The organism is Porphyromonas sp. oral taxon 279 str. F0450 (assembly GCF_000292995.1).
Lineage (GTDB): Bacteria > Bacteroidota > Bacteroidia > Bacteroidales > Porphyromonadaceae > Porphyromonas > Porphyromonas pasteri.
In genome coordinates, this window is record NZ_ALKJ01000010.1 from 1 (window position 1) to 115,343 (window position 115,343).

Below are 115,343 nucleotides of genomic sequence, written 5' to 3' on the forward strand. Positions count from 1 at the left end.
GGGAGCGCCCCAGCGATATCGCTGGGGCGCTCCCGTATCCTTTCGGCTCCGTATAAAAGAAAAAGACGATACACCTCGTAGGTGTATCGTCCGTGTTTCGTAGCGAGAGGGGGACTTGAACCCCCGACCTTCGGATTATGAATCCGACGCTCTAACCAGCTGAGCTATCTCGCCGCCTCTTGTAAAAGCACTGCAAAGGTAGCACAAAGCTTTTATATATGCAAGAAGTCACACCGACTTCCTCGCTCTCCCCTTTCTCCATCTATTAGATAGAGCGCCACCACTCTCAAGGGGAAAAGACATTATCCTCGCGATAGAGACTTACCTACCCGCTGAAATAAAGCTGCTAAGCTATAGAGTCATATCGCTATCTATGTACGTGGTCTTAAAGTCTACGCACGTAAATCATAGCGACTACGTACCTGGATTTTAGATCCACGTACGTAGATATAGATCAAGCTATACGCCTCAAGAGGAAGATCTGACGGAGAAGAGAAGTATCCCACCACTCTCCATAGTCCCAGCATGGGCACGTTTGCGTATCTTTGTAGGTAAATAGTTATATAGATAAGACCTATGGCTGAAAAGAAATGGCTGCTGGACTTCCAAGGCGTCCAGATTGCCCGCCACGAACATATCCTCTTCGAGCAGCTGGATCTGCAGGTTGCCGCAGGCGAATTCGTCTACCTCACCGGCCCTGTAGGCTCGGGGAAGAGCACGCTACTGAAGACCATCTCCGCCGAAGTTCCCCTCACCAAGGGAAAGGCCAACGTCATGGGCTTCGACCTCTCTCACATCAAGAGCAAAGAGCTACCGAAGCTACGTCGCCGCCTTGGCATCGTCTTCCAGAACTTCCAGCTCCTGCCCGACCAGACCGTGCATGACAACCTCGATATCGTGCTGCGGGCCTTCGGTGTCAGCCGAAGTAGCGAACGCGAGAGCCTCATCAACGAGGCGCTCCAGGATGTCGGCCTTGAGACAAAGAGCTATAAGTATCCACACGAACTCTCTGGCGGTGAGCAGCAGCGTGTCGCCATCGCCCGTGCCCTCATCGGCCGTCCCGAGCTCATCCTCGCCGACGAACCTACGGGGAACCTCGATGCAGAAAATGGCTTGGCTATCGCCGAGCTCCTGCACCGCCTCACCAAGGAGCGTGGTACAGCCGTCATCATGGCTACGCACAACCGTCAGGTCCTCGAGTACTATCCCGCTCGCTGTATCGCCCTCGACACGCTCTAAGCCCCGAGCGAGCATACAGCTCCATTCCCTCGACACGTACCCCCTAAGACACGAAGCCGTTGAAAGTAATGAAGTTCGGAGGCACCTCCGTTGCCTCTGCCCAGCGCATAGCCCACGTAGCAGACCTCATCACAGCTACCGATGAGCCTAAGATTGTTGTCCTCTCGGCTATGGCCGGTACGACAAACGCCCTCGTAGAGATCGGGCACCAGCTCATGGCCCATCACCGCCATGAGGCTCTCACCATCCTCACGAAGCTCAAGCACAAGTACGAGCAAGAGACGCAGCTGCTCTTCCCCGACAAGCACAGCTACGACCGTGCCTGGACCTTGGTCAATGAGACGTTCTTCTTCCTCGAGCAGCTCTGCTACTCGGATACCTTCACGCTCTTTGACGAGAAGAAGATCCTGGCACGTGGGGAGCTCCTCAGCACAGCGATGATGCTGCGTCACCTCGAGGATCGAGGTGTACGTGCGGTCGGCCTCCCGGCACTGGAGTACATGCGTACCAATAAGCAGGCTGAGCCCGATGAAGACTATATCCAAGCCCATCTCTCGGAGCTCATCAAGCGAGCACCCGAGGGTACGCAGCTCTTCATCACGGAGGGCTACATCTGTCGCAATGCCTTCGGCGATATCGACAACCTGCAGCGCGGGGGTAGCGACTATACCGCCACGCTCATCGGTGCCGCCCTCGAGGTCGATGAGATCCAGATCTGGACGGATATTGATGGCATGCACAACAACGACCCCCGTATCGTCGATGCTACGGCTCCCGTACGTCGCCTCCACTTCGAGGAAGCCTCTGAGCTGGCGTATTTCGGGGCGAAGATCCTTCACCCCACCTGTATCCAGCCCGCCAAGCGCCGCCACATCCCCGTGCGTCTGCTGAATACGATGGCGCCCGATGCCCCAGGCACGCTCATCTCCCTCGACACCGATAAGGATATGATCAAGGCAGTGGCAGCGAAGGACAACATCACGATGATCCGCATCCGTAGCAATCATCAGCTCTCCCACTGGAGCTTTATGGGGAAGGTCTTTGCACTCTTTGAGCACCACTGCATCCCCATTGATATGATCGCTTCGACCGAAGCCTCTATCTCCCTCACCATTGAGCGCAGCACGCTCCCCGATGACCTACGTCACAGCCTCCAGGGCTTGGGTAGCATCGACGTCGAGCACGACATGACCATCGTCTGTGTCGTCGGCGACATGGAGTGGGACAACGTGGGCTTTGAGGCACAGATCCTGAACGCCCTCAGCGAGATCCCCGTGCGCATGATCTCCTACGGCGGTAGCGACTACAACCTCACCGTACTCGTCGAAGCTGCGGACAAGCGCCGCACGCTCCTCGCCCTGAGCGACCACCTCTTCGGCTCTAAGGATGCCAAGAAGGGAGCAGATAAGTAGCATGGCCTCCTCGCAGCCTACCCGCACACAGCTCTGGCTGGGGCTCACTCGCCCACGCACCCTGCTCTCGGGGCTTAGTGCCGTCCTCGTAGCGATCTTCTACGCGGCCTTCATCGGACCTATCGATCCGCTACGCACGGCCCTGCTTCTCGTCGTCGCCATCAGCGCACAGATCGGGAGCAACATTGCCAACGACCTCATTGACTTCAAGAAGGGCGCCGACACCGAGGAGCGCACAGGGCCACTCCGCCCCCTCTCCAAGGGACTCCTCACCGAAGGCGAGGTACGCCGTGCGCTATACATCAGCCTCTTTGTCTTCCTCGCCAGCGGTATCACGCTCGTGGCGCTCACCTCGTGGTGGCTGCTGCTCGTGGGACTGGCTGTCGGGCTGGGCATCTTCGCCTACTCGGGCGGGCCTTATCCGCTCTCCTATCACGGGCTGGGCGATTTGGCGGTGCTGATCTTCTTCGGCTGGGTGCCTGTGGTGACGAGCTTCTTCATCTTGCGTGGGACGATCGCTGACCCCGTGCTGTGGCACTTAGCTACGGCGATCGGTCTAGCGAGCGTGAATATCCTCATCGTGAATAACTACCGCGACGTCGACGAAGACCGCAAGGCTGGCAAGCGCACGCTCATCGTGCGGATGGGCCGTGACTTCGCGCCACGCTTCTACCTCACCTGCGGGCTGCTCTCGATGGGCTTCCTTTATCCTATCTATAGCTTCTGGGGAATGCTCCTCATGCTGCCCTACGTCGTCGTCTTCTCGATGACGCACCGCCAGCTGCAGGAGTCCGAAGGCAGCGAGCTCAACAAGGCGCTCGGTGCTACGGCACGCAACGTCTTCTTCCTCGCCCTCCTCATCGGCGCCATGCTCCTTCTGAGAGCTTAGCCCTCGCCCCAACCGCATCAACGCACCTCGCCCCGCTACGGAAGCCTGACGGCTCGTAGCGGGGCGAGGTTTATTGTGAAGTGAGTATCTTTTATGCGTGCTGTGTCAGTAAAGCCTCAAGAGCCCTAAGTTCAGGCACGGTGTCTATCTCATAGATTTGCGTAGGTCTGCAATAAATAGTGAGTTCATCTTGAAGCTGCAACACAGCGTCATCCCAAAATAATGATTCGAACTCACCACTAGCAACCAACTCATCGATACGCATCCGTATTTTCGTCGCATCATCATAAGTCCAGTAGGATATCCCTGATAAAATATACCCTGTACCACTCTGTGGACGGATTTCCTTGACCAGCTGATTATCATCAAGAGTTAACCCCCATTCATTTTCATATTCCTCCCGATAAGCGGCAAAATATGTAGAGTGAGTAATGTCGGACTCCAGGCAATTCGCAGGCATGTAGACGTCCCCTTCAAGGACATAGCTATCCCCAAACTCCTCTCGAACTAGGTAGAGCGAGTATATATTATTGTACTCATTATAGTACTCATTATGCACGATCTTGACTCCATAGCGGGTCTTCAAGTAATCGAGGCTATCTGCACGATAGCCCGAAACTATAGTGATATCAGTAATACCAGACTCATGAAGAAAGTGAATTTGTTGCTCTATCATAGGAGTCCCCAATACTGGCACAAGACACTTGGGACGGTCATTGGTAAGCGGGCGAAGTCTAGTACCTAGACCTGCAGCAAGAATAATGGCATTCATTGATTTATCGAAGAGGATGAGGACTTAGAAGCTGGTAGCATGGCGTAACAAACTCCGAGTAGGACTAGGAGACTTCCTGCAAAGACAGAAAGATGAAACGGCTGATTAAGAAAAAGAAGGGATAATATGACTCCCCAAGCGGAATAGGTGATATTCAAGCCTAAAGCTCGAGCTGGGCCAATAGCATCTATTGAAGAATACCATGCAAGAAAAGAGCTCATACCAACCCCCGCAGTGAGAGCTAATAGATACAGTACAGACACCGACGTCGAGAAGACGGAAATAATGGGCTTCAATTCAACAAGTCCACTCCCCAATAACATTATCACCAAGAGATAGGAGACAGCAGAAGTTGATTCTCGCAGGAGAAGAGCCGTAGAAGGAGTGATCTTATCACTACGCATACCATACGCACATACAACACTCTCAGAAGCCCACCCTAAAGCTGCTATCATAGCATACTTGAGTGATGAGAATGTAAACTCCCCTCCCCCTTGCTCTGGCGAATAGGCGGTCAGCACTACACCGACAAGACAAACAGAGAGTCCAATCCAGGTACGACGACTGACCTGCTCTTTCAGAACTATTACCGATAACAGAGCTCCTAAAAGGGGATAGGAAGCTGTCACTGTCGTAGTCACAGCAACTCCTACATTAGAGATAGAAAGCAGATAGCAGGTCATTGCTAGTGGGCCACCTAGCAGAGCTCCCAACATACAGAAAAGGGCATCCCTACTCTTTGTAATCGCAGAAAGTTGCCCTACCCTCCCTCTAAAATAGAGTAATAGGAGTAACCAAAGGGCTGCGAAGCCATCATGAAGCATACTTATCCCAAGTACACTAGCAATAGAGTCATCCCCTACCGCTGTCAATACAAGGGAAATCAATAAAGCATCAACAGCCCAAGAGAGCCCAGAGTATCCCCCAGCAAGAATTCCTTTAAATCTATGGGGGGAATTACGGAAACTAAAACTCATGATTAACCCAGCGCTTGATATTCAGTAGAGCCCGAGCATATCTATCTGCCCCATACGAAGCAAAATCCTCACCTCCCGCTTCTTTGATATCAGTCCATAAGGACCAAAGCAAATCCATAAGGATCTGGTATATAAGAATTTTCTCTGACGCATCGGCAGGCACATCATTCAAATAATATCTAGCCAAGAAATAAGCCTGTGCTTCTGCGGAAAAAGAGCTCTCTAAGAAAAGAGCTGCAATATCCCAGTGAGGATCATTCATCCCTGAATATTCCCAGTCAATCAGATATAGATTACCCAAATTATCCTTGATAAAGTTCTCTGCTACAAGATCATTATGACATGGAGCCAATGAGACACCGAGCTCATTAATTCGGACTTGGAGATTAGGTACAATCAACAGTGCATCTTTATCCTCTACTGATATCCCTAACTCCTTTAAAGTATGCTTATACTTACGCAGCTCCGTAAACCCATTAAAGTCATTACTAAGCCTCATCGCAGAATCATGCAGCTTGTGCAAAATTTTTGCTATCCGATCAAGATATTCAACCCTCTGAATAGTAGCCTGCCCTAGTGGTTGTGCGCCAACAATGAAATCAGCCAACTTAATTCCTGTCTGAGCATCGAAATATCGGATGGGAGGATTAATTCCTAGCTGACAAGCGATCTGGGAGTTCGTATGCTCGTTACTCCGATCTACCATCGTCTCTGAGGCCACACCTGGGAGTCGCAACACATAGCTTTTCCCTGCATATTCTACTCGGAAATTCTTATTTGACATCCCCCCAACTGGAGCAATTACAACTTGAGAGGAGTCAATAGGAGTAGAGAATATGTGACTTAAATGTGCTACCAGGTTATCAATATTCAGGGGATTTTCCTTCCTAAGTAATCTGGGATAGATGTAGTTGACCATACGATGCTGGTCTTCGTCTGAGTCAATGTCTCCCCAAATTAAATCATTGAAGAATAGGGCCGGTCGCTCTATGGGATTAGTCACCTCCAATAAAGCATACTCATAGTTCAGCAATGGATTATTAGCAGCCTTCCATAGTGCGACCATACGCTCGAAGGTCTGAAGAGAAAGCCGCATAATCCCCAATAGCTCACCACTAATCGATGCTAGCTGATGCCGATCCTTACTTACTTTAGTTACAAATCCATGGGTAAGTCCAACAAATGCTTCATCTCCACTACCAGATTCCTCTGTCACAGAAAGGCAATCTCGATATGTGGTCTTTGTTAGGTCTTCTAGCACCCGACCTTCATAAAAGGTATCTCCCTCTATAAGCAGGAAGTCCTCTGTAAGCACCCCATGGAGCCGAGCAAGCGAACCCATAGAGCTTGTGAAGGCATAGTCTGGATTATATATAACAGAGATTCGGGAATCACTCTGAGCATAAGGTTCAAACAGATCGGAGCGATATCCTGTGACGATATATATACGCTCATAATTTAGCTGATCCAACAGGAGTAAAGTACGATCCAATAGACATACGCCATCGGCAATAGGCACTAAAGGATAGGGCAACTTCCCATTAAATTCTCGGCGAGCTGCCAAAATTACGGCGGTAGATATCTGCTCATTCATTATTCCCAAACTTTCATGTTATGACCTCTTATTCTCCAAGTGCCTACGTAGCTCGTCTATTTCCCATCTTCTGTCAAGATCGATGAAATAGCGGCCATGCACTGAGTAGCGCTGAGACTCTGGGGGTAGCTTCATATAATCACCATACTGCTGCGACAAGTAGGCGTGGTAATCTCGAGGCATACTTATAGAGAAGTCTTCAAAAGGAAGCTCAACTGGCTCAGCAAACCAGTCTTTGGGGAAGATTTCATGCTCTCGCGTATACTCAATACCATAGCAGATACCTTTATCCCCGGAGAAAGAGAGCATTTCTTTAAGCTGTCTTTCAGCACGAGCCCAAATAGATCTTCTGAAGGGACGACAGTAGCACATATGATAGAGCACTTTAGGAAGGCCCCTAAGAATACCATGCTGTGCAAGACGATCTTTAAATAGGCGCCAGTTGTAATGTTCTTGACCAAGAATATATAGTTGTATGGTCCGGCGATAGAGGTCTGCACGAGTGGCTATCTCCTGGAATGAACCAGACGTAAAGTCTAGCGGGAATATATCTACATATACCCCGAAGATAAATGGATACTCTGGCGTCTCCCAAACCGTCGTCCTCTTATCGGCAAACTTAGTTAGGGGAAGATAGTAACCATCATCCCCTAAGCACACAACTTCATAGTCTGGATACTTGCTCTGTAGCGATGTCCAAAGCGAAATAAAGCGATTATAATTCGCCCTATCCATATAGACATCAATATCATCATCCCAAGGGATCATCCCTGAATGTCGTACAGCTCCAATAGCAGTCCCACCACAGGCATAGTAAGTAATTTGATGTTCCTTGCAGAAGGAAATAAAGGCCTTCATTGTCTGTAACAAGACCTCCCTATAGCGATTATGTTGCTCAGCAGCCATTAGCATATATATTTAAACTATACAAAGTTACACAAACTATACAGAAGTAGTACGATCATCAACCACCATCAGCGCTTGTGGAGGCGGGCGACGACACGGAGGACAAAGGCTGTCGGGGCAAAGGGCACCAGGCGGAGCAGGAGGCGCTGCAGAAGCGGTGTGCCTGCGATGAGTTTCCTTCGACCTCGGAGCATCGCCTCGTAGCTACGGCGCGCCACGTCGTCGGGGCTTTGGGTAAGCTGGGCTGCAAGGCCCGTACCTTCGAGCTTCGCGGCAGCTTCGAAGCCCGTGCGCATCCCGCCAGGCAGGACGACAGTGGCCGTGACGCCCGTTCCCCGAAGCTCCTCGCTGAGTGCCAAGATCAGCGATGTGACGTAGGCCTTCGCTGCGAAGTACGTGGCTTGCCATGGCCCTGGGACGAGCGAGGCAATTGATGAGACATTGAGGATGCGCCCACTGCCTCGCGTGATGAAGCTCGGCAGGAAGAGCTTCGTCAGAGCCGTCAGCGCGGCGATGTCTACAGCCAGCAGGTTAGCGTCGTCCTCGAGGGAGCGCTCGGCAAGGCTCCCTTGTCCGCCCAGCCCCGCATTATTGATGAGGTAGTCGACCTGGAGGCCGAGGCGCTCCACTTCAGCGAAGAGCGAGGCGGGCGCATCGGGCTCAGCAAGGTCCTTCGCGAGGACGTGGACGGAGACGTGATGGGCTTGCTCCAGCTCGGCCTTGAGAGCGAGCAGACGCTCCTCACGGCGAGCGACAAGGATAAGGTTGCCCCCCAAGGAAGCATGCAGGCGGGCATAAGCTTCGCCGAGCCCACTGGAAGCCCCCGTGATAAGGGCGGTCTTAGCGTGATCCATACGATGGTAAAAAGGGGATTTTGTGCGCCCCAAAGTAGCCTACTTTTCGCCCTCAAGATGAGGCGTTCGGCACGAGAGATTAATCAACTGTTATACAAAGCGTTATAACGCCGTGCGAAGGTAGTCAGATTTTCGTGCGCACGAAAATATTTTTTTGTGCGCACGAAAATTTATTTCTGTGCGCATAGAAATTTACCGTCGTGCGCACGGCGATAAATTTTCATCCACAGGGAAGATATTTTTCCTCCCCACGAAAGTTAGTTTTCCTCCCCAGGAAAATACTTATCCCTGCCGAGGTAGGATGCTCCGCCTTCGGACAAAAGAAGAGCCCCGACTGGATACCAACCGGGGCCCTTGCCTATGAATGGGAGTGGCGATTACTTGCCAGCTGCCTTCAGGCTACGACGCTTAGCGACTTCGTAAGCGATAGGCGTAGCGACGAAGAGCGTGCAGTACGTACCGAAGATGACACCCAGGAGGATGGCGAAGGTGAAGCTACGCATCGTAGCACCGCCGAAGGCGAAGACGATCAGCATCACGAGCAGCGTCGTGAAGGACGTATTCAGCGTACGGGAGAGCGTAGAGTTCAGAGCGCCGTTGATGACCTGGAAGCGGTCGGCCTGAGGATGGTTGCCCACTTCTTCGCGGATACGGTCGAAGACGATCACGACGTCATTGATGGCGTAACCGATGATTGCCAGAAGTGCCGCGATGAAGTTCTGGTCGACCTCCATGGTGAAGGGCATGATCTTCCAGCAGAGGACGTAGATGGCGATGATCATCAGCGTCGTCACCGTGACCGAAGCAAAGGCACCGATAGAGAAGGCGACATTGCGGAAGCGGATGAGGATGTAGATCGCCATGAAGAGGAGCGAGAGACCGACAGCGATGAGGGCCTGCGTCTTGATGTCGTTAGACATGCTGGCGCTTACCTTCTGCGAGCTGACGATGTAGCTATCGAAGTCAGCCTTTGAGGGCGTCGTCTTGTAGAAGCTATTCAGACCCTTATAGAGCTTATCCTTGATCTGATCTTCGACAGCCTCGCCGGAGTCTTCGATGAGGTAGTTCGTAGACACGCGGATCTGGTCACCCTCGGTACCGATAGCGGTGAGGACGAGCTTCTGGTCGAGCTGAGGAGCGAGCTTCTCACGGACCTGCTGGTTGTCGACCTTCTGATCGAACTTGATGATGTAGTTACGACCACCCGAGAACTCGATACCGTTGTTCAGACCGACCGTGAAGAAGCCGACAAGACCAGCGATGATGAGGACGATGGGCAGGAGGTAACCCTTCATGCGAGCCCCGAGGAAGTTGTACGTGGGGTTCACGAGGAGGTTCTTCGTCATCGCCGTCGTGTAGGTCACGTTGTCGAGCTTGTGGCGCTTGTCCAGAGCTTCGAAGACCATACGGGTAAGGAAGACCGCCGTGATGAAGGAGGAGATAAGACCGATGATCAGGGTCGTAGCGAAGCCACGGATAGGTCCTGCACCGAAGTAGAAGAGGACGACACCGGTGATGATCGTCGTGAGGTTCGAGTCGAAGATAGCGCTGAAGGCATTGCCATAACCGTCGGCGATAGCGCGGGTCATACCCTTGCCGTTGCGCAGCTCTTCCTTGATACGCTCATTGATAAGCACGTTCGCGTCGACCGCCATACCGAGCGTGAGGACAAGACCGGCGATACCCGAGAGGGTGAGGACGGCGTTGAACGAAGCGAGGATACCGAGCGTGAAGAAGCTGTTGACGATGAGTGCGAGGTTGGCGATCATACCAGGGATGAAGCCGTAAGCCAGGCACATATAGACCATCAGGAGGACGAGTGCGATAGCGAAGGAGATGATACCAGCCTGGATAGAAGCCTTACCGAGGGTAGGACCGACGACGTTCTCCTGCTCGATGACGACGCTCGTCTCCATCTTACCCGAGTTCAGTACGTTCGCCAGGTCATTCGCTTCTTCGATGGTGAAGTTCCCCGTGATAGAGGAGTTACCACCAGTGATCTCGTTGTTGACGTTAGGCGCAGAGTAGACGACACCGTCGAGGACGATAGCGATAGAGCGGCCGATGCTTTCCTTCGTCAGGCGAGCCCAGATCTGAGCACCTTCCTGATTCATAGTCATAGAGACCTGAGGCTCAGCGCTACCGAGGCGGTTGTGGTCGACGTCTGCCTTAGCCGAAGTGACGACGTCACCCGAGAGGTCGGGCTTCATCGAGCGGTTCGTGCGGATAGCGTACAGCTCATAGATATTGGTGAGCTTACGCGTCTTGGGATCCTGGATGGGCTTAGCACCCCAGAGCAGGGTGAGGTCCTCAGGCAGGAGGTGATATTCAGTAGCCAGCGCCAGGAGCGAGTCGATCTTGTTGCGATCGCGGTCCTGAGCGAGACCGACGGTAGCACCGCCACGGCCTCCGAGCTGGAGGTACTTAGAGAGGGTATCAATAGAAGCGAGCTGCGAAGGAGCTGCGGCAGGAGCTACGAGAGCAGCGCTATCGTGAGCCGTGCTGTCATTAGCGGCTACCGAGTCAGCAGCTACGGGGATGGGGCGAGCAGCTGGAGTACCGAGAGCGAGCAGACGATCGCTGAGGCCAGCCAGGTCGTTAGCTACTTCATCAAAGGTATAGGTGCGCCAGAACTGGAGGTTAGCACTACGCTGCAAAAGTTCGCGTACACGCTCAGGATCCTTGACACCAGGGAGCTCGACGAGGATACGGCCCTGACCCTCGAGACGCTGGAGGTTAGGAGCGACGACACCGAAGCGGTCGATACGCGTACTCAGGACATTGAATGAGGCTTCGACAGCGCTGTTGTACTTCTCCTTCAGGAGCTCGATGACCTTATCCTCCGTGGTAGAGGGATTGATCTGGTCACGCAGGTCTCCCGAGCCGAAGACGACCGCAAGGTTTACCCCTGGGGAGAGCTTCTTATACTCGGCTACGAACTGATCGATGTAGTTGCCCTGTGAAGTGCTTTTCGAAGCAGCCTGGATGGCCTTCTGGAAATTGGGGTCATCGGTGTTGCCTGCGAGGCTCTTGACGAGGTCACCAGCATTAAGCTTGAGGATAACGTTCATCCCGCCCTTGAGGTCGAGCCCCAGGCCGATCTGTTGCTTGCGAGCTTCCTTGAGGGTGTATCCGAGGAACACCTTCTCGTTAGCCATGGAGTCGAGATAAGCCTTCCCTGCGACTTCGCCCATCTTCTCCGCCTTACCATCGTAGTGGTTAGTAATGAGGGAGAAGGACAGGTAAAACGCACAGATCAAAGCCAAGCTCACTGTGACGAAAGTCACAAATCCTTTGTTTTGCATCGTGTTGTATTACTTAATTGATTGTATCTTATTTCCTTTGTTATAGGGCACAATATGCCCACAAAAATAGCCGATTTTTCCGTAATATCCGCCACTTAGCACCTTCGCGTTACGTTTCCCCGCCGTAGTATCGTACGGGGAAGGGAGCGAAAGAGGGCTGCATCATCCCCCTTCCTCACCCTTCCACACAGCCAAATCCCCTGCTAAAGGGAAGGTATCAAGTCCCCCTGATCAACACACCACAGCTGATATACTGTCAGTTAGGCGCACCACCTCTTCCCCCAAGGGCCAACACTCTCGCAGGCAATGAAGAAGGACGAGAGGCCTAGCTCCACAAGCACCTTTATATAAGAGCAGGCGTCACACATCGTCAACATCCAAGTTGACTACTCTATAGAGAGGTGGTTGCAACCTATATTGGTCTCTGGGTGAACCTGTATAGGTCATCACGCCGACCTCTATTAGGTTGTTGCTCCGTGTAGGGATAAAAGTTGTGGACGAGTGGTAGATAAGTTTGGACTACGTACGTGGATCTAATATCTACGTACGTGGATATTTGGATTTACATGCCTGGTCTTTAAGACTACGTACATAGACAGAGGAAAACCACTACGGGAAGGCGCTTTACTCTTCACGAGAAGGACACTTTTCCCTACGCTGGATAAGAGGAATACGCACGATAAAGCACCCCTTACGCAAAAGGCTCTTATATCCTGCTTATTCCGTACCTTAGTGGAAGTATTCACCTCCCTACATCGCACTAAGATTATGGCTAAGATATTGGTGGCCTTCGACACGATCGACGAAGGCTTCGAGAAGATCGGTGCTGAGCACGAAGTCATCCGCCCCCCACGTGGACGGGACTTCACCCACGAAGAGCTATGCCAGCTCCTCCCCGAGGCTGATGTCCTCTGCACCTCCTTCGACTACCCAGCACGTGCCGAGCTCCTGCAGCATGGGGCGAAGCTCCGCCTGATAGCCAACTTCGGCGTCGGCTTCAACAACATTGATATCGACTACGCTTGCACCCACGGCATCGTCGTGACCAATACGCCTCAGGCCGTGATCATCCCGACGACGGAGCTTACTCTGGCACTCATGCTCGACTGCGCTCGCCGTGTCAGCGAACTTGACCGCCTCATCCGTCAGACACCTGGCAAGCGCCCCACCATCGGTCGCATGGGCTACCTCGGCGTGCACCTTGCAGGCAAGACGCTGGGGCTCATCGGCTACGGACGTATCGCTTCAGCCGTCGCTGAGCGCGCTCGCGCCTTCGGCATGAAGATCCTCTACTACAAGCGCACCCCACTGAGTGCAGACGAGGAGGCTCGCCAAGGGATCACCTATGCCCCGCTGGATGATCTCCTCTTCGGCTCCGACTTCATCTCGATCCACACACCCTACAGTGCCGAGACGCACCACTTCATCGGAGAGCGGGAGCTGGCACTGATGAAGCCTACCGCTATCTTCATCAATACCGCCCGTGGTGCCGTCGTCGACGAAGAGGCCCTCGTGAAGGCTCTTCAGACGGGCTACATCGCAGCGGCAGGGCTGGACGTCTTCGAGAATCAGGATAACCCCCACCCCACGCTCTGCACCCTCGACAACGTGTGCATGACCCCCCACACAGGTACCCAGACAGCTGATGCCCGCCGAGATATGAATGCGGAGATGCTGGAGAATGTCGTGCGCTTCCTCGCTGGACGTACCGACCTCAATCGCGTCGCATAGTCTCCCTCACCCTTGCCTCTATACAATTATATATGCGTAAGCTTACCGCTCTACTCTTCTCGCCACTGCTCGCCCTCAGCATCAGCTGCTCGAAGAGGTCCAACCCACCCGCTATGGAGATACTCCACCCCAACGACACGCTGACCCGCATTGAGATCAATAGCCCACAGCGCTACCTCCTCCTCCCCATCGAGGAGAGTCAGCCCGAGGTGCAGGTACGCCTCGTAGGCGACCGCCCCGAGGATACGTGGCTCGACATCCGTCTGGCCGTCGATAGCATCGACTACTATGTCCCCCTCGCCTTGCCCGAAGGCAAGAGTCCTACGACGGTAGAGATCATAGGTCTTGATAGGAAGGCGATTAGCTATGAGAAGATGCAGCTCGCCGATACCTTCGACACCTCCGCCAAGGACTATTACTGCCCTGCCTACCATCACAGCCCCGCCTATGGCTGGATGAACGACCCCAACGGCATGATCTACAAGGACGGCGTCTACCATCTCTACTATCAGTACAATCCCTATGGCTCGAAGTGGGGCAATATGTACTGGGGACACAGCTCCTCACGCGACCTCATTCACTGGGAGCACCACGATCTCGCCTTAGCACGTGACACCCTTGGGCACATCTTCTCGGGGAGTGCCATCCTCGACAAGCAAGGGACAGCGGGCTTCGGCAAGGATGCCATCCTCGCCTACTACACGGCTCACAATACGCATGCGGGGAAGCAGTGGCAAGCCCAGTGCTTGGCCTACAGCCTCGACAACGGGAAGACCTTCACGAAGTACGCTGGCAACCCTATCCTCACACCCTTCGATGGCGTCTCGGACTTCCGAGATCCTAAGGTCTTCTGGTACGCTCCCGAGAAGAGCTGGTACATGATCGTCTCAGCTGACAAGGAGATGCGCTTCTACCGCTCTCAGGATCTGAAGAAGTGGGACTACGTGAGTGCCTTCGGCGAAGGCTACGGAGCACGCCCCAACCAGTTTGAGTGCCCCGACTTCTTCCAGCTCACTGACGAGACGACGGGCAAGGAGAAGTGGGTGATGATCGTCAACATCAATCCAGGCTGTGCCTTCGGTGGGAGTGCTACCGAGTACTTCGTCGGCAGCTTCGATGGCAAGGAGTTCGTCCCCGAGACAGCGCCCGAGATCGCCCATTGGCTGGACTTCGGGAAGGACCACTATGCGCTGGTTACCTTCCACAACACAGGTGCCCGCACCATCGGCATCCCCTGGGTGAGCAACTGGCAGTATGCCAATGTCACTCCCTTCAAGCAGACACGAGGCATGAACGGCCTACCTCGTGATCTCTTCCTCTTCACGAAGGACGGCACAAGCTATGTAGGTGCCCACCCCTCAAAGGAGGTCGAAGCCCTGCGCAAGGAGCAGGTCAGTCTCAGCCTTCCCCAGAGTATCGGCGAAGAGGTACGCCTCCTCGATGCGCTCAAGGGACTTGAGGATAGCTTTGAGCTCGAGCTGGAGCTGACCCCAGCGGCGAAGACGACTCGTGTCGGCCTCGTCCTCAGCAACGAGATGGGCGATGAGCTACCCATCTACCTTGACTTAGAGAAGGAGCGCATCACTATGGATCGCACCAAGAGTGGACTCATAGACTTCGGCACGAAGGCGACACCTCACGACCGCGAGAGCAATGACTGGCGCGACCGCGATGGGGTGAACTATCAGAACGACTTCGCTATCGCTACATGGGCTCCCCTCAGTCTTTGCACAGGGAAGACCTATAAGCTCCGCCTCTTCGTAGACCGCAGTATGGCCGAGCTCTTTGTCCAAGGCGGACGCATCGCGATGACGAACCTCATCTTCCCCCGCAAGCCCTACTCGACCCTTCGCCTCTATAGCGAGGGTGGTGCTACCCAGCTCCACTCAGCGAAGCTCTACCGACTAGGACTATAGTTTTCGTACTTTTGTGCCGCATTAATAAGGTATAAATAGACAGACCATCCGATAGATCATCATGGATCATGAACCCATCATATTAGGGATTGAGAGTTCGTGCGACGACACCTCGGCAGCCGTCCTCGTAGGTCACAAGCTCCTGAGCAATGTCATCGCCTCACAAGCCGTCCACACCGCATACGGTGGTGTCGTGCCTGAGCTGGCCTCACGTGCCCACGAACAGAACATCGTCCCCGTCGTCAGCGAAGCCATCCGCCGCGCTGGCATTACAGCACAAGACCTCGACGCCATCGCCTTCACACGAGGCCCCGGGCTCTTAGGCTCTCTGCTTGTCGGGACGAACTTTGCCAAGGGGCTCTCCCTCTCGCTCGGTATCCCCATGGTAGAGGTCAACCATCTCCATGCGCACGTGCTGGCCCACTTCATCGAGGAGGAAGGCGAGGAGCATCAGAGCCCTGAGTTCCCCTTCCTCTGCCTCCTCGTCTCAGGTGGCAACTCGCAGATCATCCTCGTGCGCTCGGCCTCCGATATGGAGATCATCGGGCAGACCATCGACGATGCTGCGGGCGAAGCCTTCGATAAGTGTGCGAAGGTCATGGGGCTGGGTTACCCTGGTGGCCCTGTCGTCAACCGCCTTGCTAACGAAGGGAATCCGAAGGCTTTTGCCTTCAGCAAGCCCAACGTCCCAGGCTACGACTACAGCTTCAGCGGGCTCAAGACCTCCTTCCTCTATACCCTCCGTGATGAGCTGGAGAAGAATCCCAACTTCATCGAGGAGCGTAAGGCCGACCTCTGTGCCTCCCTCCAAGCTACCGTCATCGACATCCTGATGAAGAAGCTCCGCCAAGCAGCCAAGGACTTAGGCATCCGCCAGGTCGCTGTCGCTGGTGGCGTATCGGCCAATACAGGGCTGCGTGATGCCTTCCATGATCATGCTCGTCGCTATGGCTGGAAGGTCTTCATCCCAAAGTTCGCCTACACCACCGACAATGCTGCGATGGTCGCGATGAACGGCTACTTTAGCTTCATCGACGGCAAGCGCACCGAGCTTGACGCCGTACCCTTCGCCCGCGTCACCATGTAGCCAGAGACAACAGCTATGGATCAGACTCATCTCACTTCACTCACTGAGCTCCTCCTACAGCGAGGGCTCCATATCGCCACGGCTGAGAGCTGCACCCTCGGAGGCGTTGCCTCCACCTTGGGTAGTCACTCGGGCTCTTCGGCTTATCTCCAAGGGGGTATCATCGCCTATCAGTCCGACCTCAAGACCTCCCTCCTCGGCGTGCCGCCCGAGCTCATCGAGACCTACCACGTCGTCAGTGAAGAGGTCGCCTGCGCTATGGCTCTTGGAGCTATGGAGCAACTCCAAGCCGAGGTAGCTATCGCCACGACGGGGGTCGCTGGCCCTACGGGTGGTGATGCTGCGCATCCCGTAGGTACGATCTGCATCGCTGTCGTCTTCGAAGGGCCAAGAGGACCCGTCGTCAATTCGACCACCCTACGTCTATCAGGGAGCCGTGAGGAAAACATCTCCCAAGCGATCCAAGAGGCCCTGCACCTCACTCTACAGCTCCTCGAAGCTCATCCCTAACGATATATCCCGCTACATATAGACCGCTCTCATGATGCGTAAGCCCTACCACTGCCTTCGTTCGCTGGGGACAGCACTCACCCTACTCCTGCTTCCTTCGCTCTCCTCTTCTCCTCTACTGGCACAGTCCAGCGAGCAAGTATGCCGTATCGGCCTGTACTACAAGGTGCTCGGCGAGGGGACTAACAGCAAGAGTATCCCCGTGCTTACAGCAGTCCAGCCCTTTGGCCCCGCAGCCGTCGGGGGCTTCTTCCCTGGAGATCTCATTACCCAAATCGACGGGGTACCCACCACAGGACTCACGAAGCAGCAGATCAGCGAGCTCCTTGCAAGCCCCGTAGGCGAGCACCTCCTGACGATCGTGCGCATTGGCTCTGGCACTACGGCTCGCATCCTTCGTCCCAGCTGCAAGGCGCCCTATGCCCTCACCGAGCGTGAGCTGGCTACAGCCTTCAGCGGCTACAGCCCTATGGACCAAGCGAAGCAGCAGCGCACCCTCTCGTTTGCCTTCGAGGTCGGTACGCCCTTCGATTGGTCACAGGCCAAGACCTTTGCCTTCGCTCCTTCTGAAGGAGAACATCGTGACCTCTACGACATCGTGTACGGACAGATCGCGGGACTCTTAGAGGCACGCGGGCTGACGCAGCAAGCCAGTGGCCCCGACTTCGTCCTTGAGTGCTCGCGTAGTGAAGCTGAGGGAGGAGCACGCCTCTCCCTACAGGTCACTTCACCCAGCAAGCCCAATCAGACGCTGTGGAGCGGCACAAGCAGCCTGCCCAAGAGCACGAAGGAAGCGCAGCTCTATGCTCGTCAGGCCATCCCTGTAATGCTCCAAAGCTTCCCCTACCTCGCAGCATCTCAAGCAAACTATACTGAGGAGACGAGCCGCTACCTCTATACGGGTATCCTCTATGACAGCCGTGACCTCAGCCGTATCGTTGATGTAGAGGAAGGGTCGCCTGCCTTCACTGCAGGTCTACGTGTCGGTGATAAGGTGCTTCGCGTCAACGGCAAGCCTCTTAGCCCTACGACAGTCGCAGAACTCTCGTCACGCTACCGCAACTTCCTTGACGAGACCTACCGTTACCGCTCGGCTGAGGCTGTGCGTCCCGAGCAAGCCCCATGGAAGAGCAGCGACTACGGGAGTATCCGCAAGGCATTAGAGAAGGATAAGTACGCCAGCGTCTTCAGCTACCTATTCTTCTTCCGCCCCTACATCAATGAGACCGAGCAGACCGAGCTCATCTTCGAGATCGAACGTCACGGCGAGACCTACACGCTCAACCTCGCACCCGTCCTCCGCGATGAAACGGTCTTCATCCCCCAATAACGCCCTATGCAGCCTGCACCACTCTCAACCTATCAGCTCGGTCGCATCCAGTCACTCCCCATCCTACGCCTCGTATCGATAGGCGCCTACCTCGACGGGGGCATCCAAGACATCCTCCTTCCCCTGCGCTACCTCCCCGAGGGAGCTAAGGAGGGCGACATGGTCTCTGTCTTCGTCTATCACGACAACGAAGGGCGCCTCATAGCGACGACCCTCACGCCCTTAGCTCAGGTCGGGGAAGTGGGTTATCTCCGCTGCTCCTCCGTGACCGATGCAGGAGCCTTCCTCGAGTGGGGCATCCATAAAGATCTCTTCGTCCCCTTCCGCGAGCAGTCGACGAAGATGCAGGAGGGATATAGCTACATCGTCTACCTCTACATCGATGCCCTGAGCGGAAAGATCGTCGGCTCAGCACGCCTCTCCAAGCACCTCGATACGATGCCAGCTGACTACGCTCCAGGGACGAAGGTCAGCTGTATCGTCACCGAGCAACACGAGCTGGGCTACCGCTGCGTCATCGAGGACAAGCACTGGGGACTGCTCTACAGCGACACGGCACCACGTATGATCCAGCGCGGTGAGCGCATCGAAGCCTACGTCATCCGCCTCCGCGAAGAGGATAATAAGGTTGACCTCTCCTTCGTCCCCGTGGGCTATCAGAAGGTCGACGGTGAGCAGGCACGCCTGCTCACGATCCTCGAGAAGCATCACGGGCGTCTACCCATCGGTGACAAGAGCCCTGCAGAGGACGTCATGCGCCTCACGGGGATGAGCAAGAAGACCTTCAAGATGGTCCTTGGCTCACTCTATAAGGCGGGGCTCGTCACGCTCGCTCCGACAGAAGTTCGCAAGAAGTAGTGCCCTTCCCTCCCCACGTAATGCACACTCCCTTCCAACCCAGTGAGCAAGTATGGGCTACCCTCGAGGCGATGAACGAAGCATCGCACAGAGGGCAGCCCTTCTTCTTTATCTTAGACTTCGAGCTGCAGGAGGGCGTCTTCGTCCTCGAGCCACTGCAGCACCACGACGGCTCGCTCTTCTTTGCCTTCCCCACGGCGAAGACACCCGATCCCATTGGCTTGAAGGGAAAGCTCACGCTCACCCCTTCGCTCGAAGCCCCCGAGCGCTATGCCGAGCGCTTCGACATCATCCACCAAGGGCTGATGCGGGGAGATAGCTTCCTCACGAATCTCACCATCCGCACACCCATCGAGACCGAGGCCAGCTTAGCGGATATCTACCTCTCTTCCGAGGCGACCTATCGCGTCCTCCTCCCTGGGCGCTTCGTATCCTTCTCGCCCGAATGCTTCGTGAAGCTCCAAGGGGATGAACTCGCTACGCACCCGATGAAGGGTACCATCGACGCCCGAATCCTTGATGCAGCCGAGAAGCTCCGAGCGGACTACAAAGAGGGCTGCGAGCACCATACGATCGTCGACTTGATGCGCAACGATCTGAGCCGCGTAGCCGAGGGCGTGCACGTCCGCCGCTTCAAGTACCTCACTGAGCTCCACACCTCCTCGGGACCGCTGCTGCAGATGAGCTCCGAAGTCGTCGGAAGCGTTGACCGTAGCGAAGGGCTCCGATTAGGCGACCTCATCCTCCAGCTCCTCCCCGCAGGCTCCATCAGCGGGGCGCCAAAGGAGCGAACTGTCGCGCTCATCCAAGAGGCGGAAGGCCGTCCTCGCGGCTTCTATACAGGCGTCTGCGGTTACTTCGATGGCGCAAGTCTGGACTCTGCCGTTCTCATCCGCTTCGTCGAGGAGGATGCTTCGGGAGCGCACTTCTATCGCTCGGGCGGCGGCATCACCATCAATAGCGTCGCAGAAGACGAATACCGCGAATGCTTGCAGAAGATTTACATCCCCCAGTAGCGGGTGCCACCTCACCGAGCTTCATCGAGACCTTCATGCTCCGTGGTGGAGAGCTCATAGCAGGTGAACTCCATCGGGAACGCATGCTTCGCACCCTCCGAGAGCAGGGGGCGGATACCGGAAGTACCTTTCTACAAAGTCTCCTTAACACCTCCCCTTGGCGGGAAGTCGAGGCTTACCTCACGGGACAACAGATCCTCCCCACCACGACCTACCGCCTCACGCTCGAGTACAGCCTCGCAGGGCTCTCTGCCATCCGCCTCGTGCCCTACTGCAAGCGGACGATACGCGCACTGCGTCCCATTCCCCTCCCCGATGGCTTCGAGTACAGCTATAAGTATGCTGACCGAAGTTTCTTCGAGCGGGTGAAGGCTGAGCTTATCAGCGATGAAGAGCCGCTCTTCGTGCGCCCCGACGGCACTATCACCGATACCAGCTTCACCAACGTTCTCATCGAGACCGAAGCAGGCTACCTCACCCCCACTCGCCCGCTCCTCAAGGGCACTCAGCGCGAAGGGCTGCTACGTGCCGGCCTTATCGCCGAAGCCGACGACCTTACCCTCAGCACGCTCCGCTCCAAGGCTAAGGCCATCCTCCTCATCAACGCACTCCTTCCACTTGAGGAAGCCCTCCGCCTTCCCCCCGAAGCCCTCCAAGACTGATTTTTTACCCACAAAAATTCTCGCCCCTCAGCACGAAAATTCGGCTGTGAGGCGAGGTCGTTGTTTATTGATAAGAGAAGCCCTCTTATCTCTTAAGATATCATAGCGCAGAAATGATATTACGTAGATGCAAGCCTTGGGTAATCTTCATCTGTTCCACTTGCACCGCCTCACGATATCGGGTATATTGAGCGATATCAATGGAAGCTAAACGCTCAGGAAGCTCCAAGAGGGAATCTACGGCAATACCCAGCTGATGCTCCAACACATAAGGTGCAATGGCAGAATGTCGCCATACAATAAGTGGTATCCCTGCTGCTATATAGAGTGAAGCCTTATGAGGGGCATTGATTTTTAGATACTCTCCGATACGCCCTGTGCAAGTCGTGATAGCTTCTCCATCCCAAACCAATCCATAATGCCCACGAAGCAGGGTCAAGTCATCAGGAGCAAACTTCCCTTTAAACTGAAGTTCATCTGATAATTCAACCTCTTCAGAAAGCCCAACTCCATAAAGCAAGACGTGGAGATTGGCACCTACGATTTGCTGAAGCTCTGGGAGGAACAGGCTCTTGCCTAAGTTCCCCGCAAAACAAACCTCTCGAGGTGCACCCTCTTGATAGTTTAAAGGGGAGGGAGGCGGAGGGGTAGCTAAGTAGTCAAAGAGCTGCAATAGACGGATACGATCAGCAGAGATTCCACTAGAGATAAGTAGCTCTTGCATCGCTGGGGTATGGGCTATAATCGAATCAAAGCAACTCAACTGCTCTCTCTCTTCTTCGCTCAGCTTCCCCGTATAGCGAACGGATTCTATATCATGTACAATCGTAGTAAGGCGCACACAACGCTTTTTCAATAGCCAGTGCCACTTAAAGAGAAGTTTCGTTACGGGATATTGAAGGCATAGCTCTGTCCCCTTAGGAAGACTTAAAATCGTGCGTAGGAGTTCCAAGCTAACTAAGGGCACACGCAAATAGCCAGGCTGATCAAAGCGCAGATTGATATGGCGGGTCTCATAGCCACAGCTTTGAAGGATCTCTTCAACGTCTGCAGGGGCCTTCGAGCGAGCATCTAATGCGGAGCGATCTCGTAAGAAAACGAACTGAACCTTTTTCATAGCTTACCCTCCCTCTATGCAAAGACCTTATCAACCAGATCAAGAGCTTGTGCTATGACATGATGCATATCATAGTACTTATAATCCGCCAGTCGCCCACCGAAGAGATAATTAGGGAGGGCTTCGCCAAGTGCACGATACTGGGTGTACAGCTGCCCATTTTTCTCGTCATTGACGGGATAGTAAGGCTCTAAACCTACATGCCACTCGGTAGAATACTCCTTGGAAATTATGGTTTTGGGATTCTGATAGATCGCATCTCCAAAGGTTTCAAAATGCTTATGCTCAATCACACGGGTATAGGGTACCTCATACTCGGTATAGTTCACGACAGCATTCCCCTGGTAGTTGGGGGTATCAAGGGTCTCAACCTCAAAAGAGATAGAGCGATAAGCCAAGGGCCCAAGTTTATAATCGAAGAGCTCATCAATAGCCCCTGTATATAGGATCTTCTCCCCTAAGGATTCATACTCCGCACGAGAGGCTAGGAAATCAACCTCACAACGCACTTCTACTCCTTCAAGAAGCTTGTCAATAAGAGAATTATACCCTCCCTGTGCTGGGATTCCTTGGTACAGATCATTAAAGTAGTTGTTATCAAAGGTCAAGCGGAGAGGTAGGCGCTTTATAATGAAAGCGGGAAGCTCTGTGCATCTACGCCCCCACTGCTTCTCTGTATAGCCTTTGATCAGCTTGTGATAAATGTCACGACCCACAAGACTAAGAGCCTGTTCCTCTAGATTACGAGGCTCATTAACTCCCTGACGCTTGAGTTCCTCCAAGGCCTCAGCTCGCTGTTCCGCAAGCTTTTCTTCTGCCTCTTGAGGTGTACGACACCCCCAGAGAGCATAGTAGGTATTCATATTGAAGGGCAGGTTATAAAGATGCCCTTCAAAGTTCGCTACGGGTGAGTTCGTATACCTATTGAAGTCTACTAGAGAGGTGACATAATCCCAAACTCGCTTATTCGAGGTATGGAAAATGTGAGCGCCATACTTATGGACGCTGATGCCTTCACGTGATTCACAATAGATGTTCCCACCTGTATGGGGACGTCGCTCCAGTAAGAGACACTTCTTTCCTCGCTTGGTAGCTTCATGGGCAAAGACCGCCCCAAAGAGGCCAGCCCCCACGATCACAAAATCATATAATGCACTCATGATTATCTATTTATAACTATTCCTCAGCGCCCGCGCTGGCTTATAGCCAACTCTTACCATTGGACATCAGACGGAGCCGAACGAATGTCTGAACAAAGTTATTACTTTTTATCAACCTACAACCTCCTTACTGCTATTTATTCCAGGTATTTATGGACTAAAGTCTCCCCCTGTGGGCAGGGCATCAGAGCACTGTGCGGAAGGAGGGAAATTTTCGTGCGCACGAAAATTTGGCGCCCTGCGGACGGAGATTCTACGACGAGGCGAGCGAGCGGAAAAGACGGGCGAAAAGCCCCGTATAAGCCGCAGGACTAAAGTCACGAGCGATGCGCTCACGCCCCTGTCGCCCCATAGCTCGCCGCTCCTCGGGATGCGTGAGCCTCCAACGGATGGCTTCGGAGAGCACCTTCGCATCCTGTGCAGGAGCTAAGAGACCCGTTTGCCCAGGGAAAATGAGATCACGGCTTCCAGGGATATCGCTCACGATGGTCGGGAGTGAGAGTGACATAACTTCGCGCACCACACGGGGCGAAGCGTCACGCCTTCCTCCACGATGGGCGAAGAGATGCCCTCGCGAGTGATGTAGACCTCGAAGTCGGGGAGCTGAGCAAGGCCTCACGCCAAGACGAGGACGGCTTCATCAGCCTCACGGTGCGTGATAAGAAGACGAATGGGGGTATGGGTCTGTGTCATGTAGTGGACGTATCTATAAGGGATTAGGCCTACCTACCCCACTCGCACTTCGGAGAGGCGGGCTGAGGGCAGGTAGGCCTAATCATGTATTGCCAGAGAGGCAAGAGAATCGGAGTAAGTGGCGAACTATGGCTGAGACTCCAGACGCTTGGCCTCGTCCCAGAGGGCGTCCATCTCAGTGAGGGTCATATCCCGCAGGGAGCGACCAGCCTCCTTTGCCTTCGCCTCGACATAGCCAAAGCGGCGGATGAACTTAGCGTTCGTTCGCTCGAGCGCATTATCTGGATTGATGCCGTACTTGCGAGCGACGTTGATGACGCTGAAGAGGAAGTCACCCAGCTCGGCTTCGGAGTCTTCTGCAGAGCCAGAGGTGATGGCCTCGCGAAGCTCACGAAGCTCCTCGTCGACCTTCGTCCAGACATCCTCGGGTTGCTCCCAGTCGAAGCCCACTCCGCGTGCCTTGTCCTGTATGCGGTAGGCCTTGATGAGGGTGGGCAGAGAGGCGGGGACTCCCGAGAGGACGGTCTTATTCCCGCCCTTCTCTTGCTGCTTCAGTTCCTCCCAGCGCTCCACGACAGCCCCAGCAGAAGCAGCTACCGCCTCGCCGTAGACATGCGGGTGGCGGTAGATGAGCTTATCGCAAAGGGCATTGGCCACATCGCAGAGGTCGAAGGTACCCTGCTCCTCGCCGATGGTGCTATAGAAGACAATGTGCAGGAGCACATCGCCCAGTTCCTTCTTGACCTCCTCGGGGCGCCCTGAGAGGATCGCATCGGAGAGCTCATAGACCTCTTCGAGGGTATTGGTACGGAGGCTCTCGGTCGTCTGCTCACGATCCCAAGGGCAGTCCTTACGCAGGCGCTCCATGACATCGAGGAGACGGCTCATAGCCGCCAGCTTCTCTTCTCTACTATGTAGCATATTCGTTTGAGGTGAGAGGGAAGGGTTACTTACGCTTGTCGAACTCGCTGAGACCCGACTTGAGGAAGTTCAGGTACGCAGAGACGTCTTCGTTGAAGGCGTACGAAGGAGCCAGGGGCTTGCCCTGATGATCCAGCAGGACATAGAAGGGCTGTGCGTTGGCACCGAACTTCATGCGCTGGAAGTAGCTCCACTTATCACCGACGGTGCGGAGCTTGACCTTCTCCCCATTCTCCATGATCTCGATAGGCTCCTTGAGCGGTGCCTTCTCATCGACCATAAGCGTGATGAGGACGTAGTCTTCCTCGAGCATGTGCTTGACGTTGGGATCAATCCATACCGACGCCTCCATCTTACGGCAGTTCACGCAGCCGTAGCCAGAGAAGTCGATCATCACAGGCTTCCCTACCTGACGGGCATAAGCCATACCAGCATCGTAGTCGTCGAACTTCGCATGGACCTCACCATTATATAGGTTCAGATCCTGCGTGCGGAGGGGTGGTGCGAAGGCACTGATAGCACGCAGAGGTGCACCGACGAGCCCAGGCATCATATAGACGGCGAAGGAGAAAGAGATGATCGCGAGGAAGAGCGCTGGAATAGGCGTCTTCTCCTGTGGTGCATCATGTGGGAAGCGAATCTTCCCGAGGAGATATAGCCCGAGGAGGATAGCGATCACGATCCAGAGCGAGAGGAAGACCTCACGGTCAAGGATACGCCAGCCGTAAGCCAGGTCAGCGATGGAGAGGAACTTCAGCGCCAGAGCCAGCTCGATGAACGCGAGGACGACCTTCACGGAGTTCATCCACCCACCACTCTTAGGCATCGACTGCAGGAGGTTGGGGAAGATAGCGAAGAGCGTGAAGGGCAGGGCCAGCGCAAGTGCGAAGCCGAGCATCCCGACAGCAGGAGCGAGCATCCCCGAGGAAGAGGTAGCAGCCTGGACGAGGAGCGTACCGATGATAGGCCCGGTGCACGAGAAGGAAACCAGCGCGAGCGTGAAGGCCATAAAGAAGATGCTGATGAAGCCCGAAGCCGAGTCTGCCTTAGCGTCCATCTTCGCGGTCCAAGAGGCGGGCAAGACGAGCTCAAACGCCCCGAAGAACGAGATCGCGAAGATGACGAGGAGGATAAAGAAGGCGACGTTGAAGATAGCGTTCGTAGCCAGATTATTCAGGGCATCCGAGCCGAAGACCGCCGAGACGATGAGCCCCAGTGACACGTAGATCACGATGATCCCGATACCATAGAGCAGAGCGTCACGGATCCCCTTCTTACGGTCAGAGCTTCTCTTGAGGAAGAAGCTCACCGTCATGGGGATCATAGGCCATACGCAGGGAGTGACCAGCGCCACGAGACCACCGAGGAAGCCCCCGACGAGGAGCATCCACAGTGAGCCTTCGGCCTGATTCAGAGCCTTGTCACCATAAGCCTTCAGCTCAGGGATGACGGGGGCCCATAGGTCGGAGGAGGCGAGAGCGGCAGTGTCCTGAGGGGCTACCGATAGCGTATCTACCGAGGCTACACTATCGGCTGAGGGCTCCCCCAGGCTGGTAGCGGTGGCTTCGGTGGTAGCAGGTGTTTCTTCGGTGAGCTTCGTAGCTGCGGCGTCACCGAGCTTGCCCAGCTCCTTAGGCTGGACAGTGAACTCCCAGTTAGCGGGAGGGAGGCACTGCTCATCGTTGCAGGCCATATATCGGATAGCCCCGACGAAGGCGAACTTCTTGGGGTCTGTGATACGGATCTTCTGACGGAAGGTGACCTTACCACTGAAGAAGCGCAGGGTCATCTCGAAGTTGGGGTCATACTTCTCTATGGGCTTCTGCGTGGAGGTTAGGCCACCGACGAGTTCAGCCCCCTCGATCTTATCCACGAGAAGGTGCGTAGGCGTTGGGCCACCCTTAGGGAGCTCCGTGCCGTAGAGATGCCAAGGATCCTTGACCGTAGCTGTGAAGACGAGGACTTTCTCCGTAGGAGACTTGTCCTCTACAGAGCGCGACCAGGTGACAGCATCGCGGATGACCTGAGCGTTGAGCCCCATCCCCAGAAGGAGGACAGATAGGCCCAAGACGAAGCGACGCACCGCCGAGAGGGAGGGGCGCAGGGGAGCAAAGCTCCGTGTCTGTTGATTCATTGCGGACATTGATTTTATATGATTAACTGTTAGTTCTTCTTTGACTTTGCTGCAGGACTCTTAGCTGCACGAGGACGAGGTGCCGTGCTCTTGAGGAGCTTACGGAAGAGTGGAGGAATGGGCTGACGGAAGTCAAGGAGCTTCTTCGTCACGGGGTGAACGAAGCTCAGACGCGTCCCCTCAAGTGCCACTCGACCGAGGTCCTTCTCGGGCGAACCATTACGCCAGTCCCCGACGATGGGGAGGCGCAGGGCTGAGAGCTGACGACGCAGGCGGTTGTTGCGCCCTGCGAGGAGGGATATCGAGAGCAGCGTGCGGCCATTGCCTTCGCTGATGACATGCCATTCAGCACGGCCTGCAGCCTGATCCTCCTCTGAGCGAGGAGTGGAGCGAGTCGTGCGTGCCTTCTTCGCCCTCGAATCCTTGCCTTTGCCCTTCTTCTCTTCGGGAGCGGGAGGCATCAGGATGCCTTCAGACTCCCGAGGTGCCCCCTCAAGGACTGCGGCGAAGAGCTGCTGACGGACATAGTTCTGCCAGTGATCACTAAGCTCACACTGGAGCTCGGCGCTCTTAGCGAAAACGACAAAGCCCGCACAATCCTTATCGAGTCGATTGATGTGGTAGACCTTCGCCAGCGGATTGAAGCTCTTGAGGTGCTCCGACAGCAGGCGCAGAGCGGTCTTGTCCTTCTCCTCGCCACTTGCTACCGTCGGCAGACCAGCTTCCTTGTGAATGACCAGCAGGTACTCATCTTGGTAGAGGATATCGATCTGCTTATGCGTAAGCGTCTTCGGCAGAGGAGCAGGATGAATATTGACAGTATCTCCGGGCTGGAGGGGCGCATCGAACTGCGTCGTCGGCTCCGTACCGATGGCGATGAAGCGGTCGTGCAGGAGCTGCTTGACCGTCGTGCGGCTCTTATCGGGCAGTGCCTCGATGAGGAATGCTAAGAGCGTCGTCGGATGGCCAGCATCGACATAAAGGCGCAGCAGGGGCTTTCGCCCACCAGGCACCGCGATGCGCTCCGCACGGACGGGCTGCTTAGGGGTGGATATAGAGGTCATATTTTTAGTTCTTTTTCTTTTCGTCCATATAGAGCAGGACGTTGCCATAGATCATATAGACCAAGCCCAAGGCCAGGAAGACAAGCCAAGCACCTCGGCCGAAGGAGTCAAAGACACCAAAGCGTGCTACCGCTGAGAGCAGGAAGAGGAGGCCCGAGAAGACTCCCATACGAGCTACACGTCTCAAGATGCGCGAAGCATCCTGCTCGGGAGCTAACACGTAGTACAGACCATACCCTACAGCCCCAAGACCGTAGAGGATATCAAAGAGACGGTGCTCCGTGAGGGCGAGTGCTGCACCCGATATGATGAGCAGGACACTGACGATATAGAGGTACTTATACTTTACTTGCATAGGGCCTTAGTGCTTATTGCTGAGCTGCGGTAGTCGTGTCAGGAGCAAGGACGAAGACCTCCTCACCAGGCAGATGCATATAGTACTGCTCTCGGGCGATACGCTCGATATGCTCGCGGTTGTCACGGATATCGCTGAGGCGAGCGCTGTCTGCTTCATACTGCGGGAGATAGCGATTGTACTCCTCTTGGATAAACGCTTTGCGGCGCTGATTCTTCACATAGTGGAATAAACTATTGTTCCCCAGAAGGAAAGTGAAGATGAAGACAGCGACCCCAGCCAGGATATATCGGAGGGCTGGATAGCGCTTATTACATGTCGCTATCGAGGTAAGGAAGCGCTGCAGGCGCTCCATAAAAGTGGGCTTAAGCTCGGTCATTATCTGTTGGCAGAGGGTCGCAATACGACACAATAATATAGTGCTAAAATACACAAAAGCGCAGACTTGTTCCATTCGCCCCTAAGGCATGCTTCACATTCCCGCCTCTAAGCAGAGGCTGTTGCCTTAGAGTCCTACCCTCTTTTTAGGGTTTAGAGTGCTAAGGCATCGCACGCCCAGCTCCCCGACATACCTCTCCGAAGTGGTACGCAAGCCCTTCGCCTTATCACGCCTATTCCCCTTATTCAGCGGAGGGAAAAGTGTCCTTCTCATGAAGAAAAAAGCGCCTTCATGTAGTGGTTTTTCCGCATCTATGCACGTAGTCTTAAAGACCTGGCACGTAAACCCAAATATCCACGTACGTAGATATTAGGGCCACGTACGTAGTCCAAACTTATCTGCCACTCGTTCGCAACTTTTATCCCTACGCAGAGCAACAACCTAATAGAGGTCACTTCACAAAGCTATACGGAATCAGTCCAAAGCTATATAGCTTTCTTCGCCATCCTATATAGCTCTACCCCACCTACCCATACACCTAATATATGAGATCATTGCGCAAGCCCACCTCTTCATTACTCGTACCTTCTTCCCTCGAAAAGCGGAGTCTTTAGGTTGAGAAGAGCGAAGGAGGAAAAACGAAGCAGTACTGGTCAGCGATATGACCAGCACTAGTGCATCTCCCTCCCCTCATTGATGTGGGCTTATTCCCTATATCTGAGCGCTCTCGGAGTAGCCTCGCACTATGCTCTATCTACGGGAGGATGAAGACTTGGCAAAGCAGGCACTAATTCGTAACTTAGCAGGAGAATTATACACGACTTCGCAAGAAGGGGCTTCCTCTATGAGTCCAATGATCGTGCGGAGCCTGACCACAATGAAGCGACACTTAGCATGAGTTACCTCAAGTTCGACCGCCGACTCATGGCCAACCTCGATGAGTCCACCCAGCGGGAGTACATACGTACCAACCGCAAGGGCGCCTATTGCTGCTCCAGCATCGTAGGCTGTAACACACGCAAGTACCACGGCGTCCTCGTCATCCCCGTCCCCGAACTCAGTGAGAACAACCACGTACTACTCTCCAGCCTCGATCTGACGATCGTGCAGCATGGCGTGCCGTTCAACGTCGGTATCCACGAGTATGAGGGCGATATCTTCAGCCCCAAGGGGCACAAGTACATCCGAGAGTACAATGTCGACATCGCCTCCTCGACGACCTATCGTGTCGGAGGCGTGGTACTGCAGAAGGAGTTCCTCTTCTGCCACTACACCAATAGAATGCTGCAGCGCTACACGCTCCTTGAGGCCCACAGCCGCACGACCTTGAGACTCTCTCCCTTCCTCGCCTTCCGTGACGTAAAGATGCTCACGCATCGCAATGATCAGTATCACGGAGACTATGGTCAGGCTAAGTCGGGGGTCACCTTCTGCCTCTATCCAGGCTATCCTACGCTCTACCTCCAGCTATCAAAGGCTCATAACTTCGTCTCTGACCCACACTGGAATGAGCGTATCGAATATGTCAAGGAGCGCGAGCGTGGCTACGAATACACGGAGGACCTCTATGTCCCCGGCTACTTCGAGGTCGACATCGAGGTCGGCGAATCGATCTACTTCTCAGCTGGCGTCGAGGAAGCCGATCCCGATACCTTGGCACAGCTCTTTGCTGAGGAACGAAAGATCCGCACCCCTCGCGAGGACTTCCGTAGCTGTCTGCTGAATGCCGCCCTGCAATTCTACTACCGCCCCGACGCTACGCACGGCTACCTGCTGGCAGGCTATCCATGGTTTGGGGTGCGAGCTCGCGACCTCTTCATCGCCCTCCCTGGGTGTACCATCTATGCCGATGCTCCTGAGCGCTTCTACCGCATCATGGACACAGTGCTCCCAGATATGCGAGCTTTCATGCGACAGGAGGGCATCTCCAAGGAGATACGCAACATCAACGAGGGAGACATCGGTCTCTGGGCCATCTGGACGCTACAAGAGTATGCCCGCTGGTCCAGCCTCCCCGACATGGTCAGCCGCTATGGCGACTTCCTCGATGAGCTGATACACTATTATCTACGCAACGTACACCCCAACCTCCGCATCGATGATAACGGGCTGTGCGTGATGACGGGAGACGGGCGTCCCCTCTCATGGATGGATGCGAAGGTCAATGGTCAGGCGGTCGTCCGCCGTGAGGGCTATCTCGTCGAGGTCAATGCCCTGTGGTATAATGCCCTGTGCTTCTACCGCGAAGCCCTCCCCCAGAAATGGTCTCCTGAGCTCGAGGAGCTGCTTGGTCGCGTACAGCAGAGCTTCTGCGACACCTTCATCAATCAGCACGGCTACCTCTTCGACTACGTACCCCCACACACCTCTTGGCGTGACTGGAGCGTGCGTCCGAACATGGTCTTCGCCACCTCACTCCCCTACTCGCCCCTACCTAAGGCCACCCGTCGCTCCGTCCTCGAGATCATCACTCGTGAGCTCCGTACGCCGAAGGGCCTCCGCTCCCTGAGCCCGAAGAGTGACGGCTACCAGCCTCAGTGCCACGGCACACAATGGCAGCGGGAGCAGTCCTACTACAACGGCTCCGTATGGCCTTGGCTCCTCGGCCCCTACTTCGAGGCCTGCATCAAGCTCTACGGGCGCAGTGCTATCTCCTTCATCGAGAATACGCTCATCGGCATGGAGGAAGAGCTCCAGCAGCACGGCGTAGGCACCGTGAGCGAACTCTTCGACGGCAACCCGCCCTTCAAGGGACGTGGAGCGATCTCCTTCGCCATGAGCGTCGGAGAACTGCTTCGCTCACTTGCCCTACTCGAAGAGGCTAAGAGTAAGTACGACACACAGATCCTCCCCATAATTAGATACGAATGAAAGCGCTCATGTTCGGGTGGGAGTTCCCACCACACATCCTCGGTGGTCTCGGTACAGCCAGCTATGGCTTGACCCAGGGTATGGCAGCCCAGGGCGATATGGAGACGACCTTCGTCATCCCCCGCCCCTACGGCGATGAGGACAAGAGCTTCCTCAGGATCATCGGTGCGGGAGACACCCCCGTCGTCTACCGAGACGTCAACTACGACTACGTCCGTAATCGTCTCGAGGGGAAGATGGATCCCGAGCTCTACTACCGTCTACGGGATCATATCTATGCGGACTTCTCCTACCTGCCGACAAATGACTTGGGCTGCTTTGAGTTCTCGGGGAAGTACCAAGACAACCTCCTCGAGGAGATCAACAACTACTCCATCGTAGCAGGTGTCATCGCTCGCAGTGAGCCCTTCGATATCATCCACTCACACGACTGGCTGACTTATCCAGCGGGGATCCATGCGAAGCAAATCACCGGTAAGCCCCTCATCGTACACGTCCACGCCACGGACTTCGACCGCAGTCGTGGCAATGTGAACCCCACGGTCTTCGGTATCGAGATGGACGGGATGAACCACGCTGACCACATCATCACGGTCAGCGACCTCACCCGCCGTACCGTCATCGAGAAGTATCATCAGGATCCAGCCAAGGTCACGACCGTGCACAATGCGGTCACGCCACTGGCTCCCTCAATCCTCGCACTCCCCGACCGCCGAGGTGTCCGCGACAAGGTCGTCACCTTCCTCGGGCGTATCACGATGCAGAAGGGCTGTGAGTACTTCGTCGAAGCGGCTGCGAAGGTCTTGGAGCGCACGCAAGACGTCCGCTTCATTATGGCCGGGAGTGGCGACATGATGGATGCAATGATTCGTCTCGCCGCAGAGCGCAATATCTCCGACCGCTTCCACTTCACGGGCTTTATGAAGGGCCAGCAGGTCTATGAGGTCTTCAAGGCCAGCGACGTCTACGTTATGCCCTCCGTCTCGGAGCCCTTCGGCATATCGCCCTTGGAGGCTATGCAGTGTGGCGTCCCCTCGATCATCTCCTACCAGTCGGGGTGCGCCGAGATCCTCAACTATGCCGTCAAGGTAGACTACTGGGATATCGACGCTATGGCCGATGCCATCTACGCACTTATCACCTATCCCGAGATGCACCGCTTCCTCAAGGAAGAGGGGCTTCGGGAAGTCAACAGCATTACTTGGGAGGCAGCTGGACGTAAGGTCCGCGCCATCTATGATCGCTACGTCCGCTAATCACTACACCGACATACCCGCTATCCGTTATGAAAAAGATATGCCTCTGCTTCCAGATACATCAGCCCTATAGACTGCGTCGCTATCGCTTCTTCGACATCGGCAACTCCCACTACTACACCGATGACTACCTCAACGAAGAGGTCTTCGAGCGCATAGCTGATGCGTGCTACATCCCTGCTAACCACATGCTCCTCGAGCTACTGAAGGCCTACCCCGACTTCCGTGTAAGCTTCTCGATCTCGGGTCTGGCTCTTGAGCAGATGGAGTACTACAAGCCTGCACTGATCGATAGCTTCAAGGAGCTCGCTGCCACAGGGCGCGTGGAGTTCGTCGCTGAGACCTATGCGCACTCCGTCGCCTCGCTCTATGATCCCGTAGAGTTCAGAAATCAGGTACGCATGCAGCAGACGAAGCTACGCGAACTCTTCGGTATTGAGCGCTCTCGTGTCTTCTGCAATTCCGAGCTCATCTACTCCGATGAGATCGCCAGCGAGGTGGCAGCAATGGGCTACGAAGGGATTATCACCGAGGGCGCTAAGCACATCCTCGGCTGGAAGAGCCCGAACTATCTCTACGATGCAGCTGCAGAGCCTCGCACTAAGCTCCTGCTACGTAACGCCCCTCTTACGGAGCTGGTGACGAACCACTTCACCAACTACGGCTCTCCCGAGTATCCCGTCACCGCCGACAAGCTCCTTGGCCGAGTCAAGTGGCTTCCCGAAGGAGAAGACTTCACACTCCTCTACATGAACTATGAGGTACTCGGAGCGATGCACCGCCGTGAGTCGGGGATCTTTGAGTTCTTCAAGGCGCTGCCTCTCTTGGCTCCCGACTATGGTGTGGGCTTCGCCACCCCATCGGAGCTCCTTGACGAGCATAAAGCCATCGCACCTCTTACCGTAGCTTCGCCCATCAGCTGGGCAGGAGAAGAGAAGAGTACCAACGAGTGGAATGGCAACATCCTCCAGCAGGGTGCCCTCGAGAAGCTCCGCCAATGGGGTGAGCGTGTGCACGCTCTCGAGGATCGCAGCCTCCTACAGGACTGGCTCTACCTACAGAGTGCCGACCACTTCTACTATATGAATACCATCAACTGGGGAGGCCATCCCTTCAGCCCTTATAACTCGCCTTACGATGCGTTTAACAACTATATGAACGTACTCAGTGACCTCCTTCTCCGTATCGAGGAGCAGGCACCGAGCAGTATCGAGACCGAAGAGCTAAATTCCTACCAGCAGACGATCCACGCACAGGACGAGCGTATCGCCGCCCTCGAAGCTGAGATCCGTCAGCTCAAGAGTGCTAAGGGGAAGGCCTAAACTATCCAGTTATTCATCACAATTATGTCTAAGGACCTACACTTAGAGAATATCCGCCGCGAGTACACCTCGCTCAGCCTTAGCCGCAGGGACCTCCCAGCCGATCCCCTCGAGATCGTCAGCACATGGATCGACCAAGCTATAGAGGCTAAGGTCAACGAACCCACTGCCGTCATCGTAGGGACAGCGACTCCCGAAGGACGTCCCAGCATGCGCACCGTACTGCTGAAGGAGGTCCTCGAGGGGCGCTTCGTCTTCTACTCAAACTACGACAGCCGTAAGGGCAAGCAGATCGCAGCTAATCCTCACGTCGCTCTCACGTTCCTCTGGCATGAGTTCGAGCGACAGATCCACATTGAGGGGACTATTGAGCGCCTCCCAGCTGCTGAGAGTGATACCTACTTCGCTATGCGCCCCTACAAGAGCCGTATCGGAGCACGTATCTCCCCACAGAGCCAGCCCATCCCCTCACGCGAGTACATCATGATGCGCTTCGCAGCAGAGAGCCTCCGCTTCGTTGGGCGCGAAGTGCCTCGCCCAGAGAACTGGGGAGGCTTCGCCGTGACTCCCTCGCGTATCGAGCTCTGGCAAGGGCGTGACAGCCGCCTGCATGACCGCTTCCTCTACGAGCTACAGGAGGACGGCACATGGAGCCTTAAGCGCTTAGCGCCTTAGCCGACTAACTACGATGCCTCCTACCACCGATTCGATCCGCGCCTTCCTCGACTACCTCAGCCACGAAGCGGCCGCCTCGCCCCTGACTATAGAGACCTACCAGTCCGACCTCAGGAGCTTCACGGCCTATGCTGAGGAGCGTCTGGGCGAGCCATTCGTGCCCTCCGAGGGCGACCTCGACTTGGTGCGTGGCTGGCTATCGGTCAAGCTTGACGAGGGGCTGAAGACCTCGACGGTGGGGCGATGCCTCACCTCCGTTAGGAGCTTCTATCGCCACCTACTGAAGACGGGGCAGATCAAGCGCAATCCCATCCAAGCCCTCCGCCCGCCGAAGGCCGCACGCCCGCTCCCCGTCTATGTACCTACCGAGGATATGGAGCAGATGCTCTCGGAGGAGGTCGACCCGACGGACTGGCGAGCGGTACGCGACCACCTCATCCTCACCATACTCTATGAGTGTGGCCTACGTCGCTCGGAGATCGCTGGTCTCCGTGACCAAGCCGTCGACACCACCGAGCGTCAGCTCAAGGTCTTAGGTAAGGGGCGCAAAGAGCGTATCGTCCCCTTCGGCAAAGGTCTTGCCGAAGAGATCGAAGCGTGGCGTCACCTGCGCACCTCTATCTTCGGCACGACGGAGTCCTTCTTCGTCAGCAGCAAGGGCACGCCGATGGCTCCCCGTGCCGTATATCAAGTAGCACATGCAGCACTCGCCACCGTCCCCAATCTCTCCCGCCGAGGTGCGCACGTCCTGCGTCACACCTTCGCTACCGATATGCTTAACTCTGGAGCAGACCTTATGCTCCTACGCGAGCTTATGGGTCATAGCTCCGTCTCCACTACCGTACGATACACACACACCTCCTTCGAGCAACTAAAGAAACTCTATGCGGCACATCCGCGGGCAGCACGTACGCCCCGTGATGACCGTCCCGACAGCGATTGACCACCATCGCCCTGCTTGCTCGGAGCCAACACAGCTGCCGATGTATAGCTACCGTTACCCTTTTCTCTGCCTCCTTCTCCTCACCTTCCTCCCTATCTGCGCCTCTGCCCAAGTGTGGCAAGCAGACTTCTCCACCGAGGGTACGCCCGCCGAGAAGCACTGGCGCTATGACCGAGAGCTCTACCATATCGCTGGGGGAGCCCTGCATCTTTCCGTACCCAAGGAGCCTGCACGAGGGAGTGCTACACTCGCTACGGATATCCTGCTTCCCGAGCGTCCCATCTGGTGCGGACAGGTGAAGACTGATCTCAGCCCCACAGCCTACAACCATGCGACGATCCTCCTCTGTGCTATCAAGCCATTGGAGGGGAAGAGCTACGAATATGTGGCATTAGACTTCGGGCAAGGTGGTCAGCAGCGTATCAATCTAAGGCGGGTGAAGGTCGGGCGAAGCGATAGCCATCCCACAGAATTCATACTCAGTCCTCTTGGACGCCCACTTATCAGCAGTCCTGTCCTACTGAATGCCTCGGGCAGCTGGGACTATGATGTCCGCTACAGTGCCGAAGCTGGCTGGCAACTCTACCTGCGAGAAGCGGGCAGTGAGCAGGAATGGGAGCTCATCGGCGAGGAGGAAGGCTTCCGCCCCATCCTCCCTGAGAAGAACACCTTCGGTATCAGCTGTACCTTCACCAGCACGCACCATATGAGTTGGCACTTCCGACAGCTCCGCATCTACCCTGCGAGCGAGACTGATCCCATAGGTGAAGAGGGCACTCCACCTCGACCAGAGCCTGTCCCAACACCCACACCTACTCCCCGACTCGGTCTACTTCTCTCCGAGGTTATGCCACACCCCAAGGCAGACTGTCCCGAATACATCGAGCTATACAATGCCGGCGACTCCCCTTGTGAGCTGGGAGACTATGCATTGGCGGCAGGACGTGACGGCTCGTCTTACAAGATCACACCCCTTCCACCACGCACGATCCCAGCAGGTAGCTACATCGTCGTGACGAAAGATCCCGATGCCTTAGCAGCTGCTTACCCCGATGCTCCTCGGGAGACCTTCGTGAAGGCCAGCATTCCTCGCCTACTCAATCAGAGCGGACTCATAGGACTTCTCCTCGGTGATGACGGACTGGTAGTCGACCTCCTGCACTACGACAGCAGCCTCCTTCCCAAGGGGATGAAGAGCAAGGCGGGCATTGCCCTGGAGCGAAAGGACTATCAAGTCACCGAAGAGGCTGGCAACTGGTATGCAGCTTCGCGCTCGGCTGGCTTTGCGACTCCTGGGAGAAAGAACTCCGCTCCCGAGGATAGTGGTAGCGATAAGGGCAATAATCCCAAGGAGCGCATCTCTGCAGAAGAGCTCTTCGCCTTACTTGATAGTGCTCCCGACAGCGAATGTCACTTCACTCTCTACCGCCTGACGGGTGAGCTTCTCGCACGAGGTACCTCTCTCGCACGTGACTCTTGGATCCAAAACCTCCGCACCATGCCCGCCGAAGCCCTTCGTCTCATTGGGGTTTCAGCCGACGGACCACTTCTCCTGCACATCCGACTTACCCGCCCCGACGGCACTCGAGAAGAGCGCTCACTCCTCTTCCGTCTTGCGGCTCTCTAAGAGAGCAGTAACTTGTCCAGACAGAGGTAATATAACCCTATACTGATACCCATTCGCAAGAGGGGAATTAGAAACCTATATTGGTCGCTGGGTGAACCTATATTGGTTCGCTTCACGATCTATATTGGTCGCAACGTGGATCTATATAAGACTGTTGCCGAGAGTCCTGTCCTCTGTTTAGAGAGCTAAGGCATCGTGCACCCAGCTCCCCGATATACCTCTCCTCAAAGACACACACAAGCCCTTCGCCTCTTCGCAAGTATTCCTCTTATCCAGCGGAGGGAAAAGTGTCCTTCTCGTGAAGGCAAAAGCGCCTTCACGTAGTGGTCTTCCTCTGTCTACGCACGTAGTCTTAAAGACCAGGCACGTAAATCCAAATATCCACGTACGTAGATATTAGAGCCACGTACGTAGATATTAGAGCCACGTACGTAGCCCAAACTTATCTGCCACTCGTCCACAACTTTTGTCCCCTACGCGGAGCAACAACCTAATATAGGTCAGCGTGATGACCTATATAGGTTCACCCAGCGACCAATATAGGTTCACTATCCTATCACGAAGGCACCAAGGCAAGCACTTAGCTTGCTCTTCTTACGCTCTTCCTTCTGAGAGCTTTGAGAGGGAGGTAAGATAATGGTTTGGAGTGATGGGGCGACTTCCTCTGCCTCAGGGGCGTACTCTGAAATTTAATCCGAGAGCTCCAGCATTCAGCCAGGGCAAGGAAAACATATCGGTGAGAAGTAGTAATTTTGTGGGCTAATTAGGTAAGTCTGCCCTCATCCCAAGTAAAGGGTCTTGAGAGGCCGATACCACCGACAGCATACATTATATATAGAGACATAGAGCATCATGGGCAAAGTCATCGCATTAGCCAATCAGAAGGGCGGAGTGGGTAAGACCACGACCGCTATCAATCTGGCAGCTTCCTTAGCCTCCCTTGAGAAGCGCGTCCTCCTGGTCGATACGGACCCGCAGGCCAACGCCACTTCGGGGATCGGTATCGATGCCTCTCAGATAGGCAAGACGATCTACGAATGCCTCTGCTCTGGCCTGCCTGCTACGGAGGCCATCACGAAGACGGTCGTCGACGGCCTTGATCTCTTGCCTTCGCACATTGATCTGGCGGGGGCAGACCTCGAGCTACTGGAGCGCTCGGAGCGTGAGTATATCCTCCGCTCTGTCCTCGCACCCATCCTTGACCGCTACGACTATATCCTCATCGACTGCTCCCCCTCACTCGGCCTGATTACTGTCAATGCTCTCGTAGCAGCAGACTCCGTGCTCATCCCCGTGCAGTGTGAGTACTTCGCACTCGAAGGGATCTCTAAGCTCCTCAACACCATCCGTATTGTACGCCAGCGCCTCAATGCACAGCTCGATATCGAGGGCTTCCTCATGACGATGTACGACAGCCGTACACGCCTAAACAACCAGATCTATGAGGAGGTCAAGTCCCACTTCAAGGGCCTCGTCTTCGAGACGGTCATCCAGCGCAATGTGAAGCTCGGCGAAGCTCCGAGCCATGGCCTCCCCGCTCTACTCTACGATGCCGATAGCCGTGGAGCCATCAACCACCTACAGCTGGCAGCCGAGCTGATCAACAAGAATAAGTAGATGTCCGCAGCAAAGAATAAGAATGTCCTGGGCCGTGGCCTGGGGAACCTCCTCGGAGGAGAGACTGCATCAGCAGCCCTCCAAGGCACCGTTTCTATCCAAGAGCTTCCGCTGGAGAAGATCGCTCCCAACCCCGATCAGCCCCGTAAGCACTTCGAGCAAGAAGGCCTCGAGGAGCTCGCAGCCTCCCTGCGTGCTCTCGGTCTTGTACAGCCCATCACCGTACAAGTCCTCCCCTCTGGCTCCTACCAGATCATCTCAGGTGAGCGTCGCTGGCGCGCTGCTCAGCTGGCTGGCCTGAAGACACTCCCCGCATACATCCGCTCGACACAGGAAGGCGAACTGCTGGAGCTTGCTCTCATCGAGAACATCCAGCGCGAAGACCTCAACGCCATCGAAATAGCCTTGGCCTACCAGCAGCTCATCGAGCAGCATGGTCTGACACAGGCGAAGCTCGCCGAGCGCGTCGGGAAGAAGCGCGTCACCATCAGCAACTACATCCGCCTGCTCCAGCTCCCCGCTGAGATCCAGCTTGGACTGACGCAGCGCCTCATCGATATGGGCCATGCCCGAGCCCTCCTGCAGGTCGAGGATACCGAGCGCCAGATCGAGCTCTACAACCTCATCATCACCGAGCACCTCAGCGTCCGTGCTGTGGAAGAGCTTGCCCGTGCTATCGCCGAGGAGCCTGAGGCTACGCCCCTCTCCACACCACAGTCACAGCGGCCTGTGAAGGCTGAGCGCAAGGACTTCAAGCTCCTTGAGCGCCACTTGGCTCAGGTCTTCTCATCGAAGGTCACCCTCCGCTGCTCCGCGTCGGGCAAGGGTAAGCTCACGATCCCCTTCTCTGGTGACGAAGACCTTGAGCGTATCATGCAGCTCCTCGAGCGTATCCAGCAATAGCTCCACAGCAAGCCTCATCGCCCTATGCGCATCCGACTCCTGATCGCCCTCCTCTCCCTACTGATCCTGCCCCATGCCACGGCGTGGAGCCAGGAGTCCCTCGTGCCGACGACCTATGATATGCCTTCGCTCCTCTCTGCGAGCGACAGCGTCGCCCCCAGCACGCAGGAGCCACTTCCCAGCTTTGAGAAGCAGGCGCTGAAGATCCAGCAGCAAGCGCTTTGGCAGCCCAACTCCACCAAAGCCATCCTCTGGGCCTTCCTCCCAGGTGGCGGGCAGATCTACAACCGCAAGTACTGGAAGCTCCCCATCGTGTGGGGCGCCTTCATGGCCTGCTACTACTCCATCACGTGGAATAACCGCCAGTATCAGGAGTACCACGCAGCCTATCGCGACCTCTCGGGGCCCGATCCCGAGCACAACACCTCTTGGCTTGTCTTCGCCCCGACGGGTACACAGGCCTCCGACTACCAGCAGTACCAGTCTTCACTGCGCTCCACGCTCAAGCGAGGCAATGACTTCTACCGCCGCTATCGAGATCTCAGCATCGTCGCTACGGTTCTCGTCTACGGCCTCTCCATTCTCGATGCTTATGTCGATGCCGAACTCTACACCTTCGACATAAGCCCCGACCTCTCTCTACGGGTCGTCCCCGAAGTGGGACTCCCTAAGCTCGGTCTTCCCTCCTATCAGATGGGGGTGAACTGTAGCCTCACCTTCTAAATTCCTCCCCGATGAAGCTTCACATCAAGCTCCTCTCGGCAGCCTTCCTCCTCTTCCTCTCGGCATCCAGCCTCTCCGCTCAGGTGGATAGCACGCGACGCGCTGACCGCATCGCTTCGCCCTTCACCCTGGCCTCTGCCCTTCTTGATCCCATCACCCTCCCCACCTCGCTCGATAAGGACGTGGAGAAGATGCTGGAGCAGTGGTACACCGGCTATGGCAATGCTACAGGTAAGAGCACAGGCTCCCGCTACGGCTCCGTGTCCGTCCCCTACACGCCAGACAGCGTCTATGTACGCATGCTCAACAAGATGCCCTCCGCGATGCGATTCAGCTACAATCCCCTCGTACGTGAGGCGATCGAGCTGTATCTCTTCAAGCGCCGTGGTCTCCTGAGCTCCATGCTCTCCCTCGGAGATCTCTACTTCCCCGAGATCGAGATGGCTCTCGACAAGAATGGCCTCCCTATGGAGCTCCGCTACCTCGTCATCGTCGAGTCGGCACTCAATCCTAAAGCCATCTCACCTGCTGGTGCCGCTGGCCTCTGGCAGCTCATGCTCCCGACGGGTAAGATCTACGGCCTCACGGTCAATAGCCTTGTCGACGAGCGCATGGATCCCGTCAAGAGCACCGAGGCGGCCTGCCGCTTCCTCAAGGATCTCTACCGCATCTACGGCGACTGGTGGCTCGTCCTCGCAGCATACAACTGTGGCCCTGGCAATGTGAACCGTGCCCTTCGTCGTGTGAACACTGATCGCCCAAACTTCTGGGACATCTACCGCTACCTGCCGAACGAGACGCGCCGCTATATCCCCCTCTTCATCGGAGCTTACTTCGCGATGCACTACCACCGCGAGTACGGCATCTACCCTCGTCAGCTGGGTCGCCCGCTGGCTACGGACTATTACACCGCAAATCATCGCGTTACCTTCGATCGCATCTCCGAGATTACGGGGGTATCGACGGACTTGATCTCGACGTTCAACCCACAGTTCCGCCGTGGCATCATCCCAGGGAACAATATGCCCTATCCCGTACGCCTCCCCCTCTCAGCCATCCTCAAGCTTGACAGCGCAGGGAGCGAAGTGAATTCGCCCGAGCTGCGTGTGAACCTCGAAGGGCCCAGCAACACCGCATCGACTCGCTCTGCGACAAGAAACCAGTCCTCCAGCGAAGAGGGGGCAACTGCCACCGAAGAAGAGCAGCCCGTTCGCCGCACCCGTGGGCAGAAGGCAGAAGCCAAGCAGCAGACGACGACCACAGCTCACGTCGTCACCACAGGTGAGACGCTCTACTCCATTGCCCAGAAGAATGGCATCAGTGTAGAGGAGCTCAAGAAGAGCAATAACATTACCTCCGACAAGCTCCGCCCTGGGCAGACGCTCCACATCACCAAGGTCTCCAAGACTTCATCCACGGCAAAGGCCTCCAAGCACTCAAAGGGCCATAAAAGTCATGAGGCCCATAGCTCGAAGAAGAGCCGCCGTGGCAGACGCTAACAAGAGATACAATACAACAAGCAATAGCTTCATAACAATCAAAGCAATGAAACAGCCAACATTAGTCGTCCTCGCTGCAGGTATGGGTAGCCGCTACGGTGGCCTCAAGCAGCTCGACGGAGTCGGTCCCTCAGGGGAGACCATCATGGACTACTCGATCTTCGATGCCATCCGTGCAGGCTTCGGCAAGGTCGTCTTCGTCATCCGCCGCACCTTCGAGCAGGAGTTCCGTGAGAAGATCATCTCGAAGTACGAGCACAAGATCCCTGTTGAGGTTGTCTTCCAGGATCTGGACAAGCTCCCCGAAGGCTTCACTGTACCCGAGGGTCGCGAGAAGCCTTGGGGTACGAACCACGCCGTCATGATGGCAGCAGAGGTGATCAACGAGCCCTTCGCCGTGATCAACGCCGACGACTTCTATGGCCGCCACGGCTTCGCAGCTCTGGCTGACAAGCTTCGTAGCTTCTCCGACAGCCACGACAAGTACTGCATGGTCGGCTACCGCGTAGGCAATACACTCAGCGAAAGCGGTACGGTTGCACGCGGTGTCTGCGAGGTAGATGACAAGGGCTTCCTCACGGGGGTCGTCGAGCGTACCTCTATCGCTCGTCGCCCTGATGGTAAGATCGCCTTCACGGACGAGAACGGTGAGGAGCAGCTCCTCGAAGAGAATACGCCTGTATCAATGAATATGTGGGGCTTCACGCCTGACTACTTCCAGCACTCGGAGAAGCTCTTCTGCCACTTCCTCAATGAGCAGAAGGCGAATCCTAAGTTCGAGTACTACATCCCTCTCGTAGTCAACCACCTCGTCGCAGAAGGCACCTCTACGGTAGAAGTCCTTGACACGCCTGACTCTTGGTTCGGTGTCACCTACGCCGAAGACCGCCCCGACGTCGTCGCCAAGCTCGCAGCTCTGGCCTCTACGGGTGCCTATCCCGAGAAGCTTTTCTAAGGCAACACTCCTACTATAATTAGATACCGATAGCTCTCCCCATCGTCCCCACGTGCTCCTTCGGTAGCGTGTGGGAGCGATGGGTAGGCTACGGTTATCCCCTACAATAGGCATGGACTTTGTGCGCCTCGAGCCCCTGGCGAACGTCAGCTATATCACCGAGCTTGTCATCTGGCTACTCACCCTTCTTGTCTGGGTCTACACCCCAGGCCTCATCGGTGTGGCGCTGGAGGCAGGTCGGCAAGCCAACCCCGACTCGGGGGCGGTATATATCTCGCGCTTCGTCTCCTACGGACTCTTCCGCTTCCTTGTCTATGTCTTAGGCAGCCTCTCGACGGGGCTGACGGTCCTGAGGCTTCTGAGCCGCGAAGGGCTGATCCTGCAGGGGAACTATATAGGTCTCCTCACCACGCTGGTAGCGCTCTTTGTGGGGATGTACCTCTTCCTCTATATCCGGTCGCTCTCCTTCAAGCTCTGGCGCTATATCCTGCTTGACAATCTCTCTGGAGGCCTCTTGGCACAAGACTATTTCTTCCAAGATTGGCTGCGAGCTCTACTGATGGCACTGGTCTCACTCTTGACCTTTGCGCCCCTCTCCACGATCACTCTTTGGGCCATTGCGGCAGGGGTCTTACTCCTGGTTCAGCTACTCGGCATAGTACAAGTCATACGCCGTCTGACACAGGGTTCTACAGGCTTCCTCTTCCTTTTTTTGTACCTTTGCGCCCACGAAATTGCTCCCTTCCTTTACGTTATAGGGCTGAGCATCTCCTTTTCGAGGGGTGATCTCCTCCTTCCCACTACGTTTCAATGAGTATTAAGACGATCCTAATCTCTCAGCCTCGACCCGAGTCGGGGAAGTCCCCTTACTATGATATCGCTGCGCGCTACGGAGCCGAAGCTACGTTCCGTGCATTCATCGAAGTCGAGTCGGTGACTCCACGTGAGTTCCGCAATCAGAAGGTGAACATCCTTGATCATACGGCGATAGTCTTCACCTCGCGCAAGGCTATGGAGCACTTCTTCCAGCTCAGCGAAGAGCTTCGTGTCACCATCCCCGAGGATATGAAGTACTTCTGCATTAACGAGCAGGTAGCGAACTATCTCCAGAAGTTCATCGTCTACCGTAAGCGCAAGGTCTTCTATCCCGAAGCTGGGGGGCAGGCTGAGCTGGTAGCGATCATGCAGAAGCACAGCAAGGAGCTCTACTTCCTCCCTATGGCTGAGGATCACAAGAACGATCTCATCGACCTCTTGACGTCCAAGAAGCTTCAGTTCACGAAGGCGATCATGTATCGCACCGTCAGCAAGAAGTTCACCGCTGCCGAGAAGAAGGAGAAGTATGACATGATCATCTTCTTCAGCCCCGCAGGTGTGGCATCACTGCTTGCTAACCACAGCGACTATAAGCAGGGCAAGGTCCTCATCGGGGGCTTTGGCCCCGCCACGTGCCAGGCTATTGAGCAGGCTGGTCTGCGCCTGGATCTCTCCGCTCCTATCGATGGTGCCCCCTCGATGGCGATGGCTCTCGAGCAGTACCTCAAGGAGAAGAACAAGTAGGCCGCTCTCCAGAGAGCGAAGCATTCGCTGATCGTGGAAGATCTCAATACCACTCCCCTACGCTATACACTTAGCAAAGAAGAGCGTCTGCATCTCAAGCGAGATGTAGACGCCCTTTTTGCTTCGGGTCACGCCTTCATCGCCTACCCACTTCGGGTCGTAGTGAACGCGACTCCTATCGGGGAGGGTGAAGAGCCCAGCTGTGCCATCCTCGCCGTAGCGGCGAAGAAGTACTTCCGTCGAGCCAATAAGCGCAACCGCGTCAAGCGACTCATCCGTGAGAGCTACCGTCTACGCAAGCACCGTCTCCTTGATCTGGCCATAGCTCAGGGCCTGCACATCCACCTCGGTCTCCTCTCTGTGGCGAAGGAGCTCCCCACACAGGCCGACGTCAATCGCGGTATGGACAAGGCGCTCTCCCGTATCTGTGAGGAGCTGATGCCCAAGGCAGAAGAGCCAACTAACGAAGAAGCATGAAGCGTGTACTCGACTTCGTCAAAGCCCTACTGACGAAGCTTCTTCTTCTCCCCATCTACTTCTACAAGGGAGCGATCTCGCCCCTCACGCCCCCCTCGTGCCGCTTCACGCCCTCTTGCTCAACCTATGCCATCGAGGCACTTCGCAAGTATGGGCCATTCAAGGGGCTCTACCTCGCTGTGCGTCGTATCCTGCGCTGTCACCCCTGGGGTGGTAGTGGCTACGACCCCGTACCTTAGCGACATCTATCTCCGCCATGATCGAGCAGCTCGCCCCCTATATCGACCTGCACACTCACCACGTACGCTCCACGCCCGACACCGTAGAGCTACTGAGCTGCTACCTCGCTGAGGCGGATAAGCTCCCCTCCCACGACACCCTCTACTACAGCGTAGGTCTCCACCCATGGCGAGCGGAGGAGCTCCGAGAGGAATCCCTCCCCTTACTCCGCAAAGCCCTCCAGCTTCCCCGCGTCATTGCCTTAGGTGAGGCGGGCTTAGACAAAGCCACGAAGCACTCCACTCTCGCCGAGCAGCTCCCCATCCTTCGCGCACAGATCCTCCTTAGCGAAGAGCTGGAGCTTCCCCTCATCCTTCACTTGGTACGCGCTCAAGACGAACTTCTTCGCCTTCGCCGTGAGCTCCAGCCCAAGCAACCCTGGATCATCCATGGCTTCCGTGGCGGACTTGACCAAGCACGTCAGCTCCTACGCGCTGGGCTCTACCTTAGCTTCGGCGAGCACTTCCGCCCCGAGAGTCTGCGAGAAGCTTATGCGGCTGGACAAGCCTTCTTAGAGACAGACGACGCCCCTGAGCTATCCATCCAAGCCGTCTATCAGGCGGCATCCGAAGCTCTTGCACTAGACGAATCCACCCTTCGCGAGCAGCTCTACACCTCCGCCAAACACCTCTTCCCCAGCCTTCTCTAAGCTAAGAGAGCTCCCCTACTTCATCCCCTTTGGAAGAAACCTCCATAAGGCAGGTGAAGCATCCTATATTGGTCACCGAGCTGACCTATATTGGTTGCTCATCCGACCTATATAGGTCATCACGTCAAGCTATATAGGTCAGCTCGGTGACCAATATAGGTTCACAGCACCTCCTCGGGTGGATGCTTCAACAGCCTTTTATTTCCACCGAATTTCCCTTCTATGGGGGCACTCCTTGCGAGAGTCGTCGGTGTCACCTTCGGTGCGGGGCCTTAGGGTCGGTTGCTTCTTCGTATCTTTGCAAGCGATAAGCGGACAGGAGCTACCCGAGCAGAGCGCTCAGGATAGCTGCTGGCCATTGTATTTACAAAGAGACAAACCGAACTTCAGCCAATGAATGTAGCTATAGTCGGTGTCAGTGGAGCCGTCGGACAGGAGTTCCTCCGTGTCCTCAGCGAGCGCTCCCTCAAAATTGACCGATTAGAACTGTTCGCCTCCGAGCGTAGCGCGGGGAAGAAGATCACCTTCCGTGGGAAGGAATATACGATACGCCTGCTCCAGCACGGCGATGACTTCAAGGATATTGACGTGGCCTTCGTCTCGGCCGGTGGGAGTGTATCCCTCGAGTATGCAGAGACGATCACCAAGCACGGCGCCGTGATGATCGACAACTCCAGCGCCTTCCGTATGCAGGAGGATGTCCCTCTCGTCGTACCTGAGGTCAATGCTGCCGATGCCCTCGTGCGTCCCCGTGGCATCATCGCCAACCCCAACTGCACAACCATCCAGATGGTCGTCGCCCTGAACGCCATCGAGCGTCTCAGCCACATCCGCCGTGTCCACGTAGCCACCTATCAGGCGGCCAGCGGTGCAGGCGCCCGTGGTATGGCCGAGCTGGATGACCAGATCAAGGCTATCGCACGAGGCGAAGAGCCCGAGGTGAAGAAGTTCGCCTACCAGCTCGCCTACAACCTCATCCCTCAGATCGACGTCTTCGGTGACGATGACTACACGAAGGAGGAACTGAAGATGTACCACGAGACGCGCAAGATCATGCACAGCGATGTGCAGGTCAGCGCTACCTGCGTCCGTGTCCCCGTGACTCGCGCCCACTCCGAAGCAATTTGGGTAGAGACGGAGAAGCCTCTCTCGCTGGACGATGTCCGTGAAGCCTTCCGCAAGGCTCCTGGTGTAGTCCTGCAGGACGACCCTTCGGATCAGGTATATCCCATGCCACTCTTCATCGCAGAGAAGGACCCCGTCTACGTAGGTCGTCTGCGTAAGGACCTGGCGACACCCAATGGCCTCACCTTCTGGTGCGTCGGTGACCAGATCAAGAAGGGCGCAGCTCTGAATGCCGTACAGATCGCCGAATACCTCGCTGCACAGGGCAGCATCGGCAAGAAGTAAACCGAGACCTTACTACTCATAGCAATGAACTTATATAAGAGCATCGAAGACCTCCAGGCCTTCGTAGCGGCGGAGCGTGCACAAGGGTATCGCATCGCCTTCGTCCCCACCATGGGGGCACTTCACGCTGGACACCTAAGCCTCGTCAAGCGAGCTCTCAGCGAATGCGACCGCTGCATCGTCAGCGTCTTCGTGAATCCCACACAGTTCAACGATCCTCGAGACCTCGAGACCTACCCCCGCACACTCGAAGCCGACAGCGAACTCCTCGCCTCGGTCGGCACCAGCGCGCTCTTCGCTCCTGAGGTCAGCACCATCTATCCCGAGGAGGATAAGCGCACCTTCGACGTCGGCGCCGTAGCCGAAGTCATGGAAGGCCACTTCCGCCCTGGCCACTTCAATGGCGTCATGCAGGTCGTCTCCCGCCTCTTCGACATCGTCCGCCCCGACTGCGCTTACTTCGGGGAGAAGGACTTCCAGCAGATCTCCGTCATCCGCGCTATGGTCCGTCTCATCGGTAGCCCCGTAGAGATCATCGCTTGCCCCATCGTGCGCGAAGCCGATGGGCTGGCACTCAGCAGTCGCAATGTGCGCCTCACTCCTGAGGGTCGTGCAGCCGCTCCCGCCATCTACCGCATCCTCTCTGAGAGCCGTAGCTGGGCGCGTGAGCTGACACCTGCCGAGCTCATCGAGCGTGTGACCCGTGAGACCAATGCCGTCCCTACCCTACGTGTCGAGTACTTCGAGATCGTTGATACCGACAGCCTACAGCCCATCGCATCCTGGAGCGATAGCCCTGCCCCTCATGGCTGCATCACCGTCTACTGCGGAGAGGTGCGCCTGATCGACAATATCGCTTACCACTAAGGGATGACCTCAGCAAAGAAACTCCTACTCCTCGGCGGTGCTGTGCTTGCCCTCAGCCTCGCAGGTTGCGGTACGCGTAAGCCCAAGGTGGTAGAGCAGCCCGCAGAGCAGATACCCGTTCCCACACCAGCTCCCGTAGAAGAAGCTCCTACGCACTGGACTCGCCCCACAGGCGACTCCATCCGTGAGGAGATGCGCGGCGTATGGCTCACTACGGTCTACGGTCTCGACTGGCCCCGTGATAAGGCAGACACGCCCGACGGCGTGCGCCGCCAGAAGGAGTCGCTCCTGCGTATCCTTGACCGTCTGCAAGCCGATGGCTACAACACGGTCTTCCTCCAGCTCCGCCACAGTGGTACGGTCATCTACCCCTCCGACTACGAGCCCCTCTCCACGCGCTTCGCTGGCGAAGGCTTCTTCGGAGACTACGATCCCGTGCGCTTTGCTATCGAGGCTTGCCACGCACGTGGACTGAGTCTCCATGCTTGGCTCGTCACCTATCCGCTCTCGTCCTCCAAGCGAGCTCCCCACCCCATCCTCACGGATCACCCAGGCTGGGCGATCCCTCACAAGGGCTCCTATCACCTCGATCCAGGACGTCCCGAGGTACGCTCGTACATCGCGCATCTGACGACTGATCTTGTACGACGCTATCCCGTCGATGGCGTGCACTTCGACTACTTCCGCTACCCCGAGGGAGCGGAGCAGTTCGCTGATGGTGGCACCTATATGCGCTATGGCTCGGAGTACGAAAGCAAGTCAGCTTGGCGACGCAACAACCTCACCCAGCAGCTCCGCGAGGTACGTGACTCTCTCCAGAGTATCGGCTCACATGCACTGGTGAGTGTAGCGCCACTGGGCAAGCTACGTAAGATCGCAGACCTCGGTCGCTCGCATGGCTGGACGGCCTACGAGTCCGTGCATCAAGATCCCGAGACGTGGGGTCGTGAAGGGCTCGTTGACTTCATCGTCCCGATGATGTACTACCGCGATGACCTCTACAGCCCCTTCCTCCGCGAATGGAAGGAGCAGGTCGCACGCTATATCCCCGTCGTGGCAGGGCTTGCACCCTACCGCGTGGAGGAGACGGGCTGGCCTGAGACGGTCATCGAGGAGCAGATCGCAGAGGAGCGCGAAGTCGGTCTCTCTGGCGTATGCTTCTTCCGCGAAGTGCATACGGGAGCACGCTTCCCAGCGACACGCCGCATCATCGCCGAAGCCTTCCGTCCGACAGCTCTCCCCCTTGCCTTCGCTCGTGGGAAGGCATTCCAAGCCGCAGCACCTACCGAGCTGGCTCTCAAGCCTGCAGGGCGTGGCGAAGTCGTCCTCTCGTGGCAGCAGCCCGAGGCACCGAAGCACCTTCCACTGACGTGGCGCCTCTGGGTCATCACGACCGATGAGAGCGGAGCAAAGCATGCGACGCTCCTCGCCCCTCGCCTCACCTCTCCACAGTGCAAGCTCGTAGCATCGGACTTCAATGGCAGTAGCTCCATAGAGTTCGGCGTCGAAGCGGTAAATACCTTCGGCGTAGCGACCCCCTGCACGTCTGCACTCACTATCAGCCTTCCCGACCTCAAGGCTCTGGCTGGTGGGAAGTAGCATGAACCTCTACCTCCATATCCCCTTCTGTGCAAGTCGCTGCTCGTACTGCGACTTCTACACCCAGACGGGGAGCCGTCTCCGACGAGACTTCCTCGACGCCCTCATCAGGGAGCTTCACCTTCGCCGTGTGGAGCTCCCTGATGGCGCATTGATAGACCACATCTACTTCGGTGGCGGCACACCTTCGCTCCTCACTCCTGAGGAGCTGACCCGCATCTTTGACACCATCACCGAGCTCTACCCGCTGACGGGCACGGGTGAGGTAACCATCGAATGCAACCCCGATGACGTCACGGAGGAGTACGCCCAGACTCTCGGCTTGCTCCCTATCAACCGCGTCAGCATGGGCGTGCAGAGCTTCCACGCCGACGACCTGACGTTCCTCAACCGCCGTCATAGCGCCGAGCAAGTCTTCGCCGCTGTCGAAGCCCTACGCCGTCATGGCATCGACAATCTCAGCCTGGACCTCATCTACGGCCTGCCCGGTCAGACCGAGGAGCGATGGCTCACGAATATCCGCACCTTCCTCTCGCTCGGCGTCCCCCACCTCTCTGCCTACCACCTCATCTATGAGGAAGGCACGGCGCTCACACGCCTTGTCGAGCGAGGCAAGGTACAGCCCGTGTCGGAAGAAGCCAGCCTACGCTTCTTCGAGCTCCTTATCTCCGAGCTCAAGGCCGCGGGCTACGAGCACTACGAGATATCGAACTTCGCCCTCCCCGACCGCTACGCACGGCACAACACGGGCTACTGGCAAGGCGTCCCCTACCTGGGCTTGGGCCCGTCGGCACATAGCTTCGACGGCGTACGTACCCGCTCGTACAATATCGCCTCACTCACTCACTACACCCGTGCACTCCTCGAGGGAAGGCGCGACTACGAGACCGAGCACCTCAGCGACGAAGAGCTCCAGCACGAGTACATCCTCACCCGCCTTCGCACGCAGTGGGGCATCCCGCTCGGAGACTATGTGGCACGCTTCGGTGAGCGTGCCAAACGGGAACTCATACAAGCCGCAAGCGAACACCTCCACCGAGGTCAGCTCACCCAGAGCGATGATACCCTTCGCCTCACTCCCGAAGGTATCTTCGTCTCCGACGGCATCATCGCTGACCTCTTCCTCTAAGTAGCCACTCGCCTCGCAGGCATTACGAAGGGCGAATGAAAGGACTTACCCATCCTTTCATTCGCCCTTTGGCATTTACTCCTAAGCTCGATACCCACATCTCCTAAGGAGTATCGCGAGAGATAATACGTATGATACCCACGACTTATACGATTGAGAGCGAAATTTAATACGTATAAATTTGCCAATTAATACGTATTAATCGCCCGATTTATACGTATTAATTCGCAACTTCTATCGTATAAATATCCATCTTCAAGCGTATAATACTGCACGTACCTAAGGAAGAAAGCTCACGAAGCTAAGTAGCTTTCGCTACGCTCTTCACGCCCTCCTTCACGACTGATAGCAGAAAAAAATTGTGAGGTAATTAAACCTTCGCCTCGAGAGAACGTCATACATACAGGATTTTGGTAGAAACCACGGCGTGCATGCAGCCGAATGAACTCCACACTTCTCCCTATGCACAAGCGTATGGGCGGAGTGATAAGAGAAGAATGTGAATACTAAATACTATTCTTGAGCTTAATATGAAGAAACTAATCATCGCAGCCATCGGAATGATGCTTGCCACGAACTTGAACGCAGCTAAGAAGCCTACAGCGAACGCTCTGCAGTTTGACCCTAACAGCGGAGTGAAGGCCTCACTGACTATGCCTGATGGCAAAGTCGTGAACTACACGGCTTACACCAAGCTCTATTTTGTCACCAATATAGAGGACCCCACCTACCAGTACATGAACATCTTTGTACCCGAAGGAGCGACCCAGCAAACGCCTATCTTCCTCCGCACCTACGTGGGGGGCTATATGCCAAGCCAAGCAGGTGACCCACAGGCAGAGGATGCCAGCGGTCGTGCACTCTCTGAGGGCTATGTACTCGTCATCCCTGGTAGCCGTGGCCGTACCTCCACGGTGCAGAAGGGGAAGAAGACCATCTATACGGGTCGTGCGCCCAAGGCTCTGCTCGACCTGAAGGCGGCTATTCGCTACCTACGTCACTTCGATAGCGTGATACCTGGCGATGCTGAGAAGATCATCACCGATGGTACAAGTGCAGGTGGTGCGATGTCAAGCCTCATGGGTGCCACGGGTAATAACCCTGCGTACAAGCCCCTGCTCAAGGCAATGGGCGCAGCTGATGAGCGTGATGACGTCTTTGCAAGCGTCTGCTATTGCCCTATTACGGATCTCGACCATGCAGACATGGCTTATGAATGGCTGTATGGCAATACGGATAGTCGCAAGAGTCTCTCCGAGAGTAAGAGAGCTCTGACGGCGGAGTTGGCAGCACAATTCCCTGCTTATATCAACTCTCTCGGGCTGAAGAAGGCTGATGGCACATCGCTCAATGCCGATAACTACCTCGACTATATCAAGCAGATCATCATCCGCAGTGCTCAGGAGGCTAAGGATGCGGGAGCAGACATCGCCGACTCTCTCGGCTTCACGTTCAGCAGCGAGGCTGCTATTCAGGCGCCTATCAACGGGGGCGTCGGGAGCGCAAGACCCGCAGGGATGACCGGTGGCATGCCTCCCATGATGAGAGGTGGTGGTAAGAAAGTCGGGGAGTATATCACCGACCTCGATCTGGATAAGTATCTCAACTATGTCGTGAGTACGCAGCCCCTCAAGGGTGTACCTGCCTTCGACAGCTACAAGGTGGATGGAGCCGCTGCAAGTGGAGAGAATGGAGAGTTTGGGAATGACCAAGGCTCTGACGTCAACTTCACGGCATGGGCAGCTACAAAGACAGGCAGCACCTTGTCCGAAGAGCTGAAGGAGAATGTTCGCCTGCTGAATCCGATGTATTTCATCGGTGATGGTGTGAGCTCCGTAGCTCCCCACTGGTATATCCGCCACGGCGCTCGTGATCGCGACACCGCCTTCCCCATCGCCATTAATCTGGCGACCAAGCTGGAAAATGCTGGTAAGGACGTCAGCTTCAAGCTTCCTTGGAATCGTCCCCACAGCGGAGACTATGCTCTGAACGAGCTCTTCAGCTGGATAGCTGAGATCGTCAAGTAAGTAAAGCAAAACAGCCGCCCCCGCCACCCGAAGTGCAAGCATTGCACGGGTGGCGGGGGCGGCTGCCTTATAGGATAGGAGGGGCTTAGTCCTCGAGGTCTATGGGCTGCTCAGCCAGGAGCTGCTCGATGAGCGGAGCGAGCTTCTCTGGCTTAGTCATCGGAGAGAAGCGCAGGACACGGCTACCGTCGCGTGAGATGAGGAACTTGGTGAAGTTCCACTTAATGCACGAGGTGAGTGTACCAGGTGCAGCGCGCTTGAGGTAGGTGAAGATAGGGTCTTCGTAGCGGCCATTGACGCGTACCTTCTTCATCATCGGGAAGGAGACCCCGTAGTTGAGCGAGCAGAAGGAAGCTGCATCTTCGCCCGTGCTAAGCTCTTGACCGAGGAACTGACCGCAGGGGAATCCGAGGATCACCAGCCCACAATCACGATAGCGCTGATAGAGCTCTTCGAGGCCTGCGAACTGAGGCGTGAAGCCGCACTTGCTCGCCGTATTGACGATCAAGAGGACCTTGCCTGCGAACTGTGAGAGACGCACCAGTTCACCCGAGGGGCGCTGGGCGATGAAGTCATATATCTTCTGCATAGGTCAGGGCAATTCTTAGCGCTTCATAGCGCGGTCCATCTCACGGCGGTCATCACGCTCACGCATCGTGGCACGCTTGTCGTAGACCTTCTTCCCTCGAGCGGGGGCGATGACGACCTTCGCCAGCCCACGATCATTGATGAAGATCTTCACGGGGACAATCGTCACACCAGGGCTTTGTACATAAGCCTCGAGCTTGCGAAGCTCCTTGCGATTGAGGAGGAGCTTGCGGTCACGGCGTGCCGCGTGATTGTTGTACGAGCCGTAGAAGTACTCGCTGATGTTGGCGCCCTTGAGCCACAGCTCTCCGTTGTGGAAGTAGCAGAAGGCATCGACCAAGCTCGCCTTCCCCAGGCGAAGGGACTTGATCTCCGTACCTACGAGCACCATCCCAGCCGTATAGGTATCGAGGAGCTCGTAGTCGAAGCGTGCGCGGCGATTCTGTATCGAGACGGCGCGCTGTATCTTTTCTTTCATATGATGAGTCGTAGTTATTGGGGGGCCTTACGCCACAGCAAGAGGGCTGCGATGATGAAGGCCACGTTCGGTATCCACGCCGCTATCCAGGGTGCCATCAGCCCGACGTTCGCGATCTGCGAAGTGAGCGAGGTGGCGAGGATGTACGCCAGACAGAGTGCGAAGCCAATGACGAGGTTGATCCCCAGACCGTTCTTCATCTTCTTCGCCGAGAGCACTGCACCGATGAAGGTGAGGATGAAGGCGGAGAAGATCGCGGCATATCGATTGTGTAGCTCCGTCTGGAAGAGGCGGGTGTTGCTTGCGCCACGCTCCTTCTGACGGTCGATGTAGCGTGAGAGCTGGTCGTTGCGCATCTTCACAGCGTCCTTCTCATTGACGAGGAAGTCAGCAGGGCTGATACGCAGATTCGTATCCAAGCCATAGCCAATCGTGTCGGTAGCCTCAAGGCCCTTGAAGCGACGGATGTGGAAGTCCGTTAGCTTCCAGTGGTCGAGCGTATCGTAGTACGCTTCATCAGCCGTCAGGCGGGAGATGAGGTTCTGCCCCTTGAACTGATCTACGGCGAGCGACGTGGCACGCTTCGACAGGCTCTCGTAGTCGCGGATATAGAGGTAGGTATCCTTCGCGATGGCGATCTGGATATTGTTCGTATAGACCTCGTGACGGGACTTGAGATAGGTCTGCTCGAAGTCGATACGCACACGGTTGCCCGAAGGGATGATGAAGCCGTTGAGCACGTAGGTCGAGAGCGCGATGAGCGTCGCAGAGACCATATACGGGCGGAGCAGACGGCGGAAGCTCATCCCACTGGCAAGCATCGCGATGATCTCGGAGTTCGCTGCCAGCTTCGAGGTGAAGAAGATCACCGAGATGAAGACGAAGAGCGGACTGAAGAGGTTCGCGTAGTAGGGGATGAAGTTGAGGTAGTAGCGGAAGAGGATCCCCGAGAGCGGCACCTCTGGCTTGAGGAAGTCCGTGATCTTATCATTGACGTCGAAGACCACTGCGACCGCGAGGATCAAGCCGATGGAGAAGAGGAACGTAGAGATGAAGGTACGTATGATGTACCAGTCCACCCGCCCCAGCCAAGGGCGGTACGGCTTCTTCATCACGGGCGGAGGCGTCCTACGCTCGGGCGCTTCGGTCTGATCTACCTGATCGGTGATCGGCTCCTGCTGGAGCTCTTCTGCTTCGTGGAGAGTGGTACTCATGACGTACTCGGGTGGGCTTAGAGGCGATTGTTGAGCTGACGCACCATCTTATCCTTCCACTCGGAGAAGTCTCCTGCGAGGATATGCTCACGGGCCTCACGTACCAAACGCAGGTAGAAGGCGAGGTTGTGTATCGAGGCGATCTGTAGCCCAAGGATCTCGTCAGCGCGGATGAGATGGTGCAGGTAAGCCAAGCTGTACTGCTTGTCGACGAAGGACGTACCCTCGGGATCAATGGGGCTGAACTCCTGTGCCCACTTCGCGTTGCGGATATTGATCGTGCCGTAGCTCGTGAAGAGCTGGCCGTTGCGCCCGTTGCGGGTAGGCATGATGCAGTCGAACATATCGACACCGCGGGCAATATTCTCCAGCAGGTTGATCGGCGTACCGACACCCATCAGGTAGCGGGGCTTGTCTTTGGGGAGGATGCTATTGGTCAGCTCGACCATCTCGTACATCTTTTCCGTGGGCTCACCGACGGCAAGGCCACCGATGGCATTCCCTTCAGCACCGAGCGAAGCCACGAATTCGGCAGCTCGCATACGCAGCTCGGGATAGACACAGCCCTGCACGATGGGGAAGAGGCTCTGATGATAGCCGTAGTGTGGATCGGTCTCATTGACACGCTTCACACAGCGGCGCAGCCAGTCTTCGGTGAGCGCCAGCGACTTCTTCGCATAGTGGAAGTCCGCATCGCCAGGGCAACATTCGTCGAAAGCCATGATGATATCCGCACCGATGATACGCTCGATATCCATCACACGCTCGGGGGTGAAGAGGTGCTTCGATCCGTCGATGTGTGAGCGGAAGGTCACCCCTTCCTCCGTGATCTTACGGCGATGCGCCAAGCTGAAGACCTGATAGCCCCCGCTGTCGGTAAGGATCGAGCCCGACCAGCTATTGAACTTATGCAGCCCGCCTGCCTTGTACAGGGTATCGAGCCCTGGGCGCAGGTAGAGGTGGTACGTATTGCCGAGGATGATCTGTGCGTGGATGTCATCGCTCAGCTCGGGCATGTGGACAGCCTTCACCGAGCCGACCGTCCCTACGGGCATGAAGATCGGGGTAGGGATCTCCCCGTGGTCGGTCTCTATACGCCCAGCGCGCGCGGCAGTCTTAGTACAAGTCTTATGGATATCGAATTTTAGCATCGTTGTCGTTGATTCGTTGGAAGGCTCGCCCCTTGAGAGTGGGATGCGACCCACCAAGCCCTTGTGGAATGCAAAGATACGGCTTATAGGGCAATATCCCCCGATGGACTGAAGGGCTTTCCGCTGGAGGGCAAGCACCCCAAGGTAGCCCCCTTGGGATCGGAGCGCAATTCGCAAGGGAAAAAGAAGGCAAAGGACATGGGGAAAGGAGCGTTTGGATAAAGTGCTCAAATTCCGTGCGCACAAAAATAAATTTTCGTGCGCATGCAATTTTTTCGCTCTGCGGAAGGAAGCAAATTTTCTTCCGCAGAGCGATTCCTTTCCTTGCGGGAAGAGCTTCCCCTTTGAGCTAAAGAAACTTCCCTTGCCCCTCGGAGAACGCCCGCTTTCGAGCAGAGGCGGAGAGAAAAACAAAGCCCCTCGCCTAGCAGCATCGGCGCTAGGCGAGGGGCTTGTTCGTGGGGAAAGATCCAGCGGCAAGGCTGGATGCGAAGGGGCTAGTCCTTGCGGTAAGGGGCGACGATCTTGAAGCCTCGCCCTCGGAGTACGACTTGGCGATCCCTTACTTCCTCGACGTAGAGGGTATATTCTCCCTCACGCTTGAGCGGATGTTCCTTGTAGAAGATGCTCGCATCCAGCCAGTCGATCTTCACCTTGCGGGCCTCGCCAACTACGGGGGCGACGATCTCGGGGGTGAGCGTGAGCACTCGGTTGACTCGCGACTCGGGGGTCAAGCCCTTCTTCGTGCGCAGCACTGGGATGCTGCTCTCGCTGAAACGTACGTACTTCCCCTTGAGCCGGGCCATGATCCTGCAGGGGAAGAGCTGGCTCAGTTGGCGGGAATTGGTCATGTAGACCCCGAAGCGGTCGGCCGATCCGGCGCAGCGGACCTTGACGAGGATCTCCTTGGTCGTCTTGCGGTCCTCGCTGGTGGCGATCAGCTTGATGTCCCCCTCGTACTTGGCCTTGATCTTGACCAGACCCGTCTCGGCTTGCCAGACGATGTCCGCCGCCTTCTCGGGGTCTTCAACCTTGAGGCTCGCACGTGCGCCTCCCCCCGAGAGGCTAAGCGTCTGCACGTCGTCGCCCGGACGGAGCGTCACGACATCTTCATTCGAAGCGAAGGGAGGAGGGACGACCAGCACCCGCACCCGACGAACTTCGTCGTGGGAGCGCAGCGTGAGCGAGGTCTCGCCGTAGAGTAGCCCCGAGACCCGAAGCGTGTCTCGGCTAATGCTTGAGGAAGCGATGCGGGCATCTTCGATGGTGGCGGTGTACTTCCCGTCGCCACCCTTCAGTAGGAGCATCCGTGTCTCAGACTGGGTAAGCTGGAGCTCCTTGGCATCCTCCTCGCCGAGACGTAGCGGGAGGATCGGACGGTCGCTCTCCTTGCGACAAGAGGCGACAAGGAGCACGAGGCTAAGTAGGAATAGAATCTTTTTCATCGGAGGCTTTACTTGACGGTGACGAGGTACTCCAGCTCCCAAGTGCGCTCGGGAGCCTCTACGATCTGTACACGGAGCGAATGTTCGCCCGTGGAGGGGAAGACGAGGATGCGCCCTTCGGGCTCGGTCAGCACATCGTCAATATAATAGAGGCACTTCGCCTCGGGATTCCGTAGCTCCATGTAGTGAAGCGGTAGACGCTGCGGACAAGAGCCATCTTCTGCGATCCAGTAGAGGAAGGGGATTTCCCCACCTGGGAATTCCCCAAGCCCCTGCGTCTCGAGGGTGAGCGGGAGCGAGTAATCGGAGTACTCCCCATAGGCTAGCGCTCTTAGGCGCACCGTGTAGGTGTAGCCTGGCTCGAGCCCTTCGAGGAAGAAGGAGGTCTTGTCCGTGGAGAGCGTCTTCGTGCTGAGGACGTTCTTCCCTCGCTTCTGTACCAGCTCGAGTTCGTAGGTAGCGCCCTGCAGTTCGCTAGCGGTCCAGGTGAGGTTGCACTCCCGCTGGAGATAAGGCTGGGGAAGTCGCGTCGGAGGAGCAAGTACGTTGGGCTTGGGCTTCTGAGGCTCGTCCTCTCCTTCGGCCCCCTTGATCACGGTCATGGAGATATCGTCAAACTCGAGGAGGTAGTTAGCGATGTCGCTCTCGTTGCGTGGGAATACCAGCTCGAAGGTCATCTTCTCTGCGTTCTCGGGGGCTTCGACGACCATGTACTTCTCTCTCCACGTCTTCATCTCGCTCCCTCTAAGATCCATGCCGATGAGCTGATTGAAGAAGCCGTCCTTGGCGTGCTCCTTCCCCGCCTCCCGAGCGTCTACCCAAGACTTCCCTGCGGGAGCGAGTTCCTTCCCTTCGAGCTTGAGCGCCTTACCCGCCTTGGGGATCCAGGTGACCCGGACGACAGCGAGCTTGGCAGCCAGGCGATTGGCTCCTTCGTCGGACTTGGGGAGGTTGCCTCGGTACCAGTAAGAGACTAGGTACTTAGCCTTCTGTCGGACGAGGAGAGGATCGGGATAGGTGTATATCTGGTGATCAACGCTGAAGTAGCCGGAGATCCTCATCGCCGCCCTCCCACCATGCGCCTCGGTGAAGGTGCGGGCAAACTGGTTGCTGGATGTCGTGCTGTGCGAGGGATAGAGCCACCAGCCTGTGGGGCGAGCCTTCTCAAATGACTGTAGGGCCTTGAGGTAGGCGACATAGGCATCGACGTAGGCTTTGAAGCGGGCGATCTGCTCTTCCGTGTAGGTGATGCCGTGCTCGTCGCCGTACTCTATGATCTTCTCGTAGATACCGCCCTCCTTCTCTTCCTCGTCCTCGTAGAAGACATCGTCCGGTGTCCTTGGGATACATTCCTCGGGGTAGTCACTTGGGCGATCGGGTTTGGGAGGAAGGGCGGTAGCCGCAGGATCCTCGAGCCCTCCATTGGGTAAGATACTTGCCCCTACAGTCTCAGGACGAGTCGTAGGTCTATTGCGGTTCATTTGCCCCCATAGGCTGGTAGATCCAAGCAGGAGTACCAGAGCTAGGGTAGCTTGTCTGAGTCTATTCTGTAGCATTGTCTTGCGATAGCGTCATTATCTAGTATTCTTGGGGAGGAGCGCTTAGCCCTTGGAGGGAAGGCTAAGGGCAAAGGTCGAGGAGATACTGCGAGCGACCTCGTCTAGGCGCTCCCTGAGCGAGCTCTCCCACAGCCCTTCGCCTGCTCGGAGGGAAGCGATGAGACGCTTGACCTCTTCGTGCGAAAGGTAGGGCTCACCACTGGGGCGACGAGTGAACTGTAGAGCGTAGAGGTAGCCGACACCCCGTGAGACGAAGCGGAAGGCATCTTCGGGGCGTTCGTTGAGGTTGGCTAGGGTGTTCCGTCCCACGAGCTCCTCTAGGGCTCGGGCAGCGACTGCCTGCGCCAGTAGCCCACGGATGTTACGCAGGTGTGATAGGGCCTCCTCGTAGCGGTACTCGGTGATAGCGAGGCGACCAAGGGCAAAGGCATTGAAGAGCTTAGTCTCCGATCCTCGTAGTCCCGTGAGGCTGTTGGACTGGAGGAGCTTCTGGGCTTGTAGGTAGTAGCCGTAGGCCAGATCCCATGTATGCTCCAGCGCCGTATAGCTGTGCCCTGGGACTAGCTGTGGGGCTTCGTGCGCTTGGATAAGCGTCTTGTCGGTGAGGAACTTCTCGTCGAGGTATTCCCCAAGAGCCTTATCTAGGTACACGGCACCTAAGGTCATCCCTCGGTAAAGCTCCGAAGGAGCAAAGCCATCGGCAGTGACGAAGAAGCGATCGTTGTCCCCTTGGTTGTAGCCGATGAATCCCGTTTGTCCAGCGCTGGCTCTGCGGTTGTACCGCTCGGTAGCATACGTGTCTCCATCATAGCCAGCAGCCCTGCGTACATCGTCTAGGATCTGGGCGAAGTCCGATAGGATCACCGAGCGATACTTACTCTGCTGAGCGGAGGAAGCGATGAGGGGCTCTAGGGCGATCTCATTGTTCCCCCCTTGGGCAAAGAGTTGCTTGAGCTCCTGCCAACGTGCGCCATTGAGGATATAGGCTGTGCGAAGGAATCGTGAGTAAAGCGTCTCAGAGGCAGAAGCTGCCTGCTGAGGTAGGAGTAGGTCTACACTGCTCGTCCCCTGACGCTGAAACGTGTAGGTGGGATCAGGGACGAGTGGAGCCTGGTACTGGCTCTCGACCACCTCCCCCTCCCAGCGTGAGCAGGCTGGGGTAAGCGTGGTGAGTGCCAAGAGGAGCGCCCAAGAGCGGCTTGAGGTATAAGGCTTCATTTGCACTAAGGAAGTATAATGTACTTGCAGAAGGGAGCAGGCAAGCGTGCCTCACCCTCATCGTAGTTCTGTGTCTGACGTGTCTCTAGTACTGGTGTGGCGAAGATGCCATCAGTCGAGACAGCTTCTAGGGAGACGTGGATCGTGGAGCCACGGGCAGCTGTGCCATTGACTAGGAGGAAAAGGGGCTGGCCAGAGCTAAGCGTCAGCGTCTGGGTATGCTGCTTCCCGTCGTTGGGGATCAAGCTGGGGCTCTGGAGGGTCTTCTCCGTCCCTAGCTCATGCAGCATCTTGTCTGCTCCGACATAGCGAACGACACAGCGTGAGCGCACTTCGCTCTGCTTGCGCAAGCCTCCTTGATGGAGATCCGCAGGTTCGCTGAAGGAGTAGGTCAAGGTGACTCTATAGGTGCGAGGTGTGCCAGGAAGCGTCACCCCTGGATAGACGAAGGTGCTGGGAGTCGTCTCGGGGTTGCCCGAGAGGATCGTCATATCTTCATAGCGACCGTCTGGACGCTCTACCCCACGGAAGGGGAAGAGCTTATCATAGTCCTCCGTGGGATAGTCCACTGGGGTGTGCTTGCACCCTACGAGGGCGAGAGCTGTGAGCCCTACGAGGCTCTGCAGAAGTCTATTCATCGTGGTGATCGCATTAATAGTAATCATGAGTGGCATCGGGATCATCGTAGAGCTCGGCGATGATGCCAGTCTCTACCCCCTCGGGGTGAAGGTGACGGCTCACTAAACGTCTCGTGCGGTAGGGAGCATCGTACACCTCGACAAGTTCGGCAAAGAAGCGATCTCCCTTGCGCTCAAAGTCTGAGAAGATGTACTTCGAACTATAACGGATACCTGTGAGGAAGGTGAGCCCCTCGGGGGTACCCACATAGCCTGATCCTAGCCCAACGATCGCTTGGGGAGGTCCATCGGGGATCAAGGCTTTGCGGCTAACAGCTGTGAAGAGTGCGTACCGCTGGGCGACGAGGTTGCGTCCGTAGGAGGTGAGTTCGTTCCTCGTGCTATACTTCATTATGTAGTTGCTCAGGAAGAGCGTACGTCCTCCCTGATGGATACGTATCTGAGGGTTGCGCATTTGCTCAAAGGCTATGCGGTGTCCTTCGGCTCTCTCAAGGCGAGCTGAGCGGTCTACGTCCTTGGCGATCCTACGGAGGATGAAGTAGGAGCATGCAGGCTTCGTCGTACGAGGGCTCTCGAAGATCAGTTGCCCATCAGCGTCTGTCCCTCGGAAGAGGAAGTCTAGCTCCCCCTCGTAGCGCTCCCCGATCAGCTCGGTGAGGTAACTACCGGTCGTGAAGCTTAGGCGAGTATAGCCAGCCTGACCAAGTTCGTAGGTAGACTTTTGGACAGCCTTGGCAGAGCCATCGGTGTAGTCCCCTTGTAGCTCAAGAGTACCATCTCTGTGGAAGGTCATCTGATAGTAAAAGCCTCCGTAACCGAGTTGGTTGGGGAACTTATGCTGGTTGATCTCCTCCTTCGGGTTGGTAAAGAGCAGGGAATCTGTCTTCGGGAAATAAAGGACTTCCCACCCCTGAGGAGCGGAGACTAATACCTCCCTTAGCGAGTCTTGTCGTGCAAGGCTTCGCTCGGTAGGGGTATTGGGGAAGACTTGATCATCCTTAGAGCATGCCCCTAGTAGGATGCTTGCCGCTAGGGCGAAGGTGAGGCTAAGGCTGTGTCGCATGATGCTTGTCGAGATACTGGTTCATGAGCTGGAGGCTCTGTAGCTGGAGGCGTTGAAGAGGTATGCGCCAAGCCTCCTCAATGTACTTGGAGAGGAAAGCTCGCTTCTGGACGAAGGACTCATGAGCGATCTTGGCTTCCTCGGCATAGCGACGCTTAGCCACCTCGTCGCCGTCTGCGTCATCAGGGATAGCAGCATCCTGCTCTGCCCGAGTGATGGCAGCAGGGGTCTCGGTGAGTGTGACGCTGTACATCTCTGCTAGGTCTTCGCGTGCACCCAGCATCCCGAGGATGGAGTAGAAGCCTCTGCTGTAGGCGTACCTATTCAGGCCAAGACCTTCTCTAAGTCTCCCTGACTTCTCATAGCTACGATAGGCATCGGCGAAGGGCTCGGTGGTCGAGCTGTAGCGGTCTGGCCCCAACGATAGGAAGCGGTCATGGTCGTAGGGATGAATGGTCATGAGATGTCGGCCGATCTGGTGCTGAGCACTACGGACGAGGCGGTACACCTCCACGGGATTAGTGGGGGAGAAGGTGTCTACATTGTATATGTATAGCTCGATGGAGGGGGCCTTGCGATTGAAGAGCAGATCTACGCCTTGTCCGTCTCTGTTGGCACCACCGTAGAGGTAAATGCGCAGTAGAGGATGGGCAGGGAGGAAGTCTCTGCTGGTGAAGAACTGCTTGTCTCGGTAGAGGCTGAGTACTGTTGCCTCCAGAGCTTCGAGTACGGGGCGTACTTGCTCGAGGCGTGGGGGATAGGTGTGGGTAGATCGCTCCGCATGGTTGCGATCCCATCTATAGATAACCTCGGCTTGGTAGGGGCGAGTAATGTGCTCCTGACACCAGCGGTCTAGCTCGCTCTGCTGCTCGCTCACTGGAGGCAGGACGCTCCGCTCACTGAGCTGATTCTTCGAGCAAGAGGCTAGGGTCAAGCCGAGGGCAAGTGTGAGGGTGAGGTATATGGATTGTTTCATCATCGTTGGGGGATGCTTAGTGACGTATACGATGGTTGTTGCCCTCCCTTGGATTGGGCTCTAGGCCAGCGGTGATGGCTTCGGTGGGGAGCTGGAGGCACTGGCGCGGGTCGTCCTTCTTGAGGGGACGGTAGAAGCTGCTCTTGGAGCTACGTGTGACCTCGATATTGAATCGCCTCAGGTCAAACCAACGTAGTCCCTCCTCGAAGAATTCCATCTGACGTAGATACAGGATGGTACGTATCATCGGTAGCTGACGAACCGTAAGTCCATAGAAGGGAGCATAGAGCGCATAGTCGGAGGTAGAGCCCTGCGTGTAGCTATCATTTGGGACAGCTGGCTCGTAGCCGAGCTTGCTCAGGGTGTAGGCCTTGAGGTCTAGGATGGCACGATCATACTCGCCTAGCATGGTGTAGGCTTCCATACGATTGAGTAGGACTTCGTCCGTAGTGAAGAGGACATTGGTCACTGCTAGCCCTCGGGGGTGTACCTCGGAGGTCTCCTGCTGGGTGGCTCGCTCATCGAACTTAGCTAGGTAGCGTGTCGTACGATAGGGCTCGGGGGCAAAGACGAAGGGGTAGATAAGGGTCGCATCTCCCGATTGGTCGTCATCCTTGATGGTCTTTCGCTTGAAGATCTTGTCTACGATTCCCACAGTCGCCCCATAGCGATCGGTGGCGATCGATCGGGAGAGACGGGACTCCGTAGAGGCAAGCATCAGGTTAGCCGCTGTCTGGGGAGAGCAGTAGATCTCGTGCAGTCGCTCCCTGCGTCCCTCTAGCTGTTCCTGATAGCTGATCCACGGACGTAGCGTCGTCCCTGGGGCGTGCCCTAGCACGTAGTCGGCGTAGGCGATGCACTGCTTCCAGTCCCCCTTCATGAGGTAGAAGCGGGAGGCGAAGGCATAGGCTGCTCGCTTAGAGAAGTGGTACTTCGGCTGCTGATAGTAGCGGTCAGAGACGAGGGAGATCCCCCTCTTGAGGTCTTGCTCGATCAAGGTGTACACCTCCTCGACCGTACCTCTCTTGTAGTCCACGAAGGCGTGCTTCTCGGGCTTGGTTAGATAGGGTATGCCGGGGCTGGATGCAGAGCGTCCGTAGGGCTCTGCCCATATATTCACGAGCATAAAATGCAGGTAAGCTCTTAGGAGGAAAGCCTCGCCATAGAGAGCACGTGTGCGCTCATTCTTGGGGAAGGTCGAGAGAAGCTCCAGCACCTTATTCGCTTGGGCAATTCCTCGGTAGCATTCCCGCCAGTAGCTCAGCGGTGTATCTAGATCCTCTTGGTCGTAATCCTCCCAGAGGTACATGGACTCCCCTAGGCGGGTCTGAATACCATTGACGCGCTCCTCTACATTGTCTGTACGGGGCTCTAGGAAGGGGATGTAGCTAGCCGTGGGGTAGGCTCCCGTGAGGAGCTCTTGGAGCTTGTCCTCGGTGTCTATACTGATGTCTAGAGCGGCATCGGGGTTCTTATCTAGGTATCCCTGACAGCCACCGAGCAGGAGGGCTAAGGAGACGAGTAGTAGTGATCGCTTTATCATCGTTGTCTATACGTACTTTGAAGTAGAAGGCAGACCCTGCTTGAGGTTCGTTTGTAACCTCTCGATAGGTACTATTGCTGCCTCAGGGGAGTTTCTATTGTTGCCTCTGAAGAGTTTCTATTGGAAGTCCCAAGGTGTACCTACGGCAGGGTCGATACCCCTGTCTTAAAATCCTATCTGTAGCGAGAGCGTGTACTGTCTAGGAGTGGGTAGAGATACCCCCCCTGCACGATAATACTCTGGGTCCTGTCCACGTAGACGCTTGTCGGAGTAGATGAGGAAGGGGTTCGTCAGGCTAAGCTGTAGCTTAGCTGAGTGTAAACGAAGCTTCTTAGCGAAGGCCTCGGAGACCCGATAGCCCAGCGAGACATGCTTCAGACGTACGAAGCTACCATCGGCGACTCGTAGCTGGGAGTAGTTGTAGGTGCTATAGGCACGCTCAATATTCTCCCTACCCACCGCATTGATTAGATCCTGCGAAGGGATGGTAGGGACATCGGTATGCTGTTCGTCCCCAGGATTCATCCAACGATTGCGGTATTCTCCAGAGAAGACATTGAGGTCAGCGAAGGTGGGGTCAAAGGTGGGGTTGAGTCGGATCTTATTGCCCGCCTGCGCCGTGATGAATAGGGTGAGATCCCAGAGACCGTAGCGCAGGGTGTTCGATAGCCCACCGATGACCTGAGGCTCGATAGGCCCGTGATAGGTGAGGTAGCTCTTGGTGTACTGGGTATCACTGAAGTCCGCACTGTAGACGTTGGCATCCTCACCATGATTGGTGGGATAGAGTCCAAAGTCAAAGGTGGGAAGCCCGTGACTATTGAGCCCTTGGAAGTTGTAGGAGAAGAGCGAACCCTTGGGGTAGCCTACGAGGTTGCCCCGACCACGTCCAGCGACCATGTCTAGGGCGTTGGGCGTATTACGCAGTCTTGTGATCTTCTGGTTCATGAGGCTGAGGGTAAGGCTACTGCTCCATGAGAGCTCCTTCGTCTCTATGTTCGTCGTGCTGAGTGAGAGCTCGATCCCTTGGGTGCGCATATCCCCGAAGTTGGCATACTTGTAGTACTGCCCCCCGATACCAGAGGTACGGACTAGGTCGATGAGGTCAAAGGCATTACGCTGGTAGAGGTCCACCGTAGCCCGTACACGGTCACCAGCCCAAGCGGTCTCGAGGCCCAGGTTGAGCTCGTACATCTTTTCCCAAGTGAGGTCACGGTTCTCTAGGTGGCGAATGCGTAGGGCATTCTCTCGGTCCTGATAGCGTCGAGGCGAGGTCGTTCCACCTTGGTAGACTGAGTTGGCATTGACAGCTTCCTCGTTCATCTTGGCGGTGAGTCCGTAGCTCATGCGCACAGCTAGGCGGGAGAGTAGGGAAGAGGGATGGAAGAAGGCTTCTCGGTCGACGTTCCACTTCCCCCCTACATTCCACGTGGGAAGCCATTGGGTACGAGCGTTGCGCCCCGAAGCATTTGACCCTTCCATGTTGATCAGGGCATTGAGGATATATCGCCCGTCGTAGCCATAGGTAGTGCTCGCAGAGAACGTCACTCCTCGGTCATAACGTCTAGAGTAAGCGAAGTAATCCTCCCCCTCACGAAGTAGCTTACTGAATATGCGAGGATCGGTATTGATCTGCCCACCACGATCGTACTGCACACCGTAGCCGGTGAAGGGAGTATGCGAGCGGTCGGCATAGCGGATTTCAGTGAAGCCAAAGGCCTTGATATCATGGGGGCCGATATGGCGGTCATAGTCCAGAGCCAGACGCATGAGATAGCTCTTCAGGCTCGTCTCATCCTTCTTAAGTATCCCCCCATGAGGCAGGGCAACCTCGGGACGGCGCTCGGGATGCTCGGGGTCACGTAGCAGGTAGATGTTGGCCGAGGCGACCTCAGGAGTCTCCATAGCTCGGTAGGCAAGGACTTGGTTCGATCGCTCCGTGATCTCGTGGGCCATAGAGGTGTAAGCCTGTCGGGTGGAGACGAGGGCACGGGCTTCAAGATGCGGTCGGACCTTGTAGCTGGCTTCAGCTTGAGCCTTGAAGTCGAGCACCCCGATCTCCATATGGTTGGAGTGGTATTCCTGATGGATGTTGAAAGGTGCCCAGTTGTTGCGGTACCGCTCAGATGGTAGGAGCGTACGGCTTGTGCCCAGAGCATAGCTAAAGGGGTTGATGTCGAAGTCTCTCTCGAAGAGCCCCAGCGTAGTATTCTTGCGCTGAGGCAGGGTGCCAGGCGCATTCTGAGAGCGGATGTTCCCCTGAGCGGATAGTGTGACCTGCAGGCGTTCTCCGAGGTAGAAGGTATTCTTGAGGTTGGCCGTGATGCGCTGTACCCGATCTGATACTGTCCAGCCTCCGTCATAGAAGAAGCCCAGCGAAGCATAGGTGGCACTACTCCGTCCACCCGCACTGAAGCTCACGGTATGGCTCGTCGTAGGTGTCAGACGGAAGAGCCCGCTGAACCAATCGGTATTGGCTCGCTCGTGCTGCTCGAGGAAGGATCTACGTGCCCCTGGTGTGTTCTCCAGCTTATAGGTCCCCGTCTCGGGATCGTACTCGGAGAGCGCCCTATTGAGTAGATGGTATACCCCACCACGACGGCCGTAGAGTGAGCTGGCGAGACTGAAGTAGCCCTTTTCCCGCATCTCCTCATAGATACCCATCGTCTCTTGTGAGTTCAATAGGTCATACTGGCTATAGCTGGGTCTGAGGCGCATAGTATTCTCCGTGGCATAGCTTACCCTCAGAGGTGTATCCCTACGTCCAGACTTAGTCGTCACGACGATCACGCCGTTGAGTGCGCGTGCTCCATATATAGAGGTAGCAGAAGCATCCTTAAGCACCTGTATATCTTGTATATCGGAGGCGTTGAGCCCTGAGACAGCCGAACTGATGAGCGTCGCTGCGTCTCCCGATGCTAGCTGATCGAGGCTAAGGTGTACGAGGTCTTCATAGACCGCTCCGTCGATTACCCACAGAGGTTGTACATTACCTAGTATAGATGCCCCACCTCGGATATTGATACGAGGTGCAGCACCGAATGTACCAGATATGCTCTGGATGGATAAGCCTGGTACACGACCTTCGAGCATACGAGATATATCCTGTGTCCCCTCTAGGTGGATGTCTCGCATCTTCACCGATGAGGCGGCACCCGTATAGACTCGGTTGCGGATCTTCTGATAGCCCGTCACCACGACATCCTCGATGAGCTTGTTATCCTCCTCGAGGGTAATGGTGAGCCGTGCGCTATGGATCTTCACTTTCTTGGCTTGCATACCCACACTACTCACGAGCAGAGTATCTCCTATGCGGGCGGTGATGGTGAACTTCCCTACGCTGTCCGTCAGCGTGCCTTGCGTTGTCCCCACAAGGCGCACGCTAGCTCCTATTAAGGCTTCGCCACGGCTACTGCGTACACTACCCGTGATCAGGCTCGCTTGTTGTGCCAGAGCACTGAGGGGAAGGGCAAGGAGGAGCAGGAGGCCAAGGCGTATGATGTATCTAAGTGATTGCTTCATGTCTTGCTAAGAGGCGTTAGAGGTTGATACGTACTCCACCATAGATGCCGAAGGGGTGACCAGGTCTGAGGCCAGAGGGGTGACGGGAGACGAGATAGACTTTGTTTGCTAGGTTCACAGCGTTGAGGGTCAAGGTGAGGTGGCGGTTGAGGCGGGCCTTGAGTGATGCGTCTATGATCGTATGGCTAGGGATAAGATGTGCCTTGGCGATACGTCCCTGCCCTGGGGCCGTGCGCATGTCTGAATTGTAGCGGACGCTGAGGTTAGCTTCTAGCCACTTGTACTCTAGCCCGAGCTGGGCATTCGCTGCATGTCGGAAGATATAGGGCAGTTCATCCCCTGCAAAGACTTCCCCCCAAGCAGATGAGTAGAATTCGTTCTTCATCTCGGTATCGGTCAAGGTGTAGCTGACCTGCAGAGGTAGGCGCACTCCCCAGCTCTTAGGCAGGGGTTGCCAAGAGGCTAAGAACTCAAGCCCCTGTACACGTGCTGATCCTACCGTGAACTGATCCAGCGTACCCTGTCCGCCCGCAGCGGCGAGGTCACTGCCGAGCATGTTGGAGTAGTCGTTGTAGTAGCCGATCGCTTCTACCTTCAGATCCTCTGTAGTGAGGCGTATCCCTGCTTCTAAGTTGATACTCTTCTCGGGCTTCTGCTGGTAGTAGGTCATCACGCTTGGGGGAGCGAAGCCCTGATGAATACCTGCAAATATGGAGAGGGGACGAAGGATGCGATAGTTGATCCCAAGGCTAGGAAGGAGTGCAGTAGCGTGGTTGCTTCCCTCGATGCGTAGGTGGCCCGTGCGTCTTGGGTCTTTGGTCGTGTAGTCTCGCTTGTATAGCTCTACATCCTCGAGGCGAAGCCCAGCGGTGATGGTCCATCCCGCCCGTGACCACTTCCCAAGGAGATAGGAAGCGAAGGCATGGGCAGTAGTGATGCGGTTGCTCTGTGAGCCAGGTTGGCCCACACGGAAGAGGCTCATCTTCCCGCCCTCGATGGAGTAGCTATCGTCGTGCTGGAAGCGGTCTTCTAGGTCGGCATGATAGCGGGCTCCGGCCTCGAGCAAGAGATAGCTCGAGAGGAAAGGCAGGCGGTACTCGATCTTCGTCTGTATCCCACGCGAATGGTAGGAGCGCTGGTTGGCTCGAAGCATAAGCGCTTCGCCGAGGCGGTCGGTGGCACCGGTGAGGATGTCCAGGTAGCGGGCATTGGTCTCGGGGTCGGCTAGTATCTCTTCGATGCTTCGCTTTTCGCCTTTCTGATCTCCGATACGCACATCGTTGAGCTTATACCAGTTGCGCCAGAAGTAATTATAGTAGGCACTTGTCGTCACCTTCAGCCCGCCCGTGAAGTCGACGAGGTGGGTCAAGGCTGTTTGCGTGTGGCGAGTCTGCAGCTGGTCCATCTGGGCACCACGGTAGCGGTAATAGGGGCGGGAGGCAAAGTCCTGCTCACTCAGCCCGACGTAGCTCTCATCGGAGTGTTCGTTCGAGAAGCCGAGCTTCAACTCCAGTGCCTGACGGATCTCAGCATCCTCACCGCTATGGATGCGGAGCTTTCCGACGACATCATTGCGGTAAAAGCCTGTACGTTCGTTGGGCTCATCCTTCTTAAACCCCTTTGACTGGTAGCGAAGGTATTCGACTAGGTAACCGACATGCTTGTGGTCGCTACCCAGATGGGCGTAGGTGTTGAAAGTACCGAAGCTCCCATAGGAAGTGCGGAGGCCTGCTTGGAAGCTCTTGGGGATGGGAGTCGATACCATGTTCACAGCGCCCCCCGTGGTGAAGGGACCATACTGCACTTGGCTACTTCCCTTGAGCACCTCAATGGCGTACATGCGGGCGGCATTGGGGAAGTAGTAGGCGGCGGGAGCGGCATAAGGGGCGGGGGCTGCAAGGATCCCGTCTTCCATGAGCGAGATACGTTCGCTTCGCTCGGCCTTCGTCCCTCGCAGGCTGATGTTTGGGCGCAGGCCGTAGCCATCTTCTTCGTAGATGTTCACGCCCGGCACGGCACGTAGCATACGGCTGATGTCTGTGTAGCCGAACTTCTTCAGTTCCTTTGGCGAAAGGTAATAAGCTGAACCCGTACGGTTGCGTGCTTCGAACTTGCTTCCCAGCATCTGTCGTGCATAGACCACGACCTCGTCAAGTCGACGGACGGAGTCTCTCCTCACTTCGCCGAGGCTATCTGTCGCGGCTACTTGCGCCTTCGCTCCCAGGATCACCGAGCTAAGGCTTAGTGTAATGGCTAGTCGTCTAGCTATATGATACATCTTTAATGATAGGTGTTATCCTTATGTGTTCTCTAGGCACATGCACTCCCCAGCCTTCTCTGGTTCAGATAAAAGGCTATACATAATAATACGTGTCTGTGGAGCAGAGGATGTTCCTCCAGTAACCTAGGCAATCTAGCCCGCAAAGATATAGTATCTCCCTTCCCCTTGAAATACCTAAAAATGGGGGTTTTATTCGGTCAATCGCCCCCTTATATACCTGATTTTGGAGCTCCAGCGTTATCCCAGCTACTACGCTCCAAGGAAAGAGCGCGTACACTCCAAGCCGAACTGCCCCCGACCTCTTCCTCTTTTTGCCCGCACTTCACAAACAGCTTCTGCGAGCAAATGAAACGACTCCGTCCGAAGAAAAAAGGTCGCCCTGCGGAAGAAAAAAGACATTCTTCCGCAGGGCGAAAAATTTGCGTGCGCACGCAGGGAAATTTCTGTGCGCACAAAAAAATATTTTCGTGCGCACGAAAATTTATTTCCTTCCGCAAGGAAATTTCGCCCTCTGCGGAAGGAGGCTTATCCCCCTACACAATAAGCGATTAGGGAGAAGGCACAAAAACTACCTTACCCCCGCCTGCTTGTAGCTCGGAGCGAGGGTCGAAGTGAGACGCAGGATGAGGTCGAAGAAGACCATCTTCGCCTGCACATTCTGCGCTAAGTGGCGAGCGGCTTCATCGATCTCGGCCTCGACCTGACGGACGTTGCGCCCCGTGATGCAGGAGCGTAGGTAGCGGGCGATGCCTTCCTCCCGACTCGTGAGGTAATTGATGTCGGGGAGGGAGAGATTGTAGAGATAGAACTCTCTGAACATTCGCGCCAGGTACTCCAAGAGGCTCGCTTGCTCTTCCTTCGACAGTGCCGCGAGGTCTTCAGCGAGGAGCTTCATCTCGCGGGGCTGCGCATTGACCGTCGCGCGGAGGATGCGCTGCAGAAGGGCGTATTCCTCGCCCAGCTCAGCGGCACGCCCTTCGTAGAGATCGAGTGCCTTGCGGTAGTTACCCTCCGAGAGGTGGGCGGCGTAGAGGGCATCCGCCTCGGCATAGTCCGTAGGTGTTGCCCGTAGTGCTGTCTCGATCTCGGGCTCAGTGAGGGGGCGAAGGCGAAGGGTCTGCATGCGGCTGCGCAGCGTCTGAAGGACGGACGGCTCGTCCATCGTGACCATGAGGATGACGGTGCGCTCGGGTGGCTCTTCGACGAGCTTGAGGAGCTTGTTGCCCAAAGCCTCTTGCATGCGCTCGGGTAGCCAGATGATGAGGATGCGGTAGCCACGCCCCGAGGTCTGATAGCCCATCATGCGCTGCAGGGGCTCGCCTTCGCGAGCGAAGATCGAGGCCTTTTTCCCATCGCCTCCGAGGAGTCCAAGCCATTCATCATAATAGGTATAGGGGCCCTGCTGTATGAAGCGGCGCCAGTCCTCGATATGGTCTTCGCAGAGGTTCTTCCCCGAAGCGTTGACGATGGGATAGAGGAAGGAGAGATCGGGATCCCCCACTTCGTCATAGCGACGGCAGGAGGGGCAATGCCCGCAGGCGTCCCATTCCCCGCGGTCGGTGCAGTTGAGGTAGCGGGCATAGGCGTAAGCCAATCCCAGAGCACCCTCGCCATCGCGCCCCGTGAAGAGCTGGGCGTGAGGGACGAGCCCCTGGCGAGCCGTCGTAAGGAGCTGCGCCTTGAGGCTATCGTGACCGACAATATCTCTGAAGTACATAGGCTAAGGGATGTAGATGGATGGGAAGGGCTATCTGCGCCAAGCACGGACGGCTGTGGCGAAGGCCAAGAGGTAGGCACGTCCGTGCTCGCTGATCATGCTCTCGGGATGGAACTGCACCGACCACACGGGATCCGTGCAGTGGCGCATCGCCATCAGTACACGGCCTTCATCAGCATCGGCGCAGTAAGCCGTCGGGACAAGACAGGTCGGGAGGCTCGCTTCGTCGACCGCCCAGCTGTGGTAGCGCCCGACGAGACTTCCCGTGGGGATAGCACCGACGAGGCGGTCTGCAGGATCTATTACGACAAGTGCGGAGGCATGCCCGTGGCGGGGCGCAGGGAGCTGCACCAGCTCAGCGCCGTAGTGCTCGGCGAGTGCCTGATGCCCGAGGCAGATGCCCAAGATAGGCTTTACTCCCACCTCGGCACGGATGAGGGCCTGCATACGGGGGAACTCGCTTGGCACACCTGGCCCAGGGGAGAGAATGAGCCCATCGTGCTCGGGAAGCGAAGAGAGCTCGAGCTCACCCTCGGGGATAACCTCGAAGGTGAGCTCGGGGAGTGAGCGCAGGAGCTCCACGACATTATAGACGAAGGAGTCGCGGTTGTCAATGACTAAGAGGTGTACCGTGGAGCCCATGGTACACGCTACTTGAGGTTACGCCCCGTGACGTGCGTGGGACCGACTTGGTCGCCCTTATCCTTGAGATAGCGGGGATGGTAAGTACCTGCAGGGAGGCTCTCCAGCGCATCGCGGTTAGCCAGACGTGCAGCTACGACCTTATCCGTCATTGAGGTAGAGATCGCCCCCACGACGATATCCACGAGGGTACTCAGGATGCCACGCCCTCCTTTGTCTTGACTCAGATCCACAGCACCCTCTAAGCGGCGCGAGAAGAGCGTCTCCCCAGTCTTCGTAGAGCGTAGGAGGTACTCGACATCGATCTCAATCTTCGAGCGCAGGGCGACCTTCTCCCAGCGATGGATGATGGTGAAGAGTACGGCGTCTGCACCGAAGACGCGGTAGAAGGGAGCGACATTCCCCTGGATGAAGTCCTCGGCATTGGCGGCACTCTCCTGCTCCATCAGCTCCTTCGCGAGGAAGGGTGAGAAGACGTAGTAGCCACGCTCAGCCAGCGGCTTGAGCAGCGTAGCGTAGAAGTTGTCCTTCAGCTCGACCTGATTGGTCTCGTTGATCGAGGGCATGATGACGATGGAGCGGGGATTCTCCCTGTAGAGTGTAGCATAGGCATCCTCACGGCGCTGCGTCTGCTCGCTCAGGAGTCCACATGAGGAGAGGAGTACCAGCGAGACGAATGCCCCTACGGCCATGAAAGCTCGGTGTAGTCGGATCTTCATTTCTTCAGCTGCTTGATGAGACGACGGACGAAGACGGCACTCTCGGGGTACAGCTCGGCTTCCTTCTCGAGGAGCTTCACACCTCGCTCGGTATCGCCTTGCTTAGCTAAGAGGTAGCCGTACTCAGCGCAGAGCCCTGGAGGAGGCATCTTGCGCAGGCCTTCGGGCTGAGTGATGAGCTTCTCGTAGACCAAGCCGAGAGCCCTAAGGCGCTCGGGGGTGGGATTCTGTGCGACGGCATAGGCCGTCTGCTCATAGTTGCCCCACGAATATAATGCGGGTGAGGAGCCACAGCTCGGAAGGAGTCCCCCAAAGAGCAGGAGTGCGGCGACGGTATAAATTAACTTCATCTTTTGTAAAAGAGGATCTACGCTTACTGCAGGGTGATGGTCTTCGCGGCTCGGCTGGAGATGAAGATCTCCTTGGAGAAGAGCGTGCGCCCCTCGGCATCTCGGACGATGACCGTATGGCGCCCTGGGGTGATGGTGATGCGCTTCGCATGACGTGTGACAGCATCGGGGCGAACGGCTACGATCCCCACAGCGGAGACGTCGTCGACTAAGACAAAGACCTTCTTCCCGACGTAGGCACCCGAGGAAGCTACGACGATATAAGACTCATCATTGAGTCCGCCCGAGATCGACGAGGTCGTCCCGCAGGCTGTCCCAGCGAAGAGGAGCGCAAGGAGGGAGAGTAGACCGACGGCCCACTGCTTGTAGCATGGTTGTTTCTTCATGATCGCTACGGTCTTACTGCTGTACATAATAGTTGTCTAAGGCACCCTTATCGAAGCTCCCCGAGACGACGCTGACGATAGCGTACTGCGTATCGGGCGTATCGCCGTCTACGGACTCTACGCGCAGCTGTGCCACGGGCTTACCCGCCAGATAGAAGGAGACACCCGTCTGAGGGTTCTTCACTTGCTTGCCACGCTTGTAGAGCGTGAAGGTATCTCCAGGACGAATGCCCTGAGCGGCCCCGCCTGCGATGATGATACCATCGGCATCAGCATTGATGAGGTAGGTGCGCCAAGGCTTGTCGGTGCACTTATTGATGATGTTCTCGACGAGCTGATCGATAGCCCCCGAGATGGCCTTATCGCTGAGGGTGGCGTCATAGCCAGCCTTACCGCCAAGACCCAGAGTGCTCTTACTCGTCGTCTGAGCCTGCCCCTTACCTTCCTCCGAATAGATGACTTGCCCCGTCGCGACGTCGACGATACGGATGCTCACACCCGCCTCTACCGTCTGACTCTTCTCCGAGGTGAAGAGACCATCCTTGCCAGTCGTCTTGCGGCCGAACTCGGTGATCGAGCCGAGGATAAGGTAGTCAGCACCGATACGCTGACCCTGCCCAGCCTTGAGCTCAGCCTCCAGCTTCTCCGAGTCGCTACGCTCGAGGAGGATGAACTTCCCCGAAGCATTGAGCTTCGTCATGAGGATATCGAGGGCCTGCTTCGCCATGGGATCATTGTCGCGCTCGTAGAAGATACCCTTGCCGTACTGCGTCTCGTTGGAGAAGCGCCCGACGGCGACCTTCCACTTGAGGCTACGCACATCGGCAGGGCGAGCGTTATTGACCCCAGGATGGGCGATGACTCGCTGGGGTTCTTGTGCAGTAGCATAGCCAAGCCCCGAGAGGCCTGCCAGCGCTGCGAGAGAAAGCGTCTTAAGTACATTCATAAGGCACTGTATATCTATAAGTGAGGTTTGTATCATACAAATGTAGTGATTAATAGCGGTAGAGGTATAGGGCTACGCCTATACAGACGAAGCTCTATACCACAGCTTGAGTGCAGATGGATCCTATGTGAACAGACCTATATTGGTCGGCGGGCTGACCTATATAGGTCGCAGACGTGACCTATATTGGTCGAGAAAGCAACCTATATAGGTCAGCCCGCCGACCAATATAGGTTCGCACCACCCTCCCCTACAGAGCCGTCATCACACCCAGATAAAGACAAGCCCCCCAGCTCACTGAGAGCTGGGGGGCTTATCCTGTATAGAGCTAAGCTGTGCGCTTAGTAGTCGGGGTTATTCTTACCGAAGTTGGGGTTACGGTCGATGACCCACTGAGGGATGGGGAGGTAGCGGAAGTGAGGCTTGAAGATGCGGTTCTCCACGAGCTTAGCTTCAGCAGGAGCAGAAGGATTGATCGTAGCACGCGTCTCAGGATTCGTACCCGTCATATCGACAGTCCCTACCATACGCTGCAGCGGACCATTGAGTACCGTCTCAGCGATCATCTTGCCGTCCGTACCCTTCCAGCGAAGGATGTCAGCACGACGGAGACCTTCGCCAGCGAACTCTACGGAGCGCTCACGACGGATCAGCTCACGGAGCTTATCCTTCGTACCGTACTTCGTCTGGTCGACAGCAGGCATACCTACACGCTGGCGCACGAGGTTGATCTTAGCGTACACATCAGCCGAAGGACCATTCAGCTCGTTCTCAGCTTCAGCATACGAGAGGAGGACCTCAGCATAGCGGAAGACGATAGGGCTGGCATTCGTAGACCACACGTCGGCATACTGATTAGCTGGAGCGGTGTACTTATTCCAAGTGAGCCCCGTCTTAGAGCTGTTGTTCGCACTTTCGGGATAGTCCTCGTTCTTCTTCCCACCAGGCAGGGTCTGGTCGAGGGTGTTGTAGATCGCAGTCTTGCCCTCGGGCGTGATATAGTTCGCACCAGGGTAGCAGACGGTCATGGCCATACGAGGGTCACGATCCTTGAAGGGATGCGTGGCATCGTAGCCTGAGCCCGACTCATCCGTCGTCAGCCCCGTCTTCATCTCATAGAGGTTGATGAGGTTGGCTGTTGGCACCATCGAAGACCAGCCCCCGACGGAGTTATTGAGCATCGAACCGATAGAGGTATAGTGAGGCTTTACCGTCTCGAGGTACTGCACAGCAGCGATGATCTCAGCAGAGCCTTGACCATCGATGGTGAAGAGCTTCTGGTAGCTGGGCTCGAGGCTGTAGACGTTGAGATCAATGATCTCCTTAGCCTTAGCCTTAGCGACCTCCCAGTCACCATAGTAGAGCGCTTCGCGCATACGGATAGCCAGAGCAGCACCCTTGCCTAAGCGACCACGCGTGACATTAGCCTCGAGGTCGGGGATCGCTTCATCCAGATCCTTAGCGATGTAGGCACGTACCTCAGCCTCGGTCTTACGAGGCAGACGAGCTTCGTCAGCATTCTGAGGGAGCTCGATGATGGGTACACCACCATAGAGGAAGTTCATCATGAAGTACTTATAGGCACGGATCACCTTAGCCTCAGCGATGATGCGCTTCTTCTGCGCCTCAGGCATGTTGGGGATCTCTTCGATCTGCTTGAGGAGGAGGTTACAGCGGCCGATAGTACCATAGCCATAGAAGGAGGCACCTGGGCTGGTGGGGCTCATCGTCCCGTTGCCGATGGAGCGGAAGCCTTCGTGAACGTGGAAGCTAAAGCCAAAGTCCGAGAGGCAGTCCATGTAGAGGATCGTACTACCACTCTCCCAGCCATCATAGCAGCCGACGAGGAACTTCTCAGCGTCTTCGGGAGTCTTCCAAGCGGTCTTCTGAGAGAGCTGGTTGCGGGGGGCTGTATCGAGGAAGCCCGAGCAGGAGACACTACCAGCCGTCAGGAGGCCAGCCAGCAGGTACTTATATAGGTTGTTCATTATCGTAGTCACATTAGAAGGATACGTTCAGCCCGAAAGAGTGCGTACGCAGCAGAGGGTAAGAGGAGAGACGGTGGCTCGTGGCCTCAGGGTCGATGTTACCGCGCATATTGTCCAGCGTGAAGAGGTTCTCACCAGAGTAGTAGACACGCAGGGAAGAGACACCGAGGTTCTTCAGGAGACTCTTAGGCAGGGTGTAACCCAGCTGGAGGTTCTTCAGACGCACGTAATGCGTGTCCTGCAGCCAGAAGGTCGAGATTGCTTCGTTGTGATTAGCCTGACCAGCGAGGTAGATGCGAGGCATCTTGCCCGAGGGCTTGTCTGCGCTCCAGGCATCACGCCACTCAGTAGAGGGGTGACCCGTATCCCCACCGAAGGCACCGAAGACCTCAGAGCTGTAGAGGCGAGAGGCAGCTGCGACACCGCTGAACATGGCAGAGAGGTCGAAGGCACGCCAGCCTAAGTTGAAGTTCATAGCGAACGTATAGGCGGGATCTACAGGATTAGAGAAGATACGGTCCTTACCATTGATCTTGCCGTCACCATTGACGTCCACATAGCGGATATCACCAGCCTGAGGGCGAGAGCCGAAGGGCGTACCATACTTAGCTACGAAGGCATCAGCTTCTTCCTTCGACTGGAAGAGTCCGTCAGCCTTGTAGAGATAGTAAGTCTCAAAAGAATGGCCAACGGCATTGCGAATGCGACCGTAGTCGGAGTCCATATACTCATTAGCACCGAGGCTGAGGATCTTATTCTTGTTGTAGGTGAAGTTACCACCTACGCCGAGCGTCCAGTCACCGAAGTGCGTCTTGTAGTTCAGTGCGATTTCGACACCCTTGTTCTCCATCGCACCTACATTAGCGTGGTAGGGCTTGAGAGGGAACTCAGAGGGGACGTCAACCTTCATCAGGATATCGGTCGTCTTACGAGCGTAGAAGTCTACTGACCCAGTCAGCTGTCCAGCGAAGAAGCCGAAGTCCAGACCTACACCGACGTTGCGGCTCTTCTCCCAGCTGATGTTGTTCAGCTTGAGGTCGGTCTGTGCATAGCCAGAGGTAAGCGCACCACCGAAGGGATAGGTCGCGCCGATATTGTAGGTATTGAGTGCAGGATAGTAGTCATTGAGAGCTTCCTGATTACCGAGGAGACCCCACGAAGCACGGACCTTCAGGTCGCTCAGTACAGGATAGAGAGGCTTCATGAACTCTTCCTTCGAGAGACGCCATGCACCAGAGAAGGAGGGGAAGTAACCCCAGCGATAGCCCTGAGCGAAGCGCGAAGAGGCGTCAGCACGGAAGTTCGCTTCGAGGAGGTACTTGCCGTCGAAGTCATAGTTCAGACGACCGAACCAAGAGAGCATACGCAGCTGAGCCGTCGTACCATTGTTCTCCTGCGTAGAGGAGGAGCCTGCACTTAGATCGGTAAGGTCGTTGGAGGGATAGTCCTTACGCTTGCCCTGCATGTACTGCGTGAAGAAGTCTTCAGCGTGCCACCCGAGGAGGGCCTTGAAGTTGTTCTTGCCAAGGCTCTTGCTGTAGTTAGCCAGTGCATCGAAGTTTGCACGCGTCCAGAGGTAGTAGCGTTCGTCCAGATTGTTGGGCGCACTCACCTTGTGGTCGTTGTACTTGATGAAGGGGACGAAGGCCTTGTAGTGCTGCAGACTGGCTACATAAGCTACGTTAGCCGTGAGGGTAAAGCCATCGAAGAGATGGAAGTCGATACCCCCAGTAGCGGAGATGTTGTGGTTGTCGCGATCGATGGTCTGACCTGAGTCAAGCCAAGCCAGAGGGTTACCGTCCCCCGTCGTCCCCCAGCTCTTGCCATCCTTGCTACGACCGAGGATCCAAGGTGCGACGATATTCAGCTGGCGGATGATCTGGTCAGAGCCACCAGAGACGTAGGAGTTATTGGGGTCAGCGTACTTATTCTTGATGTAGGAGAGGCCGAGGCGAGCCGATATGAGGCGGCTGAGGGTGAGGTCAAGATTCGTACGAGCGTTGAACTGATTACGCTTAGCGTTGGGGAGGATACCCGACTGCCCGAGGTAACCCAGCGAAGCCATGTAGCGGACCTGCTCCGAGCCACCATTGACACTCACATTGTGGTGCTGCATAAGAGCCGTACGGAAGGCCAGATCATACCAGCGGGTATCGGGGTGCCCTTCGGGGTCACTGCCGTCCTGGAACTTCTTGAGGTCCTCGTCAGAGAAGCGAGCTACCTTACCAGCAGCTACCATCGCCTTGTTGTAGAGAGTAGCGTACTCGAAGGAGCCCATACGGTCCATCAGGCGCGTAGCGCTCTGCATACCCACGCTACCCGAGTAGCTGACGCGAGCCTTACCCGACTTACCGCGCTTGGTGGTGATGAGGATGACCCCGTTAGCAGCCTTCGAGCCGTAGATAGCTGCGGAGGCAGCGTCCTTCAGGACTGAGATGCTCTCGATATCGCTTGGGTCAAGCATATTGAGCGTCCCAGACTCGAGACCGTCGATGAGGATGTAGGGATTTGCGTTGTTTAGGGTACCCGTACCACGGATGCGGAGCTTACCGCCGTCGAGACCTGGAGCACCGTTGGTAGCGGTGACTGTCAGACCTGGGACGAGACCTTGTAGACCATTACTGAGGTTCTGAATGGGGCGAGCTTGTACCTGCTTCAGGTCAAGAGCGGTCACGGAACCAGATAGGTTAACTTTCTTCTGCGTGCCATAGCCCACGACGACGACGTCACTGAGCTGCTGTGCTTCTTCCTTGAGCGTGATCTTGATCTGCGTCTGCCCTGCTACGGCTACCTCACGAGCTTCATAGCCTAGATAGCTCACACGGAGGATGGCATCACGCTGTACTCCCGACAGGGTGAAGGCGCCCTTGGCGTCCGTCATAGCCCCTTGCTTGGGATTTTTCTTCACGACAACAGAGGCTCCAACGATGGGCTCATCTTTGGTATCCACTACAGTGCCGCGGATGGTCAGCCCCTGTGCCATAAGCTGTGGGGCCAGGTAGATCGCCAGGATCAGTAGCCAACCGACCCAGAGAGACCTAAGGATGAATGTTTGTTTCATACACTTGGGATTTGTGAGTTTGAATAGTGGTATGTCTACATGCCACTCGGCTGTGGTGGCACGGTGTCCGCTCCCGAAAACGTCTTCATGGTGGGAGCGAGTGATGAACCTCTCGCTCGAGGTGCATCGTGGTATTCGGACTATGTATTTCGATTCAAACTTATAAAAAATACTTATTCATTCCTACTATAGAATTTTCTAAGTATAAGCATTCTCTCTTTTTGCTTGTAAGTAAGCCTTTTGGGTAGAGGAAGGAGCACGGAGGGATAGGGGTACTTAGCACCTCTCTGGAGTGTATCATAATCAAGGCTTTACTAAGGCAAAAAATCGATCAGTACTGGTCACTGCTCCGACCAGTACTGCTTCGATGTGTGACCAGTACGAGTAGCGATTAGTGACCAGTACTGGTCACCTCGCCGACCAGTACTGGTTCGTTTTGCCCCCTCGGCAAAACTGATATCATAAGGCGTATTCACCGCTCGCTCTGCCCTTGGGCTATTCGGCTCCATGATGATAGTAGTTCGTGGATAAAGCTGAAGAAGTCGATTTGCAAACGACCACTGGTCTGCATGCGGATGACTATTGGTATGGGGGTCAAACCACTATTCGTTTCGTATGCAAACCACTATTCGTTCGTACATCGAACCACTATAGGACTGAGTGCGAACGACTATTGCACCGAGCCTTACCCCAACAGCTTCACGCCCCCGCTTACGAAGTAATCACCCTTTCAGCAGCTCTCAAAAGGGGAAGCTCAAGCGAAATTACATACTGACCATCAGCTACTTAGATAGAAACAAGGCTTGTGCGGATATGCCATAAGTGCAGGCAATTCCATATCTTTGCGACCGCCTCTATGGTGAGGTAGATAGGCTGCGCACCCTATACCATATTATATATAGCGGTGCGACCGCCAGAAGGACTTTCCCCAAGCTATTCCCTATAGCAGACAAAAACCTTCATCCCCTACCCCGTGTTGGGATAAGGGGGTGTATACCCCACAAACGATAAACGAACGGTAAGACAACACCCATGACAAAGAAGATCATCGTGGCCATCGACGGCTACAGCTCATGTGGCAAGAGCTCTATGGCACGTACACTCGCGCGTGCAATCGACTATATCTACGTCGACACAGGCGCGATGTACCGAGGCGTCACCCTCTTCGCCCTCAGACGCGGCTTCATCCGCGAGGGAGTGATCCAGGAGGCAGAGCTTCGCGAAGCCCTGAGCGAGGTATCTCTGAGCTTCCGTCAGAGCCACGAAGGTGCTACACCCGAGCTCTACCTCAACGGCGAGAACGTCGAGAAGGAGATCCGCACGATGGAGGTCGCCTCCTTCGTCAGCCCCATCGCCGCACTGGGCTTCGTACGTGAGTTCCTCACTGCCCAGCAGCAGGCTTTCGGCGCTGAGGGCGGTATCGTCATGGACGGCCGAGACATCGGCACCGCTGTCTTCCCTCAGGCACAGCTCAAGGTCTTCGTCACGGCTGACCCCGCCATCCGTGCAGAGCGCCGCCTTGCCGAGCTTCGTGGCAAGGGCGACAGCAAGATTACCCTTGAGGAGGTGCTGGAGAACCTTCGTCAGCGTGACTACATAGACATGCACCGTGAGGTAGCTCCCCTGCGCCAAGCTGAGGATGCACGCGTCCTCGACAACTCCCACCTGACCCACGACGAGCAGGATGCCCTCCTGCGCTCCTACTTCGAGGAAGCTCTCGCCAAGGCGTAGTCCAGCCCTCCTCTCCCCCACTCCTTATTCCCACGCATGTATCCCAAGATCGAAATAGACCAACAGTCGGGCTTCTGCTTCGGCGTCATCAATGCTGTCAAGCACGCCGAAGAAGAGCTGAAGAAAGATGACAAAGAGCTCTACTGCCTCGGCGACATCGTACACAACAACCAAGAGGTAGACCGCCTGCAGGCCAAGGGTATGCAGACGATCGACTACGAGGCCTTCAAGAAGCTCGAGGGAAAGCGCGTGCTCTTCCGTGCCCACGGGGAAGCACCCGCTATCTATCAGCTCGCTCGTGAGCGTAATATCGAGCTCGTAGATGCTACTTGCCCCGTCGTGCTCGCCCTGCAGAAGAAGGTCCGTCGTAAGTTCGCCGAGCTGGATCCCGTGGGTGGTCAGATCGTGATCTATGGGAAGAAGGGCCATGCCGAGGTCAATGGTCTCGTCGGTCAGACCGATGGGAAGGCCATCATCGTGCAGAGCCCCGAGGATATCGAGCAGATTGACTTCACCCGCCCCATCGCACTCTTCTCACAGACGACCCAGTCGCTGACGGGCTTCCACGAGCTCATCGATAAGCTCCGTAGCCGTATGATAGGTGATGCTCGCTTCGACTTCCAGGACTCAATCTGCCGCCAGGTGTCCAACCGCATGCCCCACATCCAGGAGTTCTCCTCCCAGCATGAGCTGACGGTCTTCGTCGCAGGGGGCAAGAGCTCCAACGGTAAGGTGCTCTTCAGCTACTGTCAGAAGGGCAACGAGCGAAGTATCTTCGTCTCCTCTCCCGATGAGATCCAGCCCGAGATGCTCCAGCCCCTACCACAGAGCATCGGTATCTGTGGGGCGACCTCCACGCCTATGTGGCAGATGGAGCAAGTCGCCAGCCGTATCCGCGAGATCCTCGGGATGCCTGAGCCAGAAACAGCCGTCAGCGAATGAGCATCGACAGCGAGCGACTCGAGGAGTACATCCTAAGTCATACGACCCCTGAGAGCCCCTACCGCCAGCGACTCTGGAGAGAGGCCCATGTACACCTCCTGCGTGCTCGTATGCTCTCTGGGCACCTGCAGGGCAACCTCCTTCAGATGCTCTGCCGTATCTCTGGAGCCCAAAAAGTCCTTGAGCTTGGCACCTTCACAGGCTATGCTGCGCACTGCTTGGCCGAAGCTCTCGGAGAAGGCGGTGAGGTCCATACCATCGAGTCGGATGATGAGATGGAAGACTTCATCCACGAGTTCCTTGACGGCACGCCCTACGCCCACCGCGTCCACCTCTACCTCGGAGATGCGCTCACGATCCTCCCCGAGCTCTTAGAGAAGCACAGCTTCGACCTCGTGTATATCGACGCCAATAAGCGCGAGTACATTGATTACTACGAGCTCATCCTCCCCCACCTTCCCTCGGGCGCCCTCATCTTAGCGGACAATACCCTCTGGGACGGTAAGGTCATCGAGGAGCCGACTCCCACCGACCAGCAGACGCAGACGATCCTCGCTTTCAATGACCACGTACAGCGTGATCCCCGGGTCGAGAACCTCATCCTCCCCCTACGTGACGGGCTAAGCCTCATCCGCAAGCTATAAACCCTCCCCCCCGAGCATATACAGCAGCGCCCCATGATGCAGATGGCATTATGGGGCGCTGCTGTAAGGTATAGGGAGGCGTGAGCTACAAAGCCCCGACCATACGTAGGATACGTGTAAACTGTACCGCCATCATCAGCGTGACGGGGATAGAGACCCAGAGCGCACAGACCAGCGCAAGCATCCCCTCGTAATAGATCTCCTGTGGGGCACGGTAGCCCGTGGCGAGGACTCGTCCTCGGATGTAGAGGTACAGACGGTAGACACCATAACCCACGGCAAGGCCTACAAGGATACCCACAAGGCAGTCAGAGAGGAAGTGCGCTCCGATATACATACGGCTGTAGACAACCCAGGCGACCAAGAGCGAGAGTACCGCCGTGAAGCGACGATCTCTAAAGGCCAAGCAGAGGAAGGTAGCCACTGCGGTATAGTTCGCCGAGTGCCCAGAGAAGAAGCCATAGAGCTTCCCGTGGTAGCCATAGACATAGTGCAGGCTCTCCTGCAGCCAAGGCGTATGCGTGGGACGTAGACGCTCAAAGAAGGGCTTCGCCAGCGTCGAGCTTAGGACATCTCCCACCGCCACACACAGCCCCACCATCAGCAGGAGGAGGATAGCCTCACTCTTCGGACGGCGATAGAAGAGGAAGATCAGGAGGGCTATCGCAGGGAAGGTCCACGCCCCGACGTTGGAGATGAGGAACATCGCTGCATCCCAAAAGGGCGAATGCGCTCCATTGATAGCGCGCAGTAGGGCGACCTCGCCCGGCAGGAAGGGAGGCGTCATAGGAGTATTTACTTGGGAGCTACAATAGGCTCAATAGCACTCGAGGCGATCCAGCCCTCTGTACCATCGCCCAGTGAGAACTGCTGGTATTCGCCTACGGACTTGCCTACAAGGCGAAGGCGCGTACCCTCATGCAGCTGAGTCTTGACCGTCCCCTTCCCGCTGGGAGAGGAATAAACATTCACCTCGGGCTGCGTAATGACAGCCTTCTCTCGAGCCGAGCGCTCGGCATACACCCAGTGCAGGATCAGCGCCCCGACAAAGGCTGTCAGGACGAAGCTCCCCAGCGCCGTATAGAAGGCGATACGCTTACCACGGCGTGTGCGCCCCAGAGCAAAGGCTACGCAAGAGCCGATAGCCAGAGCAAAGAGCACAAGAGCAAGCGGGAGGAGTACGGTGAGTGGCAGGGCATAGGCGACCTTAGCCCCCGTAAGTGTGAACCAGCTCTCCGCATCGGGGAGCTTATCTATGGTCTTCTTGATGAGGACAGCACGCGCCTCGGCAATCGCCTTATCACGGGGATCCAAGAGCGTAGCACGCTCATAGCTCAGCACCGCATGCCCGAGGTCACCCAGCAGATAGTAGCAGTTACCGAGGTTGGCATAGCGCGTGGAGCTCTCGCCTGAGGTCTTGATCTCCTCCTCAAGAGCGGCAGCAGCCTCACGGTAGCGCCCCGCAGCGAAGAGACTATCGACAGAGATCTCCGCCTTCTCGGTAGCCCCGAGGTGGAGTGTCGAGATCAAGCAAAGTAGGGAAAGAAATATCGTACGCATAGTAAAGGGGCTAAAGCTTGTGACTATCGATAGCGCCGATGACCTCAGCAGCTGTATCATACAGCACCTGCATATCCCCCTCCTTAGCGGGAGCATAGCGGGCGAACTCAACCTCATCGATGACCTGAGTGAGGCGCGTGATCGTCTCCTCATCCAGCCCACGAGTGCGCAGGATCTCAGAGACCGAGCTACGACTCAGCTCAGAGACAGGCAGACGGAGCTTATCTCCGAGATAGCCCCAGAGTGCACGTAGCGCCTCTTCGTAGAAGGCATCACGCTTACCCGCCTTGAGGAGCTTATGAGCCGTGCGCAGGCGCTTAGTAGCCACCGAGCTGGCACGCGAGGCCTTGTAGCCCAAGCTGTCAGCACGCAGAGCACGCTGGCGAGCGATGACGAGATAGGCGATGAGGCCGAGAAGTGCGATAAGGGGGAAGAGCAGAAGATAGCTCCAGCTCGTCGCCCAGCGAAGACCCTTAGGAGCGGAGACCCCTTCGGTGTCATGGAGCTGACGCAGGAGCTGCTCCTGCTGGCGGAGGCTACCGCGATCATCCGACGCAGTCTCAGGCCCTTGAGCCACATTCAGCGAGAAGGTCTGCGAGCGGAGCGTCTCATAGCGTCCCAGCTTCGGGTCGAAGTATGAGAAGGTCAGTGCAGGGATCGTCACCGAGCCCGTACGACGAGGGATAGCGAAGTATTCGATGATCTTCTTGCCATAGACCTCGGTAGCGGAGACCTTCTCCTCATACGTCTCCTTCGGATCATAGACCTCGAAGTCCTGAGGGAAGGCTATCGCAGGGCTGATGACCTGCTTTAGGTTGCCCGTACCCTCGAGTGTCAGGCGAATCGTCACCGACTCATTCGTCTTAGGGCTCTTCGTGAGGAGCTCGGCACGCATACGGAAGGAGCCGACGGCACCAGAGAAGTCCTTGGGCTGCCCCTCCGAGGGGAGGGGGCGCACCTGGATGATCACTGGAGCTGACTCCACCGTGCGGTCAGCAAGTACCGCCGAGCCAAAGAAGGGATCGTCACTGGCCTGAGGCACGGGGACACGGATGCCGATCTTAGATGAGGGGATGGTGAGCGTACCACTTCGCTGAGGGAAGAGTACCTCACTGAGGATATCTACCGTACGGTAGTTGCGCCCCTGATAGGTCTCGAGCTGGAGCTGACGACGACCATCATCGGTCTGCTTCTCGGAGAGGAAGCCATCATATTGGGGGGCTTCGAAGGAGTTGATATCAAACTCCGTCGTCGCATAGAGCTTGTAGCGTATGGGGAAGGCCTGCTTCTCATAGACAACGGTAGCCCCAGGGAGAGCACGGAAGAAGTAGCTACCCGTAGTAGTAGCCCCACCAGACTGAGAGCGACCTGCTGGAGCATTCTTATCGGGAGGGAGGACGCGCACCGTGGCACCATGGACATTGACACGCTTACCACCGATAGTAGCCGTAGCCGCTGGGATCGTGATGCTCCCCGTACGCTCTGCCATGAGGGTGTAGGTGAGGCTCACCGAGGAGGTCGAGCTATTGCGTCCATTGACACTCTGGAAGCTACTCATCTGCTGGCGAGCGGGTCCATAGAGGACCTGCAGGCCTGCGACCTTAGGCTCCGTGACTCGCTCGAAGTCCTCACTACCTGAATAAGTATAGCTGAGCTGAAACGATGCTCCCTGGACTACAGTCTGCGGAACCTCGACACGTACCACCTGAGCCCTAAGACCAAGCGGCAAAAGGAGGAGGCAGAGGAATAGGGCAAGGCTGCGCCCTACGAAGGCTACTGACTTCATCGAGATTACCATCTCTTCTTATTCTTATTACTACTATTCTGCTGCTGACGCTGCTCCTGCTCTACACGACGACGCGTCTTATCGTCATCGGTGCGGAAGGAGCGGAGGATCTGCTCAGCCTGCTCCTTCGAGAGCTCGCCGGAGCGCTGCTCATTGGGCTGGCCCTGCTTATCCTTCCCCTGCTGAGGCTTCTGGTCAGGCTTATTCTGATCCTTCTGCTGGTCCTGCTTGGGGTCTTGCTTCTGCTTATCCTTGTCCTTATCCTTATTCTGATCTTGGCCCTGCTGGCTCTGCGACTTATTATTCTTGTTCTGCTGCTGCAGGAGCTTCTGCGCCAGGGCAAGGTTGTAGCGCGTATTGTCGTCCTCGGGATTGCGGATCAGGGCTTCCTCATAGGACTGGACGGCACTCTGATAGTCCTTCTTCTGCATCGCCACATTACCGAGGTTGTGCAGGACACCAGCCTGCTGACGTGGCGTGAGACGCGGATCTTGGGCAGCACGCTCCAGATAGTCCTTAGCTTCGTCATAGCGTCCCTGCCCGTAGGCAGCTGCTGATATACCGAAGTTTGCCTTACCCGAGAGGCTGTCACGGAGCAAGGCACGACGGTACTCCTGCGTAGCTCCCGCATAGTCCTTAGCTTGATAGAGCTTATTGGCGCGGCGTATATAGGACTTGAGTCCCTGAGCATAGAGCGAAGAGCCGCCCAGCACAAGGAGAACAAGATAGAGGATGGCAATCTTACTTCTCATGACCGAAGATATTATGACGGATGAGGAACTTATTCTTGCGTCCCATGATGAAGAACTCGACGACGAGCAGTACCAGCGCTGCCCAGAGCCAAGGCTCGAAGGCCTCTGCGGCACCATTGCCCGACCGTGAGGAGATCGAAGCGCGTGGGAGCTCCTCCAGCTGCTTCTCTACCTCCTTGACGACGGTAGACTGTGAGGTCGAGGAGACGAAGACACCCGCACCAGCATCAGCGATCTGCTGACACATCTCGGGATTGAAGCGGGTGACGACCATATTCCCCGAGTCATCGGTGAGGTTACCCTCTGATGTAGGGATAGGGCCGCCCTTGTCGGTCCCAATACCTACGACATTGATATGGATACCAGCCTTCGCTGCATCCTTCGCAGCCTCGGTGGCATTGTCCTCAAAGTCCTCACCATCCGTCAGGACGATGATCGCTTTCCCCAGATCCTTGCGGTCGGAGAAGGACTGACGAGCAAGCATGATAGCTTGACCAATAGCCGTCCCTTGGTCCGAGAGCATATCGGGCGAAATATCAGAGAGAAAGTCCTGAGCCGTAGCGATGTCCGTAGTGATCGGGAGCTGAACAAAGGCGCTTCCCGCAAAGACGATCAGCCCCACACGGTCCGAGCGCATATTCTCCAAAAGGCGGGAGATAGAGCGCTTAGCAAAGTCCAGGCGGCTGGGAGCTACGTCCTGACAAAGCATGGAGTTCGAGATATCGAGGCAGATCATCGCTTCGATACCCTTATCATCTGTCCCCTGGTCACTACTACCCGCCAGCTGTGGGCGAGCCAAGACAACGATCATGAGTGCCCCCGCTATGAGGAGCAAGAGGTCACGTAATACGTACTTCTTCCCCGAAGCCAGAGGTGCAAGGGCTTGCCCCAGCTCCTTGTCGGCAAAGCGCTTGAGCATCTGACGACGTCGCCAATAGGCGAAGAGCGATAGAGCCAAGAGCGGCAGGAGCGCAAAGAGCAAGTAGAGGTACTCGGGTGAATGGAAATGGATATTCATCGTCTTACGGATTGGTGCGTAGGATCGTCGAGCGCAGGAGATACTCTAAGAGAAGGAGGAAGGCTGCAGCGAGGACGAAGATGAAGAACTCCTCGTAGGTCGTATGATAGTTCCGCGTCGAGAGCTTAGTCTTCTCCAGCTGATCGATCTTCTTGTAGATCGCAGCGAGCGACTCATTGTCCGTGGCACGGAAGTAAGCCCCGCCAGAGACGTCAGCTATCTGCTGCATCGTGGGCTCATCGAGGTCGACAGGCATATTGCGCACGACCGTACCAAGCGGGGTCTGTATGGGATAGGGTGCCTCACCAGCTCCCGAGCCTACGCCGATCGTATAGATCGATATGCCAAAGGTCTTCGCCAGATCAGCAGCCATCTTCGGAGAGATATTCCCCGTATTGTTGGCACCATCCGTCAGCAGGATGATGACCTTACTCTTGGTCTTGCTGTCCTTGAGGCGGCTGATAGCCGTGGCAAGCCCCGAGCCGATAGCCGTCTGGTCAGCGATGATACCCGTCGTCATCTCCCGAAGGCGGTTGATGAGGGTCGCATGGTCTTGTGTCAGCGGACAAGCCGTGAAGCTCTCACCAGCGAAGACGACGAGGCCGATATTGTCATTCGGGCGATTGGCGATGAAGCGCATAGCGACCTCCTTAGCAGCCTCGACACGGTTGGGCTGGAAGTCCATCGCGAGCATACTCGTCGAGATATCCATGGTGAGCATGATGTCGATCCCCTCGACACGATCCTCGCTCCATGATGAGGAGCTCTGAGGGCGAGCCAAGGCCACGATGATCAAGCCCAAGGCGAGGAGACGCAGGGCGAAGAGCACGTGACGCAGGTAGACACGAGGGCCGCCACGTACGCCACTGATGAAGAGAAGCGAAGGTACACGGAGCGAGGCCTGCTGACGCCGACGCCATACGATATAGATGATGAGGAGCGCTGGGAGCAGAAGCAAGAGCCACAGCAGCTGAGGATGAAGGAAGGTCATTCGGCCACCTCCTTTCTCTCGGCTTCCTGCTTAGCTTGCTCTTCGAGCCATGCTAAGTGGAAGGCCTTTGTCTGCTCCTGAATGGAGCGAGTCACCTGCTCAGCCTCACTACGCTGTGGGAGGCTCTTAGCGAACTTCACAAAGTCTGCCTCTCTGAAGAGGCTCTCGATCGTGCGACGGTAGTCGCTACTCAAGGGATAGGCCTGTAGCTCGTCAAGCAACTCGCTGGAGGTCTTCTCCAGCGCATCAAAGTGCAGGATGTCTCCGAGGTAAGAGCGCAGTGCCCCCGTAAGCTCGGAGTAGTAGATCTTGAAGTCTTGCTGATCCTCGAGACGCAGACCCTTGAGGGCACCCACTCGGCGCAGGAAGATCTCGAAGGCAGTCGTCGGAGGCTGGTAGACAGGCTCGGGCTCCTTCATATACTCCGCTCTACGCTTGTACTCATAGATGAAGAGGAGTACGAGGGCAATGAAGATCGCCACGTAGGTGATCCAGCTCGTCCAGATGATCACGAGGATATCCCACAGCGTGTAGGGCTCGTCCCACGGATCTTGGATAGGCTTGAAGCGATCGGGATGCTCGAGGTCAACCTCGGGTGAGATGACGTTGAGGGCAAGGGGCTTGGAGACGGCACTCCCCGAAGGCGTCTCAACTACGATCGGAGGGATCGTGATGAGCGTCGAATCAAAAGAAGTGATGATCATTCGCGCCTTGATCTCCTGGATCGTCCCACCGACATTGATCGTATCGAGTGCGCCGAACTCCAGGATGCGGAAGCGCTCCGTCCCCGTCGAGTCCTCGACGAGGTGGAAGCGTGTGGCAGCGAGGTTATCCGTGCGGATGGTCATCTCGATGGCCGCACGCTCCCCGATACGGATCTCGGAGCGGTCGAGGTGGGTCTGGATCGACACACGCTGTGCCGCTGCCTGACCACCGAGCCCGAGGAGAGCCAGTACAAGGATATATAGATACCGTAGTCTCTGCATGGTTGGATTAGGATCTACGTCCAAATAGTTTGATCAGCTCAGGCACATAGTCCCCGTCAGTAGCGACCTCGATGTGGTCGACTCCCGATCGAAGGCAATGGCTGCGGAAAGTCTCTTCCTGCTCTCGCACACGCTCGGCATAGATACGAGCCACTCGACGCGAAGAGGTATCGACCCAGCGCTCCTGCCCCGTCTCCGCATCGTAGAGGCGAAGGAGCCCCATACGTGGGAGCTCCAGAGCCCCTTCGTCGTAGGTACGGATAGCCACGAGGTCGTGACGGCGAGCCGTGAGAGAGAGCGTCTGACGGTAATCCTCGCCCCAGTGGTAGAAGTCGGAGATGAGGAAGGCCGTACAGCGGCGCTTGATGAGCTGATTGAGATACTTCAGAGGCACATTGAGGTCCGTAGCACGGCGCTGCGGCTCGAAGCTCAAGAGCTCACGTATCAGATAGAGGATGTGCTTGCGCCCACTTCTCGCAGGGATGAAGAGTTCGACTTGGTCGGTGAAGAAGATCGCACCGACCTTGTCATTATTCTGTATCGCGGAGAAGGCCAGGGTCGCTGCGATCTCGGCATTGAGCTCACGCTTGGTCTCGACGCGGGTACCAAAGTCCGTACTCCCCGTCATATCGACCAGGAGCATCACGGTCAGCTCACGCTCCTCCTCAAAGACCTTGACGAAGGGGTGGGCATAGCGTGCCGTGACATTCCAGTCCAGGTCACGCACGTCATCGCCTATCTGATAACCACGTACCTCGCTAAAGGCCATACCTCGTCCACGGAAGGCGGACTGGTACTGCCCCGCAAAGACCTGCTCCGAGAGGCCACGGGCCTTGATCTCGATGCGGCGCACCTTGCGTAGGAGGTCGGAGGGCTGAAGTTTGGATTTCATCATGCTACTTATCGTGCTAAGTTCGTCACTCCCCTATACCACCTATATATAGGTATAGGGGCACATCGGCTACGGAGCTTCATCAAAGAGGGGAAGCCCCGCTCACTGCCGACTAAGGTACCTCGACACGATTCAGGATCTCCTTGATGAGCTCATCAGAGGTGAGATCCTGAGCTTCGGCCTCATAGGAGAGGCCGATACGGTGACGCAGCACATCATAGCATACCGCACGTACATCCTCGGGGATGACATAGCCACGGCCCTTCATGAGGGCATAGGAGCGGGCAGCCAGTGCTAGATTGATCGAAGCACGGGGTGAAGCACCGAAGGAGATGAATGACTTGAAGTTCTCCAGCCCATAGTCAGCGGGCTGACGGGTAGCAAAGACGATATCCACGATGTAGCGCTCGATCTTCTCGTCGATATAGACCTCAGCAGCCAGACGACGCAGCTCCAGGATGTCGGCGATGCTGACGACGGGGCGGATCTGCTGGCTCTCGGGGCGAATCTGCTGGCGAATGATCTGAGCCTCTTCCTCCTTCTTGGGGTAAGAGATCAGGACCTTGAGCATGAAGCGGTCTACCTGAGCTTCAGGGAGGGGGTACGTACCTTCCTGCTCGATGGGGTTCTGCGTCGCCATGACGAGGAAGGGGTTGGGGAGCTTGAAGGTCTCATCACCGATGGTCACCTGATGCTCCTGCATGGCCTCTAGCAGGGCGCTCTGCACCTTAGCTGGGGCACGGTTGATTTCGTCCGCGAGGATGAAGTTAGAGAAGATAGGTCCCTTCTTCACGGAGAAGTCCTCTTGCTTCTGGCTGTACATCAGGGTACCCACGACGTCAGCAGGCAGGAGGTCTGGAGTGAACTGGATACGCTTGTAGTCAGCGCTGATGAGCTGTGAGAGCGTCTTGATCGCCAAGGTCTTGGCCAGCCCAGGGAGCCCTTCGAGGAGGATATGCCCTCCAGAGAGGAGGCCGATGAGTAGCGAGTCGATCAGGTGGCTCTGCCCCACAATCGCCTGATGCATACCTGTACGCAGGGATTCAATAAGGTGGCTACGGCGCTCAATCTCGGCGGTGAGTGCGCGGATGTCTACGGATTCCATATGGTTCTATTACGTTTATCTGTCTATCTAAAATATGCTATGCGATACGCCTCATCTACCGATGTAAAGAGCGCTGTAGTACCAACGCCCGGTTGATTGAATTCGTATCGCCTGCATTTATCTGATACTTAGAGGCTGCGGGCAGCGTTATGACCGCTCCTACAGGGATATTATCGGGGTCCTTGAGCTGGGCTCTATTCTCCTCGTAGATGTAGACCCAGAAGGCCTTATTCCCATACTTTTTCAGAGCCAAGCGTGAGAGGCGATCCCCTGGACGGAGGCGCACGCGCTCAATGCTCTCTGCGAGCGAAGAGGCTGTAGAAGCAACGACTTCAGAAGGTGCTACAGATGAGGTAGCCTCCTCTTGAGTCGCGATAGAAGTCGTCTGTAGGGTGTCAGTCTCGTCTATGGTCTGTGCTGCGGGTACAGCTGGCACGGCTGGAGCTGGACTAGGCTGTACAGCCTCCACCACAGCGGAAGCCTTATCCTTCATCTCCAGCTCGGGCTGTATGGAGAGGAGATAGATGAAGAGACAGAAAGCCATCGCTATACCCAGCGCTACGAATACCCATACCAGCATACGGGGATGAGCCTCTTGATCAACGAAGGGATCTTCCTCTATGGGCGCCGTCACTGCGACAGAGGGAGCGGCCTGAGGAGCTTCGATAGGAGCTTCATCTGCGGGAGCTGGGAGGATTTCTTCCTCGACGATAACTGCTGGAGACTCGGGCTGCAGAGGCTCGTCTGTCACCACAGGCTCTACCACCTCCTCGACTACGGACGGTGTAACTGCCTCCTCCTGAATAGGCTCGCGAGGAGCAAAGAGCACCTCAATAGGCTCGACCTTCGTCAGCTGATCCAGCTGGCCAATCTCACGAAGCTCCAGATCGGGGCTCGAAGAAGACGGGGCGACCTCTACGGGCGCAAACATACTGAAGGGCTTATTCAGCGCCGCACAGAGCGCCTCGGATGGGAGGAAGCGATAGCCACTCCGCTCGCCCGACTCCGCCGTGATCGGCGTAAAGCTCCCGAGGCCCGCCCAGACAATCTGAATGCCCTCATCATAGAGCGCTCGCCAGAGCGTGGGGATAGCACGGAGCCATGTAGCGACCTGCTCAGCCGAGACGTGGGTAGCCTCTGAGAGTGCATCACGTAGGAGGTCGATGGAGAGGCTGGTCACGCCACGATCTTCTACGGGACGTAGCCCGAGCGTCAAGCGTGGCGGGATGAGCCACTGCTTGCCGTCAGCTGTACGGGCGACATACTCTCTATGCTCCTCGAGCTTCCACTCCCCGATCTCGGGGAAGGTCAGCGACAGCCCCGACAAGAGGCGCTGCTCTACCTGCTGGCAGAGGGCGCGCCAGAGCTGCTGCGAAGTCTCCAGCTGCACAGCGGAGAGCTCCGCGAGGCGTACGTACCAAAGTTCCTCCTGTAGCATCTCTTACTGGGCCAGCTGGCCGTATAGGTCAAAGGTATCTGCCGAGGTAATCTCCACAGGGTAGAAGTTCCCCACCTGAAGGTTGGGAGCATCCTGCTTCGAGATCAGGACTTCTTGATCTACCTCGGGTGAGTCATATTCGGTACGACCGACGAAGTACTCCTCTTCATTGCGGTCGATAAGCGTCTTGAAGGTGCGACCGATCTTCGCCACATTCAGCTCTGCTGCGATCTCTTCCTGAGTCGACATCAAGCGGTCCATACGCTCCTGCTTCACCTCAAGGGGAATATCATCAGCGTAGGTCTCATGGGCATAGGTCCCCGTCTCATGCGAGTAGACGAAGGCACCCATACGATCGAAGCGGATATCACGGACGAACTGCAGGAGCTCCTCGAAGTCCTGCTCAGTCTCCCCTGGATGCCCCGTCATGAGGGTCGTACGCAGGTGGATCCCTGGCACTTCCTCACGCATATAGCGCAGGAGGTCATAGGTCTCGGCCTTCGTCACACGGCGACGCATAGCACGGAGCATCGGGTCGCTGATATGCTGGAGGGCGATATCGAGGTAGTTGCAGATATTCTCGCGCTCACGCATCACGGTGAGGATCTCACGGGGGAAGTCTGCGGGATAGGCATAGTGCAGGCGAAGCCACTCCAGTCCCTCGACGTCGGAGAGACGCTGTAGGAGCTCGGCCAAGCTATTCTTCTTATAGATATCGAGCCCGTAGAAGGTCAGATCCTGGGCGATGAGCTGGATCTCCTTGACACCCGAAGCCACGAGCGACTGGGCCTCTGTGACGAGGTCCTCCATCGGACGGGACTTGTGCTTCCCCGTGATGATGGGGATGGCGCAGTACGAGCAGCTGCGATTGCAGCCCTCGGAGATCTTCATATAAGCGTAGTGCGCGGGCGTCGTGATACTACGATTGCCCCCAAGCGGATCATTGTGGTAAGCCTTACCTAAGTCCGTCAGGAGGTTCTTCCAGTTGAACTTCCCATAGTAGCCGTCCACCTCGGGGATCTCGGCCTTGAGCTCATCCATGAAGCGCTCCGTCAGACAGCCCATGACATAGACCTGCCCGATACGGCCCGTCTTCTTGGCCTCGACCATCTTCAAGATCATATTGATAGACTCCTCCTGCGCATCACCGATGAAGCCACAGGTGTTGAGTACGACGATCTCGCCATTGACGGCACCGGAGTTGTGGTGCACGACATAGCCGTTTGCCAGGAACTGGCGGATGAGCTGCTCAGAGTCGACGAGATTCTTGGAGCACCCCAGGGTAATTACATCTACTTGGTTCTTTCTCATTCTCCGAATAGGGAGTCAACAAATTCTTTCTTTCTGAAGAGCTGGAGGTCTTCTATACCTTCCCCCAGCCCGATATACTTCACGGGGATCTTAAACTGGTCAGAGATACCGATGACCACACCGCCCTTGGCTGTGCCGTCGAGCTTGGTGATCGCGAGCGCATTGACCTCGGTAGCAGCGGTGAACTGCTTGGCCTGCTCGAAGGCGTTCTGCCCCGTCGAGCCGTCGAGTACGAGGAGTACTTCATCAGGAGCATCAGGTACGACCTTCTGCATCACACGGCGGATCTTCGTCAGCTCGTTCATCAGCCCGACCTTGTTGTGCAGGCGGCCTGCGGTGTCGATGATCACGACATCTGTACCGGCCTTCACTGCAGCACTCAGCGTATCGAAGGCGACCGAAGCAGGGTCGGCCGACATGTGCTGACGGATGATGGGCACATCGACGCGCTTAGCCCAGATATCGAGCTGCTCGATAGCGGCTGCGCGGAAGGTATCCCCTGCGCCGAGCATCACCGAGTAGCCCTGTTGCTTGAACTGATAGGCGAGCTTACCGATGGTCGTGGTCTTCCCCACGCCATTGACCCCGACGACCATGATGACATAGGGCTTCTTACCTGCGGGCAGGGCGAAGCTCTCGCCGTCGGTAGAGCCATTCTCCGTGAGTAGCGAAGCGATCTCGCTACGCAGGATACCCGTAAGCTCCGAGGTGGAGACATACTTGTCACGTGCTACACGCTCCTCGATACGGCGGATGATCTTCAGGGTCGTCTCTACGCCGACGTCGCTGGTCACCAGGACGTCCTCCAGCTCATCGAGCACGGAGTCATCGACGGTGCTACGCCCAGCGACAGCACGCGCGAGCTTGGAGAAGACATTCTCCTTAGTCTTAGAGAGCCCTTCGTCAAGCGTCTCTTTTTTCTTCTTAGAGAAGAGTCCAAATAGTCCCATGATTCTCTATGTAGTTTCCTTAGTACCGCACACGGACTTAGTCCATGCGGCTCTTATAGTCTTGATACGTGTACTCACGCAGCATCTCGATCGTGCCGTCACAGCGACGCAGGGCGATGCTGGGATGGGAGATGCCGTTGAACATCGTCGTCTTCACCGTCGTGTAGTGAAGCATATCCTCAAAGATCACTTCATCACCGACCTCAAGGGGCTTGTCGAACTCCCAGTAGCCGATGAAGTCGCCACTCAGGCAGCTATTCCCACCGATACGATAGCTGTGCGCCTCGGGGCGATATTCGTCCATCGTACGAGCGCCACGGATAGCGGGCTTGTAGGGCATCTCAAGGCAGTCAGGCATGTGGCAGGTGAAGGATACATCGACGATGGCCGTGCGGATCCCGTGGTGCTCCACAACATCCACCACCGAGGAGGTGAGGTAACCCGTCTGCCAGCCAAAGGCACTCCCTGGCTCGAGGATGAGGTGCAGGTGAGGATGGCGCTCACCGAGGGCACGCAGTACGCTGACCAGATGCTCGACATCGTAGTCACGACGGGTCATCAGGTGCCCACCGCCCATATTGAGCCACTTGAGACGAGGGAGGAAGTGCCCGAAGTTCTTCTCGATGATCTGTAGCGTCTTCTCCAGATCCTCCGACGTCCCCTCGCAGAGCGAGTGGAAGTGGAAGCCCTCGATACCCTCGGGGAGCTCGTTCAGCTCCGCAGCAGGCACCCCGAAGCGAGAGCCTGGAGCACAGGGGTTATACAGGTCGGTCTCCACCGCCGAGTACTCGGGGTTGACACGCAGCCCGAAAGACACGCTCCCATCGGTCGGCATCAGAGGGCGCATCTGCTCGATCTGACTCAGCGAATTGAAGGTCACGTGCGAGCTGTAGCGAAGGATGGTGGGGAACTCCTCACGAGTGTAGGCTGGGCTGAAGGTATGTGCCTTAGCGCCCATCTCCTCATAGGCCAGCTGCGCCTCGTAGATAGAGCTTGCCGTGCTATGAGGGACGTACTCGCGGATAATCGGGAAGGTCTTCCAGAGCGCATAGGCCTTGAAAGCCAAGATGATCTCCACGCCCGCCCGCTGAGCTACGTCGCGGATGAGGGTAAGGTTCCGCCGAAGCAGGTCTTCCTCGAGAATGTAGCAGGGGGAAGGGAGGGAGGTCTTATTCATCGTTGTCAATACTTTGCTATGTATATAATATCTGTAAGGTGCAAAGATAGTGAATATCGCCGTTTACGCCCGCCGCGATACCGCTCATAGCTTACAAGGCCTACGTGCTGAGAGGAGTAGAGAAATACCCAGCAAACCCGCACAGCACTTCCTCCATCCGTGCGAGCAATTCTGTGCGAAGCACTATGGTGATACCTTCGTCTACGTACGTGGATTTAAAATCTATGCACGTAGATCCTATAGACTACGTACGTAGATCTATGAACTATGCACGAGGATAAAGGACTTCCACTACGGCTTCATAGCTTTTACTCTGGGAGAAGGCAAGTTTATCTCACCTCGGACACAGCTTTTCCTCCGCAAGGCAAAGCCTTATGCTGAGAATATCTATCTTTGTATGCAAATTGTTCGTGGTGTGTCCATACGTAAAGGGTGCACCCGGCAGCTCATCGATAGAGAATACATACCTATAATATATATGGGCGCGCCCAAAGCTAAACAGTCCTCGACCCTGCGCTATGCACGGCTCCTCAGCTTCCTAAGCATCACCTTCACCCTCTTTATGCTCGGGGCTCTCGGCCTCGTCTATGTCCTGGAGCAGGGACTGAGCAAGGAGGTACGCGAACGTATATCCTTCTCCGTAGAGCTATCCGATGAGCCAGGCGCTAACACCGAGGCGACGCTCAGTGAGCTTCGTGCCCTCCCCTACGTCCGCTCCGTCGAGCTCATCACTGCCGACAGCGCAGCCAAGAGCCTCACGGATGTCCTCGGCGAAGACCCCACGAAGATCCTCGGCTACAATCCCCTGCAGCCCATGGCTAAGGTCTATCTCAAGAGCGAGTACACCGAGCCCGATAGCCTCAAGAAGATCATCGCCACTAATCCCGTGCTGAAGAACGCTGAGGGTCTTGAGGAGCAGCAGAGCCAGTGGGCCTCTGCGTCGAACAATCTCCAGACCATCCGCATCGTCCTCTGGATCTTCCTCGGCATCAACCTGCTGGTGAGCTTCCTGCAGATCACGACCGCTACGGGGCTGGTCATCTACTCGCAGCGCATGCGTATCCGCACGCTCTCGCTCATCGGTGCTACGGCGGGCTTCATCGGCCGTCCCTTCATCCGTCGTGCTATCCTCGAGGGCTTCATCGGTGCGCTGCTAGCACTCGCCCTCCTGGGGGGGCTCCTCTATGGTGCTGAGCAGGTCTTCGGCTACCGCCTCCTCAGCCTCTGCCCCAGCGTACCCCTCCTCGGGGTCATCATCGCTATCCCCTTAGTCGGGGTATGCGTCAGCTTCGTCTCCTCGTGGCGTGCGACCCGCCGCTACATCCACATGGAAGAGGGTAAGATCCACTTGATCTAAACCTCCCCGATCCCTATCATCCCGATACGATATAGTATAAAGCATGCTGTACAGCAAGAAGAATTATCTCCTGATGGCGCTCTCTGCGCTCTTCATCCTCGTAGGCTTCATCCTGATGTCTGGCGGGCAGAGCGAAGACCCTACGGCCTTCAGCCCCGAGATCTTCAGTAGCCGCCGCATCGTCGTGGCTCCCATCGTCTGCCTCATCGGCTTCTGCCTCATGGTCTATGCCATCCTGGTGAAGCCCGCCACTCGCCCCATAGAGAAGAAAGCGGAGGAGGAAGACTAATGACCATCTTACAAAGCATCATCCTGGCCCTCGTCGAGGGGCTCACGGAGTTCCTCCCCGTCTCCTCCACAGGGCACATGATCCTCACCGAGGGTATCCTCGGTATGGAGAGCACGGCTTATCTCAAGGCCTTCACGGTGATGATCCAGTTTGGCGCGATCCTCTCGGTCGTCGTCTACTACTTCCGTCGCTTCCTTCCCTTCCCCATCTTTGGGCTGAAGCCCGACCCTACGACGAGCCTCGGTGGCTGGCGTCTCTATGGTCTGATGATCATCGGCTGTATCCCAGCTGCCATCCTCGGTGCCCTCTTCAACGACACCATCGATGACCTCCTCGGCAATACCTGGGTCGTGCTCACGATGCTCTTCCTCGGGGGGATCTTGATGATCTACTTTGACCGCATCTTCACGGGCAAGACCGAGCGCAAGGTGACGGCACAGAATGCCTTCATCATCGGGCTCTTCCAGTGCCTGGCGATGGTACCTGGCGTCTCACGCTCGATGGCTACGATCTTCGGGGGGATGCAGCAGGGCTTGACGCGTCGTCAGGCAGCTGAGTTTTCCTTCTTCCTTGCCGTCCCCACGATGTTTGGCGCCACCCTACTCAAGGGCTACAAGCTGTACAAGGAGCTGGGCATGGGTGTCTTCGAAGAGAACTGGCAGACGCTCCTCATCGGGAATGTCGTAGCCTTCCTTGTGGCACTGCTGGCGATCAAGTTCTTCATCAGCTTCGTCACGAAGTACGGCTTCCGTGCCTTCGGCTACTACCGCATCATCCTATCGGTCGGTATAGCTATCGCACTGCTCCTCGGGGCCAACATCTCCCTCGGATAATAGATGGAGAAGCTGGACCTCATCGCGGGGGCAACGATTGCCCTCGACAAGCCTCTGACATGGAGCTCCTTCAGCCTGGTCAATAAGTTCCGCTGCGAAGCCTGCCGCTATCTCGGCATCAAGAAGCTCAAGGTAGGGCACGCGGGTACACTCGACCCACTCGCCACCGGCGTGATGATCCTCTGTACCGGCAAGCATACCAAGCGTATCGACGAGCTACAGGCTGGGCGCAAGGAGTATATCGCAGACATCCGCCTCGGGCAGACGACTCCGACCTTCGACATGGAGACGGAGCCTGATGCCTTCTTCCCCACAGAGCATATCACCCGCGAGGCCGTCGAAGAGGCCCTCAAGGGCTTCATCGGCACCATCGAGCAGGTGCCTCCCGCCTTCTCAGCTGTCAAGGTCGATGGCCGCCGTGCCTACGACTTAGCCCGCAAGGGACGGGACTTCGAGCTCAAGGCTAAGATCCTCGTCATCGACGAGATCGAGCTGCTCGACTACGCCCTCCCCCAGATCCAGATCCGTGTGGTCTGCAGCAAGGGCACCTACATCCGCGCACTGGCTCGCGACATCGGTACGGCCCTCGGCTCGGGTGGCCACCTCACCGACCTCCGCCGCACCCGTGTCGGAGATTACCGCATCGAGGACTGCTACCGCGTCGAGGATATCCAAGCCTTCCTCCGCGAGTACGTCGCCCTCCCCACAGAAGAAACAGAACCCTCCAACCCATAGCCCCTACGAGATAGACAATGAAGGATACTAAGCTAAGTCACTTCGAGATCGAGATCCCCGAAACTCTCATCGCCAAGAAGCCCGCCACCTTCCGCGACGAGTCGCGCCTGATGGTACTGCACCGCTCCACGGGTGAGATCGAGCACCGCCACTTCAAGGACATCCTGGACTACTTCAGCAAGGATGACGTCTTCGTCTTCAACGATACGAAGGTCTTCCCCGCCCGTATGTATGGCAACAAGGAGAAGACTGGCGCTCAGATCGAGGTCTTCCTCCTGCGCGAACTCAACCCCGCCTTCAAGCTCTGGGACGTCGTCGTCGACCCTGCTCGCAAGATCCGCATCGGCAATAAGCTCTACTTCGGGAAGAACGATGAGCTGGTAGCCGAAGTCATCGACAACACCACCTCACGTGGTCGTACGCTGCGCTTCCTCTTTGACGGCTCACAAGAGGAGTTCCGTGAGCTCCTGCACGCCATGGGTGAGACGCCTCTGCCCAAGTATATGAACCGCAGCCCCAACAGTGAAGATGCCCAGCGCTATCAGTCACTCTTCGCGAAGAACGAAGGCGCTGTCGTAGGGCCTGCTGCCAGCTTCCACTTCAGCCGTGAGCTCCTCCTGCGTATGGAGATCAAGGATATCCGCAAGGCCTTCATCACCGTGCACAACGGGCAGGGCAACTACCGCGAGATCGACGTCGAGGACCTCACCAAGTACAAGATGGAGAGCGAGCAGATGATCATCCCAGAGGAAGCCTGCACCATCGTCAATGCTGCCAGCGCCGCAGGGCAGAACATCTGTGCCGTCGGCACCTCCGTACTCCGCGCTATGGAGACGGCATCGGGTACGCAGCGCCACCTCAAGGCCTTCGACGGCTGGACGAGCAAGTTCATCTTCCCCCCCTACGACTTCAACGTCCCCAATGCTCTGGTAACGAACTTCCACATGTCGAAGTCCATCCTGCTGATGATGACCGCAGCCTTCGGGGGCTACGAAGAGACCATGCGCGCCTACTCCATCGCTATCAAGGAGAAGTACCGCTTCGGTGCCTACGGTGACGCTATGCTCATCATCGACTAATCCGACGGAAGCGCCTCATGCCTCAGCTGTACCTCTCTCTCGGTAGCAACGAGGGTGATCGTGAAGCACTCCTACATCAAGCCATAGATGCCATCGACCGCCTCATCGGGCAGGTCGGTGGCATCGCTACATTCATCGAGACGGAGCCGTGGGGCTTCGAGAGCCCCCACCCCTTCCTCAATACCGCGCTCGTACTCACCACGTCACTCTCCCCACTGGAGGTACTCGACCGCACCCAAGAGATCGAGCGACAGCTCGGTCGTCAGCGCAAGAGCGTGGCAGGGCACTACCACGATCGTCCCATAGATATCGATCTACTCTTCTACGACGATCTTATCCTCGAGAGCAAGCGCTTGACCCTCCCCCATCCGCTCCTTACAGAGCGACTATTCGTGCTGGAGCCCCTTTGTAAGATCGCTCCAGAGTTTATTCATCCCCTCTTAGGCCGCTCCATCGAAGAGCTCTATACCGAGCTTCGCAGTCGCCTAAGCTAACCACTACCCAGCCTAACTTATGATCCTAATCTTCGGAGGTACGACCGAGGGCCGCATCGTCAGCTCCGTCCTCGACGAGTCCGGCAAAGAATACTATTACTCCACCAAGGGTGCCTTCCAAGAGGTAGACCTCGTCCACGGCGAGCGTGTCTCGGGCGCCATGACCCACGAGGTCATGCGTAACTTCATCCGCGAGAAGGATATCCACCTCGTCGTCGACGCCGCCCATCCCTTCGCCGCCGTCCTCCACAAGACCATCGGAGAGGTGACAGCTGAGCTCAGCATCCCCGTCCTCCGCTACGAGCGCAAGTACAGCGAGCGCACGGGGAAGGTCATTGAATGCGAGAGCTATGAGGAGATGATCAAGAAGCTGGAGGCACAGCCCTGCCACAGGCTTCTTGCTCTGACGGGCGTGAATACCATCGCCCCACTCAAGCCCTTCTGGGAGAAGCATGAGAGCTTCTTCCGTATCCTCGATCGAGACGACTCCAGAGAGAAGGCTGAGGCTGCAGGATTCCCCTTCAGCCATATACGCTACTTCCATGAGGGCGAAGATCAAGCGCTCTTCGATGAGATACAGCCCGACGCTGTGATCACGAAGGAGAGTGGCGAGAGTGGCTTCTTCGAGGAGAAGATCGCTCCAGCCCTCGCCGCTGGTGTACCTGTCTACATGATCACCCGCCCTGCACTCCCCGAGCACTACGAGTACGTCTACGGTCCCGTAGGCCTGCGTAAGGCTGTCGAGCGCCTTTGCCCCAACTTCTTTCCGCTGAAGACGGGCTTCACCACAGGAAGCACTGCGACAGCAGCGACAGCAGCCGCCCTGCATGCCCTCCTCCACGAGGGGGAGGTACTGACAGAGGCTGCTATCCTCCTTCCCTCGGGTGAAGAGGTGAAGCTCCCCGTAGAGCGCGTAGAGAAAACCGAGCTGGGCTACAAGGCCATAGCACGCAAGTACTCGGGCGATGATCCCGATGTCACGCACCTCACCGAGATCTGCTCCGAGGTCGTCCTCACCACAGAGCATGAGGGCATCCGCTTCCTCCAGGGCGAGGGCGTCGGCGTCGTCACGCTCCCTGGGCTGGGACTGGAGATCGGAGGCCCTGCGATCAATAAGACACCACGTGCGATGATGGAGACGATCGTCCGTCGTCACTACCCTACTGGAGGCGTCGATATCACCGTCAGCATCCCCGCAGGAAGAGAGCTGGCCCCTAAGACCTTCAACCCCCGTCTCGGTATCAGGGACGGGATCTCCGTCGTCGGCACCTCGGGTGTCGTCAAGCCCTTCTCGTCAGAAGCCTTCGTGGCCTCCATCGTTCGCCAAGCCGATGTCGCCGTAGCGCTCGGAGCAGATACCATCGTCATCAACTCGGGAGCCAAGAGTGAGAAGTACCTCAAGAGTGCCTTCCCCGAGCTACCCTTCCAGTCCTTCGTACAGTACGGCAACTTCATCGGAGAGACCCTCGAGAAGCTCGCCCTCCTCTCCATCCCCAAGATCTACATGGGGATCATGCTCGGCAAGGCAGTCAAGCTCGCCGAGGGCAACCTCGACACGCATAGCCGCAAGGTCGTCATGAACAAGGACTTCATGCACCAGATGGCTAATGATGCTGGCTGTAGCGAAGCCACTCATACCCTCATCAACAGCCTGACGCTGGCTCGTGAGCTGTGGACGGGACTCGCCCCAGACGACCTCGAGCGCTTCATGCTCCGCGTCCTCGACGCCTGCTACGAAGCAGCTGCGAAGCTCGTCCCCAAGAGCGAGCTCTCTCTGCTTCTCATCGATGACGACGGCAATATTCGCTACACCTATCCTCACGACTTCTTAGATAAGAGATAGAGAGACTATCCTATGGAACTACTACTCAAGCGGGCCTATGAACCTGCCGAGGCAACCGACGGCTACCGCGTACTCGTCGATCGTCTCTGGCCTCGTGGCCTCAGTAAAGCGCGAGCGCATCTGGACGAATGGGCAAAGGACTTAGCTCCCTCGACGGAGCTTCGCCAGTGGTTTGGTCACGATCCAGCCCGCTGGGAAGAGTTCGCCCGCGACTATCGTACCGAGCTGGAAGGCTCAACTGCGCCCACAGAATTCCTCGCTCGTCACAAGGATGAGGAGCGCATCACCCTCGTCTATGCAGCGCACGACGAAGCTCACTGCCACCCACTCGTCTTGCGTACCTATCTCGAGGGTCTCCTATCGCATCTGTAATCCATCTCTATGGTCTACCCCATCCTCATCTTCACGCTTCCCCTTCTCCTCGGCTTCCTGATGGATCGGGCACTGGGAGATCCAATGCGCCTTGGCCACCCCATCGTGTTCTTCGGTCGCCTCATTGGCTTCGGAGAAAAGCACCTGAATAATGGGACGTCACGCCGACTCAAGGGCTTCCTCTACAACGGGAGCTTAGTCTGCTTTACCTTCTTCCTCCCGCTCCTCACCTTTGCCTTCCTCTTGATAGGTGCTGCAATCAACTACTATCTGGGAGACCTCTACTTCGGGCACTTCCTCCTCCTAACCATTGCGCTACCCACTACGATCTGCATCTTCTACATGCTCTCGGGTAAGACCCTGGTCACGGAGGTGAAGGGAGTCTTCTCCGCACTCTCCGTCTCGCTGGAAGCTGGGCGTAAGCAAGTCGGGCGCATCGTCGGGAGAGATACAGGCGCGCTATCTGCGCAAGAGATCCGCACAGCAGCCCTCGAGACACTCGCCGAGAACCTCAGCGATGGTGTCGTAGGCCCCATGCTCTCCTGGAGCTTCTTCGGCACACCTGGCATACTCACCTATAAGATGATCAATACACAGGACTCGATGGTCGGCTATCTCAATGAGCGCTATCGTGCCTATGGCTTCTTCTCCGCCAAGCTCGATGATCTGGTGAACCTCATCCCCTCGCGTACAACGGCTATACTGATGCTCATCGCAGCAGGACGACTGGACCTCCTTCGCAAGACCTTCCAGCACGGCAAGCGCCATCTCAGCCCCAACTCAGGTTATCCCGAGGCAGCACTGGCTCTCGTCCTCGGCTGTCGCTTCGGCGGGCCTCACGACTACTTCGGCGAAGTCGTCGACAAGCCCTATATCGGTGAGGTCGGGCGCGAGCTCTGCGACGAAGATCTGCAGCGTGCCGTACAGATCACCCAGCGTACGGAGTGGCTGGCCCTCGGTCTATCCCTTCTCGTGCGCCTCCTCCTTATCTTGCTCATCATCTGGTACCTTTAGTACCTCGCGATCATCTATTAATGAATACGAAGAAACAGCATCCTCTCGCAGCCCACCTCAGCCTCCTCGGAGCTGCCGTGTGCTGGGGGCTCATGGCTCCACTCGGGAAGGATGCTCTCCTACATGGTATAAGCGGCATCACCCTCGTCTCCTGCCGTGTATTAGGCGGAGCTATCCTCTTCTGGATCGCCTCACTCTTCACCCCACGGGAGCACGTAGCGAAGCGAGATAAGCTCCTCTTCGTCGGTGCTGCTGTCTTCGGACTCGTGTGCAATCAGTGCTGCTTCACCATCGGGCTCAGCCTCACCAGCCCAGTGAACGCTGGTATCGTGACTACGACGATGCCGATCTTTGCCCTCATCCTCTCGGCACTGATCCTCAAGGAGCCCATCACCCGCAAGAAGGCACTGGGTGTAGCTCTCGGCTGCTGCGGCGCGCTTCTACTCATCTGGACCAGCATGCAAGCCTCAGGATCCTCGCTCCAGCTGGGTGATATACGCGGTGACCTACTCTGCGTCGCTGGGCAGGTGTCCTACGCGCTCTACCTCACGATCTTCGGGAAGCTTGCGAAGAAGTACTCCGTCTTCACGGTGAATAAGTGGATGTTCCTCTGGGCTACCCTCCTTCTACTCCCCTTCACGGCGAGCGAAGCCCTACAGACAGATGTTGCATCCCTCTCAATGCGCACCCTCCTGGAGGTCGGCTACGTAGTCTTCTTCGGCACCTTCGTCAGCTACCTACTGATGATCAATGGGCAGCGCACACTCCGCCCGACCGTCGTGAGCATGTACAACTATATGCAGCCGCTGGTAGCTGTCGTAGTAAGCGTCACGCTGGGTCTGGCTGTCTTCACGCTCACGCATGCCCTTGCCGTAGCGCTCATCTTCAGCGGGGTGTGGCTGGTCGCCATCTCGCGCTCGAGGCAAAAAGGCTAAGGGTCATCCTGCTATCTCCGAGAGAGGCTCTACAACACAGAGCCCGTAAGCACAAAAAGTTAGCCCCCACATCCTACCGGAGGATGTGGGGGCTAACTTTTATATTCTAAGGAATCCGCGGAGGATTACTTGCGGCGCTTAGCAGGAGCCTTCTTCGTCGTGGTCTTCTGAGCAGGCTGTGCAGCGGGCTCTTCGACTACGGGAGTGGCCTTGTTGACGGTGAGGTCAAGACCCTGAAGGAGATCCGTGATATCGGGCAGCGTAGCACCATCTACGTTGAGCGTGCCAGCTTCGATAGCATCGTGCTTGTCGTTCATCTTGAGCTGGTAGTAGATGCTGCTGAGCATAGCCTTGATGTTGTCAGGGCGCGTCTTGTAAGCGATCTCGAGAGCAGGTACTGCAGCACGGAGGAGGTCATCAGCTGTCTTGGCCATAGCAGCCGTGACATTCGTGTTCTCGTAGATCTTAGCAGCAGCCGTGTAGAGGCCAGCACCGAGGTAAACTACAGCGTTAGCGTTGTTGGCATCAGCCTTAGCAGCCTTGTAGTACCACTGGAGAGCTTCCTTGAGATCCTTTTCTTCTGCGAGCGAACCCTTGACGAGGAGAGCCGTAGCATCGTTAGGATTAGCAGCGATACGATCGTCGAGGACCTTGTTAGCCTCAGCATCCTTACCTGCCTTCTGGTAGGCGGTGACGAGGCTCACGAGGAAGTAAGGCTCTTCAGGAGAAGCCTTGACAGCTTCGATGAGGACAGGGATAGCACCTGCAGAGTCCTGCTTAGCGAAATAAGCAGAGATGACCCACTGATGGATATCCTTGGGGTTGAGAGCGAAGGAGCCGAAGCGGTTGTAGAGGGAGATGACGCGGTCATAGTCCTTCAGCGAGCTGGCAGCACCGATAGCATAGTAAGCTGCGTTCATCGCGTTGGAGTCGATAGCAGCGACATCCTTGTCTTCAGCGAAGAGAGGAGCCTTCTTCACATCGAGGAACTTCTCAAGAGCGTCGACACCCTCAGCATACTTGTTGCTCTGGAGGAACCAAGCGCCCCCGTTGAAGAGCTGGAGGTAGTCGTTGTGCAGGACTTCCTGGAGCTTCTTCGTGTACTTGAGGTTGACCTTACCCTTATCGTTGGGCTGGCTTTCGAGCTCATAGACCTTGAGCCAAGAGGGCACAGAGGCGGTGAGCGCCGTGTACATAGCCGTACGGTCAGCGTTCTGGTCGATAGCAGCCTGCTTGAAGCCTTCGGTGTAGGCCTTATTTTCGATCAGACCAGCTACATACCACGTATAGGGGTCATTCTTCGTCTCATCGTTAGCGAGTGCTTCGGTGATGAGGCGGCGAGCTTCGGCGAGGTCTGGCTTGTCTGAAGAAGCTATCTTCTCAGCAGACTTGACATTAGCAACCTGAGCGAAAGCTCCAGCGGAGGTCAGGAGACCTACGGCGATGGCACAAACTAATTTCTTCATCTTCATTTAGGTGTTAGTGTGTCTTGTTATTGATTGTCTTCGGCGAGGGCTCTGTCGATGAGCTCTTGTGGGAGCTCGCTCTTGGTGCCCTCTTCTTCTCTGATTGGAGTTGCGGATTCGTTTTCGGGGAGAGACTCTGCATCAAAAGCCTCCTCGTCGGAGTCTTCCTCGGAGAGGACCTGGCAGACGGAGGCGATCTCATCACCACGCTTCTTCAGATCAATGATGCGCACGCCCTGCGTAGCACGACCCTGGACGGAGATATCACGAGCATGGACACGGATGGTGATCCCGCTCTTATTGATGATCATCAGATCGTGCTCATCGGTCACGGGACGGATAGCTACGAGTTCGCCCGTCTTGTCCGTGATGTTGAGGGTCTTCACACCCTTCGTGCCACGGTTCGTCTTGCGGTAGTCTTCTACCACGGAGCGCTTACCGTAGCCCTGTTCACTGATGACGAGGATGGTCTCTTCGGTGTCCTGCGCTACGGTGAGCATACCGATGACTTCGTCTCGGCCGTCATCGTCGAGGGTCATACCACGCACCCCAGTAGCATTGCGGCCCATAGCACGGACAGCGGACTCGTGGAAGCGTACTGCACGACCGTTGCGGTTCGCGATGAGGATCTCGCTCTCACCGTCCGTCAGACCGACACCTACGAGCTGGTCGCCCTCAACGAGGTTGATGGCGATGACCCCATTAGCACGGGGACGAGAGTAGGCCTCGAGGAGGGTCTTCTTGATCGTACCGCGCTTGGTGCAGAAGATGAGGTAATGCGAGTTCACGAACTCAGCATCACGCGTCAGGTTCTTCACGCGGATGAAGGCATTGACGCGGTCGCCGGCCTCGATGTTGAGGAGGTTCTGCAGGGCACGGCCCTTAGCGTTCTTAGCGCCCTCGGGGATCTCGTAGACCTTGAGCCAGTAGCAGCGGCCCATCTGGGTGAAGAGCAGCATCGTCTCGTGCATCGAAGCCGAGTAGATGTACTCGATGAAGTCTTCGTCGCGCGTATCACTACCCTTAGCACCGACACCGCCACGAGCCTGTGAGCGGAATTCGGAGAGCGGAGTACGCTTGATATACCCGTGGTGGGAGATCGTGATGACCATATCGTCATCAGCGTAGAAGTCTTCGGGGTTGAATTCCTCAGCCGTGTAGATGATCTCGCTGCGACGCTCGTCACCGTACTTCTCCTTGATCTCCAGGAGCTCTTCGCGGATGAGCTGTGCACGCAGTTCCTTGTCAGCGAGGAGGGCCTTCAAGCGCTCGATCTCCTGCATCAGAGCAGCGTACTCTTCCTTCAGCTTCTCACGCTCCAGACCAGTGAGGGCACGCAGACGCATATCCACGATGGCACGCGCCTGGATAAGCGAAAGGGAGAAGCGCTCCATGAGCTTCTCGATAGCTTCCTGAGGCTCGCTGGCCGCACGGATGATGCGGATGACCTCGTCGATATTGTCGACTGCGATGATCAAGCCCTCGAGGATGTGGACACGCTCCTCAGCCTTGCGCAGCTCAAACTGTGTACGGCGGTAGACGACATCGTGACGGTGCTCGATGAAGAGCTCGATGAGATCACGAAGGTTCAGCAGCTGAGGGCGTCCCTTCACGAGCGCAATATTATTGATGCTGAAGGAGCTCTGCAGCGCACTCATCTTGTAGAGCTTATTCAGCACTACGCCTGAGTTCGCATCACGCTTGATGTCGATGACGATACGGATACCCTTACGGTTCGATTCGTCAGCGATACCAGAGATCCCGTCGATCTTCTTGTCGTTGATCAGATCAGCGATCGCCTTGACCAGCTCACTCTTATTGACCTGATAGGGGATCTCGGTGACGATGATACGCTCGTGGTTGTTGTGCTCCTCGATCTCGCAGCGGCTGCGGATGACGACACGGCCACGACCGGTCTCAAAGGCTTCACGCACCCCGGCATAGCCGTAGATGATCCCGCCCGTGGGGAAGTCAGGAGCCTTGATATAGTTGATCAGCCCAGCGGCATCGATATCCCCCTTGTGGTCGATGTATGCCACGCAGGCATCGATGGACTCGGAGAGGTTGTGCGGTGCCATATTCGTAGCCATCCCGACGGCGATACCAGCTGACCCATTGACCAGAAGGTTAGGGAAGCGAGCGGGGAGGACGGTGGGCTCGACTGTAGAGTCGTCGAAGTTATTCTGGAAGTCTACCGTATCCTTGTCGATATCTCGGATCATCTCGCTGGCCAGGCGGTTCAGGCGCGACTCGGTGTAACGCATCGCAGCGGGAGAGTCCCCGTCGATCGACCCGAAGTTCCCCTGCCCCTGGACGAGAGGATAGCGGAGGTTCCAAGGCTGGGCAAGACGTACAAGCGTCCCATAGATAGAGGAGTCCCCGTGTGGGTGGTAGTACTTCATGACCTGCCCGACAGCGCTGGCGCACTTACGGGTGGGCTTATCATAGGTATTCCCATCCTCGTTCATCGCATAGAGTACGCGACGGTGGACGGGCTTGAAGCCATCACGCACATCGGGTAGAGCACGTGAGACGATGACCGACATAGAGTAGTCTATGTAGGCAGTCTTCATCTCATCCTCGATGTTGATGTCTATAATTCTGTCTTCTCGATCCAGCATTCTTATTTTGAAAAGTAAGTTTAGCCTTGATAGCAATGGTCCAAAAGGCACCTACTACCAAGGCTCTAAGATACTACTTTTTGAGCAAACGACCCGCATCGCCACAAGGGATCCGAGCCTTATGCACCTACTCATCAGCTGACGAGGGAGGTTGCCCCACCCGAAGAAGCGCATCAGCCCATCCCCAGCGAAAATCAACACCCTCATATAGGCCTCTGGTGCAAGCATCTACGAGGGCACAAAAGTGACCAGTACTGGTCACCGAGGGAAGTAGTACTGGTCACGCTTCGGATCAGTACTGGTAACTATATGTGACCAGTACTGGTCGCTGCGTCGACCAGTACTGGTTCGTTTTTCACCTCCACGAGGGCCATAAAAAAGAAGACGCCACTGCCCATCCCACAAGGGGGAGGACAGTGGCGTCTTCGCCTTTATCCGTTTCACCCGTCAGCGACGGGAGTAAGAGAGTCTTACTTCACTTCTTCGAAGTCAGCGTCGGTGATGTTGTCACCAGCAGGCTGAGAGGAGGAGGCACCAGCGGCAGGATCAGCAGCACCAGCAGCGTTAGCGTGGCTGTACATCTCTTCGCTTGCAGCCTGGAAGGCAGCCTGTACTTCAGCAGAAGCAGCGTCGATACCTTCGAGATTCTGAGCTGAGTGAGCTTCCTTGAGCTTAGCAAGGGCAGCTTCGACAGCAGCCTTCTTGTCAGCGGAGAGCTTATCACCGAATTCCTTCAGCTGCTTTTCCGTCTGGAAGATGAGGCTGTCAGCCTGGTTCAGCTTCGTGATACGCTCGGTTTCCTTCTTGTCGGCTTCAGCGTTAGCAGCAGCTTCGTCCTTCATACGCTGGATCTCAGCGTCAGAGAGACCGCTGGAAGCTTCGATACGGATCTTCTGCTGCTTGCCCGTAGCCTTGTCGAGGGCCGTGACGTTGAGGATACCGTTAGCGTCGATATCGAAGGTCACTTCGATCTGAGGCGTCTGACGAGGAGCGGGAGCTACCTCGAGCTTGAACTTACCGATGCTCTTATTGTCCTTAGCCAGTGAGCGCTCACCCTGCAGGACGTGGATCTCTACTTCGGGCTGGTTGTCGACAGCCGTCGTGAAGATCTCGCTCTTCTTCGTGGGGATCGTCGTATTGGCATCGATGAGGCGCGTCATGACACCACCCATCGTCTCGATACCGAGAGAGAGAGGCGTGACGTCGAGAAGAAGGACATCCTTGATCTCACCCGTCAGGACACCACCCTGGATAGCAGCACCGACAGCGACGACTTCGTCAGGGTTGACGCCCTTAGAGGGAGCCTTACCGAAGATCTTCTCTACGATCTCCTGGATAGCAGGGATACGCGTAGAGCCACCTACGAGGATCACTTCGTCGATATCGCTCTTAGAGAGGCCAGCGTCACGCAGAGCCGTTTCGCAAGGAGCGACACAAGCCTGGATGAGGCGGTCAGCCAGCTGCTCGAACTTTGCACGAGTCAGCGTACGTACCAGGTGCTTGGGCACACCACCTACGGGCATGATATAGGGGAGGTTGATCTCCGTAGAGGTCGTGCTGGAGAGCTCGATCTTAGCCTTCTCAGCAGCTTCCTTCAGACGCTGCATAGCCATAGGATCCTGACGGAGGTCTACACCTTCATCAGCCTTGAACTCGTCGGCGAGCCAGTCGATGATCACGTGGTCGAAGTCATCACCACCGAGGTGCGTATCACCATTGGTAGAGCGTACTTCGAAGACACCATCACCGAGCTCGAGGATCGAGATATCAAACGTACCACCACCGAGGTCGAAGACAGCGATCTTCATATCGCGGTCGCTCTTATCAAGACCATAGGCGAGCGAAGCTGCCGTAGGTTCGTTGACGATACGACGGACGTTCAGACCAGCGATCTCACCAGCTTCCTTCGTAGCCTGACGCTGAGCGTCGTTGAAGTAAGCAGGTACGGTGATGACTGCATCCGTGACCTCTGCACCGAGGTAGTCCTCAGCCGTCTTCTTCATCTTCTGCAGGATGATAGCAGAGATTTCCTGAGGCGTGTAGAGGCGGCCGTCGATGTCGACACGAGGCGTGTCGTTATCACCACGCACGACCTTATAAGGTACGCGGGCGATTTCGTCCTTCACTTGTTCGAAGGTCTCACCCATGAAGCGCTTGATCGAGTAGATCGTCTTCGTGGGGTTCGTGATAGCCTGACGCTTTGCGGGGTCACCTACCTTACGTTCGCCACCATCGATGAAGGCGACGACAGAGGGAGTCGTGCGCTTACCTTCGCTGTTAGCGATGACGATAGGTTCGTTCCCTTCGAGTACGGAGACACAAGAGTTTGTAGTCCCGAGGTCAATTCCAATAATCTTTCCCATAATATTCTTTTGTCTTTTATCTTGTTTCTGTTATTGTTCTACTTTCCGAGCTTCAGCTGCGTCCTCCGTCGTAGGGTGCCCGCCTGCCGACTGCCTCACCGAGGGAGGCACTTGGTCAAGGGGCGACACCTATGAGGAGTCTAACAACTCACACTCACGCCCTACTTAAGTCAAAGGTTGTGCCAAAAAGTATCTACCTCGAGAGTACGCCAAATTGTCACATCCAACCAAACACATCGTGTCATTTATACCACAGAGAGGCTGGCATACCGCTTTCGATCTGCCTCTCCTCCCCCGCATATAGATACAGCGCGCCCCAGTGTGACAGGACTTACCTATCAGCACTGGGGCGCGCTGTACTCGATGAGGGAGGAGTATAATTACAGCTCCAGCTCGAGACCGATCTGCAGCTCTTCGGGAGCGAAGCGCAAGCCGAAGCCCGAGGTAGAGAGACCAGCTTCTTCGCCAGCACCGAACTTATCACGATAGCCGATGAAGCCAAGACGCAGGCACAGGCACAGGCCCTTGGTCAGGTCGACACACGCACCAGGGCGCAGACCGACCTCCCAGCCCTTCACACCGCCAGAGGTAGAGAAGCCGAAGCCTCCATCAAGATAGAGGTTGAAAGGCTCGCGGCGCATATAGTAGTAGCGAGCGAAGGGGCGTAGTGCCCAGAGGCTCTCGCTTTCACCATTCCCCTTCTGATACTGATAGGTCCCGACGACACCGAGTCCCCAATTCTCATTGAAGAGGTACGCGACCTCAGGGGAGAAGTCGAATGTCGTAGTCTTGGCCTTATTGTCTTGCCAGAAGGAGACGAGCCCACCGAAGACCCAGCGCGCACCGTGTTCGTCGGGCGTAGAGGGATCTCCGTTGGGGAAATACTGCTGTGCGACAAGAGGAGTAGCGGAGCCTAAGAGAAGAGCGACCAGCGCCCGACGGCCCCAAACACGTAGAGTTTGTAATTTCATAGCTACTATAGTAGTTTGGATGAATAATGTTAGATGGTAGGGCAAAGGTACAAAAGACCGCCCAACGAGCGAATAGCTCACCCATATACAGCAGTCCTCCCAGGCGGCGCATACCGCTTGGGAGGACTGTCTTCCACTTCTACGCAAAGAGGCGGGTAAGGGATAGCCTTATCGGCGAGCTGCCGTAGTAGCAGCCTGCGTGCGAGGGAGCAGGACAATGCTATCTCCCGAGAGGCGCGTCTTGAGCCACTCCTGGAAGCGAGTGGCATCAGCCGAAGTCCAGCTCTTCGAGTCGTCCACAGCAAAGACCGCCGTGACGAAGCGACGGGTAGCCGTCGTGTCACGCTGCACCTCGACGGTACGTGCCAAGCTCAGCGAGCGTACGGCGGGGAAGAGTACCGCCAGCTCGGGGCGGATGGCTTCGGCCACCTCCTCGCAGCGGGTGTAGGCATTGAGCTGCTGGGTAAGTGCTGCATTATCAGCCGAGAGCTCAAGGAGCTTCTGATGCTCGCTCTCCTGACTATAGACGCGCTGCGCCAGCTGACTACTGAGCGCCAGCAAGCTATCCGAAGCTCCCCCCTGAATCACTGCGAGCTGATAGCCACCGAGACCATAGTGCTCCATATTCTCCGATGCTGACCTCTGCTTCTCCTCCGTGATCGCACGCCCTACGGCTATGACACGTAGCTCCTTCGTCGCTGCATCTGTCCCCGAGGAGAGGATCTGTGTCCCGGGCTGTTCCAGCTCTGAGGAGATGAAGCGACGAAGTCCATTCTCGAAGATGCTCGTACGGATGATATTGATCGTCATCATGACCGCAGGGATCGTCGTCGCGATGACGATAAGCATCAGGATATTTCGGGCGTGCTTAGCTCGCTCAGGCGAGAGGAACTCATGATAGTGGAAGCGCATCATACGCACCCCGAGAGCTGTC

Annotated in this window: 98 protein-coding genes and 1 tRNA gene (1 of these 99 running past the window's edge); 45 read left to right on the plus strand and 54 right to left on the minus strand. The window is 56.4% G+C overall.

Going from position 1 to position 115,343, the window contains the following annotated elements:
- Window positions 1-100: 100 nt before the first annotated feature.
- Window positions 101-174, minus strand: a tRNA-Met gene (locus HMPREF1323_RS01080).
- 402 nt (window positions 175-576) lie between these two features.
- On the opposite strand from HMPREF1323_RS01080, the gene HMPREF1323_RS01085 reads away from it, so the two are divergent.
- The 3 genes from HMPREF1323_RS01085 to menA are packed head-to-tail and all read left to right on the plus strand — an operon-like array spanning window position 577 to window position 3,540.
- Window positions 577-1,239, plus strand: a complete 663-nt coding sequence (locus HMPREF1323_RS01085) for a cell division ATP-binding protein FtsE (protein WP_009432366.1) — start codon at window positions 577-579, stop codon at window positions 1,237-1,239.
- Window positions 1,240-1,298: 59 nt separating this feature from the next.
- A complete protein-coding gene (locus tag HMPREF1323_RS01090; RefSeq protein ID WP_044123858.1) occupies window positions 1,299-2,651 on the plus strand; it encodes an aspartate kinase in 1,353 nt (450 codons plus the stop codon).
- A 1-nt stretch (window position 2,652) separates the two neighbouring features.
- On the plus strand, window positions 2,653-3,540 hold the full coding sequence (gene menA, locus HMPREF1323_RS01095; protein ID WP_009432405.1) for a 1,4-dihydroxy-2-naphthoate octaprenyltransferase: 888 nt from the start codon (window positions 2,653-2,655) through the stop codon (window positions 3,538-3,540).
- 91 nt (window positions 3,541-3,631) lie between these two features.
- Here the strand turns inward: menA and HMPREF1323_RS01100 are convergent, their stop codons facing one another.
- The 6 genes from HMPREF1323_RS01100 to secDF form a co-directional block, all read right to left on the minus strand.
- Complete coding sequence (locus tag HMPREF1323_RS01100; RefSeq protein WP_044123859.1) at window positions 3,632-4,312, minus strand: CTP--phosphocholine cytidylyltransferase; 681 nt, start codon at window positions 4,310-4,312, stop codon at window positions 3,632-3,634.
- A complete protein-coding gene (locus HMPREF1323_RS09330; RefSeq protein ID WP_009432391.1) occupies window positions 4,309-5,289 on the minus strand; it encodes a DMT family transporter in 981 nt (326 codons plus the stop codon). The genes HMPREF1323_RS01100 and HMPREF1323_RS09330 overlap by 4 nt, the downstream gene beginning before the upstream one ends.
- Entirely contained in the window at window positions 5,279-6,883 is a 1,605-nt protein-coding gene (locus HMPREF1323_RS01105) for a phosphotransferase (protein WP_009432334.1), read from the minus strand. The genes HMPREF1323_RS09330 and HMPREF1323_RS01105 overlap by 11 nt, the downstream gene beginning before the upstream one ends.
- 18 nt (window positions 6,884-6,901) lie before the next feature.
- Window positions 6,902-7,741, minus strand: a complete 840-nt coding sequence (locus HMPREF1323_RS01110; RefSeq protein WP_198004360.1) for a LicD family protein — start codon at window positions 7,739-7,741, stop codon at window positions 6,902-6,904.
- Window positions 7,742-7,857: 116 nt separating this feature from the next.
- A complete protein-coding gene (locus HMPREF1323_RS01115) occupies window positions 7,858-8,643 on the minus strand; it encodes an SDR family NAD(P)-dependent oxidoreductase (protein ID WP_009432379.1) in 786 nt (261 codons plus the stop codon).
- A 377-nt stretch (window positions 8,644-9,020) separates the two neighbouring features.
- Window positions 9,021-11,948 (minus strand): protein translocase subunit SecDF, encoded by a 2,928-nt coding sequence (gene secDF, locus HMPREF1323_RS01120; protein WP_009432409.1) that lies wholly within the window; start codon window positions 11,946-11,948, stop codon window positions 9,021-9,023.
- Between the two features lie 768 nt (window positions 11,949-12,716).
- Between secDF and HMPREF1323_RS01125 the strand changes: the two genes are divergently transcribed.
- The 8 genes from HMPREF1323_RS01125 (at window position 12,717) to HMPREF1323_RS08935 (ending at window position 21,058) form a co-directional block, all read left to right on the plus strand.
- Window positions 12,717-13,679 (plus strand): NAD(P)-dependent oxidoreductase, encoded by a 963-nt coding sequence (locus HMPREF1323_RS01125; RefSeq protein WP_044123860.1) that lies wholly within the window; start codon window positions 12,717-12,719, stop codon window positions 13,677-13,679.
- A 32-nt stretch (window positions 13,680-13,711) separates the two neighbouring features.
- Window positions 13,712-15,595 carry a GH32 C-terminal domain-containing protein gene (locus HMPREF1323_RS01130; RefSeq protein ID WP_009432325.1) on the plus strand — a complete coding sequence of 628 codons (1,884 nt, stop codon included), beginning with the start codon at window positions 13,712-13,714 and terminating at the stop codon, window positions 15,593-15,595.
- A gap of 61 nt (window positions 15,596-15,656) precedes the next feature.
- Window positions 15,657-16,682, plus strand: a complete 1,026-nt coding sequence (gene tsaD, locus HMPREF1323_RS01135) for a tRNA (adenosine(37)-N6)-threonylcarbamoyltransferase complex transferase subunit TsaD (protein WP_009432375.1) — start codon at window positions 15,657-15,659, stop codon at window positions 16,680-16,682.
- 15 nt (window positions 16,683-16,697) lie between these two features.
- Window positions 16,698-17,192, plus strand: coding sequence for a CinA family protein (locus HMPREF1323_RS01140; protein WP_009432346.1), 495 nt, complete (start codon window positions 16,698-16,700; stop codon window positions 17,190-17,192).
- Between the two features lie 31 nt (window positions 17,193-17,223).
- Window positions 17,224-18,522, plus strand: coding sequence for a PDZ domain-containing protein (locus HMPREF1323_RS01145; protein WP_009432402.1), 1,299 nt, complete (start codon window positions 17,224-17,226; stop codon window positions 18,520-18,522).
- Window positions 18,523-18,528: 6 nt separating this feature from the next.
- A complete protein-coding gene (locus tag HMPREF1323_RS01150; protein ID WP_009432339.1) occupies window positions 18,529-19,380 on the plus strand; it encodes a CvfB family protein in 852 nt (283 codons plus the stop codon).
- A gap of 20 nt (window positions 19,381-19,400) precedes the next feature.
- Window positions 19,401-20,396, plus strand: coding sequence for an aminodeoxychorismate synthase component I (locus HMPREF1323_RS01155; RefSeq protein ID WP_044123861.1), 996 nt, complete (start codon window positions 19,401-19,403; stop codon window positions 20,394-20,396).
- Entirely contained in the window at window positions 20,366-21,058 is a 693-nt protein-coding gene (locus tag HMPREF1323_RS08935) for an aminotransferase class IV (RefSeq protein WP_009432408.1), read from the plus strand. Before HMPREF1323_RS01155 ends, HMPREF1323_RS08935 begins: the two co-directional genes overlap by 31 nt.
- Before the next feature lie 100 nt (window positions 21,059-21,158).
- Here the strand turns inward: HMPREF1323_RS08935 and HMPREF1323_RS01165 are convergent, their stop codons facing one another.
- The 8 genes from HMPREF1323_RS01165 to HMPREF1323_RS01200 all read right to left on the minus strand — a co-directional run bounded on the left by HMPREF1323_RS01165 (window position 21,159) and on the right by HMPREF1323_RS01200 (window position 28,881).
- Window positions 21,159-22,175 (minus strand): beta-1,6-galactofuranosyltransferase family protein, encoded by a 1,017-nt coding sequence (locus HMPREF1323_RS01165; RefSeq protein WP_009432358.1) that lies wholly within the window; start codon window positions 22,173-22,175, stop codon window positions 21,159-21,161.
- Between the two features lie 14 nt (window positions 22,176-22,189).
- A complete protein-coding gene (glf, locus tag HMPREF1323_RS01170) occupies window positions 22,190-23,335 on the minus strand; it encodes a UDP-galactopyranose mutase (RefSeq protein ID WP_009432415.1) in 1,146 nt (381 codons plus the stop codon).
- A 253-nt stretch (window positions 23,336-23,588) separates the two neighbouring features.
- On the minus strand, window positions 23,589-23,954 hold the full coding sequence (locus tag HMPREF1323_RS01175; RefSeq protein WP_255344658.1) for a glycosyltransferase: 366 nt from the start codon (window positions 23,952-23,954) through the stop codon (window positions 23,589-23,591).
- 200 nt (window positions 23,955-24,154) lie between these two features.
- Window positions 24,155-24,949 carry a nucleoside triphosphate pyrophosphohydrolase gene (gene mazG, locus HMPREF1323_RS01180; protein ID WP_009432348.1) on the minus strand — a complete coding sequence of 265 codons (795 nt, stop codon included), beginning with the start codon at window positions 24,947-24,949 and terminating at the stop codon, window positions 24,155-24,157.
- A gap of 25 nt (window positions 24,950-24,974) precedes the next feature.
- On the minus strand, window positions 24,975-27,032 hold the full coding sequence (locus HMPREF1323_RS01185) for a protein-disulfide reductase DsbD family protein (protein ID WP_044123873.1): 2,058 nt from the start codon (window positions 27,030-27,032) through the stop codon (window positions 24,975-24,977).
- An 80-nt stretch (window positions 27,033-27,112) separates the two neighbouring features.
- Window positions 27,113-28,147, minus strand: a complete 1,035-nt coding sequence (locus HMPREF1323_RS01190; protein ID WP_009432377.1) for a pseudouridine synthase — start codon at window positions 28,145-28,147, stop codon at window positions 27,113-27,115.
- A gap of 4 nt (window positions 28,148-28,151) precedes the next feature.
- Window positions 28,152-28,502, minus strand: coding sequence for a hypothetical protein (locus tag HMPREF1323_RS01195; RefSeq protein WP_009432404.1), 351 nt, complete (start codon window positions 28,500-28,502; stop codon window positions 28,152-28,154).
- A 13-nt stretch (window positions 28,503-28,515) separates the two neighbouring features.
- Window positions 28,516-28,881, minus strand: coding sequence for an FtsB family cell division protein (locus HMPREF1323_RS01200; RefSeq protein ID WP_232203973.1), 366 nt, complete (start codon window positions 28,879-28,881; stop codon window positions 28,516-28,518).
- Window positions 28,882-29,775: 894 nt separating this feature from the next.
- Here HMPREF1323_RS01200 and HMPREF1323_RS01205 point away from each other — a divergent pair.
- The 21 genes from HMPREF1323_RS01205 to HMPREF1323_RS01305 all read left to right on the plus strand — a co-directional run bounded on the left by HMPREF1323_RS01205 (window position 29,776) and on the right by HMPREF1323_RS01305 (window position 53,269).
- Entirely contained in the window at window positions 29,776-31,752 is a 1,977-nt protein-coding gene (locus HMPREF1323_RS01205) for a glycogen debranching enzyme N-terminal domain-containing protein (protein WP_009432323.1), read from the plus strand.
- The gene (locus HMPREF1323_RS01210; protein ID WP_044123862.1) at window positions 31,749-33,008 is read left to right on the plus strand and encodes a glycosyltransferase family 4 protein; all 1,260 of its coding nucleotides are present in this window, start codon (window positions 31,749-31,751) and stop codon (window positions 33,006-33,008) included. Before HMPREF1323_RS01205 ends, HMPREF1323_RS01210 begins: the two co-directional genes overlap by 4 nt.
- A gap of 29 nt (window positions 33,009-33,037) precedes the next feature.
- Window positions 33,038-34,330, plus strand: coding sequence for a glycoside hydrolase family 57 protein (locus tag HMPREF1323_RS01215; protein WP_009432393.1), 1,293 nt, complete (start codon window positions 33,038-33,040; stop codon window positions 34,328-34,330).
- Between the two features lie 24 nt (window positions 34,331-34,354).
- Window positions 34,355-35,005 (plus strand): pyridoxamine 5'-phosphate oxidase, encoded by a 651-nt coding sequence (gene pdxH, locus HMPREF1323_RS01220; RefSeq protein WP_009432344.1) that lies wholly within the window; start codon window positions 34,355-34,357, stop codon window positions 35,003-35,005.
- Between the two features lie 13 nt (window positions 35,006-35,018).
- The gene (locus HMPREF1323_RS01225; protein ID WP_009432378.1) at window positions 35,019-35,948 is read left to right on the plus strand and encodes a tyrosine-type recombinase/integrase; all 930 of its coding nucleotides are present in this window, start codon (window positions 35,019-35,021) and stop codon (window positions 35,946-35,948) included.
- Window positions 35,890-37,575, plus strand: a complete 1,686-nt coding sequence (locus HMPREF1323_RS01230; protein WP_083845311.1) for a lamin tail domain-containing protein — start codon at window positions 35,890-35,892, stop codon at window positions 37,573-37,575. The genes HMPREF1323_RS01225 and HMPREF1323_RS01230 overlap by 59 nt, the downstream gene beginning before the upstream one ends.
- Window positions 37,576-38,427: 852 nt before the next feature.
- On the plus strand, window positions 38,428-39,192 hold the full coding sequence (locus tag HMPREF1323_RS01235) for a ParA family protein (RefSeq protein WP_009432319.1): 765 nt from the start codon (window positions 38,428-38,430) through the stop codon (window positions 39,190-39,192).
- Window positions 39,193-40,095 (plus strand): ParB/RepB/Spo0J family partition protein, encoded by a 903-nt coding sequence (locus HMPREF1323_RS01240; protein WP_009432351.1) that lies wholly within the window; start codon window positions 39,193-39,195, stop codon window positions 40,093-40,095. It begins immediately after the preceding gene.
- A 24-nt stretch (window positions 40,096-40,119) separates the two neighbouring features.
- The gene (locus tag HMPREF1323_RS01245) at window positions 40,120-40,818 is read left to right on the plus strand and encodes a DUF5683 domain-containing protein (RefSeq protein WP_009432372.1); all 699 of its coding nucleotides are present in this window, start codon (window positions 40,120-40,122) and stop codon (window positions 40,816-40,818) included.
- A gap of 11 nt (window positions 40,819-40,829) precedes the next feature.
- Window positions 40,830-42,317, plus strand: coding sequence for a lytic transglycosylase domain-containing protein (locus tag HMPREF1323_RS01250; RefSeq protein WP_009432345.1), 1,488 nt, complete (start codon window positions 40,830-40,832; stop codon window positions 42,315-42,317).
- A 46-nt stretch (window positions 42,318-42,363) separates the two neighbouring features.
- Complete coding sequence (locus HMPREF1323_RS01255) at window positions 42,364-43,272, plus strand: sugar phosphate nucleotidyltransferase (protein ID WP_044123863.1); 909 nt, start codon at window positions 42,364-42,366, stop codon at window positions 43,270-43,272.
- 112 nt (window positions 43,273-43,384) lie between these two features.
- Complete coding sequence (locus HMPREF1323_RS01260) at window positions 43,385-44,086, plus strand: DUF4271 domain-containing protein (protein ID WP_009432386.1); 702 nt, start codon at window positions 43,385-43,387, stop codon at window positions 44,084-44,086.
- Entirely contained in the window at window positions 44,083-44,832 is a 750-nt protein-coding gene (locus HMPREF1323_RS01265; RefSeq protein WP_009432385.1) for a uroporphyrinogen-III synthase, read from the plus strand. The genes HMPREF1323_RS01260 and HMPREF1323_RS01265 overlap by 4 nt, the downstream gene beginning before the upstream one ends.
- A 33-nt stretch (window positions 44,833-44,865) precedes the next feature.
- Window positions 44,866-45,309, plus strand: coding sequence for a ribonuclease P protein component (locus HMPREF1323_RS01270; RefSeq protein ID WP_009432329.1), 444 nt, complete (start codon window positions 44,866-44,868; stop codon window positions 45,307-45,309).
- Window positions 45,306-45,548 carry a membrane protein insertion efficiency factor YidD gene (yidD, locus tag HMPREF1323_RS01275; protein ID WP_009432347.1) on the plus strand — a complete coding sequence of 81 codons (243 nt, stop codon included), beginning with the start codon at window positions 45,306-45,308 and terminating at the stop codon, window positions 45,546-45,548. Before HMPREF1323_RS01270 ends, yidD begins: the two co-directional genes overlap by 4 nt.
- A gap of 17 nt (window positions 45,549-45,565) precedes the next feature.
- Window positions 45,566-46,237 carry a TatD family hydrolase gene (locus HMPREF1323_RS01280; RefSeq protein ID WP_009432349.1) on the plus strand — a complete coding sequence of 224 codons (672 nt, stop codon included), beginning with the start codon at window positions 45,566-45,568 and terminating at the stop codon, window positions 46,235-46,237.
- A gap of 393 nt (window positions 46,238-46,630) precedes the next feature.
- Window positions 46,631-47,647 carry an aspartate-semialdehyde dehydrogenase gene (locus HMPREF1323_RS01285; RefSeq protein WP_009432370.1) on the plus strand — a complete coding sequence of 339 codons (1,017 nt, stop codon included), beginning with the start codon at window positions 46,631-46,633 and terminating at the stop codon, window positions 47,645-47,647.
- A gap of 24 nt (window positions 47,648-47,671) precedes the next feature.
- The gene (gene panC, locus HMPREF1323_RS01290) at window positions 47,672-48,514 is read left to right on the plus strand and encodes a pantoate--beta-alanine ligase (RefSeq protein ID WP_009432373.1); all 843 of its coding nucleotides are present in this window, start codon (window positions 47,672-47,674) and stop codon (window positions 48,512-48,514) included.
- Between the two features lie 3 nt (window positions 48,515-48,517).
- Window positions 48,518-50,113: a glycoside hydrolase family 10 protein gene (locus HMPREF1323_RS01295; RefSeq protein WP_009432387.1), complete on the plus strand. Its 1,596-nt coding sequence runs from the start codon at window positions 48,518-48,520 to the stop codon at window positions 50,111-50,113.
- A gap of 1 nt (window position 50,114) precedes the next feature.
- A complete protein-coding gene (gene hemW / locus HMPREF1323_RS01300) occupies window positions 50,115-51,242 on the plus strand; it encodes a radical SAM family heme chaperone HemW (RefSeq protein ID WP_009432322.1) in 1,128 nt (375 codons plus the stop codon).
- Window positions 51,243-51,772: 530 nt separating this feature from the next.
- The gene (locus HMPREF1323_RS01305; protein WP_009432331.1) at window positions 51,773-53,269 is read left to right on the plus strand and encodes an alpha/beta hydrolase; all 1,497 of its coding nucleotides are present in this window, start codon (window positions 51,773-51,775) and stop codon (window positions 53,267-53,269) included.
- A gap of 85 nt (window positions 53,270-53,354) precedes the next feature.
- Here the strand turns inward: HMPREF1323_RS01305 and HMPREF1323_RS01310 are convergent, their stop codons facing one another.
- From HMPREF1323_RS01310 to HMPREF1323_RS01410, 21 genes are all read right to left on the minus strand, one after another.
- Complete coding sequence (locus HMPREF1323_RS01310) at window positions 53,355-53,858, minus strand: glutathione peroxidase (protein WP_009432353.1); 504 nt, start codon at window positions 53,856-53,858, stop codon at window positions 53,355-53,357.
- Window positions 53,859-53,873: 15 nt separating this feature from the next.
- Window positions 53,874-54,335, minus strand: a complete 462-nt coding sequence (gene smpB, locus HMPREF1323_RS01315) for an SsrA-binding protein SmpB (RefSeq protein ID WP_009432326.1) — start codon at window positions 54,333-54,335, stop codon at window positions 53,874-53,876.
- Between the two features lie 14 nt (window positions 54,336-54,349).
- Window positions 54,350-55,447 (minus strand): LptF/LptG family permease, encoded by a 1,098-nt coding sequence (locus tag HMPREF1323_RS01320; protein ID WP_044114673.1) that lies wholly within the window; start codon window positions 55,445-55,447, stop codon window positions 54,350-54,352.
- A gap of 119 nt (window positions 55,448-55,566) precedes the next feature.
- Window positions 55,567-56,700, minus strand: a complete 1,134-nt coding sequence (tgt, locus tag HMPREF1323_RS01325) for a tRNA guanosine(34) transglycosylase Tgt (protein ID WP_009432363.1) — start codon at window positions 56,698-56,700, stop codon at window positions 55,567-55,569.
- 497 nt (window positions 56,701-57,197) lie between these two features.
- Window positions 57,198-58,145: a hypothetical protein gene (locus tag HMPREF1323_RS01330; protein WP_009432381.1), complete on the minus strand. Its 948-nt coding sequence runs from the start codon at window positions 58,143-58,145 to the stop codon at window positions 57,198-57,200.
- Between the two features lie 8 nt (window positions 58,146-58,153).
- Window positions 58,154-59,701: a fibronectin type III domain-containing protein gene (locus HMPREF1323_RS01335; RefSeq protein ID WP_009432369.1), complete on the minus strand. Its 1,548-nt coding sequence runs from the start codon at window positions 59,699-59,701 to the stop codon at window positions 58,154-58,156.
- 45 nt (window positions 59,702-59,746) lie between these two features.
- Window positions 59,747-60,922, minus strand: a complete 1,176-nt coding sequence (locus tag HMPREF1323_RS01340; RefSeq protein ID WP_009432395.1) for a DUF4856 domain-containing protein — start codon at window positions 60,920-60,922, stop codon at window positions 59,747-59,749.
- Between the two features lie 5 nt (window positions 60,923-60,927).
- Window positions 60,928-61,587, minus strand: a complete 660-nt coding sequence (locus tag HMPREF1323_RS01345; protein ID WP_156795166.1) for a hypothetical protein — start codon at window positions 61,585-61,587, stop codon at window positions 60,928-60,930.
- Window positions 61,574-62,623, minus strand: coding sequence for a DUF4302 domain-containing protein (locus HMPREF1323_RS01350; protein WP_009432342.1), 1,050 nt, complete (start codon window positions 62,621-62,623; stop codon window positions 61,574-61,576). Before HMPREF1323_RS01350 ends, HMPREF1323_RS01345 begins: the two co-directional genes overlap by 14 nt.
- Window positions 62,607-63,599, minus strand: a complete 993-nt coding sequence (locus tag HMPREF1323_RS01355) for a putative zinc-binding metallopeptidase (RefSeq protein WP_232203974.1) — start codon at window positions 63,597-63,599, stop codon at window positions 62,607-62,609. Before HMPREF1323_RS01355 ends, HMPREF1323_RS01350 begins: the two co-directional genes overlap by 17 nt.
- A 16-nt stretch (window positions 63,600-63,615) precedes the next feature.
- Entirely contained in the window at window positions 63,616-65,142 is a 1,527-nt protein-coding gene (locus HMPREF1323_RS01360; RefSeq protein WP_009432382.1) for a RagB/SusD family nutrient uptake outer membrane protein, read from the minus strand.
- Between the two features lie 165 nt (window positions 65,143-65,307).
- Window positions 65,308-68,664 (minus strand): SusC/RagA family TonB-linked outer membrane protein, encoded by a 3,357-nt coding sequence (locus tag HMPREF1323_RS01365; RefSeq protein ID WP_009432406.1) that lies wholly within the window; start codon window positions 68,662-68,664, stop codon window positions 65,308-65,310.
- A 16-nt stretch (window positions 68,665-68,680) separates the two neighbouring features.
- Window positions 68,681-70,942, minus strand: a complete 2,262-nt coding sequence (locus HMPREF1323_RS01370; RefSeq protein ID WP_044123865.1) for a TonB-dependent receptor family protein — start codon at window positions 70,940-70,942, stop codon at window positions 68,681-68,683.
- Window positions 70,943-71,513: 571 nt separating this feature from the next.
- Entirely contained in the window at window positions 71,514-72,662 is a 1,149-nt protein-coding gene (locus HMPREF1323_RS01375) for a DNA polymerase III subunit (protein WP_009432324.1), read from the minus strand.
- 30 nt (window positions 72,663-72,692) lie between these two features.
- The gene (locus HMPREF1323_RS01380) at window positions 72,693-73,304 is read right to left on the minus strand and encodes an anthranilate synthase component II (protein ID WP_009432374.1); all 612 of its coding nucleotides are present in this window, start codon (window positions 73,302-73,304) and stop codon (window positions 72,693-72,695) included.
- An 8-nt stretch (window positions 73,305-73,312) separates the two neighbouring features.
- Window positions 73,313-74,023 (minus strand): GNA1162 family protein, encoded by a 711-nt coding sequence (locus tag HMPREF1323_RS01385; protein ID WP_044123866.1) that lies wholly within the window; start codon window positions 74,021-74,023, stop codon window positions 73,313-73,315.
- Window positions 74,020-74,373: a DUF4810 domain-containing protein gene (locus HMPREF1323_RS01390; protein WP_009432398.1), complete on the minus strand. Its 354-nt coding sequence runs from the start codon at window positions 74,371-74,373 to the stop codon at window positions 74,020-74,022. The genes HMPREF1323_RS01385 and HMPREF1323_RS01390 overlap by 4 nt, the downstream gene beginning before the upstream one ends.
- A gap of 23 nt (window positions 74,374-74,396) precedes the next feature.
- Window positions 74,397-74,786 (minus strand): hypothetical protein, encoded by a 390-nt coding sequence (locus tag HMPREF1323_RS01395; RefSeq protein WP_009432361.1) that lies wholly within the window; start codon window positions 74,784-74,786, stop codon window positions 74,397-74,399.
- Entirely contained in the window at window positions 74,773-75,705 is a 933-nt protein-coding gene (locus HMPREF1323_RS01400; protein WP_044123868.1) for a CsgG/HfaB family protein, read from the minus strand. The genes HMPREF1323_RS01395 and HMPREF1323_RS01400 overlap by 14 nt, the downstream gene beginning before the upstream one ends.
- A gap of 341 nt (window positions 75,706-76,046) precedes the next feature.
- The gene (locus HMPREF1323_RS01405; protein WP_009432313.1) at window positions 76,047-77,693 is read right to left on the minus strand and encodes a RagB/SusD family nutrient uptake outer membrane protein; all 1,647 of its coding nucleotides are present in this window, start codon (window positions 77,691-77,693) and stop codon (window positions 76,047-76,049) included.
- Between the two features lie 13 nt (window positions 77,694-77,706).
- Window positions 77,707-80,754 carry a SusC/RagA family TonB-linked outer membrane protein gene (locus HMPREF1323_RS01410; protein ID WP_009432414.1) on the minus strand — a complete coding sequence of 1,016 codons (3,048 nt, stop codon included), beginning with the start codon at window positions 80,752-80,754 and terminating at the stop codon, window positions 77,707-77,709.
- 1,032 nt (window positions 80,755-81,786) lie between these two features.
- Between HMPREF1323_RS01410 and cmk the strand changes: the two genes are divergently transcribed.
- From cmk to HMPREF1323_RS01425, 3 genes are read left to right on the plus strand one after another with little or no spacing between them, the layout of a single operon-like run.
- Window positions 81,787-82,485, plus strand: coding sequence for a (d)CMP kinase (gene cmk / locus HMPREF1323_RS01415; RefSeq protein WP_009432359.1), 699 nt, complete (start codon window positions 81,787-81,789; stop codon window positions 82,483-82,485).
- Between the two features lie 36 nt (window positions 82,486-82,521).
- Window positions 82,522-83,427, plus strand: coding sequence for a 4-hydroxy-3-methylbut-2-enyl diphosphate reductase (locus HMPREF1323_RS01420; protein WP_009432362.1), 906 nt, complete (start codon window positions 82,522-82,524; stop codon window positions 83,425-83,427).
- A complete protein-coding gene (locus tag HMPREF1323_RS01425) occupies window positions 83,424-84,071 on the plus strand; it encodes an O-methyltransferase (RefSeq protein ID WP_009432376.1) in 648 nt (215 codons plus the stop codon). The genes HMPREF1323_RS01420 and HMPREF1323_RS01425 overlap by 4 nt, the downstream gene beginning before the upstream one ends.
- 85 nt (window positions 84,072-84,156) lie before the next feature.
- On the opposite strand, the gene HMPREF1323_RS01430 is transcribed toward HMPREF1323_RS01425, so the two are convergent.
- The 13 genes from HMPREF1323_RS01430 to nspC all read right to left on the minus strand — a co-directional run bounded on the left by HMPREF1323_RS01430 (window position 84,157) and on the right by nspC (window position 98,037).
- Window positions 84,157-84,858, minus strand: a complete 702-nt coding sequence (locus tag HMPREF1323_RS01430; RefSeq protein WP_009432389.1) for a phosphatase PAP2 family protein — start codon at window positions 84,856-84,858, stop codon at window positions 84,157-84,159.
- 8 nt (window positions 84,859-84,866) lie between these two features.
- Complete coding sequence (locus HMPREF1323_RS01435) at window positions 84,867-85,631, minus strand: tetratricopeptide repeat protein (protein ID WP_009432401.1); 765 nt, start codon at window positions 85,629-85,631, stop codon at window positions 84,867-84,869.
- Window positions 85,632-85,641: 10 nt separating this feature from the next.
- Window positions 85,642-87,417 carry a BatD family protein gene (locus tag HMPREF1323_RS01440; protein WP_156795168.1) on the minus strand — a complete coding sequence of 592 codons (1,776 nt, stop codon included), beginning with the start codon at window positions 87,415-87,417 and terminating at the stop codon, window positions 85,642-85,644.
- A 5-nt stretch (window positions 87,418-87,422) separates the two neighbouring features.
- The gene (locus HMPREF1323_RS01445; protein WP_009432354.1) at window positions 87,423-88,169 is read right to left on the minus strand and encodes a tetratricopeptide repeat protein; all 747 of its coding nucleotides are present in this window, start codon (window positions 88,167-88,169) and stop codon (window positions 87,423-87,425) included.
- Window positions 88,159-89,187: a VWA domain-containing protein gene (locus HMPREF1323_RS01450; RefSeq protein WP_009432368.1), complete on the minus strand. Its 1,029-nt coding sequence runs from the start codon at window positions 89,185-89,187 to the stop codon at window positions 88,159-88,161. Before HMPREF1323_RS01450 ends, HMPREF1323_RS01445 begins: the two co-directional genes overlap by 11 nt.
- Window positions 89,188-89,191: 4 nt before the next feature.
- Entirely contained in the window at window positions 89,192-90,178 is a 987-nt protein-coding gene (locus HMPREF1323_RS01455; protein WP_009432364.1) for a vWA domain-containing protein, read from the minus strand.
- Window positions 90,175-91,164, minus strand: coding sequence for a hypothetical protein (locus HMPREF1323_RS01460; RefSeq protein ID WP_009432356.1), 990 nt, complete (start codon window positions 91,162-91,164; stop codon window positions 90,175-90,177). The genes HMPREF1323_RS01455 and HMPREF1323_RS01460 overlap by 4 nt, the downstream gene beginning before the upstream one ends.
- Before the next feature lie 7 nt (window positions 91,165-91,171).
- Window positions 91,172-92,059 (minus strand): DUF58 domain-containing protein, encoded by an 888-nt coding sequence (locus HMPREF1323_RS01465; protein ID WP_009432332.1) that lies wholly within the window; start codon window positions 92,057-92,059, stop codon window positions 91,172-91,174.
- Between the two features lie 109 nt (window positions 92,060-92,168).
- A complete protein-coding gene (locus tag HMPREF1323_RS01470) occupies window positions 92,169-93,161 on the minus strand; it encodes an AAA family ATPase (RefSeq protein ID WP_009432350.1) in 993 nt (330 codons plus the stop codon).
- Between the two features lie 55 nt (window positions 93,162-93,216).
- Window positions 93,217-94,599 (minus strand): LysM peptidoglycan-binding domain-containing protein, encoded by a 1,383-nt coding sequence (locus HMPREF1323_RS01475; protein WP_009432410.1) that lies wholly within the window; start codon window positions 94,597-94,599, stop codon window positions 93,217-93,219.
- A gap of 3 nt (window positions 94,600-94,602) precedes the next feature.
- Window positions 94,603-95,910 (minus strand): 30S ribosomal protein S12 methylthiotransferase RimO, encoded by a 1,308-nt coding sequence (rimO, locus tag HMPREF1323_RS01480; protein WP_009432412.1) that lies wholly within the window; start codon window positions 95,908-95,910, stop codon window positions 94,603-94,605.
- A complete protein-coding gene (ftsY, locus tag HMPREF1323_RS01485; RefSeq protein WP_009432317.1) occupies window positions 95,907-96,860 on the minus strand; it encodes a signal recognition particle-docking protein FtsY in 954 nt (317 codons plus the stop codon). The genes rimO and ftsY overlap by 4 nt, the downstream gene beginning before the upstream one ends.
- Before the next feature lie 37 nt (window positions 96,861-96,897).
- A complete protein-coding gene (nspC, locus tag HMPREF1323_RS01490; RefSeq protein WP_044123869.1) occupies window positions 96,898-98,037 on the minus strand; it encodes a carboxynorspermidine decarboxylase in 1,140 nt (379 codons plus the stop codon).
- A 478-nt stretch (window positions 98,038-98,515) separates the two neighbouring features.
- On the opposite strand from nspC, the gene HMPREF1323_RS01495 reads away from it, so the two are divergent.
- The 10 genes from HMPREF1323_RS01495 to HMPREF1323_RS01540 are packed head-to-tail and all read left to right on the plus strand — an operon-like array spanning window position 98,516 to window position 106,988.
- Window positions 98,516-99,394, plus strand: a complete 879-nt coding sequence (locus tag HMPREF1323_RS01495) for a cell division protein FtsX (protein ID WP_009432413.1) — start codon at window positions 98,516-98,518, stop codon at window positions 99,392-99,394.
- Between the two features lie 43 nt (window positions 99,395-99,437).
- Entirely contained in the window at window positions 99,438-99,683 is a 246-nt protein-coding gene (locus HMPREF1323_RS01500) for a DUF3098 domain-containing protein (RefSeq protein WP_009432316.1), read from the plus strand.
- A complete protein-coding gene (uppP, locus tag HMPREF1323_RS01505) occupies window positions 99,683-100,516 on the plus strand; it encodes an undecaprenyl-diphosphatase UppP (RefSeq protein WP_009432320.1) in 834 nt (277 codons plus the stop codon). Before HMPREF1323_RS01500 ends, uppP begins: the two co-directional genes overlap by 1 nt.
- A 3-nt stretch (window positions 100,517-100,519) precedes the next feature.
- Entirely contained in the window at window positions 100,520-101,251 is a 732-nt protein-coding gene (truB, locus tag HMPREF1323_RS01510; RefSeq protein WP_009432337.1) for a tRNA pseudouridine(55) synthase TruB, read from the plus strand.
- Between the two features lie 17 nt (window positions 101,252-101,268).
- Window positions 101,269-102,330 (plus strand): tRNA preQ1(34) S-adenosylmethionine ribosyltransferase-isomerase QueA, encoded by a 1,062-nt coding sequence (gene queA / locus HMPREF1323_RS01515; protein WP_009432327.1) that lies wholly within the window; start codon window positions 101,269-101,271, stop codon window positions 102,328-102,330.
- Window positions 102,331-102,347: 17 nt separating this feature from the next.
- A complete protein-coding gene (gene folK / locus HMPREF1323_RS01520) occupies window positions 102,348-102,824 on the plus strand; it encodes a 2-amino-4-hydroxy-6-hydroxymethyldihydropteridine diphosphokinase (RefSeq protein ID WP_009432355.1) in 477 nt (158 codons plus the stop codon).
- Between the two features lie 19 nt (window positions 102,825-102,843).
- Complete coding sequence (gene cbiD / locus HMPREF1323_RS01525) at window positions 102,844-104,667, plus strand: cobalt-precorrin-5B (C(1))-methyltransferase CbiD (RefSeq protein ID WP_009432312.1); 1,824 nt, start codon at window positions 102,844-102,846, stop codon at window positions 104,665-104,667.
- 12 nt (window positions 104,668-104,679) lie between these two features.
- Complete coding sequence (locus tag HMPREF1323_RS01530; protein ID WP_009432352.1) at window positions 104,680-105,039, plus strand: DUF488 domain-containing protein; 360 nt, start codon at window positions 104,680-104,682, stop codon at window positions 105,037-105,039.
- Window positions 105,040-105,048: 9 nt separating this feature from the next.
- Complete coding sequence (gene cbiB, locus HMPREF1323_RS01535) at window positions 105,049-106,053, plus strand: adenosylcobinamide-phosphate synthase CbiB (protein ID WP_009432314.1); 1,005 nt, start codon at window positions 105,049-105,051, stop codon at window positions 106,051-106,053.
- Between the two features lie 20 nt (window positions 106,054-106,073).
- Window positions 106,074-106,988 carry a DMT family transporter gene (locus HMPREF1323_RS01540; RefSeq protein WP_009432367.1) on the plus strand — a complete coding sequence of 305 codons (915 nt, stop codon included), beginning with the start codon at window positions 106,074-106,076 and terminating at the stop codon, window positions 106,986-106,988.
- A 125-nt stretch (window positions 106,989-107,113) separates the two neighbouring features.
- Here the strand turns inward: HMPREF1323_RS01540 and HMPREF1323_RS01545 are convergent, their stop codons facing one another.
- From HMPREF1323_RS01545 to HMPREF1323_RS01565, 5 genes are all read right to left on the minus strand, one after another.
- Complete coding sequence (locus HMPREF1323_RS01545) at window positions 107,114-108,454, minus strand: tetratricopeptide repeat protein (protein WP_156795169.1); 1,341 nt, start codon at window positions 108,452-108,454, stop codon at window positions 107,114-107,116.
- A gap of 26 nt (window positions 108,455-108,480) precedes the next feature.
- Window positions 108,481-111,075 (minus strand): DNA gyrase subunit A, encoded by a 2,595-nt coding sequence (gyrA, locus tag HMPREF1323_RS01550; protein ID WP_009432315.1) that lies wholly within the window; start codon window positions 111,073-111,075, stop codon window positions 108,481-108,483.
- Between the two features lie 470 nt (window positions 111,076-111,545).
- Complete coding sequence (gene dnaK, locus HMPREF1323_RS01555; RefSeq protein ID WP_009432400.1) at window positions 111,546-113,438, minus strand: molecular chaperone DnaK; 1,893 nt, start codon at window positions 113,436-113,438, stop codon at window positions 111,546-111,548.
- Window positions 113,439-113,818: 380 nt separating this feature from the next.
- Window positions 113,819-114,409: a hypothetical protein gene (locus HMPREF1323_RS01560; protein WP_009432388.1), complete on the minus strand. Its 591-nt coding sequence runs from the start codon at window positions 114,407-114,409 to the stop codon at window positions 113,819-113,821.
- Between the two features lie 168 nt (window positions 114,410-114,577).
- Window positions 114,578-115,343: the 3' portion of a DUF389 domain-containing protein gene (locus HMPREF1323_RS01565; RefSeq protein ID WP_009432390.1), read on the minus strand. It continues 605 nt past the right edge of the window; 766 of the gene's 1,371 nt are visible here — the last part of the coding sequence; the start codon falls outside the window, past its right edge — the gene reads right to left on this strand; it ends in the stop codon at window positions 114,578-114,580.

What these genes read in the sequence shown, in the direction of transcription:
- HMPREF1323_RS01355 (WP_232203974.1), bottom strand. Translation starts at nt 63,599, where the DNA reads ATGAAACAATCCATATACCTCACCCTCACACTTGCCCTCGGCTTGACC.
- HMPREF1323_RS01335 (WP_009432369.1), bottom strand. Translation starts at nt 59,701, where the DNA reads ATGCTACAGAATAGACTCAGACAAGCTACCCTAGCTCTGGTACTCCTG.
- hemW (WP_009432322.1), top strand. Translation starts at nt 50,115, where the DNA reads ATGAACCTCTACCTCCATATCCCCTTCTGTGCAAGTCGCTGCTCGTAC.
- secDF (WP_009432409.1), bottom strand. Translation starts at nt 11,948, where the DNA reads ATGCAAAACAAAGGATTTGTGACTTTCGTCACAGTGAGCTTGGCTTTG.
- HMPREF1323_RS01390 (WP_009432398.1), bottom strand. Translation starts at nt 74,373, where the DNA reads ATGAAGTTAATTTATACCGTCGCCGCACTCCTGCTCTTTGGGGGACTC.
- HMPREF1323_RS01085 (WP_009432366.1), top strand. Translation starts at nt 577, where the DNA reads ATGGCTGAAAAGAAATGGCTGCTGGACTTCCAAGGCGTCCAGATTGCC.
- HMPREF1323_RS01370 (WP_044123865.1), bottom strand. Translation starts at nt 70,942, where the DNA reads ATGTATCATATAGCTAGACGACTAGCCATTACACTAAGCCTTAGCTCG.
- truB (WP_009432337.1), top strand. Translation starts at nt 100,520, where the DNA reads ATGGAGAAGCTGGACCTCATCGCGGGGGCAACGATTGCCCTCGACAAG.
- nspC (WP_044123869.1), bottom strand. Translation starts at nt 98,037, where the DNA reads ATGAATAAGACCTCCCTCCCTTCCCCCTGCTACATTCTCGAGGAAGAC.
- HMPREF1323_RS01235 (WP_009432319.1), top strand. Translation starts at nt 38,428, where the DNA reads ATGGGCAAAGTCATCGCATTAGCCAATCAGAAGGGCGGAGTGGGTAAG.
- mazG (WP_009432348.1), bottom strand. Translation starts at nt 24,949, where the DNA reads ATGCTACATAGTAGAGAAGAGAAGCTGGCGGCTATGAGCCGTCTCCTC.
- HMPREF1323_RS01435 (WP_009432401.1), bottom strand. Translation starts at nt 85,631, where the DNA reads ATGCGTACGATATTTCTTTCCCTACTTTGCTTGATCTCGACACTCCAC.
- HMPREF1323_RS01455 (WP_009432364.1), bottom strand. Translation starts at nt 90,178, where the DNA reads ATGACCTTCCTTCATCCTCAGCTGCTGTGGCTCTTGCTTCTGCTCCCA.
- HMPREF1323_RS01265 (WP_009432385.1), top strand. Translation starts at nt 44,083, where the DNA reads ATGAGTATTAAGACGATCCTAATCTCTCAGCCTCGACCCGAGTCGGGG.
- uppP (WP_009432320.1), top strand. Translation starts at nt 99,683, where the DNA reads ATGACCATCTTACAAAGCATCATCCTGGCCCTCGTCGAGGGGCTCACG.
- HMPREF1323_RS01410 (WP_009432414.1), bottom strand. Translation starts at nt 80,754, where the DNA reads ATGAAACAAACATTCATCCTTAGGTCTCTCTGGGTCGGTTGGCTACTG.
- cbiB (WP_009432314.1), top strand. Translation starts at nt 105,049, where the DNA reads ATGGTCTACCCCATCCTCATCTTCACGCTTCCCCTTCTCCTCGGCTTC.
- HMPREF1323_RS01140 (WP_009432346.1), top strand. Translation starts at nt 16,698, where the DNA reads ATGGATCAGACTCATCTCACTTCACTCACTGAGCTCCTCCTACAGCGA.
- tsaD (WP_009432375.1), top strand. Translation starts at nt 15,657, where the DNA reads ATGGATCATGAACCCATCATATTAGGGATTGAGAGTTCGTGCGACGAC.
- HMPREF1323_RS01165 (WP_009432358.1), bottom strand. Translation starts at nt 22,175, where the DNA reads ATGAAAAAGGTTCAGTTCGTTTTCTTACGAGATCGCTCCGCATTAGAT.
- HMPREF1323_RS01450 (WP_009432368.1), bottom strand. Translation starts at nt 89,187, where the DNA reads ATGAATATCCATTTCCATTCACCCGAGTACCTCTACTTGCTCTTTGCG.
- HMPREF1323_RS08935 (WP_009432408.1), top strand. Translation starts at nt 20,366, where the DNA reads ATGCTTGCAGAAGATTTACATCCCCCAGTAGCGGGTGCCACCTCACCG.
- HMPREF1323_RS01425 (WP_009432376.1), top strand. Translation starts at nt 83,424, where the DNA reads ATGAGCATCGACAGCGAGCGACTCGAGGAGTACATCCTAAGTCATACG.
- folK (WP_009432355.1), top strand. Translation starts at nt 102,348, where the DNA reads ATGCCTCAGCTGTACCTCTCTCTCGGTAGCAACGAGGGTGATCGTGAA.
- HMPREF1323_RS01250 (WP_009432345.1), top strand. Translation starts at nt 40,830, where the DNA reads ATGAAGCTTCACATCAAGCTCCTCTCGGCAGCCTTCCTCCTCTTCCTC.
- HMPREF1323_RS01440 (WP_156795168.1), bottom strand. Translation starts at nt 87,417, where the DNA reads ATGAAGTCAGTAGCCTTCGTAGGGCGCAGCCTTGCCCTATTCCTCTGC.
- HMPREF1323_RS01105 (WP_009432334.1), bottom strand. Translation starts at nt 6,883, where the DNA reads ATGAATGAGCAGATATCTACCGCCGTAATTTTGGCAGCTCGCCGAGAA.
- HMPREF1323_RS01380 (WP_009432374.1), bottom strand. Translation starts at nt 73,304, where the DNA reads ATGGGCTCCACGGTACACCTCTTAGTCATTGACAACCGCGACTCCTTC.
- HMPREF1323_RS01210 (WP_044123862.1), top strand. Translation starts at nt 31,749, where the DNA reads ATGAAAGCGCTCATGTTCGGGTGGGAGTTCCCACCACACATCCTCGGT.
- HMPREF1323_RS01460 (WP_009432356.1), bottom strand. Translation starts at nt 91,164, where the DNA reads ATGCAGAGACTACGGTATCTATATATCCTTGTACTGGCTCTCCTCGGG.
- tgt (WP_009432363.1), bottom strand. Translation starts at nt 56,700, where the DNA reads ATGCTAAAATTCGATATCCATAAGACTTGTACTAAGACTGCCGCGCGC.
- HMPREF1323_RS01110 (WP_198004360.1), bottom strand. Translation starts at nt 7,741, where the DNA reads ATGAAGGCCTTTATTTCCTTCTGCAAGGAACATCAAATTACTTACTAT.
- HMPREF1323_RS01320 (WP_044114673.1), bottom strand. Translation starts at nt 55,447, where the DNA reads ATGAAGAAGCCGTACCGCCCTTGGCTGGGGCGGGTGGACTGGTACATC.
- HMPREF1323_RS01255 (WP_044123863.1), top strand. Translation starts at nt 42,364, where the DNA reads ATGAAACAGCCAACATTAGTCGTCCTCGCTGCAGGTATGGGTAGCCGC.
- HMPREF1323_RS01560 (WP_009432388.1), bottom strand. Translation starts at nt 114,409, where the DNA reads ATGAAATTACAAACTCTACGTGTTTGGGGCCGTCGGGCGCTGGTCGCT.
- HMPREF1323_RS09330 (WP_009432391.1), bottom strand. Translation starts at nt 5,289, where the DNA reads ATGAGTTTTAGTTTCCGTAATTCCCCCCATAGATTTAAAGGAATTCTT.
- HMPREF1323_RS01295 (WP_009432387.1), top strand. Translation starts at nt 48,518, where the DNA reads ATGACCTCAGCAAAGAAACTCCTACTCCTCGGCGGTGCTGTGCTTGCC.
- HMPREF1323_RS01500 (WP_009432316.1), top strand. Translation starts at nt 99,438, where the DNA reads ATGCTGTACAGCAAGAAGAATTATCTCCTGATGGCGCTCTCTGCGCTC.
- ftsY (WP_009432317.1), bottom strand. Translation starts at nt 96,860, where the DNA reads ATGGGACTATTTGGACTCTTCTCTAAGAAGAAAAAAGAGACGCTTGAC.
- gyrA (WP_009432315.1), bottom strand. Translation starts at nt 111,075, where the DNA reads ATGCTGGATCGAGAAGACAGAATTATAGACATCAACATCGAGGATGAG.
- HMPREF1323_RS01305 (WP_009432331.1), top strand. Translation starts at nt 51,773, where the DNA reads ATGAAGAAACTAATCATCGCAGCCATCGGAATGATGCTTGCCACGAAC.
- HMPREF1323_RS01345 (WP_156795166.1), bottom strand. Translation starts at nt 61,587, where the DNA reads ATGATTACTATTAATGCGATCACCACGATGAATAGACTTCTGCAGAGC.
- HMPREF1323_RS01420 (WP_009432362.1), top strand. Translation starts at nt 82,522, where the DNA reads ATGTATCCCAAGATCGAAATAGACCAACAGTCGGGCTTCTGCTTCGGC.
- HMPREF1323_RS01375 (WP_009432324.1), bottom strand. Translation starts at nt 72,662, where the DNA reads ATGTACTTCAGAGATATTGTCGGTCACGATAGCCTCAAGGCGCAGCTC.
- HMPREF1323_RS01405 (WP_009432313.1), bottom strand. Translation starts at nt 77,693, where the DNA reads ATGAACAACCTATATAAGTACCTGCTGGCTGGCCTCCTGACGGCTGGT.
- HMPREF1323_RS01545 (WP_156795169.1), bottom strand. Translation starts at nt 108,454, where the DNA reads ATGAAGAAATTAGTTTGTGCCATCGCCGTAGGTCTCCTGACCTCCGCT.
- HMPREF1323_RS01230 (WP_083845311.1), top strand. Translation starts at nt 35,890, where the DNA reads ATGCGGCACATCCGCGGGCAGCACGTACGCCCCGTGATGACCGTCCCG.
- HMPREF1323_RS01530 (WP_009432352.1), top strand. Translation starts at nt 104,680, where the DNA reads ATGGAACTACTACTCAAGCGGGCCTATGAACCTGCCGAGGCAACCGAC.
- HMPREF1323_RS01225 (WP_009432378.1), top strand. Translation starts at nt 35,019, where the DNA reads ATGCCTCCTACCACCGATTCGATCCGCGCCTTCCTCGACTACCTCAGC.
- HMPREF1323_RS01350 (WP_009432342.1), bottom strand. Translation starts at nt 62,623, where the DNA reads ATGCGACACAGCCTTAGCCTCACCTTCGCCCTAGCGGCAAGCATCCTA.
- HMPREF1323_RS01150 (WP_009432339.1), top strand. Translation starts at nt 18,529, where the DNA reads ATGCAGCCTGCACCACTCTCAACCTATCAGCTCGGTCGCATCCAGTCA.
- HMPREF1323_RS01155 (WP_044123861.1), top strand. Translation starts at nt 19,401, where the DNA reads ATGCACACTCCCTTCCAACCCAGTGAGCAAGTATGGGCTACCCTCGAG.
- HMPREF1323_RS01260 (WP_009432386.1), top strand. Translation starts at nt 43,385, where the DNA reads ATGGACTTTGTGCGCCTCGAGCCCCTGGCGAACGTCAGCTATATCACC.
- HMPREF1323_RS01495 (WP_009432413.1), top strand. Translation starts at nt 98,516, where the DNA reads ATGGGCGCGCCCAAAGCTAAACAGTCCTCGACCCTGCGCTATGCACGG.
- HMPREF1323_RS01215 (WP_009432393.1), top strand. Translation starts at nt 33,038, where the DNA reads ATGAAAAAGATATGCCTCTGCTTCCAGATACATCAGCCCTATAGACTG.
- HMPREF1323_RS01245 (WP_009432372.1), top strand. Translation starts at nt 40,120, where the DNA reads ATGCGCATCCGACTCCTGATCGCCCTCCTCTCCCTACTGATCCTGCCC.
- HMPREF1323_RS01385 (WP_044123866.1), bottom strand. Translation starts at nt 74,023, where the DNA reads ATGAAGATCCGACTACACCGAGCTTTCATGGCCGTAGGGGCATTCGTC.
- HMPREF1323_RS01115 (WP_009432379.1), bottom strand. Translation starts at nt 8,643, where the DNA reads ATGGATCACGCTAAGACCGCCCTTATCACGGGGGCTTCCAGTGGGCTC.
- HMPREF1323_RS01190 (WP_009432377.1), bottom strand. Translation starts at nt 28,147, where the DNA reads ATGACCTCTATATCCACCCCTAAGCAGCCCGTCCGTGCGGAGCGCATC.
- HMPREF1323_RS01240 (WP_009432351.1), top strand. Translation starts at nt 39,193, where the DNA reads ATGTCCGCAGCAAAGAATAAGAATGTCCTGGGCCGTGGCCTGGGGAAC.
- HMPREF1323_RS01200 (WP_232203973.1), bottom strand. Translation starts at nt 28,881, where the DNA reads ATGACCGAGCTTAAGCCCACTTTTATGGAGCGCCTGCAGCGCTTCCTT.
- glf (WP_009432415.1), bottom strand. Translation starts at nt 23,335, where the DNA reads ATGAGTGCATTATATGATTTTGTGATCGTGGGGGCTGGCCTCTTTGGG.
- HMPREF1323_RS01470 (WP_009432350.1), bottom strand. Translation starts at nt 93,161, where the DNA reads ATGGAATCCGTAGACATCCGCGCACTCACCGCCGAGATTGAGCGCCGT.
- pdxH (WP_009432344.1), top strand. Translation starts at nt 34,355, where the DNA reads ATGTCTAAGGACCTACACTTAGAGAATATCCGCCGCGAGTACACCTCG.
- HMPREF1323_RS01395 (WP_009432361.1), bottom strand. Translation starts at nt 74,786, where the DNA reads ATGTACAGCAGTAAGACCGTAGCGATCATGAAGAAACAACCATGCTAC.
- HMPREF1323_RS01280 (WP_009432349.1), top strand. Translation starts at nt 45,566, where the DNA reads ATGATCGAGCAGCTCGCCCCCTATATCGACCTGCACACTCACCACGTA.
- yidD (WP_009432347.1), top strand. Translation starts at nt 45,306, where the DNA reads ATGAAGCGTGTACTCGACTTCGTCAAAGCCCTACTGACGAAGCTTCTT.
- smpB (WP_009432326.1), bottom strand. Translation starts at nt 54,335, where the DNA reads ATGAAAGAAAAGATACAGCGCGCCGTCTCGATACAGAATCGCCGCGCA.
- queA (WP_009432327.1), top strand. Translation starts at nt 101,269, where the DNA reads ATGAAGGATACTAAGCTAAGTCACTTCGAGATCGAGATCCCCGAAACT.
- HMPREF1323_RS01285 (WP_009432370.1), top strand. Translation starts at nt 46,631, where the DNA reads ATGAATGTAGCTATAGTCGGTGTCAGTGGAGCCGTCGGACAGGAGTTC.
- HMPREF1323_RS01340 (WP_009432395.1), bottom strand. Translation starts at nt 60,922, where the DNA reads ATGAAGCCTTATACCTCAAGCCGCTCTTGGGCGCTCCTCTTGGCACTC.
- HMPREF1323_RS01145 (WP_009432402.1), top strand. Translation starts at nt 17,224, where the DNA reads ATGATGCGTAAGCCCTACCACTGCCTTCGTTCGCTGGGGACAGCACTC.
- HMPREF1323_RS01125 (WP_044123860.1), top strand. Translation starts at nt 12,717, where the DNA reads ATGGCTAAGATATTGGTGGCCTTCGACACGATCGACGAAGGCTTCGAG.
- HMPREF1323_RS01465 (WP_009432332.1), bottom strand. Translation starts at nt 92,059, where the DNA reads ATGATGAAATCCAAACTTCAGCCCTCCGACCTCCTACGCAAGGTGCGC.
- rimO (WP_009432412.1), bottom strand. Translation starts at nt 95,910, where the DNA reads ATGAGAAAGAACCAAGTAGATGTAATTACCCTGGGGTGCTCCAAGAAT.
- HMPREF1323_RS01195 (WP_009432404.1), bottom strand. Translation starts at nt 28,502, where the DNA reads ATGCAAGTAAAGTATAAGTACCTCTATATCGTCAGTGTCCTGCTCATC.
- HMPREF1323_RS01100 (WP_044123859.1), bottom strand. Translation starts at nt 4,312, where the DNA reads ATGAATGCCATTATTCTTGCTGCAGGTCTAGGTACTAGACTTCGCCCG.
- dnaK (WP_009432400.1), bottom strand. Translation starts at nt 113,438, where the DNA reads ATGGGAAAGATTATTGGAATTGACCTCGGGACTACAAACTCTTGTGTC.
- HMPREF1323_RS01310 (WP_009432353.1), bottom strand. Translation starts at nt 53,858, where the DNA reads ATGCAGAAGATATATGACTTCATCGCCCAGCGCCCCTCGGGTGAACTG.
- cmk (WP_009432359.1), top strand. Translation starts at nt 81,787, where the DNA reads ATGACAAAGAAGATCATCGTGGCCATCGACGGCTACAGCTCATGTGGC.
- cbiD (WP_009432312.1), top strand. Translation starts at nt 102,844, where the DNA reads ATGATCCTAATCTTCGGAGGTACGACCGAGGGCCGCATCGTCAGCTCC.
- HMPREF1323_RS01130 (WP_009432325.1), top strand. Translation starts at nt 13,712, where the DNA reads ATGCGTAAGCTTACCGCTCTACTCTTCTCGCCACTGCTCGCCCTCAGC.
- HMPREF1323_RS01205 (WP_009432323.1), top strand. Translation starts at nt 29,776, where the DNA reads ATGAGTTACCTCAAGTTCGACCGCCGACTCATGGCCAACCTCGATGAG.
- HMPREF1323_RS01400 (WP_044123868.1), bottom strand. Translation starts at nt 75,705, where the DNA reads ATGAATGTACTTAAGACGCTTTCTCTCGCAGCGCTGGCAGGCCTCTCG.
- panC (WP_009432373.1), top strand. Translation starts at nt 47,672, where the DNA reads ATGAACTTATATAAGAGCATCGAAGACCTCCAGGCCTTCGTAGCGGCG.
- HMPREF1323_RS01330 (WP_009432381.1), bottom strand. Translation starts at nt 58,145, where the DNA reads ATGAAAAAGATTCTATTCCTACTTAGCCTCGTGCTCCTTGTCGCCTCT.
- HMPREF1323_RS01445 (WP_009432354.1), bottom strand. Translation starts at nt 88,169, where the DNA reads ATGAGAAGTAAGATTGCCATCCTCTATCTTGTTCTCCTTGTGCTGGGC.
- menA (WP_009432405.1), top strand. Translation starts at nt 2,653, where the DNA reads ATGGCCTCCTCGCAGCCTACCCGCACACAGCTCTGGCTGGGGCTCACT.
- HMPREF1323_RS01540 (WP_009432367.1), top strand. Translation starts at nt 106,074, where the DNA reads ATGAATACGAAGAAACAGCATCCTCTCGCAGCCCACCTCAGCCTCCTC.
- HMPREF1323_RS01360 (WP_009432382.1), bottom strand. Translation starts at nt 65,142, where the DNA reads ATGATAAAGCGATCACTACTACTCGTCTCCTTAGCCCTCCTGCTCGGT.
- HMPREF1323_RS01475 (WP_009432410.1), bottom strand. Translation starts at nt 94,599, where the DNA reads ATGCTACAGGAGGAACTTTGGTACGTACGCCTCGCGGAGCTCTCCGCT.
- HMPREF1323_RS01430 (WP_009432389.1), bottom strand. Translation starts at nt 84,858, where the DNA reads ATGACGCCTCCCTTCCTGCCGGGCGAGGTCGCCCTACTGCGCGCTATC.
- HMPREF1323_RS01365 (WP_009432406.1), bottom strand. Translation starts at nt 68,664, where the DNA reads ATGAAGCAATCACTTAGATACATCATACGCCTTGGCCTCCTGCTCCTC.